The following is a 108,326-nucleotide window of genomic DNA, read 5'->3' as shown; positions in this document are numbered from 1 at the left end:
AACCGCTCTTGCGCTGGCCTGCATCGCGACCGTCGGCCACGCCCAGCAGGGCAAGCTCAAGGTCGGCCTGATGCTGCCCTTCAGCGGCACCTATGCGGCGCTCGGCGCGGCCATCGAGAACGGCTTCAAGCTGCGCGTCGAGGAACAGGGCGGCAAGCTCGGCGGCCGCGAGATCGAATACATCAAGGTCGACGACGAATCGGACCCGGCCAAGGCCACCGACAACGTCAACAAGCTGATCAAGCGCGACAACGTCGACGTGATCGTCGGCACCGTGCACTCCGGCGTCGCGATGGCGATGGCCAAGGCCGCCAAGGAAAGCGGCACCGTGCTGATCGTGCCCAATGCCGGTGCCGACGCGGTGACCGGCCCGATGTGCGCGCAGAACATCTTCCGCAGCTCGTTCTCGAACTGGCAGCCGGCCTACGCGATGGGCGAGGTCGCGGCCAAGCAGGGCAAGAAGACCGCGATGACGCTCACCTGGAAGTACGCGGCCGGCGACGAGTCGGTCAACGGCTTCAAGGAAGGCTTCGAGAAGGGCGGCGGCAAGGTTGTGAAGCAGCTCACCGTGCCCTTCCCGAACGTGGAGTTCCAGGCGCTCCTGACCGAGATCGCGGCGGCCAAGCCCGATGCGGTGTATTCCTTCTTCGCGGGCGGAGGCGCGGTCAAGTTCGTCAAGGACTACGCGGCGGCCGGCCTCAACAAGAACATCCCGCTCTACGGCCCCGGCTTCCTGACCGACGGCACGCTGGACGCGCAGGGCGAATCGGCCCAGGGCATGCTGACCACGCTGCACTATGCCGACGGCCTCAACACGCCGCGCGACAACAGCTTCCGCACCGCCTACGCCAAGATGTTCAAGCTGCAGCCCGACGTGTACGCGGTGCAGGGCTACGACGCGGCGCAGATGCTCGCGATCGGCCTGGCGGCGACCAAGGGCGACATCAGCAAGAAGGCCGAGTTCGCAGGCGCCATCGAAAAGGCCAAGATCGACAGCCCGCGCGGCGCTTTCACGATCGGCAAGTCGCACAACCCGGTGCAGGACATCTACCTGCGCAAGGTGGAGGGCAAGGAAAACAAGATGGTCAACGTGGCCATCAAGGGCCTCGCCGACCCCGCCCGCGGCTGCAAACTCTGAGCGGAAAGTGACGACCTGTCGTGGACCTCGGTACCTTTCTAGTCCAATGCCTGAATTCGGTGCAGTACGGGCTTCTGTTGTTTTTGGTGGCCTCCGGACTGACGCTGATCTTCGGCATCATGGGCGTGATCAACCTGGCCCACGGCAGCTTCTACATGATCGGCGCCTACATGGCGTTCGCGCTCTCGCCGCTCTTCGGTGACCAGTTCATCGTGATGCTGCTGGCGGGCGTGGTGCTCAGCGCGCTCTTCGGCTATGCGCTGGAGTGGGCCTTCTTCAGCTACCTCTACCAGCGCGACCATCTGCAGCAGGTGCTGATGACCTACGGGCTGATCCTCGTGTTCGAGGAGCTGCGTTCGCTGCTCGTCGGCAACGACGTGCACGGCGTCAGGGTGCCGCCCTGGCTGGACGGCAGCTTCGCGCTCGGCGATCTCATGAGCTACCCGTGGTACCGGCTCTTCGCTTCGGCGGCCTGCGTGGTGCTCGCAGTCGGGCTCTACTACGTGGTCAACCGCACGCGCCTGGGCATGATGATCCGCGCCGGCGCCAGCAACCGCGACATGGTGCGCGGCCTGGGCATCGACATCCGCCGGCTCTACCGCATCGTGTTCGCGGCCGGCGTGGCGCTGGCCGCGCTGGCCGGCATGATCGCGGCGCCGATGTCCTCGGTCTATCCGAACATGGGCGCGAGCGTGCTGATCATCTGCTTCGTGGTGGTGGTGATCGGCGGCATCGGCTCGATCACGGGTGCGCTGGTCGCTTCGCTCCTGGTCGGCTTCGTCGACACCTTCGGCAAGGTCTTCTTCGCCGAGCTGAGCGGCATGGGGGTGTACGTGCTGATGGCCATCGTGCTGATCTGGCGTCCTGAAGGCTTGATGGGGCGCAAGACCTGACATGAAGCGCTTTTCGTACTTTCTTCCGCTGCTGTGCGCCGTCGCGCTCGCAGTCCTCGGCCCGATGCTGAGCCCCTATCTCAGCGACCTCGTGGTCAAGGTGATGATCCTCTCGATCTTCGCGTTGAGCCTCGAGCTGCTGGTCGGCATGACCGGCCTCGTGAGCCTGGGCCATGCGGCTTTCTACGGCATCGGCGCCTATGCCACGGTGCTGGGCTCCGGCAAGGATGGCGGCTCCATCGCCGTGCTGCTGCCGCTGGCCATGGGCTGCGCCGCCGGCTATGCGCTGGTGACGGGCGCGCTCAGCCTGCGCACGCGCGGCGTCTACTTCATCATGGTCACGCTGGCCTTCGCGCAGATGGCCTTCTTCGTGTTCCACGACACCGCGCTCGGCGGCGGCAGCGACGGCATCTACATGTACGTGCGGCCGGCCATCGGCGCGCTCGACATGGAGAACCGCAGCGTGCAGTTCTACTTCGTGCTGGCCGCGCTGGCGCTCACCTACGGCTTCCTGGCGCTGATCCGCCGCTCGCGCTTCGGCGCCGCGCTGGCCGGCATCCGCGTCAACGAGCAGCGCATGCGCGCGGCGGGCTTTCCGGTCTACGGCTACAAGCTCGCGGCCTTCGTGATCGCGGGCGCGCTGGCCGGGCTGGCGGGCTTTCTCGTCGCCTCGCGCGACGGCGTGGTGAACCCCGAGCTCCTGGCCTGGCACAACTCGGGCGAGGTGCTGCTGATGATCATCCTCGGCGGCCTCGGCCACCTGCGCGGCGCGGTGATCGGCGCCGTGGCCTTCACGCTGCTGAAGGAACTGCTCTCCACCCATGCGCTGGTGGGGCCGCTCGCGGACCATTGGCAGCTCACGCTGGGTCTGGCCATCATCGCCTTCGTCGCACTGCTGCCCAAGGGCATCATCGGCATCGCATCGCGGCTCTCGCCGAAGGGGGCGGCCGCATGAGTACCCTGCTCTCGGTCGAAACGCTGACGCGCCGCTTCGGCGGCCTGGTCGCCGTCAATGCGGTGAGCCTGGACCTGCGGCGCGGCGAAGTCCATGCGGTGATCGGCACCAACGGCGCCGGCAAGTCCACCTTGATCAACATGCTCTCGGGCGAGATCGACGCCTCCGACGGCCGCATCAAGCTCGACGGCACCGACGTCACCAAGCGCGCGCAGTTCCGCCGCGCGCTCGCCGGCGTCGGCCGCAGCTACCAGCGCACCACGATCTTTCCGGAGTTCACGGTGCTCGAAAACTGCCGCCTCGCCGCGCAGGCCGCGACGCCGCGGCCGTGGGCGATCTGGCAGGCCTCGACGCAGTGCGCAACGAGCAATGCCGCGGCGCGCGAAGCGCTGGAGGCCGCGGGGCTCACTGCGGTGGCCGAGCGCGTCGCCGGCACGCTGAGCCATGGCGCCAAGCGCCAGCTCGAAGTCGCGATGTGCCTGGCCACCAACCCGCGCGTGCTGCTGCTCGACGAGCCGCTGGCCGGCATGGGCGCCGAGGAGACCGAGCGCATGCTGGGCCTGCTCGCCAGCCTCAAGGCCTCGCACGCGATCCTGCTGGTGGAGCACGATATGGACGCGGTGTTCCGCATCGCCGACCGCATCACGGTGATGGTCAACGGCACCGTCATCGCGACCGGCGACCCGGCTTCTATCCGTCAGAACCCCGAAGTGCGCACTGCTTACCTGGGCGAGGACCACTGAGATGCTGCAGATCGAAGGCCTCAACACCTACTACGGCGACAGCCACATCCTGCGCGGCATCGACGTCGCGATGCCGGCGGCCACCTCGGTCGGCCTGCTGGGTCGCAACGGCATGGGCAAGACCACGCTGATCCGCTCGCTGATGGGCTACGTGCGTCCGGCCTCGGGCCGCGTGAAGCTCGACGGCGACGACGTCACCGGCTGGGCGCCCGAGAAGATGGCGCGCCGCGGCATCGGCTACGTGCCCGAAGGCCGCGGCATCTTCCCCAACCTCTCGGTGCGCGAGAACCTCGTGATGAGCGCACGCTCCGGCATCGACGGCAAGCGCGCTTGGACTTTCGATCGCGTGATGGCCACCTTCCCGCGCCTCACGGAGCGGCTCTCGCACGGCGGGCAGCAGTTGTCGGGCGGCGAGCAGCAAATGCTCTCGATCGGCCGCGCGCTGATGACCAACCCGCGCTTGCTGATCCTCGACGAGGCGACCGAAGGCCTGGCGCCGCTGATCGTGGCCGAGATCTGGCGCGTGATCGCGGACATCCGCACGACCGGCATCGCGACACTGATCGTCGACCGCGACTGGCGCAAGGTGCTGGCGCACACGGATCAGGCGGTGGTGATGGAGAAGGGCAAGATCGTGCGGCACGGGCCTTCGGCGGAGTTGCTGGCGGCGCCGGAGGTGTTGGAGGAGTTGTTGGGGGTGTGAAACGGGCGAGGCGCACCGAGATCCTCTGCGCAGATCCCAACGATCATGCGCCCGTCGTGAGCCCGAGATGGGAGAAGTTGCTCTGTGGTCGAATGCCGACCATAGGTACCCCTACTTCAACTCGTACCACACGCCCCGACCAGCGCCGCGCTGGGCCAAGCGGGCTTGTTCGACCAGGGCTCTGAAATGCTGCTTGAGCGTATTGCGATTGCCGCCGGCCAGCCGAATCGCATCCCCCATCGTGATGCGCCCATGCTCCCGCGCAAATTCGACGATCTGCAGTGATAGCTCGGGCAGCGCGGCCAGCACCAGCTTCTCGCGCTCCACCTTGCGAGCAAGACGACGAACCTGCTCAGCCAGCGCGCGCAGGAAGAAGATGAGCCAGGGCTGCCAGTTCGCGGCGCGAATCGTTCCCTGCGTCTGGCGCAGCGCAAGGTAGTAGGCTTCCTTGCTCAGTTCGATCACGCTCTCGAGTGAGCTGTACGGGACATAGGCGTAGCCGGCTTGAAGCAGCAGCAAGGTGGTCAGCACCCGACTCAAGCGGCCGTTGCCGTCCTGAAATGGGTGGATTTCCAGGAAGACCACAACCCAGATGCTGACGAGCAACAGTGGATGGAGACGCGCGGCGTCGTGTTCGCCGTTGAACCAGACCACCAGTTCGGTCATCAGGCGTGGCGTGTCGAACGGCGTCGCGGTTTCGAAGACCACGCCCAGCTGCTTGCCGTTTTCGTCAAACGCGACGACGCTGTTCGTGGAGGTCTTGTACTTGCCCCGGTGCCACGCGTCCTTTTCGCTGTATGTGAGCAAGTCGCGATGCAGCTGCTTGATGTGGTTCTCGGTCAGGGTGATGTCCTGCCAGGACGAGAACACCAGCTCCATGACCTCGGCGTAACCGGCCACCACATCCAATTACACCCATTCCGGTGGCGCTGCGGTCGGCTGGGAAGACCCACTCATCAACCGGATTGCGTCCATTGACGCGCCGCGGCGATTCAGCTGCCAGGGGATCTTGCCTCAAGCCCGCCCACCTCCAAACTGCCGAACCTGCTTCCGCAACCCTTTCACGATGCGCTCCCAAATCCTCCCAGGAAACGAATCCGGCACCCTCCCCTCCACCCGCCCAATCGCCCCCTCCACCTCCCCCACCATTGCCTGCATCGCCTCCCACACCCCCACCCCACCGTTCTTCATCGCCAGCCCCTCCCAATGCCTAGCCTGGATCGTGTGAAGCGCATAGTGGGCATTCTTCGAGCGCACCGCCATCGCCAGCCCCGCACTCCGCCACCGAAACTGATTCGCCCCATCCCCGACATAGGGCCACACTGAGATCACGTCATACAGCGGCGTCATCGCATACACGTCCCCCTGCCCCAGAAAGATCGAGTAGTTCTTGGCATGCCCATCGGTCGCGGCCAGGAGCCAGAAGGCCAGCTGCGTCAGCAGAAAGGCCGTGCGATCGGTCTGCGCATCTGCGCTGCCAGCCAACACCTTCAGGCAGGCCTCCATGCCGGGGCCTCCATCCTTTTCGTACTTCTTGTCGGGCGGGTAACCCAGGGCCTGGCAGAAGTCCTCCTGCGGTAGTCGCGCGATCCACTTCTTGCCGTCCATCCACGCGCGGTCGAAGCGCTCGACGATCAGTACCTTCTGGCCGTCGAACTCCGCCATCTCGGTGTTAGCGACGGGCAGGCCCAGCTCGCGCAGGAGCTGCGCGCACAGCCATTCGTTCTCGACGGAGTCGGACAGGTCGACGCGCCGCGATCCGCCGACCAGTCCCAGCGGCAGCTTGAAGATGTGGGTCGTGGGTGTCGCACCGTGCGGCCGGCACCAGCGGCGGCGATAGCGGGTGAAGGCGGTCTTCTCCTGCGCGCCGGCGAGGGAGATGCGAAACAGGTCCTCGTCGTCCGCGGGCTGGCCCAAGGGGGTGTCGGAAGTCACGGCATGCAGCAGGCTGCGCAGCTTCGCGTCGCGCAGCGGTTCGCAGTCGACGCGGTCCCATCCTTGCGGCGCCATGCCTTCGGGCAGCAGCTGCACGGCGCCGACGCAGTCGCGGCCGATGGCCTCCAGCAGGGCGAAGGCCTGGGCGTCGCGGGTCCTGAAGCGCCGGCGCAGGCGCTCGCGGATGCGGTCGTTGTCCGGGAGCAGGTTTTCGAAGTAGTTGGCGACAACCCGGCCGCGGATCTCGCGCGCGCCGGTGATGGGCAAGGACAGCGACAGCGAACGGCGCTTGTCGGATTGCAGCCATTCGCTCGCGTAGCTCAGGACGTGGGTGCCGCGCGCGACCCGCCAGTGGCCGACGAGCTCGCCGTTCATCCAGATGCCGAGGGCGGCGCTCACCAGGAGCCCTTCTTCGGCGGGATGGTGAGGAGGGGTGTCGATGCGCGCTTCGAGGCTGTTTTTGCCGGCGGCTTCACGGTGGGCGGCTCCACTGCGGACTTCGAGCGGCGTGCGACGAGCGGCTTGGCCGCCTCCTGGCCTGGGTCAGGCTCGCGGGCCAGCACAGGTGCAGATGCCGCCGCGCTTTCTGCGCCCTCTCTCAGCACCAAGGTCGCGCCCAGGGCAGACAGAAGCTGCATGAGCTGGTCGACGCTGACCAGCCCCGGCCTGGCCTCGATCTCTGCCATGCGGGCCTGGCCGATGCCCAGCCGCTGGCCGAGCTGGGCTTGGGTCAGGCCGCGCTGCTTGCGCAAGGCACGCAGATGTGCGCGGAGTTGGTCGGCGAGTCGGACCGCGTAGTCCATCGGAGGCTTTCAGGGGGAATACAGAGGTATTGGCCTTGGCCGATGAAGACAATATATCGGTCTTGAGCGATATATGCAACATATCGGCCATGGCCGATATGCAGCGCGGCCGCCGCGCGAGCGCGAAAGCCCGCACTGCTGCGTGGCGCATGCCATACCGGACCATGAGGTCACGCAGATCCTCAATCTTGGGGGCGCGCTCTTTTTGCCTCGGCGTTCCAAATTGAAGCATCCGGGCTCGGCCCACTCCGCTGAAATCAGCTTGTCATCCTGCGGGGCTAGTTTGCTGCTGCTCAGCCGGCCGGCGTTATTCACCACCTACCAGGAAGACAGCCATGGGAAAGATTCTCAGCGCCTTCGCGTACGCCAACAATGAAGTGGCCTACATCGCCTGGGATGTGGACAACAAGATCGAGGGCTGCCTCGGCTTTGAAGTCACGCGCGTTTACCTGAACGCCGATGAAAGCGTCGTCGTGCGCAATGACGGCAGCGAAGACCGCGTGCGCTGCGCGAGCTGGGTCGGCTTCTCCGGCCAGCGCAATCCCCACTGCTTGCCGCAGCACACGGGGATCTGGCCCGTGCAGAAGCTCTCGTGGAGAGACCTCACGCTGCGCAAGAGACGCGATGAACTGAATCGCAGGCCCTCGGAGGTGTTCGTTCGGTACGAGATCCGGCCGGTCGGCGACCTGGAAGACGGCATGGAGCCCGCGCCCGACCCCACGCCGAAGACGGTGCGAGTGACCCAGCGTGACGACCACGGGCGCCCCGTCAAGGATGCCGAGGGCAAGCTGGTCAAGATCTCCGTCAAGGCCTACGAGGGCAAGCCCCGCCCGCTGGGCTATCTGGGCCCCGCGGTGCCTACTCTTCCGGTGCGGGTGACGAGCCGTCGCGGCGTTTTCCGCTCGACCTTCACCAACGGCATCCTTGCCGCACAGTGGCTGCGCAACGTGCTGATGGAGGACGGAGAGATCGAGCCGAACGAGTTGTTCGAGAAGATCTCGAACCCGGACGATCCCCACCGAAAGTACCTCGCCGGCGATGTGCTGCCGCTGCTCCACGAGCTGTTCGCCAGGCCCGGCGAGTTTCATCTCGCACTCTACGAGCTGGACGACAAGGAACTTGTCGACCTCTTGCTGGCGAACGCGCAGCGCATCCATCTCATCCTGGCCAACACCGGCAAGGACAACGGCGGATGGGATGGCCGGAACGCCGAGGCACGGGAACGCCTGATTGCCGCAGGGGCCGACATCCAGCACCGCATGTTCAACAACTCGACGCACATCGGCCACAACAAGTTCGTCGTGCACACGCCCCCCAATGGCGGGCCTCGCTCGGTGTTCACAGGGAGCACCAACTGGACATCCACCGGCGTGGCGGGCCAGACCAACAATGCGCTGCTGATCGAGGACGACGCGGGCGCGCAGGTCTTCATGGACTACTGGCAGCGCATGAGCGCGGACGCGCTGGAGATTCCGGACCCCTTCGGCGCCCCGATGTCGAAGAACCAGCAGAGTCTCGAGTTCCGGCGCTCGAATGAAGCCCCCGCGCGTCTGGCGCTCGCCAATGGCGCGCAGATCGAGCTCTGGTTCTCGCCCAACATGCAAGGACGCACGAAGGGAACGAAGACGCCACCGGACCTGAAGGAGGTGTACCGGCGCATGCGGCTGGCGCGCGAGGCCATCCTCTTCCTGGCCTTCTATCCCGGCCAGCGCGGCAACGACTGCATCATCGGCGAGGCCATCGACATCGGGCGCAAGGACGGACGTCTGATCGTCACCGGCGCCGTCTCCAGCGCCCAGGCCATGCCCAACTACGTGCCGGGCAAGAAGAACGATCCCGATGACGAAAGCGACGACGAGCCCGGCGAATCCCCGCGCACCTTCTTCGAGGACAAGGTCTCGATCGTGCGGGCGTCGCGCGTCGACGATAGAGCGATGCTCGGGGACTTCGGCGCGGAACAGCTGACCGCCAAGGGCGGAATCGGGGCCATCATCCACGACAAGCTGGTCGTGATCGATCCGCTGTCGCCGGACTGCACCGTCATCCTGGGCAGCCACAACCTGGGCTTCAAGGCCTCGTACTGCAACGACGAGAACATGGTGATCGTCAGCGGCGACCAGGCCCTGGCCGAAGCCTATGCCGTGCACATCCTCGACGTCTACGACCACTACCGTTTCCGGGCCGTGCAGGCGGAACGGCAGGAACAGCACAAGAAGAGCTGGTCCGGTTTCCTGGACACGGACGACTCGTGGCTGGAGGGCTACGTGGAGGATCGTCAGGGCGCGTTGATGCGCTACTTCGCGCGCGGCCGCCGGGCGTAGTCCCGGGCAGGCCGATTTCCATCTGCGCGCCGGCGTCTGAGAGTAGGCCGGCGGAGGCCCGGGCTCGTGTAGCGGCTCATGCGGCCTTCGGCTCAGGGAGGACTGCCGTCAATGCGAAGTCGACGAGATGGAGCCAGGTCGCTTCGAGGCCCATGATGCTGCGGTGGTCGGAGCCGGTGATGGTCTGCACGCTGATGGATGTTGGCCAGGCGGCGATGAGCTTCTGTGAACGCTCCGGCAGCACGACATCGTCCCACTCGGCCAGCAGGACCTGGGTTTTCGCCGCGACCTCCTTGCAGTGCGTCAGGGAGTTGAACTGGTGCCGCAGCAACAGGGAAAGTGGAACGAGCGGGAAGCGCTTCTTCGCCACCTGCAGCATCGAGTCGTATGGCGTGACCAGCTGCAGGCTCGAGAAGTCTTGTCGCGCCACAAGCTGAATGGCCACGCCCGTCCCCAGACTTCGACCGACGACGTGCAGGCGCGCGTGCGGGAAGGCCCGGCGCAAGTGATTGGCGAACTCTCTCGCGTCCTCGACGGAGGCGACCTCGGAGGGGTGCCCCTGCGAGTCGGCCACCCCCCGATAGTTGACCGCGGCGAAGCCGAAGCCTTCCGGAAGCCAGTGCAGCGCCTTTGCAGTGGCGCGGACATCCTCGCCTCGGCCCGCGAAATAGATGAACAGGTCCTGCAGCGCCTCCTCGCCCTGGGGGTGATAGACATAGCCGCGGACCATCCCGCCCGGCACGGTATGAGAGTACGTGGAAAAGTCGTCGGACAAGTGAACGACGGGATGCTTGCGAGCGTCGAAAAGGATGTGTCCCTGGCGCGTCGCAAGGAGAGCCCAGTAGGCTGCGATGCCTCCAAGAGCAGCTGCCGAAGCCGATAGTGCAACGCGGAAGGCTTTGGATGACAAGGTTTGCTCCGGGGGAAGGGCCAGGGTGTGTACCCCCGTAGTTTCACCTCGTTCCTTTGGACGCACCTGCCTGGGCTCAAAACCCGGGCGGCACCAAACGCTCCGGGTCGGCCAGGATCAAGGCCGCGCGGTACGCCGATCGCCCCGCTTCCTTGGTGAGCTCGCTCAGGTCGTTCCAATCCTGCAGGCGTTCGCTCGGAGACGGCGTCGCCGAACGGTTCAGAAGCAATTGCGTCACGCCCAGCAAGGCACTCGCGGACAGCAGGCAGAACTGCGCGGCCGATCGTTCGGGCTCTGCGGCGTATGCGTTTTTCTCAAGTCGGGCCTTGTGCGCCTGCTCGTCGATCGAAAGTGGAACGAGGTCCGTGTGTCGGAAGTGGGGAACGGCGCCTGTCGAAGCCTCGACTTCGGTAAGCAGCTGTTCGATCGCTGCCAGCGCGCGCTGAATGGACGGATTCTCGACAGGTTTCGGGCTCATGTTTTCGGGTGTGGCACACCGTTGCCAACGACTATCGCCTGCAACTTGGGAGAAATCGTGCGCGTGGCCCGTGACCTGTCCGCGCAGCGCGAAGATCCGGACCGGGTCATCGCCGTCGACGACGAAGACTCTCCCCGCTGCTAGCATGGCAGTCGATGTGCAGCCTGTTCAGGCGTACACGGGATCTGCGGTCCGCGCGGATCGGGCCGTCGCCGCCTTGCGCGCCGCCCGCTCGTCGGCCATGGCGCGCACGAGTGCGCGGTCGCCGGCGCGGGACGCGGCCTCGATGACCGTGAGATGCAGCAGATCGCGCTGGGCATGGCTGCCGCCGAGCGGACTGCTGGCCGCGAGCACGGGCAGCAGCAGTTCGACACAGCGCGCATACCGGCCGGCCGCGAAGGCTTGCAGGCCGCGGGCGGCAGGCAGTGCCACCGCGGCGGCAGCCTGTGCGCCGGGGCGCCACGCCGCATCGGCGATCGCGGCGATGCCCGCGTTCGACGCGCCTTCGTCGCCGGCCTCGGCCAGCGCCATCACGGCATGCACGTCGTTGAAGGCGTAGGAGCCCCAGGCGGCCTGCAGGCGCCAGCGTGCAGCGAGCGCCTGCCAGTGCTCCGACACGTCGACGCCGCGCAGGCCGAAGCGCCACAGCAGCGCGCTGGCATCGTCGAGGTTCAGGGCGATGGCTTCGGGCGCGGGGGCGACCGTGGCGTCGTAGAGCGCGAGCGCCGCGTCCATGTCGCCGTGCGCCATGTGCATCAGCGCGAGATGCCAATGGTTGTGGACGGCCATGCCGGAGTCGGTCGCCCAATGGCGCTGCGTGGCCTTCAGCCAGGTGAACCTGACGCCGCCGCAGTACCGCCGGCGCTTCGGCGGTCTGCGCGCGGTCCTGTCGGTGCACGGCAACGCTTGAGCGCGGCGGGCACAGAGCTTGCGGCGGGCCGGCGCATGAAGAATCCTTCCCCCGCCGTCGATCGCACCCGCCTGCTCGCAACGATCGAGCGGCTCTCGCCGCGCATGACGGAGATCCTGAGCGAATTCGTCGCGGCGCCCAGCCTGTCGGGCGCGGAGCAGCCGGCCGCCGACTTCTTCGAAGGCGCGCTGACCGAGCTGGGATTGGAGCCCGAGCGCATCGTGCTCGACAGCAGCCTGATCGAAGGCATGCCGCTCTTCTCCTGCCCGTGCGACCCCGACAACGGCCGCTACAACCTGCTGGCGCGCCACCTGCCGCGCATGGGCGGCGGGCGCTCCGTGCTGTTCAACGGGCATATCGACGTGGTGCCCACCGGACCCGAGGCGCTGTGGACCCGGCCGCCCTACATTCCATGGGTGAAGGACGGCTGGCTGCACGGCCGCGGCGCGGGCGATATGAAGGGCGGCCTGGTCTGCGCACTGATCGCCTACCAGGCCTTGCGCGAGATGGGCCTGCAGCCGGCCGGCACCGTCGGCTTCAACGCCGTGCTCGACGAGGAGAACACCGGCAACGGCACGCTCGCCACCGTGCACGCGCTGCAGAACGCGCTGGGCAAGGCGAAGCTCAGCGACTTCGATGCGGTGCTGATCCCCGAGCCCTTCGGCGAAACGCTGATGCGCGCGCAGGTCGGCGTGTGCTGGCTCTTCATCGACATCACCGGCCGGCCAGCGCATGTCGCCTACATGAGCAAGGGCGTCAACCCGATCGAGGCCGGCATCGCCATCATGGCCGACCTGAAGGCGCTGGAGGCCGAGTGGAATGCGCCCGAGCGCCGGCATCCGCTGTTTCGCGACGTGGAGCATCCGCTCAACTTCAACCTGGGGCGCATCGAGGGCGGCGAGTGGAACTCGTCGGTGCCTTGCACCTGCAGGCTCGGCATCCGCTTCGGCTTCTTCCCCGGCACGACGGCCGAGGAGGCCACGCTGCAAGTGACGCAACGCATCCGCGCCACCGCGGCCCGGCTCGATGCGGATCTCACGGTGGAGATCAACGCACGCGGACATTTCTCGCCGGGCTGCGAATACGAGCTCGACGCGCCGCCGCTGCGCATGCTGGCCGAGGCGCACGAGAAGATCACCGGCGCCGCGCCCAAGCCGCTCGCCTGCACCGCCACCACCGACGGCCGGCACTTCGCGCTGATGACCGACATCCCGGTGACCGTCTACGGCCCGCTGGCGCGCAACATCCACGGCATCGACGAAGCGGTCTCGCTGGACAGCATGAAGCGCGTGGCCGCCACCATGGCGCAGTTCATGGCGGACTGGTGCGGCGTCGAGCCGCTCGACACCTGACTCACAGCGTCGTCAGGACGCTATCCAGCGTGTCGACCAGCAGGTCCGCATGGGCTTCGCTAAACACCAGCGGCGGACGGATCTTCAGCGTGCTGGCATGCTCGCCGGTCGAGCTCAGCAGCACCTGCCGGTCGCGCAGCGCGTTGACGATGCGCGCCGTCTCGGCCGTGGCCGGTGCGCGCGTGGCGCGGTCGCTCACGAGGTCCACGCCGACGAACAGGCCGGCGCCGCGCACCTCGCCGACGAGCGCATGGCGCGCGGCGAGCGCCGTCAAACGCGCGCGCAGGTGCTTGCCGACGCGCTGCGCGTTCGCCATCAGGCCTTCGCGCTCGATCACGTCGAGCACCGCCATGCCGGCGGCCATCGAAACCGGGTTGCCGCCGAAGGTGTTGAAGTAGCGGCATTCGCGCGCGAAGGCGGCGAGCACCTCCGGCCGCACCGCGAGCCCGGCCAGCGGATGGCCGGCGCCGAGCGGCTTGCCCATGGTCACGATGTCGGGCACCACGCCGTGGCGCTGGAAGCCCCAGAAGGCATCGCCGGTGCGGCCCAGCCCGGGCTGCACTTCGTCGGCGATGAAGATGCCGCCGGCGGCGCGCACGGCCTCCACCGCCTCGGCCAGGAAGCCTGGCGGGTCGGTGAAGATGCCGTCGCTGGAGAACACGGTGTCGACCATCAGCGCGGCGGGCCGCATGCCATGCGCCTGCAGATCGGCGATGGCGGCGCGCACGCCGTCGGCGAAGGCCGCACCGCCGCCGTCGGGCGCCGGCACGGTGCGCACGGCGTCGCCGAGCTGCACGAACTTGCCGAGCGAGGGCGAGGCTTCGGCGATCGATGCGGTCACGCCGTGGTAGGCGAAGCGCGTGACGATCAGGCCACAAGCCTTGGTGTGCGAGTGCGCAATGCGCATCGCCAGGTCGTTGGCCTCGCTGCCGGTGCAGGTGAACATCGCGTGCGCGAGCTCGGCGGGCATCGTGGCGAGCAGGCGCTCCGCATAGTCGAGCACGCCTTCGTGCAGGTAGCGCGTGTGCGTGTTGAGCACGCCGGCCTGGCGCGCGATGGCTTCCACCACATGCGGATGGCAATGGCCGACCGAGGCGACGTTGTTGTACGCGTCCAGGTAGCGCCTGCCGTCGGCATCGTGCAGCCAGACGCCCTCGCCGCGGACCGGGTGCAGCGGCGTCTCGTAGAAGAGGCGGTAGGCCGGGCCCAGGACCCGCGCGCGGCGGTCCATGAGCGAGCGGGTCGCAGGAGGGATCGCAGAAGTTGAGGTCGGCATGTTAGGCCTCCATGTGCAGGCCGCAGGCGCGGCGGAAGACGGCGGTCGCGGCTTCGGCGCCGACGCGCTCGCAGGCCGCGAGGCGCGCCCATGAGAGCGGGTTGTTGCGCAGCAGGTAGGCCGCGTTCTCGGGATGGCGCGCCGCGCGCCAGCCGCTGATGGCCACCACCATCACCAGCCGCGCCGTGATCAGCGTGAACAGCAGCTCGACTTCGGCCGCGAGCAGCGGCCGCACGCCGTGGTAGGCGGCAACGAAGGGCGCGATGTCGGCCAGCGGATCGCCGCCGGTGCCGACCTGGTAGGCGGCCGCGACGGCCAGATCGTCGATCGCCGGCGCGCGCACCATGTCGCCGAAGTCGAGGATGCCGGCGATGCGGTCGGTGTCGGCCGGATCGACCAGCACGTTGTAGATGTTGAAGTCGTTGTGGATCGGCTGCGCGGGCAGCGCGGCGAGCCGTGGCTTGGCGTCGCGCTCGAAGCGGTCGAGTGCGCCCTCCGCCAGCGCGCGGCGCTCCGGGTCGGCGATGTGCGCGAGCAGGCCGCGCACGCTGTCGGCGCGCTGGATGTCCCAGGGCAGCGCGAGCTCGCCGGCGGGATGGTCGAAATCGCGCAGCGCAAGGTCGAGCCGCGCCAGCATGCGCGCGAGGTTCTGCTGCTGCCGCGGCGTGCGCGGCGCCTCGGGCAGCGGCAGGCCGGGCAGGTAGCTGAAGAGGCGCGCCACGCGCGGCAGGCCGTCTCCGGGATCGCAGAGGAAGGAAGGCTCGCCGCTCGATGCCGGCACGATGCGCTGCACCGGCAGCTGCGGGTCGGCAGCCGCGAGGTGCAGCAGCGCCTGGGTCTGGAAGTCGGCGACCAGCGCCGACTCGGCCGGATGCGAGATCTTCAGCATGAAGCGCGCGCCGTCGCCGGGCGGCGCCAGCAGGTAGTTGCGGTCGCGCTCGCCCGTCAGCGCGCGCAGCTCGCCCTCGATGCCCCAGCGCTCGCGCGCCAGCGCGCGCACCCAGGCATCGTCGAGTTCGGGCGAGCCCTCGCTCAGGACCTGCGCGTCGGTCATGCCGCGCCGGCGAAGCCGCGCAGCGCGCTCGCGATGTTGGGGCCGAGGTCGTCGGAGAGGTAGCCGCCCTCCTGCACCAGCACGGTCGGCAAGCCGAGGCGCGCGATCTCGGCCAGCAGAACCGCAAAGCCCGGCGTCGTGATCTTCATGCCCTTGTACGGGTCGCGCTCGTGCGTGTCGAGGCCCAGCGCCACCGCCAGCGCGCCGGGCGCAAAGGCGCGGATGCTGTCGCAGGCCTCGCGCAGCGCCGGCAGGTAGCCGTCGAGATCGGTGCCGAGCGCCAGCGGCTTGTTGATGTTGTAGCCCAGGCCCTCGCCCTCGCCGCGCTCGTGCGCATGGCCGGTGAAGAAGGGCGTGAAGTTGCGCGGGTCGCCGTGCAGCGAAATGGACAGCACGTCGGCACGGCGGTAGAAGATGCCCTGCGTGCCGTTGCCGTGGTGCACGTCGATGTCGAGGATGGCCACGCGCGCGTGCCTGCTGCGCAGATGCTGCGCGGCGATGGCCACGTTGTTCAGGTAGCAGAAGCCGTTGGCGCGATCGACGTAGGCGTGATGGCCCGGCGGGCGGCACAGCGCATAGGCGGCGCGCTCGCCGTCGAGCACCAGCTGCGCGGCGTGCGTCGCCATGTGGGCCGACGCAACGGCCGCCTCCCAGGTGTGGGGGCCGATGGAGCAGGCGTTGTCGCCCATGTGAAAGCCCGCTTGTCCGACCACGCTCTCGGGATAGCTGCAGGGCTGGCCTGGAAAGGGGTGGATGTTCGGCATCACCTCTTCCGAAGGGTCGTCCAGCAGCTGCCAGCGCGCATGGGCCGTCTCGAGGAAGCGCAGGTAGTCGGGCGTGTGGATGGCCGCGCGCGGGCCGGCGCCGAAGTCCTCGCAGGGGACGATCTCGTGGCCATCCTTGCGCACAGCGTCGAGCAGCCGGAAGGCGCGCTCGGGCTGCTCGTTGCTGCGCTTGAGCTTGCCGCGCACCATGAACAGCTGCGGGTCGTGCCCTTGGTGCGTGTCGGTGTAGACGACCTTCATCGAGGGGGTCCTTGAATTCAGGGGGTGGGGACGCCGTGCTGGCGGACGAACAGGGCGCGCACGTCGCGCCATGCGGATTCGATGTGCGTGCGCATCGCGGCCTTGGCGGCTTCAATGTCGCGGCGCACCAGCGCGTCGGCGATCAGCAGGTGGTTGCTGGCCACGGTCTCGGAATCGTCGACCACGGTGATGAGGGCGATGATCATGCGCAGCTCGGTCTGCGTGTTCAGGAAGATGCGGTGCAGGTGCGCATTGCCCGAGAGTTCGCTGATCAGCGTGTGCAGCGCGAGGTCGGTATCGATGCGCTCGTCCTGCGCCCGCGTGCGTGCCAGGCGCACCATGTCGTCGACCATCGCGCGCACGCGCGCCAGGTCGGCATCGCTGGCCTTGCGGCAGGCCAGCTCGATCGAAGTCAGCTCCAGGCTCAGGCGCACTTCGTACAGGTCGTCGATCTCCTGCACGCTGATGGTTCGCACCGCGAAGCCGTGGCGCGGCCGCGCGACCAGCACGCCCTGGCGCTCGAGCCGGCGCGCCGCTTCGCGCACCGGCGCACGGCTCACGCCCATGCGGCGCGCGATGTCGGCTTCGACGATGCGGCTGCCGGGCGCGAGGCGGCCTTCGACGATGGCGCGGGTGAGCTGGGCTTCGACCAGGCCGACCAGGTCGGTCGCCTCGACGGATTCGAAAAGAACGGTGTCGGAAGAGGAATTGAAAGCCATGTGGTTGTCTCGTCTTGTTGGAGCACCCGGGCTCATTCTTTCATCGGCTGCCGCGCCAGGTAGACGCCGGCCGCGATGATCAGCGCAATGCCCGACATCGCCAGGCCGTCGGGCGGCTTGTGGAACCAGAAGGTGCTGAAGGCCACCGCGAGCAGCAGCTGGAAATAGTTGAGCGGCGCCAGCGTCGAGGCCTCGACCCGCTCGAAGGCCGCCAGCAGCAGCCACTGCGCCGCGCCGCTGCAGGCGCCGCCGGCCAAAAGCAGCAGCACGGCGCCGGCCTCGGGGCGCTCGGCCGGCAGGAAAAGCGGCGCCGGCAGCGCGGTCGCGATCAGGCAGACCAGCGCGGTGTAGGCGTACTGCACGGGGCTCGCGACCCTGCCCGCGAGCCGGCGCGTGAGCAGCTGGAAGACGGCGTAGCAGACGGCGGCGATCGCCATCAGCACGGTGCCGAGCCACGGCAGGTCGCTGCCGGGCCGCACGATCAGCAGCATGCCGGCAAAGCCGACGACCACGGCCACCCAGCGGCTGCGCTGCACCTGCTCGCCCACCAGCCAGGGCGACAGCGCGACCATCAGCAGCGGCGCGGTGAAGTAGATGGCCGTGGCCTCGGCCAGCGGCATCCAGATCAGCGCCGTCATGAAGCAGGTGGCCACGGTCGCCAGCATCGCGCCGCGCAGCAGCAGCAACTTCTTCTGCGGCGCGCGCCAGATGCGTAGGTCGCCGTGGTGCAGCAGCATGGCGAGAGCGATGCAGATCACCGACAGGTAGCGCATCAGGTTGACGAAGGGCGCCGGGTAGAACTGCAGCATTTTCTTGCAGAAGGCGTCGTAGGAGGCGAAGGCCACCAGCGCGCAGAAGAAGAGCGCGATGCCGGCGCTCCTCGAACCCGGCGCTCGCAGTGCGGCGGTGGTCATCACCGAAGCGCCTCGAAGCCGCGCAGAAAGTGGTCCAGCGCCGGGCCGATGGCCTCCACCATGTAGCCGCCTTCCTGGACGATCACCGTGGGCAGGCCCAGCGCGCCGATCTTCTCGCCGATGCGGCGGTAGGCGTCCAGGTCGAGCCGCAGCACGCTGATGGGGTCGTCCTTGTAGCTGTCGAAGCCCAGCGCGAGCACGAGGGCCTCGGGCGCGAAGCCGCGCAGCGCCGCCAGTCCCTGGTCCACCGCTTGCAGGAAGAGCTCGTTGCCGGCGCCGTGGGGCAACGGCAGGTTCAGGTTGCAGCCCTCGCCCGCACCGCTGCCGCGCTCGTGCGCATAGCCGGTGTAGAACGGGTAGTAGCCGCTCGGATCGGCATGCGTCGACACGGTCAGCACGTCATCGCGCGCATAGAAGATGTTCTGCGTGCCGTCGCCGTGATGGGCATCGAGGTCGAGCACGGCCACGCGGCCATGGCGCTCCCGGAGGCGCTGCGCGGCCGCCGCGCTGTTGTTCACGTAGCAGAAGCCGCCCGCGCGGTCGCGGTGCGCGTGGTGGCCCGAAGGCCGGCACAGGGCATAGGCGGCATCGCCGCTGTCGAGCACCGCGTCGGCCGCCGCCACCGCGGTGTGCGCCGAACGCAGGACCGAGCGCCAGGTGTGGGGGCCGATCGGGCACGAGAGGTCGCTGATGTAGTAGCCCGTGCGCGCCACGATCGACGGCGAGGGGCAAGGCGCGCGCAGCACGCCCGGCGTGCCGCCGTGGTACGGCGAAACATTGGGCAGCACTTCGATGCCCGGCTCGACGCCCGGCAGCTTCAGCGCGCGCCACAGCGCGTAGGCCGTTTCGAGGTAGTCCAGATAGTCGGCGCTGTGCACGCCTTCGAGCGGCGCGCGGCCGTAGTCCCGCGGCTGCGCGAGTTCGATGTCGCGTGCGGCCAGCGCGTCGCGCAAGGCGTGCGCGCGGGTCGGCAGATCGGCCGGCTTGCTGATGCGGCCCAGGCGCATGAACTGCTGCGGGTCGTGCAGCAGCTGCTCGTCGGTGAAGAAGGCCTTCATGCCATCGACGCTTCGAAGCCGACCAGGGCGCGGTCGAAGCGCTCGAACATCTCGTCGATCTGCGCGGCGCTGATGACGAGCGGCGGGCAGAAGGCGACGGCGTCGCCCATGGCGCGCACGATCAGGCCCTGTTCCAGCGCGAGTTCGGCCACGCGCGCGCCGGCCTTCTGCGCCGGATCGAAGGGCGTGCGCCGGGCCGGGTCGGCGGCGAGCTCGATCGCGCCGATCAGGCCCACGCCGCGCACCTCGCCGACATGCGGGCGCGCTGCGTAGCGCTGCAGGCCCTGCTGGAAGCGCGGCGCCAGCGTCTTCACGTGCGCGAGGATGTTCTCGTCTTCGTAGACCTGCAGCGTTTCGAGCGCGATCGCGCAGGCCACCGGATGGCCCGAGTAGGTGAAGCCGTGGCCGAAGGTGCCGATCTTTCCGCTGTTGGCGGCCACCGCCGCATGCACCTTCTCCGACACCATCACGGCCGAGATCGGCACGTAGCCCGAGGACAGCGCCTTGGCCGCGGTCAGGATATCGGGCCGCAAGCCGAAGGTGGTGGAGCCGAACATCTCGCCGGTGCGACAGAAGCCGCAGATCACCTCGTCGGCGATCAGCAGCACCTCGTACTTCGCGAGCACCGCCTGCACCTTCTCGAAGTAGGTGGCCGGCGGCACCAGCACGCCGCCCGCGCCCATCACGGGCTCGGCGATGAAGGCGCCGACGGTCTCGGGGCCCTCTTCGAGGATGCGCTTTTCCAGCGCATCGGCCAGGCGCGTGGCAAAGGCTTCCTCGCTTTCGCCGGCCTCGGCGTAGCGGTAGTGGTGCGGGCAGTCGACGTGCAGGATGCGAGCGATCGGCAGGTCGAAGTCGCGGTGATTGGGCACCAGGCCGCTCAAGCTGGCCGCTGCCACGGTGACGCCGTGGTACGCATTGCGGCGCGCGATGATCTTTTTCTTGTCCGGCTTGCCGATGGCGTTGTGGTAGTACCAGACCAGCTTGACCGCGCTGTCGTTGGCCTCCGACCCGGAGTTGGCGAAGAACACCTTCGACATCGGCACCGGCGCGAGCGTGAGCAGCTTCTCGGCGAGCGCGATGGCCGCCTCGTTCGAGCGGTGGTTGAAGGTGTGATAGTAGGGAAGCGAGCGCAGCGCCTCGCTGCCGGCCTTGGCCAGGCGCTCGTTGCTGAAGCCCAGCGAAGCGCACCACAGGCCCGACATCGCCTCCATGTAGCGGCGTCCCTGGTCGTCCTCCACGAAGATGCCGTCGCCGCGCCGGATCACCAGCGGCCCGACCTGGGGATGGGTGGCGAGGTTGGTGAAGGGATGAAGGTGCGCCGCGATGTCGTGGGCGGCGTTGTCGGCGTGGGTGGATGGGTTCATGTCAGTAGCCGCGTTCGAGGTCGACCAAGTGGGAAGGACGCTCGCCTTTTTTCAGCAGCGCGAGGTTGGCGAGGGTCTGCTGCGCGATCACCAGGCGGTCGGTGCGCGTCGCGATGTGCGGCGTGATCAGGATGCGCGGATCGCCCCAGAAGGGATGGTCCGGCAGCAGCGGCTCCTGCGAGAAGGCATCGAGTGTCGCGGCCGCGAGCTGGCCGCTTTCGAGCGCAGCCAGCAGGTCGGCTTCGACCAGGTGATCGCCGCGGCCGACGTTGATCAGGTGCGCGCCGCGCGGCAGTTTCGCGAACAGCGCGGCATCGAGAAAGCCCTGCGTCTGCGGCGTCAAGGGCAGCAGGCACACCAGCGTGTCGCAGCCCGACAGGAACGCGTCGAGCTGTCCGGCGCCGTGGAAGGCGACGACGCCCGGCGGCAGCGCTTCCTTGGCGCTGCGGCTCCAGCCGCGGACCTGGTAGCCGATGCCCGCGAGCGCCTCGGCGCAGGCCATGCCCAGCGTGCCGAGGCCGGCGATGCCGACGCGATGGCGGCGCGGCGAGACCACGTCCTGCTCCTCCCATCGGCCGGCCGCAGAGCTCGCGACGTAGGCGTTCATGCCGCGATGGTGCTGCACCACCGCCCAGCTCACATAGGCTTTCATGCCGGCGGCCATGCCGGTGTCGACGATGCGGCACAAGGGGCGCTCGCGTGGCAGCTGCGGGTCGGCCACGATGTGGTCGATGCCCGCGGCCAGCGACTGCACGAGCTTCAGCTTCGGCAGCCGCGCCAGCTGACCGTGCGGCGGATACCAGCAGACCGCCGCCTCGATGTCTTCCAGCGGCCCGAGCTCGGCGCCGAGCCGCAGGTCGATGCCGGGGCAGGCCTCGCGGAAAGCGGGTGCGAGGTACTGCATGTCCAGCACCTCGCTGAGCAGCGCCACGCAGGGTGTCGTGCTGTCGCCGTTGCGCTGCATCACGCGACCCGCGCCGCAGCTTCGGCGGGCGAAGCCAGCCGCGGCACCGCATCGATCAGCTTGCGCGTATATGCATGCTGCGGGTCGTTCAGCACCGCATGCGTCTCGCCGTACTCCACCACCTCGCCGCGCTGCATCACGGCGATGTGGTCGCACATCTGGCCGGCGACGCGCAGGTCGTGGGTGATGAACACCATCGCCAGCTGGAACTGCTCACGCACCTGGGCGAAGAGTTCCAGCACCTGGGCCTGCACGGAGACGTCGAGCGCCGACACCGGCTCGTCGGCGACCAGCAGTTCGGGCTGCATCGCCAGCGCGCGCGCGATGCCGATGCGCTGGCGCTGGCCGCCGGAGAACTCGTGGGGGTAGCGTTGCGCCGCGTCGGCCCCGAGCCCGACCAGTTTCAGCAGCTCCATCGCGCGCGCCATGGCCTCCGCCTTGGCTACGCCCTGGGCGATGGGACCGCCGGCGATCGCCGCACCGATGCGATGCCGCGGATTCAGCGACGCATACGGATCCTGGAACACCATCTGGATCTTGCCGCCGGCAGAGCGGCGGAAGTTCCCGTCCTGCGCCAGGTTGTGCCCCTTGAAGAGGATGCGGCCGCTGTCGAAGGGCGCCAGGCCGACCAGGCAGCGTCCCACGCTCGACTTGCCCGAGCCCGACTCGCCGACCAGGCCCAGCGTCTCGCCGCGGCGCAGCTCGAAGTTGATGTTCTTCGCGGCCTGCACCGAGCGGCCACGTTTGAACAGGCCCGCGCCGGACTTGTAGGTCTTGCACAGGTCCTGCACCTGCAGCAAGCGCAGCGCATCGTCGGTCGGCGTGGCGCGCTGCGCGTGGCCATGGGGAATGGCGGCGATCAGCTTGCGCGTGTAGGGATGCCGCGGCGCGCCGAGCACGCCGGCGGCGGCCCCGGACTCGACGATCTTGCCGGTCTGCATCACCACCACGTGATCGGCGATCTCCGAGACCACGCCGAAGTCGTGCGTGATGAAGAGCACGGCGGTGCCGCGGCGCTGCTGCAGTTCGCGCACCAGCTTGAGGATCTGCGCCTGCGTCGTCACGTCGAGCGCGGTGGTCGGCTCGTCCGCGATCAGCAGCACGGGCTCGAGCACGAGCGCGCAGGCGATCATCACGCGCTGGCGCTGGCCGCCGGAGAGGCGGAACGGATAGCTGTCGATCAGCAGCTCGGGATCGGGCAGGCCGACGTCGGCCAGCGCCGCGAGGATGCGGCGCCGCTTCTCGGCCGCGGGCACCGTGCCGTGCGCATCGAACACCTCGCCAATCTGCTCGCCGATGCGCATGACCGGGTTCAGCGCCGTCATCGGCTCCTGGAACACCATGCCGATGCGCCGGCCGCGCAGCTCGCGCATCTGCGGCTCGGTCAGCGCCAGCAGGTCGGTGCCTTCGAACAGGATCTTGCCGGCCACCGGCGCCACCTGCGGGCGCGGCAACAGGCCCATCACCGCGTTGGCGATCATCGATTTGCCCGAGCCGGATTCGCCGACGACGCACAGCGTCTGGCCCGGCAGCACCGAGAGCGTCGCGCCCTCGACCGCGAGCGCGCGGTCGGCACCCTTGGGCAGCGAGATGCTCAGGTCGACGACCTCGAGCACGGCTTGCGCCGGCTTCAGGCGTGTCACGCCGGCGTTCATCGGCCCCTCCCGTCCAGCCGCGTGTTGAGGCCGTCGTTGAGGCCTTCACCCACCAGGTTGAGCGCGAGCACGGTCAGCACGATGGCCAGCCCCGGGAACAGCGCCATCCACCAGGCCTGGCGCAGCACGGTGCGGGCCGAGCCAACCATGTAGCCCCAGCTCATCTGGTTGGGGTCGCCCAGGCCGAGGAAGCTCAGGCTCGATTCGAGCAGGATCGCCGTCGCCACCATGAGCGAGGCCATCACGATGATGGGCGACATGGCGTTCGGCAGGATCTGCGTGAGGATGATGCGCGGCGTCGACTGGCCGGCCAGCAAGGCGGCCTGCACGAAGTCGCGCTGGCGCAGCGTGAGGAACTCGCTGCGCACCAGGCGCGCCACCGGCGGCCAGGAGACGATGGCGATGGCCGCCACGATGGAACCGACCGAGGGCTGGAAGATCGCGACCAGCACGATGGCCAGCGCAAAGCTCGGCACCGCCTGGAAGATCTCGGTGAAGCGCATCAGCCCGGCATCGATCCAGCCGCCGAAGTAGCCGGCGACGGCACCGAGCGTGACGCCGATCAGGAGCGCGACGACGGTCGAGACCACGCCGATCAGGAGCGAGATGCGCGCACCGTGGATCACGCCCGAGAGGATGTCGCGCCCGAGGGTGTCGGTGCCCATCGCGAAGCCGGGCTCGGTCCAGGGCCGCAGGAAGGGCTGCTGCACCATGCCCCAGGGGTCGTTGGCGGCCATCCAGGGGCCGAACAAAGCGACGACGGCGACGACCGCCAGCACCACCATGCCGGCCACCGCGCCCTTGTTGCGGACGAAGCGCCGCCAGAAAGGACTTTGGGTCATGTCAGTTCGATGCGTGGGTCGACCAGCGTGTAGACGAGGTCGGTGATCAGGTTGAACAGCACGGCCATCGCCGCCGTCACGAGGAAGGTGCCTAGCAGCAGGCTGTAGTCGCGCTGCAGCAGCGCGTCGAACATCAGGCGGCCGAGGCCGGGCCATGCGAACACGGTTTCGGTGAGCACCGCGCCGCCGATCAGGCTGCCGGCCTGGATGCCCGCGAGCGTGACCACCGGCAACAGCGCGTTGCGCAGCACGTGCGCGCGCAGGATGCGGCCGGGCTTCACGCCCTTGGCGCGTGCCGTCTTCACGAAGTCCATCTGCGCGACGTCGAGCATGGCGGCGCGCGTCATGCGGGCGTAGACGGCCATGTAGAACAGCGCCAGCGTCAGCACCGGAAGCACCAGGTGCTGCGCAACGTCCCACGCCAGTGCCAGCCCGGTCGCGCCCGAGCCGACGGTGCTGAAGCCGAAGCCCGGAAGCCAGTCGAGCTGCACCGTGAACACCAGCACGGCCATGAGGGCGAGCCAGTACAGGGGCGTGGCATAGAACACCAGCGCCACCGTGGTGATCGCGCTGTCCACCCACGTCCCCGCCCGCCGCGCCGAGAGCGCGCCGAGCGTGACGCCGAACAAGAGCGACAGCGCGAAGGCGCTGCCGGTGAGCAGCAGCGTCGCGGGCAGCCGGTCCAGGATCAGCTTCAGCACCGGCTGCTGCTGGCGGTAGGAGAAGCCGAGGTCGAGCTGCACCACCTTGCCGAGGTAGGTGCCGAGCTGGGTCGTGATCGGCTGGTCGAGCCCGAACTGCGCGCGCAGCTGGGCGACGAACTGCGGGTCCGAAGCACCGGCCTCGCCGGCCAGCACCGAGACCGGATCGCCCGGCGCGGCGCGCACCAGCATGAAGTTGACGGTCGCGATCAGCAGGATCGCGACCAGACCCTGCAGCACGCGGGCCAGCATGAATTGCGTGCGCTTCATGCGCGGCTCAGGCCACCGAGGCGCCGCTCAGGCTGTCGTTCAGGCCGATGCCCGAACTGATGATGTTGCTGAGCTTGGTGCGGTAGAGCGTCGGGAAGTTGATCTCGTACAGCCAGGCCACCGGCACGTCGTTCAGCAGCAGCTTCTGCGCCTCCAGGTAGATCGCCTTGCGCTTCTCGGGATCGGCCTCCTTGGCGCCGGCATCGAACAGCTCGTCGATCTTCGGGTTGGAGTAGCCCTCGACGTTGTTGAAGGGCGAGCCCTTGGCGATATTGGCCGTGGTGTAGTTGCGCGCCACGCCCAGGGCCGGGTCGCCGTACTGGTAGACGTAGGTGAAGGCGAGGTCGTAGTCCCACTCGTTGAGCTTCTGGTTCCAGCCGGCCACGTCGGTGGCGACCATCTCGAGCTTGACGCCGGCCTGCGCCAGGTTCTGGCGCAGGATCTCGGCCGAGCGCGTCCAGGTCTCGCCGTAGGGCAGCGGCAGCAGGCGCAGCGTCTCGCCCTTGTAGCCGGCCTCGGCCAGCAGCTTCTTGGCGGTGTCGACGCTGCGCGGGTACTTGGGGACGTCGGTGCTGTGGAACTTGATGTTGCTGTTGAAGGGGCCGGTCGCCGGCTTGGCGAAGCCCTGCCAGGCCACCTTGCAGATGGCCTCGCGGTCGATCGCGTGCATCAGGGCCTGGCGGAACTTGACCTGGTCCATCGGCGCCTTGCGGTTGTTGATCCACAGCCAGGCGTGCGGCGCGAAGAACTCCCAGCCCTTGGTCGTGACCGCGGCGCCCGGCAGCTTCGACAGCCGCAGCACGTCGAAGTACTCGACCGCGCCGCCCGGCACCAGGTCGACCTTGCCCGATTCGAAGGCCGCGGCGCGCGAGGCCGCGTCGGGAATGACGTGGAAGTACACGCTCTCGACCAGCGGCACGTCCTTGACGTGGTACTTGTCGTTGGCCACCAGCTGGATGTAGGAGCCCTTGACCCATTCCTTGAACTTGAACGGGCCGGTGCCGATCGGCGTGGCGTTGGCCGGGTTGGCGGCGAAGTCCGTGCCTTCGTAGATGTGCTTGGGGATCATCGGCATGCTGCCGACCTCGAAGATGCCGAGGAAGGGCCCGAAGGGGTACTTGAGCTTGAACTCGACCGTCAGCGGATCGACGGCGCGGATGCTTTCGACCGCGGCGAGATTGGCGCGCAGCCGTGCATGCGTCTTGCGCAAGAACACGTCGGCGGAGAACACCACGTCGGCCGAGGTGAAGGGCTTGCCGTCGTGCCACAGCACGCCGGGCTTGAGCTTGAAGGTGAAGAGCGTGCCTTCCTTGTTCGAGGTCCAGGAGGTGGCCAGCGAAGGCAGCGGGGTGATCTTCTCGTCGTAGCGCAGCAGGCCTTCGTAGATGTTGCCGGCAATCATCTGCGTGGGACCGTTCTGCGTGATGCCCAGCATCAGCCCGGGCGGCTCGGGCTGGACCACCGCGTTGATCACGCCGCCCTTCTTGCCTGCCGCCAGCACATGCAGGGGAACGCCCGCGAGCGTCAGGCCGGCCGCCGTGGCGGCACCCATTTGAATGAGATTGCGACGTTTCATGAGAACTCCTTGTGGCTCGATCGGGGATGGTGGGAAGGAAGGAAGGGAACGAAGCTCAGTCGCGGAAGGACGTGGCGGGCACGGGCTCGATGCGCTGCAGCAGCGCGCGCCATTCGCGTGCATTCGGGTCGGGCTGGCCGGGCATGCGCACGGTGTCGCCGCTCTCGTACTGGCGCGCGGTCTTTTCGCAGACCTCGAGCGGCACCGGATACACGGGCTGGCCGCTGGACTGGATCGCGACCTGCACGCGGCAGGCGCGCTCCAGATTGAGCATGAGGATGAAGGCCTCCGACACCGTGCGGCCCAGCGTGACCAGGCCGTGGTTGCGCAGGATGAGCGCACGCGCCGTCGGCCCGAGGTCTGCGACCAGCCGTTCGCGCTCCTCGAAGTCGAGCGCGATGCCCTCGAAGTCGTGATAGACCACGCGCTCGTGGAACTGCAGCGCCCACTGGTTGCAGGGCTGCAGCCCGCCGGCGAGCGAGGACACCGCCACGCCCGCCACCGTGTGCGTGTGCAGCACGCAGGCGGCGTCGTGGCGCGCCGCATGCACGGCGCTGTGGATGGTGAAGCCGGCCGGGTTCACGTCGTAGGGCGAGTCGTCGAGGATGCGGCCCTCGAGGTCGATCTTCACCAGCGAGGAAGCCGTGACGTCCTTGAACAGCATCCCGAAGGGGTTGATCAGGAACTGGTCTTCGGTGCCGGGCACGCGCGCGGAGATGTGCGTGTAGATGCTGTCGTCCATCCCGTAGTGCGCCACCAGCCGGTAGGCGGCAGCCAGGTCCTGGCGCACGGCGCGCTCGGCATCGGAGATCGGGAGGGCCGCGCGGCCCACTGCGTGCAATGGCATGGATCTTTTCCTTGGGTCGGTTCCGACGGGCAACTGTCGACAGTCGGCATTTCACAGCATACAGCAATATACGGGCCCATCCTTCGATGTGTGCATCCACTCTCCTGGCATTCCTCTAAAAACAAGGTGGTTCATCCCAATGAAGAGGGCGTCAGTGTTGATCTGATTCAGGGCCTTCGGGCGCGCCGCACACTATCGGGGCAGCCAGGCACCATGGCGCGCCACACCAGGCAAACTGCGCCAGACTGCAGACTGTTCGAAAAGGAGCCGAGCATGAAACTGCTGGAAATGCCCGAGGCGCAACGCGCCGAGCTGTCCGCCCGCAGCGCCCTGGCCATCGACGCCAAGGGCCGGGAAGTGCTGCATGGCTTGAGCGCCGACGAGTCGCAGTTCTTCGTCGATTGCATGCGCGAGTCGCCGTCCCGGCCGGCCGAACGCGAGCGCTGCGTGGAACTGAGCGTCAAACACGAGGCCGCCCGCCTGAAGATCGCCTCGGTGGACGACGAAAGCACCGGCGAAGAAAACAGGCCTCCGCGCCTCGCGCACAAATTCTGAAGGCCGCCACGGGCAGCGCTGGATCGGCGGCGCTGAGCCGGCTCTGAGGGATCGGGAGCTTGGCGGCGCCCGGCTCCGGCAGTGCTGTGGCATGCTTGCCATTCGCACTGGTTTACGGAGGCGTCATGTCCATGACCGTTCAAGATCTTGAGGCTCAGGTCCTCGGTTTGCCGCCCAAGGAGCGACTGATCGCCAGCTTCGAGCCCAGATCAAAGGCACAGGAAGCGTGGATGCAGCTGGCGCTGCGCCGCCAGGAGGATGTCCGTTCGGGCAAGGCCGCAATGGTCCCAGGCGATGAGGCCCTTGCGCGCGTGCGGGCAAGGATCAGGTGAGTCACCGGATTCATCCCGAAGCCGAAGCTGAGCTCGGTGATGCGGCGTCTACTATGCGACCCATGCAAGTCGACTGATCGCACAGAGGCTTTCCTCGCCGAGTACGAGCGAGTTCTTGGGCTCCTCCTCGAGAATCAGCAGCGTGGTCCTCATGGCGGGCACGGCATGCGCATCTATCACTTCGATCGATTTCCCTGCACCGTGATCTACGCGGAAGACGCAAGCCTCGGGCCTCAGATCTTTGCCATCGCGCATCAGAGCCGCGAGCCCGCGTACTGGTCTTCCAGGCTCTGACTGCCCAGACGCGCTGCAGGCGAGTTCTCCGACGCACTATTCGGCAAAGCGCCGCAGCCCTTCCAGATCGACCACGGTGATGCCGCCGTACTCGATGCGCAGCAGGCCCGCTTCGCGCAGCCGGTTGAGCGCCGCGTTGCAGCGCTGGCGCGAGAGGCCGGAGAGGTTGGCGATCTCTTCCTGCGAAGTCTGCAGATACACGTCGCTGCCCGGATGCAGCCACGGATGGAACAGGCCGGCCAGCGCGCGCGCCACCTGGCTGTCGGCATCGAGCAACCGGTGCGCCGCATAGTTGCCCATGAACCAGTGCAGGCGCTCGTTGATCTGGTTCAGCAGGAAGTGGTTGAAGCTCATCTGCGTGCGGTGCAGCCACTCGAAGGTGTCGAGCGGCAGCACCGCGACACGGCTGTCGCGCAGCGCGATGATGTCGGCCGAGCGCGGCATCGCGCGCAACAGCGTGCCTTCGCCGAACCAGCTGCCGACCGACAGGCCGCCGAAGGTGACGGAGCGGCCGTCGCTCGATGTCATCGACCACTTGAGCAGGCCTTCGAGCGTGCCGTACCAGTGCAGCGGCGCGTCGCCGCGGCGGCACAGCGCGGCGCCGGCGGCCACCGACTCCTCGCGCATGTCATCGAGCACGCGCGCCTGCGCCGCCGCGTCCAGCCCGGGGAACCAGACCGATCGCTGCAGCAGCTCGGGAATCGACAAGGACGCCGGCGGTCTCTGGCTCGGCCTGGTGTGCGGCATCGACGCTCCTGCTGGCTGCGGCTCGTAAACCCTGATCTCAAATGTCATCGCAATGACTGCCGGGACGACGGCAGCCAAAAATAATAGCGCGCCGTCCACAGGAGAAAGCCCATGTCCAAGCGCAAAGTGATCGTGACCATCGCCCCCACGGGCGGCATGGCGCACAAGTCGCAGAACCCGCATCTTCCCACCCAGCCCGAGGAGATCGCAGCGGATGTGGTGGCCTGCTGGAAGGCCGGCGCGAGCGTGGCCGCGATCCACGCGCGCCGGCCGGACGACGGCGCCACCTGCGACGCCGAGGTCTACCGCGACATCAACCGCCGCATCCGCGCCGCCGGCTGCGACATCGTGCTCAACAACTCCACCGGCGGCGGCGTGCACGGCGACATGATCAAGCCGCTGCCTGGGGGGCGCTGGGAGATCGCCTTCGACGAGCGCGTGAAGGGGATGGACGCCGGCGCCGAGATGTGCACGCTGGACGCGACCACGCTCAACCTCAGCTTCGAGGGCCGCGAGATCCTGATGGACACGCCGCTCACCAAGGGCCGCGAACTCGCGGCCGGCATGAAGGCGCGCGGCATCAAGCCCGAGTGGGAGGTGTTCAGCCCCACCCACATCCTGCAGGACACGACCACGCTGATCGAGGAGGGGCTGGACGAGGCGCCCTACTTCATCAACCTGGTGATGAACGTGCACCGCAACTTCCAGAACGCGATGCCCTTCTCGCCGCGGCATCTGCAGATGATGGTGGACACGCTGCCCAAGGGCGCGATCTTCTGCGTGAGCGGCATCGGCCCCTCGCAGCTCGAGGCCAACATCAGCGCGCTGCTGCTCGGCGGCCATGCGCGCGTCGGCCTGGAGGACAACCTCTATTACCGTCACGGCGAGCTGGCCACCAACCTGCAGCTCACCGAGCGCATCGTGCGCCTCATCCGCGAGATGGACATGGAGCCCGCGACGCCGGCCGAGGCGCGCGACATGATGGGGCTGCCGCGCGTGGGCCTGCCGCGCCCCGAGTTCGCAGCCTGACCAACGATTCCGAGAGAACAGCAAGGAGACACACCATGACCGATCGCCGCCACTTCCTCCACACCCTCGGCGGCGCAGCCGCGCTCGCTGCCCTGCACCCACTGGCCGCGCTGGCCCAGACCATCGAGCAGGTCAAGATCCTCTACGGCTTCCCGGCCGGCAGCGCCGGCGACAGCGTGGCGCGCCGCGTCGGCGAGAAGCTGGCCGGCTCTTCCTACACCCGCAACGCGGCCGTGGTCGAGAACAAGCCCGGCGCAGGCGGACGCATCGCGCTGGAGCTGCTCAAGGCGGCGCCGGCCGACGGCAGCGTGCTGGCGCTCACGCCCTTCTCCTGCACCTCGATCTACCCGCACATCTACAAGAAGCTGAGCTACGACCCGGTCAGGGACCTCGCGCCGGTGTCGATCGCCGCGGTGATGCACCACGGCCTGGCGGTCGGCCCGCTGGTGCCGGCCAGCGTCAAGACGGTGAAGGATTTCCTGGCCTGGGCCAAGGCCAACCCCAACGACGCGAGCTACGGCTCGCCGGCGGCCGGCTCGACGCCGCACTTCATCGGCGCGCTCTTGGGCATCAACAACGGCGTCGAGCTCAAGCACGTGCCCTACCGCGGCTCCATCCCCGGCGTGACCGACGTGGTGGGCGGCCAGATCGCCTCGATGATCACGCCCAGCGGCGACTTCATCGCCAACCACAAGGCCGGCAAGCTGCGCCTGATCGCCACCTCCGGCAAGGCGCGCTCGCCGTTCTCGCCCGAGGTCCCGACCCTGGCCGAACAGGGCTTTCCGGAACTGACGACCGAAGAGTGGTTCGGCTTCTACGCGCCGGCCAAGACGCCGGCCTCGGTGATCGCCGCCGCCAACGCGTCCATCAACGCCGCGATCAAGGACAAGTCCGTCATCGACAGCCTGGCGGTGGTCGGCCTGATCGCCCAGGGCTCCACCGTCGAGGAGATGGCCCGCTCGCAGAACATCGAGTTCGAGCGCTGGGGTCCGCTGGTCAAGAAGGTCGGCTTCACGGCCGAATCCTGACGATGGCGCACATGGACACGGCCATCACACGCGTCGCGGTCGTCGGCACCGGCGTGATCGGCGCCAGCTGGGCGGCCTACTTCCTCGCCCACGGGCTCGACGTCGATGCCACCGATCCTTCGCCGGGCGCCGAGGCGCGGCTATTCGAAGCCGTGGCGCAGCACTGGCCGACCTTGCAGCGCTTCGGGTTGGCCGAAGGTGCGTCGATGGAGCGGCTGCGCTTCCATGCAACGCTGGAAGACGCGGTGCGCGACGCCGACTTCGTGCAGGAGAACGGCCCCGAGCGCCTGGACTTCAAGATCGATCTGTTCCGCCGCATGGACGTGGCCGCGCAGCCGCACGCGATCCTCGCTTCGAGCTCTTCGGGGCTCGCGATCAGCGGCGTGCAATCCGGCTGCGCGCATCCCGCGCGCGTGGTGCTGGGCCACCCCTTCAATCCGCCGCACCTGATTCCGCTGGTCGAGGTGATCGGCGGCACGGCCACGTCGCCCGCGACCATCGAACGCACGATGGCCTTCTATTCCGCGATCGGCAAGCGCCCGATCCACGTGAAGCGCGAGGTCAAGGGCCATATCGCGAACCGGCTGCAGGCCGCGCTGTGGCGCGAGGCCTTTCACCTGGTCGACCAGGGCGTGGCCTCGGTGGCCGACATCGATGCGGCCATCGCGCACGGGCCCGGTTTGCGCTGGGCCGTGATGGGCCCGTTCATGAACCTGCATCTCTCCGGTGGCGCCGGCGGCATCGCGCATGTGCTCGCGCACCTGGGTGGGCCGATCGAGGACTGGTGGAAGGATCTGGGTGCACCCACGATGACACCCGAGCTCAAGCAGCAGGTGGCCGAAGGCGTGGCCGCGGAGCTGGGCCAACGCCACACCAGTGAGCTCGAAGCCGCGCGCGACATCCTGCTGTTGAACCTGATTCGCGCAAAAGCGGCGTCCGGCACACTCGAATAACCAAGCGCCTCCAGGAGACAAGCGATGACCGCCCCCGGCTTCTTCGACGACGAGCGCCAGCTCGCCCCGCCGCGCACCCTGCGCATCGACTTCGACGACGGCTCCTTCGCGCTGCGCTCGCCGGTGGCGCTCAGGCCCTATGCGCGCTGCATCGGCGAGTGGCTGGAGCGCTGGGCGCGCGAGACGCCCGATGCGCTGGCGCTGGCCGAGCGCGACGAAAGCGGCGAAGGCTGGCGCCGGCTCGACTACCGTGCGCTGCGCCGCGCCGTCGGCGCCGTGGCGCAAGGCCTGCTGGACCTGGGCGTGCCCGCAGACAAGCCGGTGGTGATCCTCTCCGACAACGCGATCGACCATGCGGTGCTGATGCTCGCCGCCATGCACATCGGCCGCACCGCCTGCTCGCTCTCCAGCGCCTATTCGCGCATGGCGAAGGACCCGACGCGGCTGCACAGCATGCTGCGCGCGCTCGAGCCGGCGCTGATCTATGCCTCGGATGCCAAGGTCTACGGCAGCGCACTGGCGGGCTCGCGCATCGATGCGCCGGCGGTGTTCAGCCGCAACGCCGACGCCCACCCGGGCGCGCTCAGCTTCGCGCAGCTGCTCGAAACCGAGGAAACGCCGGCCGTCATGCAGGCCTTCGAGGCCATCCTGCCCGACACCCACGCCAAGTACCTGCTGACCTCGGGCTCGACCGGCAGGCCCAAGGTGGTAATCAACACGCACCGCATGCTGTGCGCCAACCAGCAGATGATTGCGCAGACCTGGCGCTTCCTCGACCAGGAGCCGCCGGTGCTGGTCGACTGGCTGCCCTGGAGCCACACCTTCGGCGCCAACCACAACTTCAACATCGTCCTCAGCCACGGCGGCGCGCTCTACATCGACGAGGGCCGGCCGGCGCCGGGGCTGATCGAGAAGACGGTGCGCAACCTGCGCGAGGTGCGGCCCACGCTGCTCTTCAACGTGCCGCGCGGCTACGACATGCTGCTGCCCTTCCTCGAGGCGGACGACACGCTCGCGGCCGAGGCCTTCTCGCGCCTGCGCCTGTGCTTCTATGCCGCCGCGGCGCTCGCGCCCTCGACCTGGCAGCGGCTCGAAGCGGTGGCGCGGCGCGCACGGCCCGCGCAGCCGCTGTGGCTCACCACTTCCTGGGGCGCGACCGAGACCTCGCCCGCGATCACCTCGGCGCACTGGAAGCTCGACGGCGCAGGCTGCATCGGCGCGCCGCTGCCGGGGCTGGAGCTGAAGTTCGTCCCCAACGGCGACAAGCTGGAGATGCGGGTCAAGGGCGTTTCGGTGTTTCCCGGCTATCGCGGTGCGCCGCGCGAGACCGCGCAGGCCTTCGACGAGGAGGGCTACTACCGCATCGGCGACGCGGGCTACCTGGTCGATGAAGCACGGCCCGAGTGCGGCGTGATGTTCAACGGCCGCGTGGCCGAGGACTTCAAGCTCACCAGCGCCACCTGGGTGTCGGTGGGCACGCTGCGCGTGGAGCTGGTCTCGCGGCTTGCGCCGCTGGTGCAGGACGTCGTGATCACCGGCCACGACCGCGAGGCAGTTGGCATGCTGGTGTTCGCCAGCCCGCAGGGCGCCGCGCTGCCGCGCGAGGAGCTGGCGGCCGCACTGCGCCGCACGATGGCAGCCATGCGCGACGCCGGTGCAGGTTCCTCGCAACGCCCGGTGCGCGCACTGGTGCTCGCTACCCCGCCCGACATCGATGCCGGCGAGATCACCGACAAGGGCTACATCAACCAGCGCGCGGTGCTGACGCGGCGCGCGGCCGAGGTCGAGCGGCTGCATGGCAGCGCAGCCGACCCGGAAGTGGTGCGCCTGGACGATTGAGCTCGAGAAGCGGCTACGGAGCGTTCATGTAGCGCTCGACCTCGCAGGCCTGCCCTGCGGGATCGGCGCCGCAGGCCGTCGGAGGCGGTGCATGGGCCGCGCCCGCGCAGCCTGCCAGGATGAGAACACCAGCGATCGCGAAGATGGCTCGCACTGCGTCTCCTTGGTAGACAGCCTCGCGGCCATGACCAGCCTGCGAGGCCCACCCACGATACCGCAGGCACTCCGACTCCGCAGCGATCGCCGAAGCTTGTCGAACGACGGCTTGGCGCCCCGGTCCCGTTTAAGCTTCGCCGATCAAGCCTGTCCGGAATGCAAAAGACGACGCCTGCTTCTAGTCCCGACGCCTATGTGGCCGCCCTCGATGGCTGGCGTCGGGCGTGCGTCGGGGAATTGCGTGCGGCGGTTCGCGCCGCGTCGGCGATGGAGGAGGTCGTGAAATGGCGCCACCTCGTCTATCTCGCGAACGGGCCCGTGCTCCTCATTCGCGCGGAGGAAGCCCGGGTACTGTTCGGCTTCTGGCGAGGGCAGCAGCTGCGCGCCATCGAACCCGGGCTCAAGCCTGGAGGGAAGTACGAAATGGCCACGCTGGAACTGCGAGAGGGAATGACCGTCGACCCCGCCACAGTGCGCCTCCTGACGCGAAAGGCGGTCGCCCTCAATCGAACGCTTGGTGATCCGACTCTCGCAGCGAAGCGCGGCTGAACGACTGATGCAGGCTCAGCCCAGCAGCAGCGGATTGCGGCGCGCTTCGTCGAGCCGGCGCTGGCGCAGGGGTTCGACGCACTGCAGGCTGCGGCGGGCGGATGGCTGCGCGCACGCGTAGTTCATGCAGACCGCGCGGAACACGAAACTCAAGCCCGTGCACTTGGCCGACGGACCCCGGGCGCCGGCGCGGGCCAGCAGCGGTGCTGCACTGGCGTGGGCCGAAGAAAACCTGCGCGGGGTTTTGCCTGGCGCCGCACGGGAGCGCTCCGCAACGACGGCAAGGGGTTCGGTGTCCGCCTTCGGCGCTTGCGCCAGCGCGACGGCCGGCGCATCCGGCGATGCATGCATCGGCATTTTTTCGCTTGCCGAAGAGAAGGACCCGTCGCGAGGGCCGAAGGCCGCGACGACGATGAGCGGGATCGCCACGGTCCACATGGCCAGCAAGGCAACGGCGCGCAATGGCCGCGCCACCACGACGGGCGACGGCGTCTTCGGTTCGTTGTCGGCCGGCCGCGCCGCCAGGCGGTCGGCGAGCCGGCGGCGCCGTCGCGCTTCGTCGGCCGCCAGTCTCGCGAACTGCCTGAGCTGCTCTTCCGTAGGACCCGGGCCGCCCCGGATGAAGCTTCCGAACGAGCGAACGATGGCGGCCTGCGCCTCTTCTCTTGCGCTCGCCGCGTTGCGGGTGGCGTCCAACTGGGCACCGATCGACACCTCCGTCGTCCGCGCAGACCTTGAATTGAAACCCTCTGACATCAGTTCCTTCCAGCACCAAAAGCCATGAGACGGCATCACATCCGAGCTTGCGCATTTTTCTGTCGGACATCGCCTGATGTGCTTGTCCCGGTGGTAACCGGGCGTTAAGACGCCCAGGGCCTGCTAACAGGCCCTAGCGCTGCAGACGCGCCGCAAGCCGTGTCAGGTTGGAAGCCCACCGGTTCGGCTTTTCTTCTTCCCATTGTTGGGCGAGCTCGGAGACATTGCGGTCCGCGACGCGGGCCAGGGCCAGCCTGGCGCGCGTCGCGAGCGCATGCAGTTCTTCTGTTCGTCTGCCGGCCAGGCACTCCACCGCTCGCGTTTTCGATGCCGCGGCGCCCTTGCCGATGGCGCCGGCGATCAGTTCGGCGGCAGCGACCGCGGCGGCCCCGTCGTCCGCATCGATGTGGCTTGCCATCTGCGCCATGTCGAGAGCCTGGGACACAAAGGCCGGATCCGCCCTGCGCTCGCATTCGGCCAGCCAGTCCTGCGCGGCGTCGTTGTCGAAAGCGCCGTCGCCCCACGCCCCGGCGTGCGCCGCCAGGTTCATCGAAAGTGCGAGTGCAGCAACAATCAAAAGATGCTTCGGCCGGCTCACCGTGGTCCACCTCATCGCAGCCGCCATGGCTGCCGGCGACAAGGCTACATCAACCAGCGCGCGCTGCCGGCGCGGCGCGCGGCGGGAATCGAAAAGCTGTCCGGCAACGCCAGCGATGCGGTGGTCATCCGGCTGGACTGAAGCACGGCCAGGTCGGTCTCGACTTCGAGGAAGCAGGCCAGCATCGCATTGACGCCCGGCGCGCGGCCGGTGCCGTCGCGCCAGTGCGGCAGCTCGTGGTCCATCTGGACGCAGAGATCGTTCCAGGCCTCGGCCAGCGCGGCCCAGGGCACGACCGCAGGGTCGCTGACGCGGCCCGCCAGCAGCAGGAGCGCGCGCCGCAGCGAGGGGGTCTGCTCCACCAGCAGGCGGCAGCGGCGGAACTCGCTCGCGCTGCGCGGCAGGTCGAGCGCGGCGCCGCCATAGTGCGGCGGGCGAACGCCGGTCAAGAGCGTGAAGAGCGCCAGGCTCGAAAGCCCCTGTTCACCGGCCGCGAGCCAGCGCACGGCATCCGGCTCGAGCCGGCGCGCAGCACGGCCCAGCTGCGCGCGCACGCGTCCCATGGCGGCGGGCGCTTCCTGCTCGCGGATGCGCTCCAGCCCTTGCGGCGGACCGAGGACGGCAGTGGCGCCCAGCATGCGCGCGACGTCGGCATGCAGCACGTCGATGTCGCTCGCCTCCTTCAAGAGAAGCAGCCAGTCGCGCAGCGGCATGTGGCCGTACACGATCCTGCAGCCTTCGCGCTGCTGGATCTTGTAGTTCGGCTCGCCCGCGGCCGGCGTCTTCGATGGGGTCATGCCGGTATATCGGCAGACCGGGGGCCGGCGAACAGGGCGACGCCAAGAAAAAATGCGAGCGTGGTGTGCGGGTAGCGCTCACTCCAGCTTCATGCCCGAATCCGCCAAGCGAATCGCGCCAAGCTCATGACCTGAAGAGCCGGTCGTATTCGAACAGGCGAACGATTCGCGGCGCGATCCGCTTCGACTGCGGATGGAGAGGATTGATCAGGGCCGCTCGTTCCTCTGGAACCACCACCGAAGGCACCAGCAGAATCGGCGTCCGCAGCGAGGCAAGCCACGCGGAGCCGATCCTCACGCTGGCATGACCCGCGGGGATCGCTGACCAGGTCGCAGGCAGGGACGCCACGTCGAGTTCTTCGCGCGACTCCCACATGTCATCCGGTACATCCAGCTCGAGCAGATATCGGTTCAGCGGAAGGCCGGTGTTGTCGATGTGCGCAGCGGTCTCGAGCACCGCGATGGAGACGGACGGCGCCGCGTAGACGACCGGCTCGCCAGTGTCGTTCCATCGGCCGGGATGCTTGGCCGCGCCGCCGCCGCTGAGATCATCGGCGCGGTACTTTCGAGTATCGGCCGCGATTCGCCACAGCTTCACTGGTAGGCGCCGCTCTCGATGGAGCCCAGCAGACGGGCGACGACCTCCACGCCCGTCGGCGTGTCGATCAGGTCCGCGGGCTTGCGGCCGCCGAGAGAGGGCTGGGGCCGCTCGATCCATTGGCCGAGCCATTTCGCGGCATCGAAGCCCTTCGCCTCGGGCGCCTTGCTGTTCTCGACGATGTCCTGTGCGATTCCGAGGAGCTTGATCATGCCGATCGCGGCTTGGCCGCCGCTGCCGGAGACCAGCTCGCCCGCAGCAGCCTTCTTCTCGGCCGTGGCCTTCGGCACGCCGAGGATGGCGAAGAAACGCGAAGTCGCAAGGTCCATCCTCTTGGACAGATCCTTGATGAAGATTCCCTGCACGCCCTGGCGTTCGATCGCCACGATTTCCATCGGCGTGGCACCGGACACCGCGCGCACGTAGGCGTCGACACCTTTGTTCCGCTGATAGAGGATGACGGCCTGGGTGCCGCGACGCGGCTTGGGGGCGGAACCGGTTCTGGTCTGTGACGACAACATGGCTGGCCTCAGTATGTCTATATGAAGACGAATTTTAGTCTCATTCTAGACGACACAGGCAACCCCCTCACGTTCCGCGACCTCGTCGCCCACCTCGGATACACCACGTCAACGGGCTTGAGCACGCCGGTGCGGCGTGACACGATCGCGCAGATGACCAGCAGACCCGCCGCAGCGCAGCACCTGCGCGACCTCGCGAGGCTACGCCGCGTTCGCGACCGGATCGACCGGGAGTACGCGCAGCCGCTGGACGTCGAGGCGCTCGCCCGTGGCGTGAACATGTCGGCCGGGCACCTCAGCCGCCAGTTCCGGCTCGCCTACGGCGAGTCGCCGTACGCCTATCTGATGACGCGGCGCATCGAGCGCGCGATGGCGCTGCTGCGTCGTGGCGATCTCAGCGTCACAGAGGTCTGTTTCGAGGTCGGCTGCTCGTCGCTGGGCACCTTCAGCACTCGCTTCACCGAACTGGTCGGCATGCCGCCCAGCACCTATCGGCGCCAGGGAGCGCGCGCGACCGCGGGGATCCCGTCGTGCGTGGCGAAACAAGTCACCAGACCGATCAGGAATCGAGAAGCGCCGATCACCGAGCCGCAACTAGACTGGCCGCCACCGCAACCAGACTGACCGCCATGGACATCACCATTCACTCGAGCTTCCTCCCGCACAACGACCCGGACGCCTCCCTGGCCTTCTACCGCGACATCCTCGGCTTCGAGGTCCGCAACGACGTCGGATACAACGGGATGCGCTGGATCACGGTCGGCCCCGCCGACCAGCCTGGCACGTCCATCGTCCTGCACCCGCCGGCCGCCACCCCCGGCGTCACCGACGACGAGCGCCGCACCGTCGCCGAGATGATGGCCAAGGGAACCTACGCCATCATCATCCTGGCCACCGCCGACCTCGACGGCACCTTCGCTCGCCTGCAGGCGAGCGGCGCCGAGCTCATCCAGGAGCCCACCGAGCAGCCGTACGGCGTGCGCGACTGTGCCTTCCGCGATCCCGCAGGCAACCACATCCGGATCAACGAAGTGCGCTGAGCGGTCCGGCAATGCGGCCCCGCCCAACAGATGGAGACACGATGAGCAAGGCCACGAGGAAGGACACGCAGTCGCCTGCGCTGCACGTTGCCGACCGCCACGATCTGATCCGCGTGCAGGGCGCGCGCGTGAACAACCTCAAGGACATCAGCGTCGAGCTCCCGAAGCGCCGGCTGACGGTGTTCACCGGCGTCTCCGGCTCGGGCAAGAGTTCGCTGGTGTTCGGCACCATCGCCGCGGAATCGCAGCGGCTGATCAACGAGACCTACAGCGCCTTCGTGCAGGGTTTCATGCCGACGATGGCGCGGCCTGAGGTCGACGTACTCGACGGCCTGACGACCGCGATCATCGTCGACCAGGAGCGGATGGGCGCCAACGCCCGCTCTACCGTCGGCACCGCCACCGACGCCAACGCGATGCTGCGCATCCTCTTCAGCCGGCTCGGCAAGCCGCACATCGGCTCGCCCAACGCGTTCTCCTTCAACGTCGCCTCGGTCCGTGCGACCGGTGTGATCACCGTCGAGCGCGGTGCCAGCAAGACGGTGAAACAGAGCTTCAGCCGCACGGGCGGCATGTGCCCGCGCTGCGAGGGCATGGGCACGATCTCCGATATCGACCTCACCCAGCTGTACGACGAGGCCAAGTCGATCAACGCGGGCGCGATCACGATTCCCGGCTACAGCATGGACGGCTGGTATGGCCGCATCTTCCGCGGCTGCGGCTTCTTCGACGCGGACAAGCCGATCCGCAAGTTCACCAAGAAGGAGCTGCACGATCTCCTCCACAAGGAGCCGACCAAGATCAAGGTCGATGGCATCAACCTGACGTACGCGGGGCTGATCCCGCAGATCCAGAAATCGTTCCTGTCCAAGGACCTCGACGCGCTGCAGCCGCATATCCGCGCCTTCGTGGATCGGGCGATGACGTTCGACACCTGCCCCGACTGCGGCGGCACCCGGCTCAGCGAGGCCGCCCGGTCCTCCAGGATCAGGAAGATCAACATCGCCGACGCCTGCGCGATGCAGATCAGCGACCTGGCCGATTTTGTCCGTGGCCTCGAAGAGCCGTCGGTCGCGCCGTTGCTCGCCAAGCTGCTGCATACCCTCGACTCGTTCGTGGAGATCGGGCTGGGCTACCTCTCGCTCGACCGGCCGTCGGGCACGCTGTCGGGCGGCGAGGCACAGCGCACCAAGATGATCCGCCACCTCGGCTCCTCGCTCACCGACGTCACCTACGTCTTCGACGAGCCCACCATCGGTCTGCACCCCCACGACATCCAGCGGATGAACGAGCTGTTGCTGCAGCTGCGGGACAAGGGCAACACGGTGCTCGTCGTCGAGCACAAGCCGGAGGCGATCGCGATCGCCGACCACGTCGTCGACCTGGGCCCGGGCGCCGGTACGGCGGGCGGCGCCGTTTGCTACGAGGGCACCGTCGAGGGGCTGCGGGCCAGCGGCACCCTCACCGGGCGCCACTTCGACGACCGGGCCGCCCTCAAGGAGACGGTACGAACGCCGACGGGCCAGCTTCCGATCCGCGGCGCGAACACACACAACCTGAAGGACGTCGACGTCGACATCCCGCTCGGCGTGCTTTGCGTGATCACCGGCGTGGCGGGCTCCGGCAAGAGCTCGCTCGTGCACGGATCGATCCCCGCCGGCGACGGTGTGGTGTCGGTCGACCAGGGCGCGATCCGCGGCTCGCGACGGAGCAACCCGGCGACCTACACCGATCTGCTCGAGCCGATCCGCAAGGCGTTCGCAAAGGCCAACGGCGTGAAGCCGGCGCTGTTCAGCGCCAACTCCGAGGGCGCCTGCCCCACCTGCAACGGCGCCGGCGTCATCTACACCGATCTGGCGACGATGGCCGGCGTCGCCACGACCTGCGAGGACTGCGAGGGCAAGCGATTCCAGGCGTCGGTCCTGGAGTACCACCTCGGCGGCCGCGACATCAGCGAGGTGCTCGCGATGTCGGTGTCCGAGGCCGAGGAGTTCTTCGGCGCCGGCAAGGCGCACACGCCGGCCGCACACGCCATCCTCGAGCGGCTCGCCGATGTGGGCTTGAGCTACCTGAGGCTCGGCCAGCCGCTCACCACGCTGTCCGGCGGAGAGCGGCAGCGGCTCAAGCTGGCCACCCACATGGCCGAGAAGGGCGGCGTCTACGTCCTCGACGAGCCGACCAGCGGCCTCCATCTCGCCGACGTCGAGCAGCTGCTCGGCCTGCTCGACCGGCTCGTCGACGCCGGCAAGTCGGTCATCGTCATCGAGCACCACCAGGCGGTCATGGCGCACGCCGACTGGATCGTCGACCTCGGCCCCGGCGCCGGCCACGACGGCGGCCGGATCGTCTTCGAGGGCACACCCGCCGACCTCGTCGCCGCCCGCTCCACCCTCACCGGCGAGCACCTCGCGGCCTACGTCGGCACCTGACCCCTGCTGCGCAAGCGTTGGGATCACCCCAGATGCACCGCGTCAACGGGCTTGACCCCACCGCGCCGCCCATGTCTCCAGCGGCACCCGCGCCGCGTTGCAGACATAGCTGATCGCGTGGTACCAGCCGGCGAGCATCAGCAGCTCGATCAGCTGCGGCGGCGTCCAGTGCGCCGACAACGATTGCCAGAGCGCGTCGTCGACATCGGCCTTGTCGTGCAGCGCGTCCACCATCTGCAACAGCAGCCGATCACGCGGTGCAAGCACTTCGAGGTCGGCGACGGCCGAGACGATGGCCTCGCGCTCACGTTCGCCCAGTCCCGCAGCCTGGGCGAACGCCGCCCAATGCACGCCCCACTCGTACTCCGCGCCGCAGCGCGCACACACGCGCAGGATGACGATCTCCCGATCGCGCAGCCGAAGGCTTGCCTTGCGGCCCAGCAGGTAGCCGCCCCATGGCATCGATCGCTCGGCCAGCGCCGGATTGATCGCCAATACCCGGAAGAGCGCCAGGATCTCTGGCGCATCGGGCGGCGTCATCTTTTTCAGCAGCGCACCGAGCTCTTCCGGATAGGGCGGCGCAAGCGGTGCGATGCGTGGTTCGGACGGGGTCGTCATCGGCAATTCCTCTGGCTAGAATGGCTGCATTTCGCTACGGAATTCGTAGCAGCAGAATGCAGTCTACCGCTACGAATTCCGTAGCGCAATCACCTTTGCAGCATGAACGCCAAGACTTCCGATGCCCTCCCCGTCACGGCCCGGCGACCGATCATGGCCCTGCTCGAGCAGCTCGGCCGCAAGGGCACATTGCGCATCCTGTGGGAGCTGCGCGACGGCGCGCCGCAGAGCTTCAGGCTGCTGCAGACGAATGCGGGCGAGATGTCGCCCTCGGTCCTCAACGACCGCCTCAAGGAACTGCGCGCGCTGAACATCGTCGAGCTGGCCGAGCTCGGCTATGCGCTCACCGAATCGGGCGTCGAGCTCGTGAAGCGCCTGAAGCCGCTCAACCAGTGGGCGGACCGCTGGTTCGAGGAGCTTTGATAATTTGTCCAGATATAGATAATCTGTCCATACCAAGGAACGCCATGCCTGAGACCCTGAAACTGCCCACCTTCGAAGACGTCGCCGCCGCTGCCGCGCGCATCGAAGGCCATGCCCATCGCACGCCGGTCCTGCGTTCGCGCACGGCCGACGAAGAGCTGGGCGCTGAAGTGTTCTTCAAGTGCGAGAACCTGCAGCGCATGGGCGCCTTCAAGTTCCGCGGCGCCTTCAATGCCTTGTCGAAGTTCGACGAGCGCCAGCGCCGCGCCGGCGTGGTGGCCTTCTCTTCGGGCAACCATGCGCAGGCCATCGCGCTCGCGGCACGCATCCTCGGCATGCCCGCCACCATCGTGATGCCGCACGATGCGCCGGCGGCCAAGGTGGCGGCCACCAAGGGCTACGGCGGCCAGGTCGTGATCTACGACCGCTACAAGGACGACCGCGAACAGATCGGCCGCGAGCTCGCCGAGAAGCACGGCCTGACGCTGATCCCGCCCTATGACCATCCGGACGTGATCGCGGGCCAGGGCACGGCGGCGAAAGAACTGTTCGAGGAGGTGGGGCCGCTCGATGCCTTCTTCGCTCCCATGGGCGGCGGCGGCCTGATCTCGGGCTCGGCGCTCTCAACGCGCGCGCTTTCGCCGCAGTGCAAGGTCTACGGCGTGGAGCCGGAAGCGGGCAACGACGGGCAGCAGTCGTTTCGCAGCGGCGAGATCGTCCACATCGACACGCCCAAGACCATCGCGGACGGCGCGCAGACGCAGCACCTTGGCCAACACACCTTCCCCATCATCCGCCGCGATGTCGACGACGTGCTCACCGCGAGCGACGCGCAGCTGGTCGAGGCCATGCGTTTTTTCGCCTCGCGCATGAAGCTGGTGGTGGAGCCCACCGGCTGCCTGGGCTTTGCGGCCGCACGCGAGATGAAGGCGCAGCTGCGCGGCAAACGCATCGGCGTGCTGGTGAGCGGCGGCAATGTCGACGTGGAACGCTTCGGCGCCCTGCTCGCAGGCTGAGCCTCAGGCCCGCGGCTGCACGCCGTAGCGGTACAGCACGTTCTTGAGCAGCTTGCCGAAGTTCGGGTCGCTGCCGATCACCCAGGCCGCGCCGACCGCGCCGGCGTGAAACACGCGCCCGCCTTGCGGCCGTTCCCAGTAGATCATCTCGGCCGAGAGTCCGCCGATCGACTCGGTGAGATTCGAGTGGTAGTCGAGGTAGGCGTCGAGCTTGCCGGGCGCGCGCCGGATGCCGTTGGCGATGACCTCGATGCCTTCCTGCGGCGCGGGCAGCGCAGCACCCGGCGGCGAGCGCTTCGTCATGCGCGCGAGCGTGGCGATCGTCAGGTCCCACTCGTGGCCGATCGCGCGCGGCAGGCCACCGCCCGGCGCATGGCCGAAGGTCTGCCCCTTGGCCAAGCCCAGCGGATGCGGCTCGTTGAACAACGCATGCGCCGGCTGTTCCACGTGGTAGACGCCGAAGTCCTCGCCGTCGGCAAAGGCCCAGCCCGCGGTCTCCAGGCCGATGATGTCGGCCGCCGGCCGGCCCGAGGCCTTGAGGCGGCCGCCACGCGCCCAGTCCTGGCTGTGGTACTGCTCGCCGAAGGGCCCGGCGGGCGGGCCCACCGGCGGCACGGTTTCGTCGTGATGGGGGCCGTTGACCTTGCGTTGCTCCATGACGGTGAAGTCCTCGTCGTAACTCACGCGCAAGTACATGGTGTTGCCCGACAGCACGATCGCGCTGCCGCCGCGGCGGAGGTAGTCGTCGAGACCCTCGACGCCGGGCAGCGACCAGTATTCGCTGTGGCCGTTGACGAACACGGTCTGGTAGCGCGAGAGGATCGCGGGATCGCGATGCAGGTCGATGTCGCCGATCACGTCGAATTCGTAGCCCTCGCGTGCGAGCCAGACGTGCAGGCGGCGCTCCAGCCGCGTCCACTGGCTGAAGCCGCTGCCGGCCGGATCGTAGAGCGCACTGGGGCTGGCGTTGGGCCAGGGCATGCGCAGGCCGACCTGGTAGCAGGGCTGGCCGGCGCGGTGGTAGGTGTAGCTGCTGTAGGCCGGCGCTTCGGGATGGCAGTTCTCCAGGCCGGCCGCACGGCGCGGCCACACAGGATCGTCGACCACGTTCTTCGCGAAGGGCGTGCTCGCATAGGCCAGCCAGCTGTTGACGGCGCACAGCACGAGGATCGGCGCCGGCGCTGCATGCGCCGGCTTCCGGACGATGAAAGTGATGTCGTAGTCGGCTTCGCGGCCGCCCTGCTCGAAGCGGATGCGGCCGACGTAGACGCCGGACTTCGCATCTTCGGGGATGCGGAACTCGTGCGTCGCCTCCCATCGGCAGTCGTAGAGATCGTCGCTCGCGAAGCGCAGGCCGTGGCCGCGCGTCGGATCGGCGAAGGGGTCGTAGCCTGATTCGGCGTCTTCGCTGGGTGCGACCTTCGCAGGCTCGAAGGCGGGGCCGACGATCATCCAGGTGCCGTGGTTGACGATGCGGCCGGTGCGCTGATGGCCGCTGGCGTCGGCCACCTGCGCGCCGCGCTCCTCGCGCAGCGGCCAGCAGGCGTGCACCGAGCGGCCGGAAGCGATCGCGAGGCCGCGCTGCGCGTGGCGCTCGGCAATCTCTTCAGGTACCAGCGCGCGGCCGTAGAGGACCGGCATGGCGAGATCGGCTTCGAGGAAGACGTCGGCCAGACCGTCGACGCCGCTCGCGCCCATTCGCAGCGGCGCGGGACCGGGCCGGACTTCCTGCCCCGCATCCCATTGCCCGACCTGTTGACCATCGATCCACAGCGCCGCGACGCGGCCGTTCCACGTGGCGGCCACATGCTGCCAGCGGCGCTCGACGAGCCGGCCGTGCGCCCGCTGCGCCTCGGCGCGGAAGCCCCGGCCATCGCCGAGGTAGAAGGCGAGCGCCCCACCCTCCTCGATGAACAGGCCCCAGCCGCAGTGGGCGGGAAAGTCGTATTGGCCGATAAGGGTCTGGCGCGTGGCGATGCTCCAGGGCTTGACCCAGCATTCCAGCGTCAGGCCGTGGAGCGGCAGCGCCGCATCCAGCCCCTTCTCGACGAAGACATAGGAGCCCGGGTGGATGGCCTGCACGCGCGCGGGCGACGGCGCGAAGGCGTGCAGCACGACATCGTCGCTGCGCCCTTCCACATCGCTGCCGAGCTGGCAGACCGAGAGCTGGTAGCCGCGGTCGCTGCTGACGTGAAAGCGCACGCATTCGCCGGCGGCCACGCTCTTGCGGTCGGCGTAGCCGTGAACACCGGGAAGATTCAGGGACTTGTGCGGAGGGATCGGTGGCGTCGTCATTCGGACGTGAAACCGGAAGCCTTGACCACTGGCCCCCAACGCTTGAGATCGTCGGCAATGAGCTTGGTCAATTCCTCGGGCGTGCTCGGACTCGGATCGCTGCTGAGCTTCTGCAAGCGCTCCTGCACTTCCTTGTTGGCGAGCGCCTTGCCGAGCGCCGCATGCAGCTGGTCGACGATGGGCCGCGGCGTGCCGGCGGGCACGAAGAGACCGGTCCATTCGAGGTTGTCGAAGTGCGGCTGGCCCAGTTCCTTGAGCGTCGGCACATCGGGCAGGAGCGCCGCGCGCTTCGCGCCGTTGACGGCCAGCACCTTGAGCTTGCCGCTTTGCTGGTGCGCGACCAGGTCGGCGATCGGGATGATGCCGGCCGCGATCTGGTTGCCCAGCAGGTCCTGCACCAGCGGCGCCGCACCGCGGTAGGGCGCGGCCACCAGGTTGGCCTTGGCCTCGCTGCCGAGGCGGAAGCCCATGAACTGCGCGACGCTGCCGGGCGCGGGAACGCCGTAGCTCGCCTTCGACGGATCGGCGCGCGCGAGGTCCAGCCACTGCTGCACGTTCTGCGCCGGCAGCGCGGCGGGCACGGCAATGCCTTCGTAGAAGCTCACGATGCGGCCCACGGCCTGAAAGTCCTTCACCGGGTCGTAGCGCACCGACTTCGAGGTCAGCGGCAGCATCACCATCATGTGCATGTTGGCCAGCAGCACCGTGAGGCCGTCGGGCGGCGCGGCGCGCACATAGTCGGCCGCGATCTGCCCGCCGGCGCCGGTGCGGTTGTCGACGACCACCGTGGTGCCGAGCTCGGCCGCGAGCTTGTCGGCCAGCGTGCGTGCCTGCACGTCGGCCGAGCCGCCGGCCGGGTAACCGACGATGAGTTTCACGGGGCCCTTGCCGGCGGCGATCTGCGCCGAAGCGGCAGCGGCGAATGCCAGGGTCGCGCAGGCGAGCGCGGTCTTCAGGAGAACGGGGAGCTTCATCGGGGACCTTTCAGAAATAAAAAGGGTTCACGCGGCCAGGCCCTTGCGCGCGATCTCGTCGGCGAGATCGCGCAGGGACTTCTCGAGCAGGTCGGCGAGCTCGTCGATCTCCGGCTCGGTGATCGTGAGCGGCGGCGTGATCATCTGGAAGTCGCCGAAGGCGCCGAGGTTGGCGCGGCGGTTGTAGAGCGCGATGCCGTGCTTCAAGCCGTGCTCGGTGAGCCGGGCGGGCGCGTTGAAGGCCACCGGCAGCTGGCAGCGTGTGGCCTTGTCGGCCACGATCTCGATCGCGGTCAGCAAACCCTTGCCGCGCACGTCGCCGACGATGGGCGAACGCGCGGCGACTTCGTTGAGGCGCGCCATCAGGTACGCGCCCCTGTCGCGGGCGCGCGCGACAAGGCCCTGCCGGACCACCTCGTCGACCACCGCATGCGCGACCGCGCAGGAAAGCGGATTGGTGAAGTAGGTATGGCCGTGCACGAAGCCGCCGCTGGCAGCCACGGCATCGACGATGCGGTCGGGCGCGAGCAGGCAGCCCAGCGGCGTGTAGCCGGCGGCCAAGCCCTTGGCCAAGGTCACGAGATCGGGGCGCGCGGCCGGCCAGTGGTGCGCGGCGAGGAAGGCGCCGGTGCGGCCGGCGCCGCTCATGATCTCGTCGTAGATGACCAGCACGCCATGGCGGTCGCAGATGCTGCGCACGCGCTCGAAGTAGGCCGCCGAGGACACCACCGCGCCGGTCGAGAGCCCGCCGATCGGTTCGACGATGAAGGCCAGCACGGTCTCCGGGCCTTCGCGCAGGATGGCCTGTTCGAGTTCGTCGGCGCACGCCAGCGCATGGGACTCGACGGTGTGCCCTTCCGGCACGCGGTAGGACAGCGGCGCCGGCACCTTCGGCATCGCGCGGATCATCGGCCCGTAGAGATTGAGCGTGTTGGCATCGCCCGTGACCGCCAGCGCGCCCAGCGTGGAACCGTGGTAGCTCGGGTTGCGCGAGATCACCTTGGCGCGGCTCGCCTGGCCCCTGACCACCGCGTACTGCCGAGCGAGCTTGATCGCCGATTCGTTGGCTTCCGAGCCGCCCGAGACGAAGAAGGCGCGATCGAAGCCTTCGCCCGCGAGCGCGCAAACGCGGTCGGCCAGCGCGATGTTGTGCTCGCTCTCGAAGAAGCGCGGGTAGGCGAAGCTGACCTTGGCCGCCTGCTCGGTCATCGCGGCCAGCACGCGCGGATTGCCGTGGCCGATGTTGGCGACCACCGCGCCGGCGGTGGCGTCGAGATAGCGCTTGCCGTCGGCGTCCCACAGGAAGATGCCCTCGCCGCGCGCAATGCGGGGCGGGCGCGGCGCGCCCTTGGGCGCATAGAAGCCGAGGACGGTGCCGCCCTGCGGCGTGTCGCCCACGAAGCGTGCAGTGGGGGTCTGGGTGCTCATTAAGTAACCTCTGCGCTGCGCGCTCCGGTATTCGCCCTTGGGAACGGCCCTGCGGCTCATGCCGTCGAAGATACGAAGAGACCGGCGCCAGCGGTAGACGTATGGGACGATGAAGTGCTATACGTGCTGCGCATGAAGACCACGCACGACCGCCTGGACCTGCTCGACACTTTTCTGCGCATCGGCGACACCGGCTCGCTCAGCAAGGCGGCCCGCCTGCTCGGCACCACGCAGCCGACGGTGAGCCGCAGGCTGCTGGAGCTCGAACGCCTGCTCGGCTGCAAGCTCGCGATACGCACCACCGCGAGCTTCTCGCTGACCGACGAAGGCCGCTCGCTGCTGGCCGAGGCGCACGACCTGACCGATCGCTGGTCGGGCCTGTCGAGCCGGCTCTCGGGCGGGCAGAGCCGGCCCGAGGGCACGCTGCGCGTGATCGGCCCCTCCGGCTACGGCACCGGCTTCCTGACCGATGCAGTGACCGATCTGCGCGCCGCCCATCCCGGCCTGCGCATCGAGCTGACGCTGACCGATCGCGTGGTCGACCTCGCCGCCTCGGGCGCGGAGTGCTGGGTCTGCGTCGGCGAGGTGCGCGACCCGGGGCTGGTCTGCCGCCAGCTCGGCTCGATGGAGCGCGTGCTGCTCGCGACACCGGCGCTGCTCAAGCGCCTGGGGCCGGTGACCCTGGCGCGGCTGCCCTCGCTGCCCTGCGTCGGGCTGGTGCCCTACGTGATGGGCAGCGTGCGCCTGCTCGACAAGGCCGGCCGCTCGCGCATCGTGGCGCTGGACACGCCGATCCGCACCGACAGCCTGCTGTCGAGCTACCGCGCCATCCTCAACGGCGCGGGCATCGGGGCGGCGGCGCCGTGGATGTGCCAGGACGACCTGCAGGCCGGCCGGCTCAAGCGGGTGCTGCCTCAATGGTGGCTGGAGCCGGTCGGGATCCACGTCGCGTTGCCGCCAGGGATCTATAGACCCGCGCGTGTGACCGCCTTCATCGAAGCGCTCAAGCGGCGCATGCATGCGCTGCCCGGTTTCCGCCCGGCGCCCTGAGCCTCAGCGCGGCTTCTGCGGCGGCTTCTTTTCCTTCTCTTCGTCCTCGCCGCCGAACAGCTTTTCCACCTGCTGCCCGATGCGCGCGCCGATGGCGGTGCCGACACCCGGCAGCACGGCCGTGCCCACTGCGGCGCCGGCGAGCGCGCCGCCGGTCAGCGAAAGCTGCGGCTCGTCGAGCGTGCCGGCGAGCTTGAAGGGCACGCCGACCACGCCGTCGACCAGGTCGATTGCTGCCTCGCCGCTCAGGCGCCGGTTGAGCACCGTGGCGCTGCCGCTCGCGGTGAGCAAGCCGGAGCGCGCCTGCAGGCCGGTGTAGCGAAGCACGATGCCGTCGTCGCCGGACTGGGTGTCGAGGGTGCCCGTGAGTTCGTCGAACACGGTCTGGCCGCTGCGGTCCGCGCCGGCGGTGCTGACTGCCTTCGCGAGATCGAAGCCCTTCAAGGTCGCGGGCTTGACCGTGAATCGGGTGCGCGTGTGCAGCCGGCGCACCATCTCGCCCAGGTTGTCGCCCTCGGTTTCGAGCTCGGTCTGGCCGTCGATCCTGCCTTCGACCGCGTTGCGCCGCGCAAAGGCGCCGACCAGCCCGGCGATGTCCACGCCCTTCGGCGACAGCTGGGCCGTGAGGCGCATCCGGCCCTGGTCGAGCACCCGCAGCGCCGCATCGCCGTTCCACGAGCCGCCGCCCACATCGATCTTCACGCGCCAGCGGTCCTGCTCGCCTTCACGTTCGACGCGCATCCTCGCGGCGGGCGATGCGCCGCGCCGCGACACTTCGGCCTCGCGCGGGCGCCAGCCGCGGTCGAAGCGCAGGTCGGCGTCGTAGGCCAATCCGATGTCGCGGCGGTCGATCCAGGTCACATCGCGCAGCCGCAGGTGTTCGAGCGGAACCTCCGCCGGGCTCCACGCGCCGGCCAACGCCGTGGCCGCATCGCTCCACTGCCAACGCCCGCGGAAGGCGCGCACCGAGGTGCGCGGCAGCACGGCACCCTCGATTTCGACGGCATCGATCGCGATCCTGCGATTCCACAGCGCGGCGAGCTGCGGCCGCACGACCACGCGCCGCACGGTGATTGGGCGCTCCTGCACGGTCGCGAGATCGCTCAGCACCACCACCGGGATCGGCCTCAGCGACCAGTGCGCCCCGCCGATGCGAAGGGCGATGCCGGAGGCCTTCTCGAAGCGCTGGCCGATCTCGGCCGCGAGCGCTTCGTCGCTCGGCAACAGCCGCCAGGCCAACAGGGCCAGGCCGCCCAGCAAGAGCAGCACCGCGACGGCGGTTCCGGTGATCCATCGTCCTGCGCGGGTCATGATGAAAGCTTATGCCGTACAAGGCCGGCGGCAGTGTCGGCGGGAGGCCCGTCGTATCAGGGCCAGTCGCTATAGTTTTGGCCACATCGAACAGGAGAATGCCGCATGCCCATCTGGAAAAAAGAAATCTCGATCGAAGAACTGACTCGCAGCCACATCGACACCGCGGTCCAGACGCTGGGCGTCGAGTTCCTCGAGATCGGTGACGATTTCATTCGCGCCCGCGTGCCGGTGAACGAGCGCACGCGCCAGCCCTTCGGCATCCTGCACGGCGGCGTGTCGGTGGTGCTGGCCGAGACGCTGGGCTCCTGCGGCGCCCACTACTCGGCGCCCGAAGGCGAGCGCTGCGTGGGACTGGACATCAATGCCAATCACATCAAGGCCACGACCTCCGGCTGGGTCACCGGCACCGCGCGGCCGGTGCACCGCGGCCGCAGCACGCAGGTGTGGCAGATCGACATGACCAACGACGCGGGCGAACTCACTTGCGTCTCCCGCATCACCATGGCGGTGCTGAAGGCGCGCTGACCGGCTGAGCCCGGGATCCCGACAAAGACAACAACCGAGGAGAAGAACAATGAGCGATTCCTACCTTCCCCGCTGGCGCGAAGTCGCAGCCGGCAGCACCGCCGTGGTGGCGCCCGACGAGCGGCTGCCCTGGCCGCAAACGGCCGCGATGGGCGTGCAGCACGTGATCGCGATGTTCGGCGCCACGGTGCTGGCGCCGATCCTCATGGGCTTCAATCCCAACATCGCGATCCTGATGAGCGGCGTCGGCACGCTGATCTTCTTCGTCGTCACCGGCGGCCGGGTGCCCAGCTACCTGGGCTCGAGCTTCGCCTTCATCGGCGTGGTGATCGCGGCCACGGGCTATGCCGGCCAGGGGCCGAACGCCAACCTGGGCGTGGCGCTGGGCGGCATCATCGCCTGCGGCCTGGTCTACACATTGATCGGCATCCTGGTGGCCGTCACCAACGAGCGCCATCACAAGACGGCGCCCCTGCGCGGCGTGGAGGTCGAGGAGATCGAGCAGGACGTTGCGGTGCACTGGATCGAACGGCTGATGCCGCCGGTGGTCACCGGCGCGGTGGTCGCGGTGATCGGGCTCAACCTGGCGAGCGTGCCGATCAAGAACATGGCGCCGACCGGCTTCGACACCTGGATCCAGGCGCTGACCTTTCTTTGCGTCGGCCTGATCGCGGTCTACACGCGCGGCATGGTGCAGCGCTTGCTGATCCTGATGGGGCTGATCGCCGCGAGCGTGATCTACGCAGTGCTGACCAACGGCCTCGGGCTGGGCAAGCCGATCGACTTCACGGCCCTCGGCACCGCGCCATGGTTCGGCCTGCCGCGGTTCGCGGTGCCGGTGTTCGATGTCAACGCGATGCTGCTGATCGCGCCGGTGGCGGTGATCCTCGTGGCCGAGAACCTGGGCCACATCAAGGCCGTGAGCGCGATGACGGGGCGCGACCTCAACCCCTATCTCGGCCGCGCCTTCATCGGCGACGGCATCGCGACCATGGTGAGCGGCGCGGCCGGCGGCACCGGCGTCACGACCTATGCGGAAAACATCGGCGTGATGGCGGCCACCAAGATCTATTCCACGGCGATGTTCGTGGTCGCCGCGCTGATCGCGCTGCTGCTGGGCTTCAGCCCCAAGTTCGGCGCGCTGATCCAGGCCATCCCGCTGCCGGTGATGGGCGGCGTCAGCATCGTGGTCTTCGGCCTGATCGCGGTCGCGGGCGCCAAGATCTGGGTCGACAACAAGGTCGACTTCTCGCAGAACAAGAACCTGATCGTGGCTGCGATCACGCTGATCATCGGCACCGGCGATTTCACGCTGAAGTTCGGCCAGTTCGCGCTCGGCGGCATCGGCACGGCGACCTTCGGCGCGATCCTGCTCTACGCGCTGCTGAGCCGCTCGCGCCAGGCCTGAATGCGCCGGCGCGGGAGGGTGCGCGATCGGTAGACGATTTCGATGCGCGCCATGAGTTCGCGAAACAGTCCCATCGGATCCTCGACCATGCGCGTCACCGGATAGCTGCCGAGCGCAAAGCCGGCAAAGCAGATCTGGACGCGGTCGAAGTACAGGAAGAGGCCCTGGCCCGCGTCCTGCAGGCAGCGCTCGGCTGTTTCGAAGAAATCGTCGCGCGGAAGCACGGGCTGCGCCACCGCACCGAGGCTGTAGGTGTAGAGGCCGGGCTGGACGGTCCGGATATCGAGGATGGGTTGCATGGCAGGAAATGCGCCTTTTTGAAGCGGGCCAGTCTGCGAAGAGATTTCCGGGCCCCGTGTAGGAATCGGGCGCTCCTTCATGACCGCAAAAAATGCAACCTGGTGCAAGAGATGTTGTGCCGCGTGTTCTTTCACCAGCCTGTCAGCGGCGTGCGGCCTGCGCCCCGTTAGACTCCAACGCTTTTCGCACCAACGTTTTCCATGGCCGATGCTTCCGCCGCGCGCACCAAGGCGGTATTCGAATTCAAGAGCGCGACGCTGCCGCTGATCGCCGTGATCCTCAAGACGGCCGAGCTCGGCGTTCTCGCCGAGGCGCTGGACGTCCAGTTGGCCGATTCGCCTGACTTCTTCGATCAGGAGCCGGTGGTCATCGACCTCTCGCAGCTGCAGGAGGACCAAGCGGGCGCCAATATCGACTTTGCCGCGCTGCGCGCGTTGCTGGCGCGCCACCAGACGCAGCCGATCGCCGTGCGCGGCGGCAACGATGCGCAGAATGCCGCGGCCCGTGCCGCCGGCCTGTCGCTGGCCGCGATGCCGGTGACGCCGAGCCCCCGCCCGCCTGCGCCGCCGGCCGAGGCGCCCAGCGAGGCGCCGCAAATCGTGCGCGAAGTGCCGGTGCCGGCGAACGGCACGCTGGTGATCGACAAGCCCTTGCGCTCGGGCCAGCAGGTGTATGCGCGGGGCGGCGACGTGGTCGTGACCGCCGTGGTCAGCTTCGGCGCGGAGGTGATCGCCGACGGCAACGTCCACGTCTATGCACCGCTGCGCGGCAAGGCGATCGCCGGTGCGCGCGGCAATGCCGAGGCGCGCATCTTCACGACCTGCATGGAAGCGCAGCTGGTGGCCATCGCGGGCATCTACCGCACCTCGGAAGTCGCTCTGCCGGCAGACATCGCAGGCAAGCCGGCACAGATCTCGCTCGACGGCAAGAAAATCGTGATGAGCGCGATTCAATGAAGCGGCGCGCCTCGCACACCTGACAACCGAAATAAACGAAGGAATGGAATGGCCAAAATTGTGGTGGTGACCTCGGGCAAGGGCGGCGTCGGCAAGACGACCACGAGCGCGAGCTTTGCGTCGGGGCTCGCGCTTGCCGGCAAGAAGACGGCCGTGATCGATTTCGACGTCGGCCTGCGCAACCTCGACCTGATCATGGGCTGCGAACGGCGCGTGGTGTACGACCTGATCAACGTGATCCAGGGCGAGGCCAACCTGAATCAGGCCCTCATCAAGGACAAGCAGTGCGACAACCTGTTCGTGCTGGCCGCTTCGCAGACGCGCGACAAAGACGCGCTCACGCAGGACGGCGTCGAGAAGGTTCTGACGGACCTCGGCGGAATGGACTTCGACTACATCGTCTGCGACTCCCCGGCCGGCATCGAGACCGGTGCGCTGATGGCGATGCACTTCGCCGACGAGGCCCTGGTCGTGACCAATCCGGAAGTTTCGTCGGTGCGCGATTCCGACCGCATCCTCGGCATGCTCGGCAGCAAGACGAAGCGCGCGAAGAACGGCGGCGACCCGATCAAGGAGCACCTGCTGATCACGCGCTACAACCCGAACCGCGTGGCCGGCGGCCAGATGCTCTCGCTGGAGGACATCAAGGACATCCTGCGCATCAAGCTGATCGGCGTGATCCCCGAATCCGAAAGCGTGCTCCAGGCTTCCAACCAGGGCGTGCCCGCGATCCACGACAAGGAGAGCGACGTGGCCGAGGCCTATAGCGACGTGGTGGCGCGCTTCCTCGGCGAAGACAAGCCGATGCGCTTCATCGATGCCGAGAAGCCGGGCTTCTTCAGGCGCATGTTCGGAGGGAGATAAGCCATGTCCCTCCTCTCGTTCCTCTTGGGCGAAAAGAAGAAGACTGCGAGCGTCGCCAAGGAGCGGCTGCAGATCATCCTCGCGCACGAGCGCAGCAGCTTGAGCGGCAAGAAGCGGCCCGACTACCTGCCGGAACTGCAGCGCGAGCTGATCGCGGTGATCTCCAAGTACGTGTCGATCAAGGCCGAGGACATCAAGGTCAACCTGGAGAAGCAGGACGACCTCGAGGTGCTCGAGGTCAAGATCGAGCTGCCCGACGCGGCAGCGGCCGCGCTCGCGTCGCGCTGAAGCTTCTTCCGGCGCTCAGGGCCGGACGATGAACGCGACCACTTCCTGCAGCACCGAAGGCTCCTTGAGGATGCGCCGGTGGCCCAGGCCTTCGGTCGCGATCAGCCGCGCGCCCGCGATCGCATCGCGGTAGGCCACGCCGTCCGCGAAGCGATTGACGCGGTCGTCACGGTCGTGCACGACCAGCGTGGGCTGGCCGATGCGCGGGCCGACGGCGGCCGGCTCCAGGAGCGGCATCAGGATGCCCTCGCGCGCCTCGATCCGCCGCTGCATCGCGGCGCGCGTGCGCTCGCTGAGGCCGAACACGTGCGCGAAATAGCGCGTGAACGCGTGCGGCGACGCGGGCGGCGCCAGCAGCACCAGGCTTTGCGCGGGCAGGCCGCGGCCCGCGGCGTAGGCCAGCGCGTTGGCACCCAGCGAGTGCGCGACCACGGCCTGCAGGACGGCGCCCTGCTGCACCAGCCGCGCTGCCACGTAGTCGATGGCACGTGCGAACTGCGGCAAGTTGCTGACGGTGCCCGCGCTGCGGCCATGGGCCGGCATCTCGAGCAGCACCGGCGTGAAACCCTCGGCCGCCACGGCCTGCGCGAGCGCCAGCATCTGGCCCGCATGACCGCCCCAGCCGTGCACCAGCAGGACCTTCGGCGTGTCGGCGGCCATCACGGCGGGCGTGTAGAGGCCCATGCTCGCGTCCTCGAAGGGCCAGGCTTCGCGCCGCCAGCCCGCGCCCGGGCCGTGGCGCCGGTTGATCCATTTGAGCGGCAGCGGCGTGCCGAAGAGCCGATAGGCGGCGCGGACCCCAAGAGCCGGCCAGGCGCGTTGCGCCGTGCCCAGCGCGAAGCGCAGTGCGCGCATCGCGAGGCTGGCGCCGTAGTAGTTGGAAGCGGCGGCGCTGGCGCCGGTGCTGATGGTGGATTCCATGCTCAGTACCAGACCCAGTCTTCGTTGCTGCGCGGGAGGCTGCGCACGGTATCAACGACGGAACGGATGCCCAGCCCCAACAGGCAGGCTCCAAGAAAGAGAAAAGCGATCAACATGAGGTTTCTCCTTTTATCGCACAGTTGTGCGAAATTCAGACAAGGGAACGGGCAAGGCAGAGAGACATGGGGGTTCAGGCCCGGTAGCTGGCGACCAGCCGTTGCCAGGTCAGCACGGCGCGCTCAGCGGCACGCGGGTCGCGCAGGAAGCGCGCGTCGTGCAGCAGGGCCATCACCAGGCCGTTGATTTCGCTCACGAGCTGCGCGGGGTCGGTCTCGGCCTTGAGCTCGCCGGTCTCGATGGCCTGCAGCACGGTACGCCGGAGCGCGGCGCGCCAGCGCGTGACTTCTTCCAGCAGCAGGTCCCGCAGCTCGCCTTCGCGGTCGTCGAGCTCGAAGGCTCCGGCGGTGTAGATGCAGCCGGTTTCGATCTCCACGTCGCGCGTGCGCACGATCCAGCGAGACACGATCTCGTCGAGGCGCGCGAGGCCCTTGGGCTTTTGCATCGCAGGCACGAAGACATCGGCCAGGAAGCGGCGGCCGAATTCCTCGATCACCGCCTTCTGCAAGGCTTCGCGCGAGCCTACGCGCGAGAACACCCCGCTCTTGGACAAGCCCAGCCGCGTGGCCACCGCTTGCAGCGTGATGGCCTCCAGGCCTTCGGCCGAGGCGAGATCCATCGCCGCACCGACGATGGCGGTGCGGGTCATCTCGCTCTTCTGGGTCTTGGCGTCCATGCGAGCCAATTTAGCACATGCGTGCGAAATTGCAAGCCACTTCCATGAAGCCCTGGTGTGGGCGTATCGTGGCAGCCCCAACCACAGAACGGAGAAAAGCATGGCAACAAGCAGCAAATCAAGCGGCGCCACCGCCGCCAAGAAAGCGCGCCCCACGGCCGCGGAGGATGTCCAGGACGCCTTCATCAAGCCCCTCAAGGGCATGGCCGAACGCCTGCAGAACCTTCCGCTGGCGGGCGCCGCAGGCGCCATCGTCGAGAGCGGGCGCAAGGACCTGCAGGCGCTGGTGCAGGCCAACGAGAAGTCCTACCAGGGGTTGCAGGCGGTGGTGCAGCGCCAGACCGAGATGCTCAAGGCATCGATCGTCGAATGGCAGGGCACGGTGAAGGGGATGTCGCCCGCCGACCCGCGGGACAATCTCGCCAAGCTCGATGCCATGGGCAAGGCCGCCTTCAAGCAGGCACTCGACGACATCCGCGAGCTGTCGGAACTGGCGGCCAAGTCGCAGGCCGAGGCTTTTGACATCGTGAGCGAACGCATCCGGTCCAACGTGGACGAGGTCAGCAAGCTGCTGCAGCCGAAGCGCAAATGATGCCTCGCCGATGTCTTATGGCCTGATCCGAGAAAAAGGTCCGTGACGCTTCACACAGGAAGCGTACATTGGTCCCCATTCCTCAGCGATCGGAAAAGAACCAGCCATGGCATCGACTTCCACTTCCACGCGCACTTCCCCGACGGCGGCCGATGAAGCCGCGGCCCGGGAGCGGCTGCGGCAGGCGCTGCCTGCCACGGTCGATCTGCTGACCCAGCGCCAGGCCGACCGGATCGACGACAAGGACATCGACGCCTACGTGAAACTGAACTGGCTCGAATGGCATGGCGGCGGGCTGCGCCTGACCATCACCGGGCGCAACGTGTGCGCCCAGATGGCGCCGACCGCCGTCTGAAGCCTTACTGGCCCGCGATGATCTGCGCGATCAGGCCGGTGGCGATGGCGGCCAGCACATAGTCGCCTCCGACGCCGACCCACTGGTAGCCACGCGGGGGCGCATGCAGCCGGTGGCCACGCCAGTCGCTGACCACGTAGTTGCGGCCGCGGTATTCGCGCGGCACGTAGCCGCCGCGGCGCCATTCGGCACGCGGATGCGAATAGCCGTGGCGGTCGAAATGGCGGCCCTCCCGAAAGTCCTGGTGAGCACCGTGGCGTTCGAAATGACGCTGCTGCTGCTGCTGCTGCTGCTGCTGCTGCTGCTGCTGCTGCTGCTGCTGCTGCTGCTGCTGCTGATAGTGCTGCGGGCCCCGGCGATCGTCGTGGTCGAACCGGCGGTCCTGCGCAAAGGCACTGCCCGCCATGCACATCGCGAGCGCCGCTGCGGCCACGGCCATGCTCTTGGACTCGATCATCTTGGAACTCCTTCGCGTTGATGAGGAGTTCAGTGTCGAAGGCCCGTGTGTCGCTCGCGCGCCATGCATGTACGCGCGAGATGAAGCAAGGTAAAGCTAGGGCGCGCTGCCCTGCGGCCCGACCGGCGGCGGCGCGGCATGGCCGCCGCCGAGCTTGCGCCCGAAGGCCTCGCCCACCCTGCGCACCGGCCGGCTCGCGCGCTCCGACACGTTGTTGACGCCACGCTCGGTGGCGCTGCCCGCGCGGTCGATGCCGCGGCCGGCGGCATCGGAACCGCGCTCGATGCCGCCGAGGACCTTGTTGTCGCGCGGCGGGGTTTTCAGGGTGTTGGCACGCTGCGCCTTCGGTGGGTTGTCGGCGCTCTGGGCCGACGCGGCAACCGGCAGCGCGAGCATGGCCGCGAATGCGAGCGCGGCGATCAATGCGGGAGAACGGGGTTCGATGGGCATGGTTCGGGTTCCTGGGTTCAAGTCGTCATTCTTCACTGGCAGCGGCACGCGCCATGCGCTCGCTCTTCCAGTACATGTCGTCGCCGCCGTCGACGCGGTTGAGCACGCGCGCCAGCACGAACAGCAGATCGCTCAGGCGGTTGAGGTACTGGCGCAGCGCATCGTTGAGTTCGGCCTCGGCGCCGAGCGCGACGACCGCACGCTCGGCGCGCCGCGCGACCGTGCGGCACACGTGCGCCTGCGAGGCGGCGCGGGTGCCGGCCGGCAGGATGAACTCGGCCAGGCGCGGCAGCGCCGCATTGTGCTCGGCCAGCGCGTTGTCGAGCTGCAGCAGCGCATCGGCCTTGAGCAGCGTGTAGCCCGGCATCGAGAGCTCGCCGCCGAGGTTGAAGAGCTGGTGCTGCACGTCGACCAGCAGCTCGCGCACGGGCGCCGGCATCGGCTCGCACAGCAGCACGCCGATGTGCGAGTTGAGTTCGTCCACGTCGCCCATCGCGTGCACGCGCAGGTGGTCCTTGGGCACGCGCGTGTTGTCGCCGAGGCCGGTGGTGCCGTCGTCGCCGGTGCGCGTGGCGATCTGAGTGAGTCGATTGCCCATGTCGGGGCCCTTTTCGAATGCGGTTCGTAGAATGGTAGACCCTTCAGGAGACCCGCCGATGAACGCCCCCGCCGCCCTTTCCCATCTCACGCCCGAGATCGCGCTGCGCGAGGTGCCCGATGCGCTGATCGCAGCCTTGAAGGCGCGCTTTGCCGAGCGCTGCTCGACCGCGATGGCGGTGCGCACGCAGCACGGACGCGACGAGTCTTCCTTCGATGCGCCGCCGCCTTCGGCCGTGGTCTTCGCCGAGAGCACGCAGGACGTGGCCGACGCGGTCAAGCTTGCGAGCGACTGCAGCGTGCCGGTGATCCCCTTCGGCGTCGGCTCCTCGCTCGAAGGGCATCTGCTCGCGGTGCAGGGCGGCATCAGCATCGACGTGAGCCGCATGAACCGCGTGCTCTCGACCAACGCCGACGACCTCACGGTCACGGTGCAGCCCGGCGTCACGCGCAAGCAGCTCAACGACGAGATCAAGAGCACCGGCCTCTTCTTCCCGATCGACCCCGGCGCCGACGCTTCGATCGGCGGCATGACCGCCACCCGCGCGAGCGGCACGAACGCGGTGCGCTATGGCACCATGCGCGAGAACGTGCTGGCGCTCGAGGTGGTCACCGCGAGCGGCGAAGTGATCCGCACCGGCACGCGCGCGAAGAAGTCATCGGCCGGCTACGACCTCACGCGCCTGATGGTCGGCAGCGAAGGCACGCTGGGCGTGGTGACCGAGATCACGCTGCGCCTCTATCCGCTGCCCGAGGCGGTGTCGGCCGCGATCTGCTCCTTCCCGAGCATCGAGGCGGCCGTGCGCACCACCATCGAGATCATCCAGCTGGGCGTGCCGATCGCGCGTGTGGAGCTGATCGACGTCAACACCGTGCGCATGGTGAACGCTTACGCCAAGCTCGGCCTGCGCGAGGAACCGATGCTCCTGATGGAGTTCCACGGCTCGCCGGCCGGCGTCAAGGAACAGGCCGAGACCGTGCAGGAACTGGCCAGCGGCCACGGCGGCAAGGCCTTCGAATGGGCCAGCACGCCGGAAGAGCGCACGCGCCTGTGGACCGCGCGGCACAACAGTTATTTCGCGGCCGTGCAGTCGCGCCCCGGCTGCCGCGTGATCTCGACCGACACCTGCGTGCCGATCTCGCGGCTGGCCGACTGCCTGCTCGAATCGGTGGCCGAGGCCGATGCCAGCGGCATCCCCTACTTCCTGGTCGGCCATGTGGGCGACGGCAACTTCCACTTCGGCTATCTGCTGGATCCGAATGCCCCCGAGGAGCGCGTGACGGCCGAGAAGCTCAACCACGCGCTGGTGTCGCGCGCGCTGGCGCTCGAAGGCACCTGCACCGGCGAGCACGGCGTGGGCCTGCACAAGATGGATTTCCTGGTCGCCGAAGCCGGCGCCGGCGCGATCGACATGATGCGCACGATCAAGCGCGCGCTCGATCCGAAGAACATCATGAACCCCGGCAAGATCTTCAGCCTCTGAAGAAGAATGCAAAAAGCCCGGGGCTCGAAGAGCCGCGCCGGGCTTTGCATCCTGAGCGTCAGGTCTTATTTGCTGTTGCGCCGAGTTGGCGCACGCTCGGCCGGCGCCGAGGTCTGCGACGGCGCCACGCCGCCATCGACACCCAGCCGGCCGCCGCCGCCCAGGCCCTGCCCCTGCACCGTCTGCGCCTTGTAGTTGCGCAGCGAAACGACCATCTGGTTGAAGGCGTCCATGAAGGCGGCGCTGATGACCTTGCCCTGCGCCGTGTTGGTGTAGCCGCCGAGAGCGCCGGCACCGCTGCCGCCGAAGACCGAGCCGAAGGCGCCGAAGTCGGTCTTGGAGGCGCTGCCTTCCGAGGCCGCGACCTGCACGCCGGATCGGTTGTCGATCAGTGTGAGCAGCGCACTCGCTTCCTTGGTCTGCAGGTTGCCGCCGACCGCTGCCAGCACGCCGCTGTAACGGCCGCCCACCAGGCCGCCCAAGGAGCCGCCGACTCCACCGGCATTGCTGTTGCTGAACACGATCTCGGGCGACATGCCGTAGTCGGAAGCCACCATCTGGCCGCGGCCGAAGTTGCTGCCCTGGCGCATTTCGCCCGACTGCATGAGATCGCGCTCGCGCGACATGGCGTTCATGCCGGCCGCACCGCGCTCGACCACCACGAAGCAGTTGGATTGCTGGATCAAGAGGCGCAGCAGGTTGGCCGTCGGGGGCAGCTTGTATTCGTTGCGCAGGATGGTGTACCAGCCCGCCGACTGGTTCTCGATCAGCGACACGGTGCCCAGTGGCGAGGCGCAGCGCTCGAGCGAGCTGCTGGTATTGGCCGATGCACTGCCGGCTGCGCTGCCGGTCGCCACGGTCTTCGCGCTCTGGCTGCCCATCTGCATGTCCGTGGTCTGGCAACCGGTCAAAAGAAGCGCCCCCACGGCGACGGCGGCAAGCGGAAGTCGAGCGATGTGCATGGTGGAATCCCCTCCGAGAACTTTCGGGCTAAAGTTAAAAAAAGTAACTCCTGAGCATATGCGCAAAGAAGCCGGCGAATCAATCGCCCGGAAGGAAGGGATCCGAGATGTCGTGAGTTATGCCGTTTGGCGGATGCGGTCGATCAGACCGTTGAGCGCTTCGAGCGAGCCGAAGTGGATCGCGAGTTCGCCGCTCTCCTCCACCTTCCCGTTGCGCTTGCTGCGCTTCTTGATGCGCACTTCGACTTCGGCCGCCAGCAGATCGGCCAGCTCTTCCTCCACGCGCTGGAGGTCGCGCGACTTCTCGGCGGCGCCGCGCCGCGGCGACGGCGTGAGGCTGAACTCGGCGGCCAGCTTCTTGACCAGCGCCTCGGCCTCGCGCACCGAGAGCTTCTTGGCGGCGATCTGGTTGGCCGCGGTGATCTGGGTGCCCTTGTCGAGCGAAAGCAGCGCGCGCGCATGGCCCATGTCGATGTCACCCGCCATCAGCATCGCCTGAGCCGGTTCGGCCAGGTTCAGAAGACGCAGCAGATTGCTGGCGGCGCTGCGCGAACGGCCCACCGCCTGGGCCGCAGATTCGTGAGTGAGCCCAAACTCGGCGACCAGGCGTTGCAGGCCTTGGGCCTCTTCCAGCGGGTTGAGGTCTTCGCGCTGGATATTCTCGATCAGCGACATGGCCGCGGCGGCTTCGTTCGGCACGTCGCGCACGAGCACGGGCACGCTGTCGAGCCCGGCCAGCTTGGCCGCGCGGAAGCGGCGCTCGCCCGCGATGATCTCGAACTCGGCGTTCTTGGTGCGCGCCGCATCTCCGTCGAGGCGGCGAACCAGGATCGGCTGCATGATCCCCTGCGCCTTGATGCTCTCGGCCAGCTCGTAGAGCGCGCCCTCGTCCATGCGCGTGCGCGGCTGGTAGACGCCGGGCACCATCTGGTCGAGGTTCAGCGCGGTCGGGTTGGGCGGCGCGGCATCGTCGTTGGCGGAGCTGTCCGGACCGTTGAAGGTCGGGCCCAGCAGGGCTTCGAGTCCGCGGCCGAGGCCCTTGGGTTTCTTGGTGGCCATCGAGGTCATTCTTCTTTCAATAGATCGTTCAGCAATTGACGGCCATGGGGCCAGTCGCCCAGGCCGGATTCGCCGTTGAGGTGGCCGCCTCGACCTGCGTCGATGTAGCGGGCTCCCCAGTCGCCGGCCATTGCGCGCGAGCGCTCGGCAGCACAGTAGGGGTCGTCGTTGGCCGCGATCATGAGAGCGCGGAATGGCAAGGGTTGGCGCACGATCGGCGCCCAGCCCGGGATCAGCTCGCGCAGGTCCTCGCGCTCCAGATCGCCCGGCGCGACCAGCAGCGCGGCCGCCACCTTGTGCGTGTTGCGCGAATGCGCGGCCCAGGCGGCGACGAGGATGCAGCCCAGGCTGTGCGCCACGAGCGCGACCTGGCCCGGCGCAGCCAGGATCTCTTCTTCGAGGCGGGCCGACCAGTCACCGCGCAAGGGGCGCATCCAGTCATGCTGCTCGACTCGATGATCGCCATGAACCGCCTCCCAGCGACTCTGCCAATGCGGCGGGTCGCTGTCTTGCCAGCCGGGCAGCAACAGGATTTTCGGGGCAGTCATCTGCTGCGAAATTGATAGCAAAAGAGATCGATCCGGCGGGCCTCAGAGGCCGTTCGGATCCTGGATCGCAACCGGCGGCGCATCCATCGGTTCCGGTGCGGGCACGGGCGAAGCGCCGGCCAGCGCGCTGGCCGGCGGCATCTTCTCGACCAGCTCCTGCGCAAAAGCGATGAAGGCTTGGCTGCCCCTGGCCGCCGGATCGAAGACTACGCCCGGCAGGCCATAGCTCGGCGCCTCGGCCAGCCGCACATTGCGCGGGATCACGGTGTCGAACACCTTCTCGCCGAAATGGGACTTGAGTTGCTCGCTGACTTGCTGCTGCAGCGTGATGCGCGGATCGAACATCACGCGCAGCAGGCCGATGATCTGCAAATTCTTGTTGAGGTTGGCGTGCACCTGCTTGATGGTGTTGACCAGGTCGGTCAGCCCTTCGAGCGCGAAATACTCGCACTGCATCGGCACGATCACGCCGTGCGCGGAGCACAGACCGTTGAGCGTGAGCAGGCTCAGGCTGGGCGGGCAGTCGATCAGGATGAAGTCGTACTCGGCGCCGACGGCGGCCAGCGCGGTACGCAGGCGCTTTTCGCGTCGGTCGAGCGCGACCATTTCCACCTCGGCACCGGCCAGCTCGCGGTTCGCGCCCAGCACGTCATAGCCGCATTTTTCGGACTTCACCCGTGCTTCGGCCACGGAAGCGGACTCGAGCAGCACGTCGTACACCGTCGTTTCCAGCTGCCGCTTGTCGATGCCCGAGCCCATGGTGGCGTTGCCCTGGGGATCCAGATCGATCATCAGGACCCGTTGACCCACCTTGGCCAGTCCGGCGGCCAGGTTGACGGTGGTCGTGGTCTTGCCGACGCCGCCCTTCTGGTTCGCGATGCAGAAGATTTTCGCCATGCTATCTGGACACCGCCAGCTTGAGGCCGAAGGCGATCAGGAAGACGCCGGCGAGCTTTTCCAGCGTGGCCGAGATGCGGGGATTGGCGCGCAGGCGCTCGGCCAGGAAATGCGTGAGCAGCGTCGCGATCAGGCAATAGATGAAGGTCAGCACGGCGATGGTCAGTGCCATCACCGCGAAGGTCGTGAGCCCCTGGTGGCGAGCCGGGTCGACGAAGAGCGGGAAGAAGGCCATATAGAAGACGATCGCCTTCGGATTCAGCAGCGTGATCATCAAGGCCTGCCGGAAGTACTGCTGCGGACGGATGTTCAGGACTGGCGCGGCGCCCGGCTTGGCCGTCAGCATCTTGAATCCCAACCAGGCGAGGTAGGCCGCACCCAGCCATTGGACGGCCTTGAACGCGGGCGGATAGGCGCCCAGCAAGGCGGCGACGCCGGCCACGGCAGCCCACATCAGCATCTGGTCTCCGGCGATCAAGCCCAGGGCGGCGGCCAGTCCGCCACGGATTCCGCCCTTGCCGGTGGAGGTGATGATCGCCAGGTTCCCGGGTCCGGGAATCGCGAGAAATATGATGATGGCGACGACGAACGCGCCGTAGTCAGCGATGCCGAACATGAAATTGCCTTGGATGGGAGAGCGTCGAGTCTAAGCGAGGTCGACGCGTCGGGCGCCTGTCAGGAGGCAGCTTTTCGTGCCCAGACGATGCAGCGCTCGGCATCGAGGCCCGGAACGCTCAATTGTTCCACGTGAAACACATCGATTCCCGGCGGCAGCTCGGCCAATTCGTCGCCGGGCACCTTGCCCTTCATGGCCAACCAAAGCCCGCCGGGCGCCAGCAGGCGTATCGAGCCGGTGAAGAAATCAGGGAGCGAAGCAAAGGCGCGTGAACTGATGAGTTCGTAATTTCCGGCCAGCGATTCGACACGCGCGTGCACGCCTCGCAGATTGGGCAGCCCCAGCTCGGCCGCGACCTGTTGAACAAAGGCCGCCTTCTTGGCCACGGCATCGAGGCAGCTGACATCAATGTCTTCGCGCAGGATCGCAATCACCACGCCCGGAAGACCAGCGCCGGCGCCGACGTCGAGCAGTTTCGCCCTCCCCGGCCACTCGCGGTTCAGCGGCCCGATCACCGACAGGCTGTCGAGCAGATGATGCGTCAGCACCGTCGTCGGATCGCGCAGCGCAGTCAGGTTGTAGACCTTGTTCCACTTGAGGATCAGCGCACCGTAGGCCAGTAGCCGTTCGCACTGGCGATCGCTCAGCGCGAGGCCGAGTTTGGCTGCGCCCTCGCGCAGCACCAGATCCTGGCTCATTCGTCGATCTGCTGCGGCTCGGCCGCTGCGTCTCGAGCGAAGGCGCGATGACCGCCTTTGCGCAGGTGAATCATCAAGAGCGAGATGGCCGCCGGCGTCACACCGGAGATGCGCGAAGCCAGCCCCAGGGTTTCCGGACGATGCTTGCTCAGCTTCTGCCGCACCTCGAAACTCAGCGCCGCGACCTGGCTGTAGTCGAGGTCGGCCGGCAGCTTGAGATTCTCGAAGTGCGCCGCGCGCTCGACCTCGTCATGCTGCCGGTCGATGTAGCCGGCGTACTTGGCCGCGATCTCGATCTGCTCGATCTCCGATTCGCCCAGGGGCTGGTCCGAGCCGTACTTCCCGCCGTCCAGCGACATCAGCGAGGCGTAACTTACATTGGGCCGGCGCAGCAGGTCGCCCAGGTTGTACTCACGCTCGATCGCCTTGCCGAGCACGCGTTCGGACTCGGCAGCCGGCAGATTCCTCGGATTCACCCAAATAGAACGCAGCCTCTCTGTTTCACGTGAAACAAGATCGCGCTTGCGCGAGAAGGCGTCCCAGCGCGCATCGTCCACCAAGCCCAGCTTGCGCCCGATCTCGGTGAGCCGCATGTCGGCGTTGTCTTCGCGCAGCTGCAACCGGAACTCGGCCCGGCTGGTGAACATGCGATAGGGCTCGGTCACGCCCTTGGTGATCAGGTCGTCGACCAGCACACCCAGGTAGGCTTCGTCGCGGCGGGGCATCCAGGCGCCCCCCCCTCTGCATTGCAGCGCCGCATTGATGCCGGCAAACAAGCCCTGCGCCGCCGCCTCTTCGTAGCCGGTGGTGCCGTTGATCTGCCCCGCAAAGAAGAGCCCCTGGATCGCGCGCGTCTCGAAGTTGCTCTTGAGTTCGCGCGGATCGAAGTAGTCGTACTCGATCGCGTAGCCCGGGCGCAGGATGTGGGCGTTCTCCAGACCCGCCATCGAACGCACCAACTGGTACTGGATGTCGAAAGGCAGGCTGGTCGAGATCCCGTTCGGGTAGTACTCGTTGGTCGTCAGGCCTTCGGGCTCCAGGAAGATCTGGTGGCTTTCCTTGTCCGCGAAGCGGTTGATCTTGTCTTCCACGCTCGGGCAGTAGCGCGGCCCGATGCCGTCGATCTTGCCGGTGAACATCGGGCTGCGGTCGAAGCCGGAACGGATGATTTCGTGCGTGCGCGCGTTGGTGTTCGTGATCCAGCACGGCATCTGCTGCGGGTGCATGTCGGCCCGGCCCATGAAGCTGAAGACCGGCATCGGCCCGGCACCGCCCGGCATGCCGTCGCCCGGTTGTTCGACGCACTTCGAGAAGTCGATGCTCCGCCCGTCCAGCCGCGGCGGGGTGCCGGTCTTGAGCCGGCCTTGCGGCAACTTCAGTTCCTTGAGGCGCGCCGACAGGCTGACCGCCGGTGGATCGCCGGCGCGGCCGGCCTGGTAGTTGTCGAGCCCGACATGGATCCGGCCGTCGAGAAAGGTGCCTGCCGTCAGCACCACCGCGCGCGCGCGGAACGCGATGCCGACCTGCGTGATCGCGCCGACCACGCGGTCGCCCTCGATCATCAAATCATCGACTGCCTGCTGGAACAGCGACAGGTTCGGCTGATTCTCGAGCCGGCGCCGGATCGCGGCCTTGTAGAGCACGCGGTCGGCCTGCGCGCGCGTCGCCCGCACCGCCGGCCCCTTGCTCGAATTGAGGATGCGGAACTGAATGCCGCCCTCGTCCGTCGCGATCGCCATCGCACCGCCCAGCGCATCGACCTCCTTCACCAGGTGCCCCTTGCCGATGCCGCCGATCGAGGGATTGCAGCTCATCTGCCCCAGCGTCTCGATGTTGTGGGTGAGCAGCAGCGTGCGCGCGCCCATGCGCGCGGAGGCCAGCGCGGCTTCGGTGCCGGCATGGCCGCCACCGACGACGATCACATCGAATTCTTCGGGGTACAGCATGGAGAGTGGGGGCGCACATGCGCGTGCGCTCGCGGAAAGGGGCGCTAATTTTAATCGCGCACCGTGCTCCGTGCGGTGTGCAGGGGCAAGCCGGGCCCGGCTATTTGCCTGGGCCGATTGCTATCATTTTGATAGCAATTCAAGGGTTCGCCGACCGTGGCCACCGGCGCCGGCTTCTCGATCCCAACCAGCTGCCCGCTGGGCTCGGGCTCGGCCGGCGGCGTGAGGCTTTCGTCCTGCAGTTCGCGCACGACCAGCGACTTGCCCGTCATGCGCACCGGCCCGAAGATGGTGCAGAAGGCGACGTCCTTCGCATCACGCCCCGTGCCCACGCGCACCAGCCGATCGACCGGCGCCATGCGCGTGGCATCGAACAAGACCCACCGCCCGCCCAGCCAGGCCTCGAACAGCGCATGAAAATCCTGCGGCGGCTCGTCGAACCACACATAGCCCACCACCAGCCGCGCCGGGATGTTGAGCGCGCGGCAGAAAGTGATGCCCAGGTGCGCGAAATCGCGGCACACGCCGGCGCGCTCGACGAAGACCTCGCGCGCGGTGGTGGTCGAGTCGCTGCTGCCCGGTTCGTAGGTGATGCTGTCGTGAATCCAGTCGGCGATGGCCTGCACGCGTCCGATGCCCGGCGGCAGGTCGCCGAAGAGCTGCTGCGCGCAGCGCGACATCAGGTCCGACTCGCAGTAGCGCGTCGGCATCATGTAGTGGAGGATCTCGTTGGGCACCTGGTTCACCGGCACTTCGGCCAGATCGGACGGCACTTCCACGTGCGCGCGCTGGACGCTGGCGCGGTAGCGGATCTTCAGCGGCCCCGGCGGCGCATCGAAACGAATGAAGCGGTTGCCGCTGCCCTCGTCGCAGAAAACCTGCATTTCCACCGCCGGTTCGATCGCCAGATCCTCGCTGATCACAGTCTGTGCGCCGCTGCGCGCGGCCTCGATGTTGAGCAGCAAATGCGACGGCGCCTCGACCTCGTAGTCGAGCACCGTCTCCACGTTCGAGTAGTGCGTCAATCCAGCGCTTTCTTCACCGCGCCCACCCCGAGCGCCGCAAGAACGAGGAACACGACCGCCAGGATCAGGAACAGCCCGAACAGCACCTTCGCGATGCCGGCCGCGCCGGCCGCCACGCCGCCGAAGCCGAGGGCGCCGGCGATCAGCGAGATCACCGCAAAAATGATGGCGTACTTCAACATGAGCGAGCTCCTTGCGTGCGGTCATCCGCCCGCGGTGCCGGGAGCATAGAAAGGCGCGCCGGCCGGCCCGATAGTCGCCGCGCCCAAGGCCCCGTAGGACAAACGCGCTCGCGGCGAACCCGCTAGCATCGGCCTCGCGTCTGCAAGAAAGAACGTTTCCCGAACATCCATTGGAGAGTTTTTCGCATGAAGCTGTATTACTCGCCGGGCGCCTGCTCGCTCTCGCCCCATATCGCGCTGCGCGAAGCCGGCCTCGCCTTCGAACCCGTGCTCGCCAGCACCAAGAGCCACAAGCTGCAGGATGGCACCGACTACTACGGCATCAACCCGCTCGGCTACGTGCCGATGCTCGAGCTCGACGACGGCACGCGCCTGCGCGAAGGTCCGGCCATCGTGCAGTACATCGCCGACCTCGCGCCGAACAAGAACCTCGCCCCCGCCAGCGGCACGCTCTCGCGCTACCGGCTGCAGGAGTGGCTCACCTTCATCGGCACCGAAATTCACAAGACCTACTCGCCGATGTTCAACCCCAACATGCCCGAAGAAGCCAAGGCCATCTTCAGGACCAAGCTCCAGTCGCGCTACGAGTGGCTCAACGGCGAGCTCGAAGGCAAGGACTACCTGATGGGCGAGCACTTCACGGTGGCCGACGGCTACCTGTTCACCGTCACCAACTGGACCAAGCCGACCGGCGTCGACATCTCGCCCTACGCGAATGTGCAGGCCTGGCATGCACGCGTCGGCGCCCGCCCGGCCGTACAGGAAGCCATGAAGACCGAAGGCCTGCTCAAGTAAGCAGCAGCGGCCGCTGCCGCGAGGCGAGCGCAGCCCCGGCCCACAGCGTGATCGCCGAGGCCACCAGGCCGCGCGCCAGGCCGCCCGGCCCGTCGGAGATCCAGCCAGTCACGGTGGGCCCCACGATCTGCCCCAGCGCGAAGATGATCGTGAAGGCGCTGATGCCGGTGGCCCATTGTTCGGCCGGCAGGTTGTGGCGCACCAGCGCGGTGGTGGAGGCCACCACCGACAGGAACACTGCGCCGAACAGCAGTCCCGAGACCAGCGTCACCGGCCACGCGGCGCTCAGCACCGGCAGCAGGGTTGCCATGCCCAGCAAGGCATTGAGCACCGCCTGCGGCTGGCCGCCATGAAAGCGATCCAGCAAGCCGGCCCAGAGCCGCGCCGAAGCCACGCAGGCGACGCCGAGCAGCGCATAGAACATCGTGATGTTCGCCGGGCTCGCGCCCTGCTCGCGCAGCAGCGCGATCACGAAGGTCATGTAGCCGATGTAGCCGGCGCCGAAGAGCGCATAGCCCGCGAGCGCCCAGCCGAAACGACGTACTGCGCGCGCGGGCTGCGCGGCCGCCTCGTGCGCGGACGCCGGCGCAGCGGGTGCACGCGCCTCGCTCGGCATCGCATGCGCCGCGTACCCCAGCACGGCCGTCCCCGCGAAGCTCGCCAGCGCCAGCGCCCACCAGGCCCAGGCCCAGCCATGCGCTTCGCCCGCGGCAGCGTGCAGCACCGGCGGTACCAGGAGCGCCGACAAGGTGATGCCGAAGCCCGTGCCGCCGTAGTACAGGCCCAGCAGAAGGCCTGCGCGCGACGGCTGCAGCGTCCCGAGCCGCGCCGCCAGCAGGCCGCCCGCGACGAACACCCAGGCGCTCGCCAGCCCGGCCAGCAAGCGCTGCAACAGCAGCGCCGAGGCCGAGGTGAAGAAGCCGCTGGCCGCCATGAACAGGCTGGCCCACACCGCACCCCAGACCAGCAGACGCAGCGGCCCGAGGCGCCGCATCAAGGCCGGCGTCATCAATGCGCCCAGCAAATAGCCGGCCGCATTCGCGGTGTTCATCGCGCCGGCCAGCGTGTAGCTCCAGCCCAAATCCGCGCGCATCGGCGGCAGCAGCAAGCCATAAGAAAAGCGCGTGATGCCGAGTGAGACCGCGGCACCCATCGACAACGCAAGCGCGAGGCGCAGGGCCTGCGCGGGCGTGAGCGTGGCGGAATGCATCGTCATGGAGTGCGGGCATTCTGCTGCATCCCCTAGCAGCAAACCGACAACCCCGTGGCAGCGCGGTTAGGCGCGCCGGTTTACCGTTCGCGCTATTCATCCACCCCAACAAGCAGAACCGATGTCCTCCCTCTTCGACCCCATCCAGGCCGGCGACCTGAAGCTGGCCAACCGCATCGTCATGGCGCCGCTCACGCGCAACCGCTCGCCCAACGCCGTGCCGCGCGATATCGCGGCCACCTACTACGCGCAGCGCGCCAGCGCCGGACTGCTGATCACCGAAGCCACCGCGATCAGCCAGCAGGGCCAGGGCTATGCCGACGTGCCCGGCCTCTACGGCAGCGAGCAGCTCGAAGCCTGGAAGCGCGTGACCGATGCGGTGCACGCCAAGGGCGGCAAGATCGTGGTCCAGCTCTGGCACGTGGGCCGCGTCTCGCACAACGAGCTGCAGCCCGATGGCGGCCAGCCGGTCGCGCCCTCGGCCATCACGGCCAAGACCAAGACCGTGCTGATCAAGGACGGCGTTCCCACTTACGTCGAAACCTCCGAGCCGCGCGCCCTCGACGCGGGCGAGCTGCCGGGCATCGTCCACGGCTACGCCGCCGCCGCGCGCAACGCCGTCGAGACCGCCGGCTTCGACGGCGTCGAGGTGCATGCCGCCAACGGCTACCTGCTCGACCAGTTCCTCAAGACCGGCAGCAACAAGCGCAGCGACGACTACGGCGGCAGCATCGGGAACCGCGCCCGCCTGCTGCTCGAAGCGACGCGTGCCGTGGTCGACGCGGTCGGCGGCGGCCGCACCGGCATCCGCATCTCGCCCGTGACGCCGGCCAACGACGTGCACGACGAGAATCCGCAGCCGCTCTTCGAGTACGTCGTGAAACAGCTCGCCACGCTCAAGCTGGCCTACATCCACGTCGTCGAGGGCGCCACCGGCGGCCCGCGCGAGCTGGAAGACCGCCCCTTCGACTACGAAGCCCTCAAGGCCGCCTACCGCCAGGCCGGCGGCAAGGGCGCCTGGATGGTGAACAACGGCTACGACAAGCCGCTGGCCGAAGAGGCATTGAAGGAAGGCGACGACCTCGTGGCCTTCGGCAAGCCCTTCATCTCCAATCCCGACCTGGTGCGCCGCCTGCGCGAGGGCGCGCCGCTCAATCCCTGGGACAAGAACACCTTCTACGGCGGCGGCGCGAAGGGCTACATCGACTATCCGGCGCTGGGCTGATCGTCCCCGGGCGGGCTCGGCGCGAAGGCCACGCTGACCCGCAGCCCGCCCGCTTCGGACGCCTTGTCGAAGCGCAGCTCGGCGCCCAGCAGCGCGGCATGGCGCGCCACGATCGCGAGCCCGAGGCCGGCGCCCTGCCCCAGCTTCTGCCCGGCCGGTCCTTGCGACCAGCGCTGCATCAGGTCGCGCTGCACCTCGGGCGCAATGCCGGGGCCGTCGTCGACCACGCCGAGCGTGCGGCCCGCCAGCTCGACGGTGATGGTGCGGCCGCCGTAGCGCAGCGCGTTGTCGATCAGGTTGTCGAGGATGCCTTCGACGAGCGCCGCATTGGCCTGCACCGTCACCGGCTGGTCGAGACCCAGCGCGCCCAGATCCACGCCCTCTGCATCGGCGCGCGCGAGATGGCGCAGCACCGCCTGCTCCACCAGCTCGTCGAGCCGAAGCGGCGCGCGCTGCAGGCCGGTGCGGGCCTCGTCGGCCAGCGCCAGCGCGAGCAGCTGGTCGACCAGGTGGCTGGCGCGCGCCTGGCTGGCGGCGATGTGCTGCAGCTGTTCGCGCCACACGGCCGGGGCCTGCTGCGCGAGGCCGTAGTCGGCCAGCGCGCGGATGCCGGCCAGCGGCGTGCGCAACTCGTGCGCCACGTTGCCCGCGAACTCGCGCTGCGCACGCACGCTGTGGCCCAAGCGCTCGAACAGGGCGTTGAGCGTCTCGCCCAGGCGTTCGAGCTCGCGCGAGCTGCGTGCCACCGGCACCGGCGCCAGGTCGTGGGCATCGCGTTGGTCCAGCGTCCGGCGCAGTTCGCCGAGTGGACGCAGCTCGCCTTCGATGCCGCGCCACAGCCACACGGCCAGAAGCGCCAATAGCACACCTTGCGGCGCCAGCGAATAGAGCAGCAGCCGTTCGACCAGCGCGGCGCGGGCGCGCGTGGTTTGCGCGATCACGACGCGGAAGGCTTTGGGCGCGTCATGGTTCAACACCACGGCGCGCAGCGCTTGCCCCTCGTAGTTCACATCGGAAAAGCGATAGCGCGCGCCCTCCTTTGGCGCCGGTGCCTGCAGGCCCGCGTGCCCGGCGAGCCGCGAGCCGTCGGGCCGCAGCACCGCGAAGTAGACCTTCTCCGACTGGTCGAACAGCACGCTCGTGACCTCGCGCGGCGACAGCTGCAGCTGGATGTCGCGCTCGCCGGCCTCCACGTTGGCCGACACCGAATAGGCATCGTCGAGCAAGGCGCGGTCGAAGGCCTGCTCGGTGAAGTGGCCGGCCACCGCCACCGCGACCGCGGTGCCCACCAGCCAGGTCAGGGCCAGCGGCAGCAGCACGCGCCGCAGCACGCGCGAAGTGAGCGAAGGCGCGCCCGCCGACACCCGGCGCGGCGCCGGCTTCACTCGGCCGCTTCCAGCAGATAGCCGATGCCGCGCAGCGTGCGGATCGCCGCGCCGCTGCCCGCGAGCTTCTTGCGCAGGCGCGAGATGAAGGCCTCCAGCGCGTTGTCGCCCAGCGCTTCATCGAAGCTCGACAGCTTGTCGGACATGGCCCGCTTGCTGACTGTGCGGCCCGGCGGACTCATCAGCTCCCACAAGACCTCGAACTCGCGCGCCGGCAGGTCCAGCGGCGCGCCGGCCACCGAGAAACGGCGCGCCTTGCGGTCGAGCCGCAGCCGGCCCAGCGTGGCGATGTCCTCGGTGCCCTGTGCGCGCCGCACCAGCGCCCGCAGGCGGGCCTCGACCTCGGCCAGGTCGAAGGGCTTGCCGAGGTAGTCGTCGGCGCCCGCATCGAGGCCGGCGATGCGCTCTTCGGTGCGATCGCGCGCGGTCAGTACCAGCACCGGCGTGCGGTCGCCGCGCGCGCGTGCGTGGCGCAGCACGGTGAGGCCGCTCGCGAGGCCGCTGGTCGGGCTGGCCGTTGCCGGCAGGCTGAGATCGAGCAGCACCGCATCGAACAGCTGCACGCGCCACAGGTGGTCGGCGTCCTCGGTATTCGCCGCCACGTCGACGCGGTGTCCGGCATCGCCCAGGCTGCGCAGCATCACGCCGCGCAGCACCGCATCGTCTTCGACCAGCAGGATTCGCATGGAAAGGGAAAAGAGAGTTCGTTACCGGGGCTTACCGCGGGCCGCAGGCGAGGATACGGCAAAGGACGAGCGCCCCTGTACTGGACATTGACAACGTGAGAAGGTTGACACTTGCGCATCATCCCCATGAAAGGAGCAACGATGAGCCAGAAATTCCAGGTCTTGGGCATGAGCTGCGCCCATTGCGCGAGCGCCGTGCAGAACGCGGTGCAGACGGTGGACCCCGAGGCGCAGGTCACGGTCGATCTCGAAACCGGCCATGTCGACGTGTTGAGCCATCAGCCGCGGCAGGACATCATCGTGGCGATCGAGAACGCCGGCTACCAGGCGCAGTGAGCCCCGGCCCGGCCCGGATGCCGACCGGCGACACCGAGAATGCACGAAACAGTTGAATACTTTTGTTTCAAAGTGCAAAATATGCGCTGCATCCACCGTGAGCAAAGAGGCTTCCATGCTGTCGAATCTGCTGCCGTCATCGGTCCGCGAAGCTGCCTACCGGCGCAAGTTCCTGGACAACCGCGAAGAGAACCTGTTCATGGGTTCCTTCGAGAGCTTCGCCGCTGCCGAAGCCGGCGCGCCGCCCTCCAAGGCCATCGGATACGACAACGCCCCGGCGGACGCCTTCTACAGTCACCAGGTCGCTTTCTACGACTACCCGGGCCTCTTCTGGCTCGGCCGCGCGCTCGACGACGGCATGCGCAGCATCTTCGACCTGGGCGGCCATGTCGGCATCAAGTACTACGCCTTCCGCCGCATGCTCAACTACCCTGCCGACCTGCGTTGGACCGTCTGCGACGTGCCTAACGTGGTGGCGAGCGGCCGGGAGCTCGCGGTGCAGCGCGAGGCCAGCGCGCAGCTCAGCTTCACCACCGATTGGCGCGACGCGAGCGGCTGCGACGTGCTCTACGCCTCGGGCAGCCTGCAGTACCTGCCGACGCGCATGTCCGAGATCATTGCCGCGCTGCCCGTGAAGCCACGGCGCATCGTGCTCAACACGACGGCGGTGCATCCCGAGCGCACGCTCTACACGCTCAACAGCATCGGCTTTGCCGTCTGTCCCTACCGGATCCAGCACCACGACGAGCTCCTCGCCGAGCTCGCCGAATCCGGCTACAAGCGGCGCGACGCCTGGCGCAACGAGGGCAAGCCGATCGAGGTGCCCTTCGTCGACGGCGGCGACAAGCCCTACTACGCGGGCTGCTGCTTCGATTTGCACTAGGCCGGCGCCGGGCCGCCCCAAGGCGGCCTGCACCCCCTCGGGGGGCAGCGAGTACACGAAGTGACGGAGCGTGGGGGCCAGCTAGGCGCTGCGCACCATCGACAAGATCTTGCCGGCATCGAGCGTGCGCGCCTTCTCCTGCATCGCAGGCAGGTAGCGCGTCTGCAGGCCTTGCGCTTCCTGCGTGACGCTCGCATACGCTTCCTTCAGCATCTGCGTCGACAGCGTGCGGCCGCCTGCGTAGTAGCGCTTGGCGACATGGCCCAGCGCATAGGTGATCGCGAAGCTCATGCCCGAGCTCACCGCCTGCTTGGCGAGGCCGCGCAGCATTCCGCCGCCGACCTTGCCGAGCAGGCCGCCCAGCAGCTTGCGGCCGGCCTGTTCGAGGTACTGCGAAGTCAGGCCGACGCCCACCGTGGCGAGGAAGTCCTTCACATGGCCGCTGTCGAGCTCGTAGCCGTGCGCGCGGCCGATGCGATAGACCAGCTTCATCTGCAGCGGGATGATGGCCATGGTCGAGAGCGTCTCGGGCAGCAGCTCGAGCGCGCCGTTCAGGATCGCGGCGTTGAGGATCGCCTGGTCGAGCTCGGCGTTGTCGACCGTGGCGGACGGTGCAGCAGCGGCAACGGCCGTCGACAGCGGCACCGCCGCGATCTCCTCGGCCTCCTTCGCGAACTGCTTCGCCGCCGGCGCATCAAGCCCGAGCGAAGTGCGCACGTCGGCGAGGAACATGCGCTCGGCCTCCGACTGCGTGCCGTCGGCATCGCAGACGCAGACCGCCATCTCGTAGGCGAGCTGCTTCGATTCGGAACTCTTCAATTCAGCAGCCACCGCAGGCAGCGAAACGCGCTTCATCAGCACGTCCCGGTAGAGCATCGGCAGCTGCACGCCGTCGGCCTCAGAGAGTCCTTCGGCAATGCGCTTGATCTCGGCGCGTTCGCGCTCGTGCTTCTCGCCGTCGACAAAGGCTGCCAGCAGGCTGAGGGTGACGATGGCCCGGGTTTCGGATGGGGTCACGGTGCGGTTCTCCAGAATGCAAGACCCTGTTCGTTCGAGCTGCGGCGCAAAGGTTCCGGCCGGCTACCATCCGGCCCATGCCCTTCAACCCCCGGATCCTGATCGCCGAAGACGAGTCGGGCATCGCCGACACCCTGCAGTACGTGCTCAAGACCGACGGCTTCGTGCCCGTCTGGTGCGCCACGGCCGAGGAGGCCATCGCGCAGTTCGCGGCCGATCCGCCCGCGCTCGCGATCCTGGACGTGGGCCTGCCCGACATGAACGGCTTCGAGCTCTTCAAGCGCCTGCAGGCCTTGAACCGCGAAGCCGGCGGCGCCGAGGTGCCGATGCTCTTCCTCACGGCGCGCAGCGACGAGATCGACCGCGTGGTCGGCCTCGAGCTCGGCGCCGACGACTACATCGCCAAGCCCTTCTCGCCGCGCGAACTGGTGGCGCGCGTGCGCACGATCCTGCGGCGCAGCGGGCGCGGCAATGGCGCCTCGATGCCGGCAACGCCCGTTGCACCGGCGGCCACTCCACCCACCACGCCCTTCGCGCTCGACGCCGAGCGCATGCAGATCCGCTACTACGGCCGCCTGCTCGAACTCTCGCGCTACGAGTACGGGCTGCTGCGCCTGCTGATCCAGCGCCCGGGCCGCGTGTTCACACGCGACGAGTTGCTGCGACTGGTCTGGGACGATGCCAGCGACAGCTTCGACCGCACGGTCGACGCGCACGTCAAGACCCTGCGCGCCAAGCTGCGCGCCATCGCGCCGGAGGTCGAGGCCATCCGAACCTTGCGCGGCACAGGCTATGCGCTCAACGAAGAGCTGCCGGCGAATCGGAGATGAGCATCAGGCCGGCAACGGGCCGCCAGCGCGGCGAAGTCCGCGCTTCGCGCAGACGGGCGGCCTGCAGCTTCCTCCTCGGGGGGCAGCGAGGACACGCAGTGCCGAGCGTGGGGGCCATCCCTTGAGTCGCAGAACCCGCATCTTCATCGGCATCCTGCTGATCTACACGGCGGGCATCGCCTTCCTGCTCTACCGCGTGGTGTCCGACATCGACCCGCGCTACCGCGAGTCGGCCGAGGAGTCGCTGGTCGAGACCTCGCAGCTAATGGCCAGCCTGATCGAGCAGGACGTGATCGCCGGCGCGATCAACACCGCGCGGCTGGAGCCGGTGTTCCGCTCGGCCTACGCGCGCCAGTTCTCGGCCCAGATCTACAACCTGCACAAGAGCCGCGTCGAGCTGCGCATCTACGTCACCGACCGCAGCGGCCGCGTGCTCTTCGATTCGCTCGGCCGCAGCGGCGGCGCCGACTTCTCGAAGTGGAGCGACGTGAGCCGCACCCTGGCCGGCGTCTACGGCGCGCGCACTTCGCGCGACATCGAAGGCGACCCGATGACCTCCGTGATGTACGCGGCTGCCCCGATACGCTGGAACAACGAGATCGTCGGCGTGGTCAGCGTCGGCAAGCCGGTGCAAAGCTTCGGCCAGTTCGTCGAGGACGCACGCGCCCGCACGCTGTGGGTCGGCGTCGGCTCGGCCTTCGCACTGCTGGTGCTGGCGCTCATCATGTCGGTCTGGCTGGTGCGGCCCTTCGGCCTGATCTCCGACTACCTGCGCTGGCTGCGCAGCCAGCGCAGCTGGAGCCTCGCGCGCATGGTGCGCCGCGCGGTCGATACGCTGCGCAGCGGCTTCGGCGAGATGCGCGACGCGCTAACCGGCCGCAGCTATGTCGCCGACTACGTGCAGACCTTCACGCACGAGATCAAGAGCCCGCTGTCGGCGATCCGCGGCGCGGCCGAGCTGTTGCAGGAACCCTCGATGCCCCAGGCCGAGCGCGAACGCTTCCTCGCCAACATCGCAAGCGAGACCGAGCGCATCCAGGAGATCGTCGACCGCATGATGGAGCTGACGGCGCTCGAAACCCAGCGCGCGCTGGAGCGCAGCGAGCCGGTCGCGCTGGCGCCGCTGCTGCGGGAAGTGGCGGCGAGCGCCCAGGGCGCAGCGGCGGCGCGTGAGATCCGCCTGCATGTCGCGATCGACACCGAGGTCCGCGTCGAGGGCGATCCCTTCCTCTTGCGCCGCGCGGTCAGCAACCTGCTCGACAACGCGATCGACTTCTCGCCGCCGGGCGCCGAGGTCGCGCTCGCGCTGCACGCCGGCGCGCGCGAGGCCCGCATCACCGTGCGCGACCACGGCCGCGGCATTCCCGACTATGCGAAAGACAAGGTGTTCGAGAAGTTCTATTCGCTTGCGCGCCCGCACAGCCAGAAGAAGAGCACCGGCCTCGGCCTGGCCTTCGTGAAAGAGATCGCGGCGCTGCACCGCGGCCGCATCGAGCTTGCGAACGCGCCGCGCGGCGGCGCGCTCGCGACGCTCACGCTGCCGCTGGCGTCGCACTAAGGCTCTATCTGAAAAAGTCGAGGATCCGGTTGCGTTCCTCCGGCGGCGGCATCGCGCTGACCGGCACCGCGGCGAGCGCCTCGGCCGGCGGTGTAGGGCCGGTCTCGATGCCCAGGCTGGTGATGCCGCGGCCCGGCGCGTAGTCGTCGTAGTACCACTCGCCGTCCACCTTCACCACGCCGTCGGGCGCCGGCAGCTCGGCCACCGGCACGCCCTGCAGCGCCGCCTGCATGTAGCCGGTCCAGATCGGCAGGCTCAGGCTGCCACCGGTCTCGCCGCGAACGCCCAGCTGGCGCGGCGTGTCGTAGCCGATCCAGGCAATGCCGACGCGGCTCGGCTGGAAGCCGGCGAACCAGGTGTCGATCGAATCATTGGTGGTGCCGGTCTTGCCGTAGAGGTCGCGGCGCTGGAGCGCCTGATAGGCCTTGAAACCGGTGCCGTTCGTGACCACGCTTTGCAGCAGCGAACTCATGACGAAGGCGTTGCGCTGCGGGATGGCGCGCGCGCTTTCGTCGCGCGCCGGCGGCTCGGCCTCGACCAGCACCTGGCCCTTGGGGTCGGTGATGCGCGTCACGAGCCAGGGGCTGACGCGATAGCCCCCGTTCGCAAAGACACCGTACGCGGCCGCCATCTGCATTGGCGTGACCGAGCCTGCGCCGAGCGCCATCGGCAGGTAGGCCGGATGCTTCGCACGCTCGAATCCGAAGTTGCCGATCCAGTCCTGCGCGTAGCGCGGGCCGATCGATTCGAGCACCCGGATCGTGACCATGTTCTTCGATTGTTCGAGCGCATGGCGCAGCGACATCGGCCCTCCGAAAGTGCCGTCGTAGTTCTTCGGCTCCCACGGTTGGCTTCCGGTCGCGGCCCGGTCGAAGAACAGCGGCGCATCGTTGACGATGGTGCCCGGCGTGAAGCCTTTCTCGAGCGCGGCCGAATAGATGAAGGGCTTGAAGCTCGAGCCCGGCTGGCGCCAGGCCTGCGTCACGTGGTTGAACTTGCTCTTGCCGAAATCGAAGCCGCCCACCAGCGCCTTGATCGCACCGTCGCGCGGGTCGAGCGCAACGAAGGCGCCTTCGACTTCCGGCATCTGGACGATCTCCCACGCGCCCTTGGGCGTCTTCGCGACGCGGATCACCGCGCCGCGCCGCACGCGCACGTTCGGGGCCGCGCGCTGCGACAGGCCGGCCTGCGCGAGGCGCAGGCCCTCGCCCGTGATGCTCAATTGGTCGCCGTTGGCACGCACGGCGCTGACTTCCTTCGCGTCGGCCTGCAGCACCACGGCGGAGAGAACGTCGTCGTTGTCGGGATGCTCGGCCAGGGCCTCATCGACGGCATCGTCGAGCTCGGCGGGATCGGCGGGCAGATCGACGAAGCGCTCGGGACCACGATAGGGCTGGCGCCGCTCGTAGTCCATGATGCCGCGGCGCAGCGCCTTGTACGCCGCCGCCTGGTCGGCCGCGACGAGCGAGGTCGTGACCTTGAGGCCGCGCGTGTAGATGCTGCTGCCGTACTGCGCGTACATCAACTGGCGCACCGTCTCGGCCACGTATTCCGCATGCAGGCGCTTCGGCTCGGAAGGGTCGCGCAGATGCAGCACCTCCTTCTTCGCCTCCACCGCCTGCGCGGCGGTGATCGCACCGACTTCCTGCATGCGGTCGAGCACGTACAACTGGCGGGCCCGCGCGCGACGCGGGTTCTTCAGCGGGTTGTTGGCATCGGGCGCCTTCGGCACACCCGCCAGCATGGCGGCCTCCGCGAGCGTGATGTCCTTCAAGGGCTTGCCGAAATAAACCTCCGAAGCCGCGGCGAAGCCATAGGCGCGGTGGCCGAGGAAGATCTGGTTCAGGTAGATCTCGAGGATCTGGTCCTTGCTGAGCCACTCTTCGAGCCGGAACGCGAGCAGCGCCTCGTAGATCTTGCGCGTCAGCGTGCGCTCCGAGCTCAGGTAGACGTTGCGCGCCACCTGCTGGGTGATGGTGGACGCACCCTGGCGCGTGCCATGCCGCAGGTTCGCGAGCACCGCGCGCAGCAGGCCCTTGGCATCGACGCCGCCATGCTCGTAGAAGCGCGCATCCTCGACCGCGACCACCGCGTCCTTCAGCGACCGGGGCATGTCGGCGATCGGGATGAGCTGGCGCCGCTCTTCGCCGAACTCGCCGATCAGCACGCCGTCGGAAGTGAAGACCCGAAGCGGCAGCTTGGGCCGGTAGTCGGAAAGCTCCGAGACATCCGGCAGCTTCGGATAGATCACCGCCACGGCGATGCCGGCAGCGCACAGCAGCGCGACCGCGCCGCCCGCCGCCACGGTCGCGCTCCAGAACAGAAGGCGTCGCAAGCCGGGCTTCATGACTGCGCTCCGGCAGCGGCGACAGTCTTGCCGCCTCCGGTCGACAAGGCATACCAGTCGACCTTGCGCGTCGCCAGCATCAGCACGGCGAGCATGCCGAAGATCAGCAAGGCGCCGAGCAGCAGCGCGTTGCTCTCCGACGCAAGCAGCCCGTAGAGCGCGCCGTAGAGCAGCGCCACATAGGCGCCGAAGGAGGCGCCACGCCGCCAGCCGCCCAGCACCGCGCTGAAGTACGCCGCCAGCAGCAGCACGCTGGCACCCGCCGCGCCGGCATAGGCCAGCCAGAACGCCACCTTTTCGGACAGCGCCAGGAGGAGCAGGAAGAACAGCGCGATCGAGAGACCGACGAGCCCGTACTGCACCGGATGCAGACGCAGCTTGCGGAACAGCTCGAACATGAAGGCCGCCATCAGCACCAGGCCGATGAACAGGAGGCCGTACTTCACCGCCCGCGTGGACATCGAATAGACGTTGAGCGGCTGCGCGAGCGAGACGTCGAAGCTCTGCAGCGCTGCAGGCGCCTTGGCGCTCTTCATGCCGCCGCGCACTTCCTCACGCGCCGAAGTCACGAGCGAGGAGACGCGCCAGCGCGCATCGAAGCCCTGATCGGTCACGGTGCGCTCCGAAGCCAGGAAGCGGCCCCCGAAGCTCGGATGCGCCCAGGGCGATGTCAGATGCGCCGTGGTCTCCTCGCCGATCGGCACCATCGACAGCTTCTCCTGACCGACCAGCCCGAGCTTGAGCTGGAAGGGCAGCGGCTGCTTCGCCTGCCATGCCGCCAGCGCGCTGCCTGCGAGCGGCGCATGAATGCCGCTCGCAAGCCAGGCCTCGTCGGCCAGGCCAGGCAGGCGCTGCTGGAAGCGCAGCGTCTCGGCGCCGACCTGCAGCGCGGGCGAACCGTCGAGCCCGCGCAGGTCGCTGACGTTGAAGGCCACGTACGGCGGCTTGAACTCGATCGTCGAACCCTTCTCGCTCGACGGCACCACGGCCGCATCGAAGGCCGCGAAGGCGCCGGCCAGCGACGCGTTCAGCGTGTAGAAGGGAATCCTGAAGATCCCGCGATAGCGCTCCTGGGGCGCCAGGCTGCCCTCGATGTGCAGCTTGTCCGGAAAGAGCAGGTGCGCCAGCTCCTTGCTGCGCCCTTCCTGGCCGACGATTCGGCCCTGCGCGTCGCGCAGCGGTTCCATCCAGCGCTCCACGTAGGGCACGACCAGCAAGGGCCCGATCACGGTTTGTGCGCCCGCATAGGTGGCGGCGAGCTCCTGCGCTGCCACCTGCTGGCTGTGGCCGCGCTCGCGGTTGAGCGATTCGATCTGGCCGAGCGGGATGCACAACAGCAGGGTCAGGGCCAGGAGGCCGAAGACCTTGAGCAGCACGGAATTTCGAAGTGTCTGAAGCATGAGGGTTCTCTCCTCGTCGATGACGATGCGGCGATGCTCGCGCCACGATCCGAAGCGCATATGAAGTGCGGCCTCCCGCGCACTTCACACGGACTTCACACAGCGCTTTTCGCTTCAAACAGGCTTCCAACTGTCTTCGAGTCCGCGCTCGACAGTGGCTGCCGTGCACCGTTGCACGACCACCGGATCACCACCATGGAAGCCACCACAACCCGTCCCGGCCGCTGGCTCTGGCTCGCGACACTGGGTCTCGCAAGCACTTGCTTCTTGCTGCTCGTCGCCCGGCCGCTGCATGCGCAGGAAGCGACCGGCCCGCGCCTCGCGACCGAGAGCCCCTACTTCTTCGTCAAGAGCGACGACCCTTCGATCGACCGCCTGCCGCTCAAGAACACCGAGGTCGACGTGAAGATCTCGGGCGTGATCGCCGACGTTCGCGTCACGCAGACCTACCGCAACGAGGGTTCGCGCGCGATCGAGGCGAAGTACGTGTTCCCGGGTTCGACCAAGGCCGCGGTCGGCGGCCTCAACGTGCGGCTCGCCGACCGCCTGATCACCGCGCAGATCCGCGAGAAGCAGCAGGCGCGCATCGACTACGACAACGCGAAGAAGGAAGGCAAGACCGCCGCGCTGCTGGAGCAGCACCTGCCCAACGTGTTCCAGATGAACGTCGCGAACATCCTGCCGGGCGACGACGTCAAGGTGGAGCTGCGCTACACCGAACTGCTGGTGCCGCAGGCGGGCAACTACCAGTTCGTGTTTCCGACGGTGGTGGGGCCGCGCTACAACAGCCCGCAGTCGCAGAACAGGGATGCGAAGTGGGTGGCGCAGCCGACGCTGCGCGAAGGCGTGGCGCCGAACACCGCGTTCAAACTGAAGGTCGCGCTCGACACGCCACTCGGCATCAAGGAAATCCGCTCGGCCACGCACGCGATCGACATCCGCAAGAACAACGACAACCAGCACGCCGACGTCGCACTTGCGCAGAGCGGCGAGCCCGCCAACAACCGCGACTTCGTGCTCGACTACCGGCTCGCCGGCGAGAAGATCGAGTCGGGCCTCATGCTCTACAGGGGCCAAGGCGGCAATGACGGGAATGGCGCGGAGAACTTCTTCCTCGCGATGGTCGAGCCGCCCAAGTCGGTCGCGGCCAATGCGATCTCGCCGCGCGACTACATCTTCGTGGTCGACATCTCGGGCTCGATGCACGGCTTCCCGCTCGACACGGCCAAGGTCGTCCTCGAAAGACTGATCGGCGGGCTGCGTCCCAGCGACACCTTCAACGTGCTGCTGTTCTCGGGCAGCAACAGGATGCTCTCGCCGCAATCGGTGCCCGCGACGCGTGCCAACATCGAGCAGGCGTTGTCCACCATCAAGAACTACAACGGCAGCGGCAGCACCGAGCTGATCCCGGCGCTGAAGCGCGTCTATGCCGAGCCCAAGGCCGAGAACGTGTCGCGCACCGTGGTGGTCGTGACGGACGGCTACGTGACGGTCGAGCGCGAAGCCTTCGAGCTGGTGCGCAAGAACCTCGGCCGTGCCAACGTCTTCGCCTTCGGCATCGGCAGCTCGGTCAACCGGCACCTGATGGAAGGCCTGGCCCGCGCCGGCATGGGCGAGCCCTTCATCATCACCGACCCGATCCAGGCACCGGAGCAGGCGGCGCGCTTCCGCCGCATGGTCGAGTCGCCGGTGCTCACCAATGTGAAAGCCACCTTCGGCGGCCTCGACGTGTACGACGTGGAGCCGCAGGCGCTGCCCGACGTGCTCGGTGAACGCCCAGTGATCGTGTTCGGCAAGTGGCGCGGCGAAGCCAAGGGCCGCGTCATCATCGAGGGCCAAAGCGCCGACGGCCCGTACCGCCAGGAAGTGCGCATCGACGACGCGACGCGCCAGGATGCCGCCGCGCTGCGCAGCCTCTGGGCTCGCCACCGCATCGCGAGCCTGAGCGACCAGGAAGCGCTGGAAGGCGGCGACGCCTTCAAGCAGCGCATCACCGATCTCGGCCTGCGCTACGGCCTGCTCACGCAGTACACCAGCTTCATCGCGGTCGACAAGGTGGTGCGCAACATGGCGCCACAAGACGCCACGAGCGTCGACCAGCCGCAGCCGTTGCCCAAGGGCGTGAGCGAACTGGCGCTGGGCCAGGGCCAGAGCCTGGGCGCCGCAGTGCCGAGCACGCCCGAACCCGAAACCCTGGGCGCGATCGCGGTCGTGCTCTCCATGCTGGCCATGCTGCGCCGCCGCGCACGCCGCCACGACGCACGCCGGTACACAGCTTGAGGACCGCGACATGACCCTCGCTCAGCTCGCCCAAACCCATCCCCGCGTCTTCGACTGGGGCATCCAACTCGACCGCGCACCGGCCGCCGCCTGGCTGGCGCTGCAGGCCGCTGCGCTGACGCCGACCTGGCTCTGGATGGCCCGACGCCTGCGCGACGGCTCCGACGATCCGCTCGGTCTGCTCGCGCTCGCGGCGCTGGCCGTGCTGGCCTGGAGGCTTCGGCATTCGCTGCGCGCCGCGCCCCGGCTCGGCTGGCTCGCGCTGGCCAGCGCCGGCACGCTGGCCGCGACCTTGCTGCGCACCGGGCCCGGCGTGATGCCGGCGCTGCCGCCGCTCGCCGCCGGCCTGATCGCCGTGCTGGCGCAGGCCGCAGGCCTGCTGGCCTTCTTGCCCAGGCGCGTCGCAGCCCTGCCGGTCGTCGGCCTGGCGGTGCTCGCACTGCCGCTGCTCTCATCGCTGCAGTTCTATGCCGGCTACCCGCTGCGCGTGATCACGGCCGAAGCCAGCCGCTGGCTGCTGGCGCCGGGTTTCAGCATGGCGCGCGAGGGCACCAGCCTTCTCGTCGAAGGCCGGCTGGTGATCGTCGACGCACCCTGCTCCGGCGTGCAGATGGTCTGGCTCGGCTACTTCACGGCCTGCGCGGTGGCCCTCTGGGCCCGGCGCGGCGACCGCGGCTTCCTGGGCCGGCTGCCGGCCGTGGGCCTGCTGGTGCTGACCGGCAACATCCTGCGCAACAGCGTGCTGGTCGGCTTCGAAGGTGCGGGCCTCGCGCTCGCGCCCTGGCTGCACGAGGCGCTCGGCCTGGCCGTGCTCGCGCTGGTGTGCGGCGGCATCGCGTGGGCGATGGCACCGGCGCGCCGGCCGCAGGAGCGCTTCGTCCCCGCCGCCATCCCCGGTCTGATCACTTCCGCAGGAGGTCGCCGTGTCGACACCGCCCTTTCTTGAACGCTGCTTCGCCAACCGTTTCGTCAACCGCATCGCGCACAAGGCGGTCTTCGCCTTCGTCATGGGCCTGTGCCTCCTCTGGTCGGCCGCCTTCGCGCTGCGTCCGCAGGCCGCGCCGGCCATGGCCGCGGCCTTTCACGAGTGGCCCAGCCAATGGGACGGCGCCGCGCTGCGCCCGCTGGCCCTGAGCGAGGTCGAGCAGCGCTTTGCCGAGCGCTTTCCCGGCGCCATCGCACGCCTGACCGACGGCCGACAGACGCTGGTGCTGCGCGAGGTCAACGCGCCCACCCGCATGCTGCACCCGGCCGCCGACTGCTACCGCGCGCTCGGCTATCGCATCGAGCAGACGCTCCTTTCGCGCGATGCCCAGGCCCGACTGTGGCGTTGTTTCGTCACCGAAGGCCCCGGCGCGCAAAAGTTGCGCGTTTGCGAGCGCATCGTGGACGCCGAAGGCACGGCTTTCACCGACACTTCAGCCTGGTACTGGGCCGCAGTGAGCGGCCGATCCCACGGACCCTGGCAGGCTGTGACCCTGGCAAGACCGATCGAGTGAGAGACATTTCTTGAAGAAAGCGCTGCTCTACCTGTTTTTTGCGTTTCTGGCGCTGGTGCTGACGGCCGCGGTGGCCATCTACCTGGTCGTGAAACTGGCGCTGGCGCCCGGCCCCGACGAGTGGCCGACCCGCGTCAAGACGGGCCCCTTCAGCCTCAACGTCGGCGTTCCCACGGCGATCCGCCTCGCCACCTCCTCGTGGTTCGCACCCTGGCTCGACGGCCGTTCGCTCGACACGCGCCATGGCGTCATCCGCTTCGGCTGGAACGAGCCCACCACCACGCTCGAACTGCGCTGCGAGCCCTGCAGCGCCTCGGTGCCGGCGCTCGGCAGCGCGCCGATCCGGCTCGACAGCCTGCGCATCACGGCGCGGCGCGATGCCGGTTCGCTCAACGGCATGCTCGAAGCGGCGCCCGCCGCGACCACGGTGTCCACCGTCGCAGGCGACAACGTGCTGCGCGCTCGCTGGGACGGCCGGCTCACGCAGAAGACCCTGCAGCTCCACATCGATGCGCCCGAGGCGCCGATCGCGCGCTGGTACACGGTGCTGGCGCCCGGCCTGCCCGAGCTGCAGCGCGCCCGCATCGGCGGCACGCTGGGCCTGCGCGCGCAGGTCGACCTGCCGGCCGGCAGCTTCTCGCTGCATCCGCGCATCGAGCAGTTCACGGTCGAGGGCCTGGGCACCGAGGCCATGCTCAACGCCCGCAGCAGCTGCGGCGCGCCCGCGCGGCTGGCCAACGACAGCTGGCTCGCGCGCGCCGTGATCGCGGCGGAGGACCAGCGCTTCTTCACCCACCCCGGCTACGACCTGGCCGAGCTCACCGCCTCGATCGAAGCCAACCAGAAGGCCGGCCAGGTGGAGCGCGGCGGCAGCACGCTCACGCAGCAACTCGCGCGACTGGTCGCGACCGGCGGCGAGCGCAGCGCCGACCGCAAGCTGCGCGAGCTGCTCTATGCGGTCGAGATGGAGCAGACCCTGGGCAAGGCGCGCATCCTGCAGCTCTACCTCGACAACGCGCCCTGGGGCCCCAATCTCTGCGGCGCCGAGGCCGCCGCGCGCCGCTACTTCAAGCGCAGCGCGCGCAACCTCGAGCCGGCCCAGGCGGTCTGGCTGGCCGCGATGCTGAACAACCCGGGCCTGGCGGTCGATAAGTGGCAGCGCGACGGCAGGATCGACGGCGAACGCGCCAAGTCGGTGGCCGAGGGCTTGCGCGGCATCACGCGGCTCCAGCGTGAGGCGCTGATCCGGAACGTGGCCAACGCGCGCTTTGCACCACCCTGAAGCGACCCGCTGTAACGCTCAGCTTCGCGCGAACCGGAGCAAGGGCGCCACCTCGCCCGCATCGGCGGCCCGCAGCGCGTCGAGGTAACGGGTGCGCGGGTCGCCGCTTCCAACCAGCGAGTTGCTGCCCCAGGTGAAGCGCGGACGGGCAAGCCGCAGCACCAGCTCATCGGCCATCAGGCGCGCATGGCGTCCGTTGCCGTTGGGGAAGGCATGGATCGATACCAGCCGGTGGTGGAAGCTCACGGCCATTTCATCCGGCGCCGTGCTTGGCCGCAATGGCCGCGATGACCGGCGCACCAAGTCGGCGCACGGGCGTTCTGCGAAGACCTGGGGCCGCTGGCACATGTCTTGCGAAGTCGGCATCAATGGATGCTGTCACCGCCCTCCCGCCCGCAGCCGTTGAAATCGTCGCGCTCTCCAAGCGCTATGCCTCCGGCGCACCGCCGGCGGTGGACCAGATCGATCTGCGCATCGCCAGCGGCAGCTACTGCTGCCTGCTCGGCCCCTCGGGCTGCGGCAAGAGCACCACGCTGCGCATGGTCGCGGGGCACGAGTCGGTGTCCGGCGGCGACATCTTGCTGGACAACCGCAACATCACCAACCTGCCCGCCGCGGCGCGCGGCACTGCGATGATGTTCCAGAGCTTCGCGCTGTTTCCGCACCTCTCGGCGCTCGACAACGTGGCCTTCAGCCTCAAGATGAAGGGCGTCTCCAAGACCGAGCGCCACAAGCGGGCGGCGAACCTGCTCGAGCGCGTCGCCATGGGGCACCTGGCCGAGCGCAAGCCGGGCGAGCTCTCGGGCGGCCAGCAGCAGCGCGTGGCGCTGGCGCGGGCGCTCATCACCGAGCCGCGCGTGCTGCTGCTCGACGAGCCGCTGTCGGCACTCGACCCTTTTCTTCGCATCCAGATGCGCGCCGAACTGCGGCGCTGGCAGAAGGAGCTGGGCCTCACCTTCATCCATGTCACGCACTCGCAGGAGGAGGCGATGGCGCTGGCCGACACCATGGTGGTGATGAACCACGGGCTGATCGAGCAGGTCGGCTCGCCGCACCAGGTCTACAACCATCCGGCCAGCGAATTCGTCGCGCGCTTCATGGGGGGCCACAACGTGCTGGACACCCCCGAGGGACTGATCGCGGTGCGCAACGACCACATGCAGATCGCGCCCGCCGGCGCCAACGGCGAAGCCGGCCTCGCAGCCCACGTGACGGACGTCGAATACCAGGGCACCTACGTGCTGATGGGCCTCAGGCTCACGAGCGTGGCGCCGGAGCGCAGCGGCGTCTCGGTGCTGTTGTCGGAGAAGGCCTTCGGCATGCATCCCTATGCGGTCGGCGACGGCGTGTGCCTTTCTTGGTCGCCGGCCGATGCGCGTCCCCTGGGCCCCGGCGCCGTCCGCCCCAAGGGCGAACCGCCCGCCGGGCCGGTGTCGCGGCCTGCGCCCCTGTCCGCACTCGCGGCGATGGCGGCCTGATCGCCGCCGCTCATTTGTCCAGATTCATCACCGCACCATCAGGAGCCAAACCATGTCCGAACCGATCGATTCATCCACCAACAAGGGCGTACAGCGCCGCACCCTGCTCCAGGGCACCGCGGGCATCCTGGCGGCCGGCGTGTTCCCCGCCATCCACGCGCAGGAGAAGATCGTGCTGCGCTACCTCGGCACAGCCGTCAACCAGGACAAGGCGATCGCCGAGAAGTTCAAGGCCGACACCGGCATCGAGATCCAGTACGTGGCCGTCACCACCGACGACGTCACCAAGCGCGCCGTCACTGCGCCCAACAGCTTCGACCTGATCGACACCGAGTACTTCTCGCTCAAGAAGATCGTGCCCACCGGCAACCTGAAGGGCATCGACACCAGGAAGATCAAGAACGCCGACAAGATCACCTCGCTCTTCACCAAGGGCGAAGTGGCCGGCAAGAAAGTGGGCGACCAGGGCACCGCGCCCAAGAAGGTGATCTTTCTCGAGGGCGAGAAGAGCAAGGTGTTCGCGAAGTCGCCGACCCAGTTCATGTCGCTGATCCCGACCGTCTACAACGCCGACACGCTGGGCATCCGCCCCGACCTGATCAAGCGCCCGATCGAATCCTGGGCCGAGCTGCTGAACCCCGAGTTCAAGGGCAAGGCCGCGATCCTGAACATCCCCTCCATCGGCATCATGGACGCGGCGATGGTGGTGGAGTCCAAGGGCATCCACAAATACGCCGACAAGGGCAACATGACCAAGGCGGAGATCGACCTGACGATCAAGACCTTGATCGAAGCCAAGAAGGCCGGGCAGTTCCGGGCACTGTGGAAGGACTTCAACGAGTCGGTCAACCTGATGGCCTCGGGCGAGGTCGTGATCCAGTCGATGTGGTCGCCCGCCGTGACGGCCGTGCGCACCAAGGGCATCGCCTGCAACTTCCAGCCGCTCAAGGAGGGCTACCGCGCCTGGGCCGCCGGCTTCGGCCTGCCGGCCACGCTCTCGGGCAAGAAGCTCGACGGCGCCTACGAGTTCATCAACTGGTTCCTCGACGGCTGGGCCGGCGCGTATCTCAACCGCCAGGGCTACTACAGCGCCGTGCTCGAGACCGCCAAGGCCAAGATGGAGTCCTACGAGTGGGCCTACTGGATGGAAGGCAAGCCCGCCACGCAGGACATCAAGAGCCCCAACGGCGACCTGCTGGCCAAGACCGGCTCGGTGCGCGACGGCGGCAGCTACGAGCAGCGCATGGGCGGCATCGCGTGCTGGAACGCAGTGATGGACGAGAACGAGTACATGGTGAGGAAATGGAACGAGTTCGTTGCAGCGTGAGGGGTTTGACGCCCTCTCCCCCTGGGAGAGGGCGGGGGTGAGGGCAAGCAGCGCCCATCACCTGCCCTCACCCTAGCCCTCTCCCAGAGGGAGAGGGAACAAAACCATGAACCCATCGGCAACTGCAACGAGCATTCAGGCCATCAAGCCTTGGTGGCAGGCTGCGCCCTTCGCGCTGGTCTTCCTGCTCTTCTTCCTGATCCCGCTGGCGCTGATCGCGATGGTCAGCCTCTGGAACTTCAACGAGTACGAGCTGATTCCTGCAATCACGCTGCGCAACTACGCGAGCATCTTCGAAGGCTGCTCGCACCTCACGGACAACGGCGACTTCTGCGTCACGCTCTCCACCTACCTGAGCACGCTCAAGTTCTGTCTCCTGGTCTGGGGCATCACGCTTGTCATCGGCTTCGCGGTCGCCTACTTCCTGGCCTTCCACGTGCGCTCGCCGGGCATGCAGACCCTGCTCTTCGTGCTGTGCACCGTGCCCTTCTGGACCTCGAACGTGATCCGCATGATCTCGTGGGTGCCGCTGCTCGGGCGCAACGGGCTCGTCAACCAGGGCCTGGTGGGGCTGGGCCTGGTCGACGCGCCCGTCGAGTGGCTGCTGTTCTCGAACTTCTCGGTGGTGCTGGCCTTCGTGCATCTCTACACGATGTTCATGATCGTGCCGATCTTCAACTCGATGATGCGCATCGACCGCTCGCTGCTCGAGGCCGCGAGCGACGCCGGCGCCTCCGGCTGGCAGACGCTTTGGAACGTGATCGTGCCGCTCTCGCGAACCGGCATCCTGATCGGCTCGATCTTCGTCATCACCATCGTGATGGGCGACTTCGTGACCATCGGCGTGATGGGCGGCCAGCAGATCGCCTCGATCGGCAAGATCATCCAGGTGCAGACCTCCTACCTGCAGTTCCCGCTCGCGGCGGCCAACGCAATGATCCTGCTGGCGGTGGTGCTGATGATCATCTGGGGCCTGACGCGCCTGGTCGATATCCGCAAGGAGCTCTGACGTGAGCGCAAGGATCGGCGAGCAGCGCAGCGCAGGCTTCTGGCCGCTGGCGATCGTCTTCGCGCTCTTCGTGCTCTTTCTCTACGGCCCGATGATCACGATCTTCGTGCTGAGCTTCCAGGGCCCCGAAGGCGGCCTGACCTTTCCGCTGCGCGGCGTCTCGCTGCACTGGTTCTACAAGCTCGCCGAGGGCCTGGGCACGGTCGACATCGGCGCGGCTTTCCGGCGCTCGCTGATGCTGGGCGCGGTGGTGATGCTGTTCACCGTCGTGCTCTCGGTGCTCGCGGGCCTCGCCTTCCGCAAGAAGCTCGCGGGCGGCAACGCGCTGTTCTTCGTCACGGTCGCGAGCCTGATCATGCCCTCGATCATCGTGTCGCTGGGCATCGGGCTGCAGTTCCGGCTGCTCGACAGCGGCATCAAGGGTGCGCTCGCGGCCGCGGGGGCCGATGGCATGCTCGAGAACTACGGCACCGCACTGGGCCTGCTCAGCTCGGCGCTCGGCGCGCACCTGACGTGGACGCTGCCCTTCGGCCTGCTGATCATGTTCGCGGTCTTCAACCGCTTCAACCCGGCTTTCGAGGAAGCTGCGCGCGACCTCGGCGCCACCCCCTGGCAAAGCTTCTGCCATGTGGTGCTGCCATTGATCGGACCGTCCGTGGTCGGCATCGGCATGTTCGGCTTCACGCTTTCGTGGGACGAGATCGCGCGCACCTCGCAGGCCATCGGCGACGTCAACACGCTGCCGCTCGAACTCCAGGGCCTGACCTCGACCGTCACCACGCCATCGATCTACGCGCTCGGCACGGTCACCACCGTGGTCTCCTTCATGGTGATGGCGCTTGCGCTCGGTTCCGCCGCCTGGCTGCGCCGGCGCGCTACACGGCGGCGCTGATGCCCCGCCTCCTCGTCATCAATCCCAACACCTCGGCGACGGTGAGCGCGCTGCTGCAGCGCCACGTGCAGAACGAAGTGAGCCCGGCCTTGAAGGTGCACACCGTCACCGCCCGCTTCGGCGCGCCCTACATCGCCAGCGAGGCCAGCTACGCGGTGGCGCAGCACGCGGTGCTCGATGCCTGGGCCGCAGCGCTGGCGCGCGGCGAGCGGCCCGACGCGGTGCTGATCGGCTGCTTCGGCGATCCGGGCCTGTTCGCCCTGCGCGAGGCCTGCAGCGTCCCGGTTGGCAGCCTCGCGGAAGCGGCCTTCGCGGCCGCGGCCCGGCACGGGCGCTTCGCCGTCGTGACGGGCGGCGAACGCTGGCGGCCGATGCTCGAGCGCCTGGCCCTGGCGCTCGGTCACGCGCCCTCGCTCGCCGGCATCCACACGGTGGCTGCGAGCGGCGCCGAGCTCGCCGCCGACCCGGCAGGCGCCCACGCGCTGCTGGCCGAAGCCTGCCGCGACGCGGCAGCGCGTTTCGACGCGCAGGCCGTGATCCTGGGCGGTGCCGGGCTGGCCGGCATGGCCGCCGCCATCGCGCCCGAGCTTGCAGTGCCTTTGATCGACAGCGTGAGCGCAGGCGCGCGCTGGGCGATCGAGGCCGGGCGCGCAGCAGCCGGGCCGCGGGCGGCCGGCCCCGAGGTGGCTTGGCAGGGCGTGTCCTGGGAGCTCGAGGCGCTGAACGGGCGGCAGCCCCACCCCTGACGCGGTCTCCGCTCCGTGCCACCATGGGTTGCATGAGCACCTCCAAGACCACCACCCATGCCGTCGAACCTGCCGCGCTGGCCAGCCCGCGCGGCATCGACCAGATCGTCGCCGGCGTCTCCACCAGCGATGGCGACGGCGTCAAGCTCACGCGCGTGCTGAACCAGACGCTGCAGCAGCGGCTCGATCCCTACCTGATGCTCGACGCCTTCGGCAGCGACAACCCGGGCGACTACATCGGCGGCTTTCCGAGCCACCCGCACCGCGGCTTCGAAACAGTGACTTACATGATCGCGGGCCGCATGCGACACCGCGACAGCGAGGGCCATGAAGGCCTGCTGGAAAACGGCGGCGTGCAGTGGATGACGGCCGGCCGCGGCCTGGTGCACAGCGAGCTGCCCGAGCAGGAAGAAGGGCTGATGGAAGGCTTCCAGCTCTGGCTCAACTTGCCGTCCAAGGACAAGATGCGCAAGCCCTGGTACCGCGACATTCAGAGCGACGAGATTCCCGCGTTCACCACACCCGCGGGCGTGCACGTGCGCGTGATCGCGGGCGAAAGCCATGGCATCCAGGGCGCGGTGCAGCGCGAGCACACCGAGCCGCTCTACCTCGATCTCACGCTGCCGCCCGGCACCGAGTTCGCCCAGCCGCTGGCGCCTGACCGCAATGCGTTGCTCCACGTGTTTCGCGAATCGCTCTTTATTGGGAGCAGCGAGATCCCTACCAAGCGCATGGCGATCCTCGCCAACGACCCCGAAAGCGACGGCGTGCTGCTGCGTGCGCCCGCCTCCAACCACAGCCCGGCGCGCGCGCTGCTGATCGCGGGCAAGCCCTTGCACGAGCCGATCGCGCAGTACGGCCCCTTCGTCATGAACACGCGCGAACAGGTGATGCAGGCCGTGCACGATTTCCAAAACGGCAAGCTGAGCTGAACTGTAGTCGCGCGCCTACGGTATTTCGGCCGTGGCGGCGCGGGACCGATGCGGGGCGGCTGCCTACATCTGCCGCATGACCGAAGTCCGCAAGGGCCAGGCGAGGTGCCCGATGCCGGCCTGGCGCCTCCGCGGCCCAAATAGAGCCCCCGCCTCGGTACGCGCCGAAATTTTTCTTTACGCAGGCACAACGCTGAGCTCACGGCCGGGATACAGAGCGCGTCGACACTCCCTCTCACCTGCTGCCCATCGGCGGCGGGCTTCTTCGAAAGGAAGCACTCTCATGATTTCGTCTCGCCAAAGCCTTCTCCTGGCCGGCCTGCTTGCCTCGGCCACTTTCGCCTCCTCCGCCGCTTTCGCCCAGGCGCCCCTCGCGGCGCCGGCGCCGCCGGCTGCTGAGGCAAAGGTGGACGCCTCCAAGGCCCCGGCGCAAGCCAAGCGCATGGACCGGGCCCAGCGCTTCGAGCGCATGCAAGCCCATCGCGCCGAGCGCCTGGCCGCGCTGAAGCAGAAGCTCCAGCTCACCCCGGCGCAGGAAGGCGCCTGGAGCAGCTTCGCGACGGCGCAACAGCCGCCGGCCCGCAAGGCAGGACAAGCCCGTCCCGATCGCGCCGAGCTGGCCAAGATGACGACGCCGCAGCGCCTGGATCTGATGCAGACGCGCCACGCCGAACGCAGCGCGATGTTCGCCAAGCGCATCGATGCCACGCGCAGCTTCTATGCGGCGCTTACGCCCGAGCAGCAAAAGACCTTCGATGCGGAAGGCATGCGCTTCGGCCATCGCGGACACGGCCATCACCACCATGGCCATGGCGAAGCCGCCAAGAGCTGAGCCCGACACCGGCCCATAAAAAAGCCCGCAGCGATGCGGGCTTTTTCGTGGTCGACTCGCACCTTACTGCGGCGTGCCGGTCTTGTCGGTCGGGTTGGTCGGAACTTCAGGCCGCTCACCCCTCTCCCCAAAGCGCGGCTTGACCTTGCGCGCCTGTTGACTCACGTCCATGCGCGTTTGCTCGCCGGTCGGCTGCGGCATCGCATTGGGCTGGCTGTTCACGGTGGTGGTCGCCTCGCCCTTGGGCACCGGGTTGTTGGCGTTGTTGCGGTTGTGGGCGCGCGCCTCGGCCCTCACGGCGTCGCGCGAAGCCGGTTCGCTTCCGTCGGGCCGCTGGGTCGCGGTGCTCTGCGCGACGGCGACGCCGGCCAAGCCCATCAGGCCGGCGAGAAGCGTGGTGGCGATGAAACTTTGCTTCATGATGACTCCTTGTCTCTCGAGTTCAACGAATGTGAGCCCCTTCTTCATCAAGACTCCGGATCCAGCGTAGGAGCACCCAAGGCAGCCCCGTGTGGGGATGCGGCAGGCCTGCCTGTAGGAGTTGACCCGCGCCGGGCGCAGGCCGGCGCAAGTTCCTACAGCCGCCATGGGTACCTCGGCTTACAACTGCACATGTGAAGCCCTCTTCCCCTTCGGCCGGCGTGACGGCATCGCCCACCTCCCTCAAGGTCATGACCGTGAACACCCACAAAGGCTTCACGGCGCTCAACCGCAAGTTCATCCTGCCGGAGCTGCGCGAGGCGGTGCGCACGGTGGGTGCCGACGTGGTATTCCTGCAGGAGGTGCTGGGGACCCATTCGCGCCATTCCCGCAAGGTCGACAACTGGCCGGAGGCACCGCACTACGAATTCCTGGCCGACACCATGTGGCCGCAGTTCGCCTACGGCCGCAACGCGGTCTATCCCAAGGGGCATCACGGCAATGCCGTGCTGTCGAAGTTTCCGATCATCCATTTCAAGAACCACGATGTGTCGATCGTGGGCCCCGAGAAGCGCGGGCTCCTGCATTGCGTGCTGCGCCTGCCCGGCCGGCCGGTCGACGTGCACGTGATCTGCGCCCACCTGGGCCTGGCCGAAGGCCACCGACTGCAGCAACTGGAGCTGCTGTGCCATATGGTGCGCGACGAGGTGCCGGCCGATGCGCCGCTGATCGTGGCCGGCGACTTCAACGACTGGCGCGGCCGCGCGCACGAGATCCTCGAACAGGGCGCGTCGCTGCGGGAGGTGTTCGTGCAGGCCAACGGCAGCGCGGCGAAGACCTTCCCCGCGCGCTTTCCGCTGCTCCCGCTGGACCGCATCTACGTGCGCAACGCCGGCGTGCACGCACCGGTGGTGCTGCCGCGCAAGCCCTGGTCGCACCTGTCGGACCACGCGCCGCTGGTGGCAGAGATCGAGCTGTGACCATGGGCAATCGCTGGGTCGGGGGCAATCGCGTCGAGCTGCTCGAGAACGGCGAGCAGTTCTTCCCACGCGTGTTCGACGCCATCCGCGACGCGCAGCGCGAAGTGATCATCGAGACCTTCATCCTGTTCGAGGACAAGGTCGGCAAGGAGCTCCATGGCGCCTTGCGTGCGGCGGCGCAACGCGGCGTGAAGGTCGACCTGATGGTCGACGGTTTCGGCTCGCCCGATCTTTCCGACGAATTCATCGAGGGGCTGACCTCGGCGGGCGTCAAGGTGCGCGTCTTCGATCCGGGCCAGCGCTTCCTCGGCCAGCGGCTCAATGTCTTCCGGCGCATGCATCGCAAGATCATGGTGGTCGACGGCACGCGCGCCTTCGTCGGCGGCATCAACTTCTCCGCCGACCACGTGATGGACTTCGGCCCGAAGGCGAAGCAGGACTATGCGGTCGAACTCGCGGGCCCGATCGTCACCGAGATCCACCGCTTCGTGCTGCGCGCGATCGCGATCGGAGGCAAGGGGCGTGGCTGGTTCAGGCGCCGCCTGCGCGCCGCCGCGCCGCACGATAACGCGCCGGCCGGCGATGCCGAGGTGCAGTTCGTCACCCGCGACAACCGCCGCCACACCAACGACATCGAGCGCCACTACCGCGCCGCCATCCGCAGCGCCCGGCAGCGCATCGTGATCGCCAATGCCTATTTCTTCCCGGGCTACCGGCTGATCAAGGAGATGCGGCGCGCGGCGCGGCGCGGCGTCGACGTGCGGCTGATTCTTCAAGGCGAGCCCGACATGCCGATCGTCAAGACGGCAGCCAGCATGCTGTATCACCACCTGCTGCACGCCGGCGTGCGCATCTACGAATACTGCGAGCGCCCGCTGCACGGCAAGGTCGCGCTGGCGGACGAACAGTGGAGCACGGTCGGATCCAGCAATCTGGACCCGCTGAGCCTGTCGCTGAACCTGGAAGCGAACGTGGTCGTGCGCGACCGGGCTTTCAACCAGCTCATGTCGGAGCGGCTCGATCGCCTGATGCGCGACCACTGCCAGCAGATCCAGACCTCGGATCTCACCGAATGGAGCGGCTGGCGCCTGGTGCGCAGCTTCTTCCTCTTCCACCTGCTGCGCTGGTATCCATCCTGGGTCGGCTGGCTGCCGCGCCACGCGCCGCGACTCCATCCCCTCGAAGCGCCCGCGCCACGCGGCGGCGGCGCGACGCAGACGGACACGGCGTGAACCCCTCGCGACGCCATGCCTGGTGGGTCTGGGCGAAGCGGATCGGCAGCTGGGTCTTCCTCGGCCTGGTCGCCTGGCTGCTGCTGCGGCAGGCGCGCGCCATCGACTGGGACGAGGTCTTCGAATCGGTCGGCCAGATCCCGCTGCCGATGCTGCTCGCCGCGGCCGCCCTCGCCGCCTGCAGCTTCACGCTCTACAGCAGCTACGACCTGCTGGGGCGCCACATGACGGGCCACACGCTGGGCACCGCCTCGGTGATGGGCGTCACCTTCATCAGCTATGCCTTCAACCTCAACCTCGGCGCGCTGATCGGCGGCGTGGCCTTCCGCTACCGCCTCTATTCGCGCCTGGGCCTGGGCGGCATCACCATCACGCGGGTACTCGGCTTCAGCATGCTGACCAACTGGCTCGGCTACCTGGTGGTCGCGGGCGCTGCCTTCTGTTTCTGGCCGATGACGCTGCCGCCCGACTGGAAGATCGGAGAGGGCGGCCTGCGCATCCTCGGCGCCACCCTGCTGCTGCTGGCCGCGGCCTACCTGGCGCTGTGCGCGATCGCGCGCGAGCATGTCTGGAACATCCGCGGCCACGAGCTGGAGACGCCGGCGCTGGGCATGGCGCTGCTGCAGCTCGTGATGTCCTGCATCAACTGGTCGCTGATCGGCGGCGTGATCTGGTTCCTGCTGCAGCGGCAACTGCCCTACCCGCACGTGCTCGGCGTGCTGCTGGTCGGCGCCGTGGCGGGCGTCATCACCCACGTGCCGGCCGGCCTGGGCGTGCTCGAAGCCGTCTTCGTCGCGCTGCTCGCGCACCAGTTTCCGCAGAGCCGGCTGCTCGGCGCGCTGCTCGCCTATCGCGCCATCTACTATCTGCTGCCGCTCGCCATCGCCACCGTGGCCTATGCAGTCACCGAGCTGCACGCCAAGCGCCTGCGGGCGTCGCGCCCAAGAGGGCCTGCATGAGCGAACGCGGCCGCTGGCACACCGGCCTGCGCGAGCTTCCGGTGCTGGTCACGCTGCATCCGTCGGCACTGCTGCGCGGCGATCCAGCCGAACGCGAATCGGCCTACGCGCAATGGTTGGCCGATCTTGAGCGAGCCGGCGAATACCTCGCCTGAGACAGGGCTCAGAAACGGTACAGATAGCGCACCCGCACGAAGTTCTCGCCCGGGTTCGGCTTCCTGATGCCGGCATTGCGATCTTCGAAGGCGGAAGCGGCAAGGGAGAGCGACCTCCGCGCTCTGCAGCGGACAAGAGAAGCTCGCCGTGACAAAAGGTAGGAAATATTCGCTCAACGGTTGCTGCAGTGCAGCATGCAGCAGTCGATAGGCCTATAGTCGGTGGACCTTTCCACGCAGAACGTCCATGTCGCCCAGCTTCTCTTCTTCCCGCTTCTTCAATCCGCTCATGCTGTGGGTCGACGTCGCCTTCAAGACCCACGAGATGCTGCTGTCTTCCGGCTCGGTGATCCAGCTGCGCACCGAACGCATCGCCCGCGCCGGGCTCTCGCCCAGTGCCGAGGACCTGGCGGAAATGCAGCTCATGGGCCACGAGAAACTCGCGGCAGCGAGCGAATCGGGCGCGGCCATGGCGAACCAGCTGCACAGCACCCAGTTCGCGCTCGTCAACCGTGCCGTCAAGCACTGGCTGGGCGGCGCCGTTGCGCTTTTTTCGCTCAGCACCAGCACCACGCCGACGCAGATCGAGACGCACGGCCGGGCGCTCGCCGGCGCCGCTGCCCGCTCCGCCGCCACGCTGACCCAGCTGTCGAGCGCCGGCGCGCGCATCGCGCAACGCGGGCTCAAGCCCATCCACGCCAAGGCCACCTCGAACGCGCGACGGCTCGCCGGCTGAAAAAAATCGGCCCGCTCCAAGCTTCGTGCAACGCGAGGCTTGCTAGCCTTGGGCCGATGCGGATCTCCGAACTCGCCCAACGCGCCGGCGTCACGGTGCACGCGCTGCGCCACTACGAGCGGCTCGGCCTGCTGCTGCCGGCACGCACCGATTCGGACTACCGCGATTACCCTGAATCGATGCGACGCGAAGTGGTGTTCATCGCGATGGCGCGCCGCATCGGCTTCTCGCTTCCGGCGATCGCCGAGCTGCTGCCGGCCTATCGTGCGGGCCGCCTCAGCATCACGCGGATGACCGATGCGCTGGAGGAACGCGTGGCCGCGCTGGACGCGCAGATCGCCGAGCTGCAGGCCCTGCGCGCGCAGGTGATCGAACACGCCGCCTGGCTGCGCGCGCAACGGCGCAAGCCGCCGGCAGCGGCGAAGAAGAAAGCACCCTGGCCCAGGACCTCCACCACATCCTCCTCGAAGGACAAGAGATGACCCGCACACCTCAGCTTCAACGGATCGAACGGGCCGTGCTCGCGATGCCGATGGCGCGCACACTGGGCCTGCGCTTCACGCAACTCGCACCGGGACAGGTCGAAGTCGAACTGCCCATCACCGAGCCGCTCACCTTCAGGCCGGGCCAGCTTCAGGCGACGCCGGTCTTCGCGGTCGCCGATTTCGCCGCGGTGTCCGCCGCCGCCTCCGTGCTGCCTGACGGCTGGAGCAACGCGACCGTCGACGCCACGCTGAAGCTCGTCGCACCCGCTGTGGGCCGCGCGGTGCGCGCACGCGGCCGCGTGGTGAGCGCTGGCCAGCTGCTCACCGTGTGCGCGGCCGAGGTCTACGCCATTGGCGAGAACGGGGAGGAACGCCTCTGTGCCACGCTCCTGGGCACGGCGCGCAACATCAAGCCGCCGGTACCAGCCGCAGCAGGGTGATTTCGGAAGGCGCGCCGAAGCGCTTGGGCGGTCCCCAGTAGCCGGTGCCGCGGCTGGTGTAGACCCACATCTCGCGCAGCCGGTGCAGCCCGGCCGTGAAAGGCTGCTGCAGCGGCACGAACAGGTTCCACGGAAAGAACTGGCCGCCGTGCGTGTGGCCCGAAAGCTGCAGCTGGTAGCCGGCTTCGGCCGCGGCCGGCGCGCTGCGCGGCTGGTGCGCGAGCAGCAGGCGCGTGCGCACCAGCGGCGGCGCATCGTGCAGCGCGCGCTGCGGATCGCTCGCATGCGCAGCATCGAAATGCGCGGCGGTGTAGTCGGTCACGCCGGCCACCACCAGCGCGCTGTCGAGCACCTCCTCGTCGGTCTGCGCGCCCCGCACATTGCGCGTCTGCAGCACCACGTGCTCGTTGAGCAGCACGCGCAGGCCCAGGCGGCGCAGTTCGTCGATCCATGCCTGTGCGCCCGCGTAGTACTCGTGGTTGCCGGTCACCACGAAGGTGCCGTGCCGCGCGCGCAGGCCGGCGAGCGGCGCGACATGCTCGCGCAGCTCGGCCACCGTGCCGTCGACCAGGTCGCCCGTGATCGCGATCATGTCCGCGCCCAGCGCATTGACCGCATCGACGATGCGCTGGATGTAGCCGCGCCGGATGGTCGGCCCGACGTGGATGTCGCTGAGCTGGGCGATCGTGAAGCCGTTCAGCCCCGAGGGCAGGTCGCGGATCGGCACATCGACCCGCACCACGCCGGCGGTGCGCCGCGCGTTGAAGAAGCCGATCAGCGAGATCAGCGTCGCCAGCAGCGGCACCGCCGCCGCGCTCCAGGCCTGCCCGCGCGGCCAATCGATGGCCCAGCCGCCGAGGGCGGTGGCGAGCCAGGTCAGCAGCAGGCCGGCGTCACGCGCCATCGTGAGCACGAACATCGACGAAAACCATCCCATGCAGAGGAGGCCCAGCCATTTCCACCCATCGGCCAGCGGCGCCCGGCCTGCGGAGCGTGCACCGACAAAGGGCAGTGGCATGGTCGCGGCCGAGAGCACCAGCGCCGCCAGCAGCACCGGCCAGGCGCCGGTGAGCAAGGCGAGCGCCGGCAGCAGCCGCAGGCCGATATAGGCGTGCAGCAGCGTGGTGAGAAGAATCAGGGGCGGGAGCGGCATCGAGGCCTTGAACAGTGCGCACAGTGCGGACACCGCATGTGGGCGCCGCCGCCTTCACATTCAAGGCGCGTGCCAGCAAAGAAAATGGCGCCTCAGTCGATGGCAAAGGCGATCGCGACCGCGCCCAATGCCAGGATCGCGAGGCCGGCCAGAAACAGCAGTTCCGCACGGCGCTCATGGCGCGGTCCTTCGCGCCGGGAACGCATCGACACGAAGGACAGCACCGCGCTCGCCAGGAAGATCAGCGCGTCGAAGGCCAGCAACTTGTCGATCAGCACGCGCGAGTGGCCGTCGGGACGCAGGTGGCCGATCGACAGCACCGTCATGCACACGCCAATCATCGTGGCCGAGGTCGGCAGGATGTGCGCCGAAAGGCCCCGGCTCTCGAGGATCCGCGGAATCACGAATGCGCGCTCACGTCCGTGCCTGCGGGCCACAGGAAGAGGGTGCGGGTCGGGCTGCCGGCGCGGATCTCGACCGCCTGCTTCAGCGTCCGGCCGGCCAGCGTGGCTTCCACCTCATAGCGCCCGGGCTCGAGGCGCGCCACCATGAACGGGCCTTCGGCCGTCACATGCGCCAGCACGTCGCGGCCGGCGGCATCGCGCACCGACACGGAGACGTCGGCCGCGAAATCCGCGCGCGTGCCGTCCTTGATTGCGAATTCGAAGGTCGCCGGCCATCGCGGCGCGACGCTTTGCATCAGCGCCGCCTCGTCGCTGCTGATGCCGCCGCTCATGTACTCGATGCCGTTCGTCATGCGGATCGGCGGGTTGTAGGCCGCCTGCGCCGCCAGTGCACCGAAAAGCGACGCGCCACCGATTGCCAGGGCGGCCACGGGCCGCCAGATCCGGGTTGTGTTCTTCATTGCCGTGTCCTTGCTCGGGTTGATGAGATCGGTGGAGGCCAGGCATCTGCACTCCACGCCCGGACTATGGGCGGCAAGACTTAGGCGAAGCTGAATCTGCGAGGACTCTCAGTCGCTGGTGCGGGCTGCGGCTTGTTGTTCCGGCATGAGCTGCCCGGTCGCCGCGGCGAAATCGACGTTGGATGGCCAGACGAAGGCAGCGCGGGACGCCATTCCGCTGAACACGATCAGCGGCTGCTGCAGCGTGATCCCGGCCAGCGTGGCCTCGACCTCGTAGGCGCCGGGGTCGAGTCGCGCCAGCATGAAGGGAGCGCTCGAAACGGCCTCCATCACCGGCCGGCCCGAATAGCGTTCGCGCACCACCACCTTCACGTCGGCCGGTACTTCGCCCGTTTTGGCACGGTTGACCGAGAACTCCAGCGTCGCCGCCCAGCGCGGCGAGACCATGCGCATGAACGCCGCCTCCGCGCTGCTTTTTCCGCCGCACATGTATTCGATGCCCTGCGCCATGCGGATGGGCGGGTTCGTCGTCAGTGCGTGCGCCGAAGTCCATGCACCAAAGAAAGCCAGAGCCACCGTGGGCCACCAAAACCGGGTTGCTTTCATCGCTTGCTGTCCTCGCTCCAAAAAACGGCGTCAATCCGCCGGAATTTTGCTTAGCAAGAGTCGGGCTAGGTATAGCGTTTACGAGGATTGGCGCGGCGCAGCGGCCTCGGCGGGCGGCTCGGCATGCGGTATTTCACGAACCGGCTTGAGCCGGGTTCGCAATTACACGTCGATGTTCGACGCCCGCAGCGCGTTCTGCTCGATGAACTCGCGGCGCGGCTCGACCTCGTCGCCCATCAGCATCGTGAACACGCGGTCGGCTTCGATCGCGTCGTCGATCTGCACGCGCAGCAGCCGGCGCACGGCCGGGTCCATGGTGGTTTCCCACAGCTGCTGGGGATTCATCTCGCCCAGGCCCTTGTAGCGCTGGCGCGCGGTGGCGTTTTCGGCCTGGCCGATCAGCCAGCGCACGGCCTCGCGGAAGTCGTTGACCTTTTCTTCCTTGGCCCGGTCGCCCTCGCCGCGCTTGACCACGGCCCCTTCGCCCAGCAGGCCCCGGAATGTCTGGGCGGCAGCGGCCAGCGCCGCGTAATCGGCGCCGTGCACGAAATCCTGCGTGATCACGCTGCTCTTGATGTTGCCGTGATGGCGGCGGCTGATGCGCAGGAGCGGCTTGTCGGTGCGCACGTCGAACTCGCTGGCCACCTCGGCGGGGACGCCCGTGGCGTCGAGTTCGCGCAGCTTGTTCTGCAGCGCCACGGCTGAAGCCTCGGCGCTGGCCGTGGTATCGAGATCCAGCGACACGCCATCGGCGATGGCACGCAGGGCCGCCGCATCGAGGAACACGCCCAGGCGTGCAATGACCGCTTCGGCCAACTGGTGCTTGCGTGCCAGCTCGGCCAGCGTGTCGCCGCTCAGAGTGGTCGGCTTCTCGCCACCGGTTTCGACGCTGGCATCCTTGAGCGCGACCTTGAGCAGGAAGGCATCGAGCGCCGGCCCGTCCTTCAGGTACTGCTCTTCCTTGCCGACCTTCACTTTGTAGAGCGGCGGCTGCGCGATGTAGATGTGGCCGCGCTCGACCAGCTCGGGCATCTGCCGGTAGAAGAAGGTCAACAGCAGCGTGCGGATGTGGGCGCCATCGACGTCGGCGTCGGTCATGATGATGATGCGGTGGTAGCGCAGCTTCGCGACGTTGAAGTCGTCGGCGCCGCCGCCCGCACTCGTCGCGCCGGCCCGGCCGATGCCGGTGCCGAGCGCGGTGATCATGGTGAGGATTTCGTTGCTGGTCAGCAGCTTCTCGTAGCGCGCCTTCTCGACGTTCAGGATCTTGCCGCGCAAGGGCAGGATGGCCTGGAACTTCCGGTCGCGGCCCTGCTTGGCGGAGCCGCCGGCGGAGTCGCCCTCCACCAGGTACACCTCGCACAGCGCCGGGTCCTTTTCCTGGCAGTCGGCCAGCTTGCCGGGCAGGCCCATGCCGTCAAGCACGCCCTTGCGCCGCGTCATCTCGCGCGCCTTGCGGGCCGCTTCGCGCGCCCGCGCGGCGTCGACGATCTTGCCGCAGATGATCTTGGCGTCGTTCGGGCGCTCCTGCAGGTAGTCGGTGAGGAGCCGCCCGACGATGTCTTCCACCGGCGCGCGCACCTCGCTCGACACCAGCTTGTCCTTCGTCTGGCTCGAGAACTTGGGTTCGGGCACCTTCACGCTGAGCACGCAGCACAGGCCTTCGCGCATGTCGTCGCCGGTGACTTCGACCTTGGCCTTCTTGGCGAACTCGTTCTCTTCGATGTACTTGTTGATGACGCGCGTCATCGCGGCGCGCAGGCCGGTCAGGTGGGTGCCGCCGTCACGCTGCGGAATGTTGTTGGTGAAGCACAGCACCTGCTCGTTGTAGCCGCTGTTCCACTGCATCGCGACCTCGACGCCGATGTGCGTGCCCGGAATGCCGCCATAGGTGTCGGCCGGCTTCTCGCCCATCGCGTAGAACACGTTGGGATGCAGGACCGTCTTGCCCTTGTTGATGAATTCGACGAAGCCCTTGACGCCACCGGCACCGGAGAAATCGTCTTCCTTGCCGGTGCGCTCGTCGAGCAGGCGGATGCGCACGCCGTTGTTCAGGAAGCTCAGTTCGCGCAGGCGCTTGCTGAGGATCTCGTAGTGGAAGTCGGCGTTTTCCTTGAAGATTTCGTCGTCGGGCAGGAAGTGCACCTCGGTGCCGCGCTTCTCGGTATCGCCCGTGATCTTCATCGGTGACACCTCGACGCCGTTCACCGTCTCGACGATGCGGTTTTGCACGAAGCCTTTGCTGAACTCCAGCGTGTGCACCTTGCCCTCGCGCCGCACCGTGAGGCGCAGCATCTTGCTGAGCGCGTTCACGCAGCTCACGCCGACGCCGTGCAGGCCGCCCGAGACCTTGTAGCTGTTCTGGTTGAACTTGCCGCCGGCGTGCAGCTCGGTGAGCGCGATCTCCGCCGCCGAGCGCTTGGGCTCGTGCTTGTCGTCCATCTTCACGCCGGTCGGGATGCCGCGGCCGTTGTCGACCACCGAGATCGAGTTGTCGGTATGGATGGTCACGACGATGTCGTCGCAGTACCCCGCCAGCGCTTCGTCGATCGAGTTGTCGACCACTTCGAACACGAGGTGGTGCAGGCCGGTGCCGTCGGAGGTATCGCCGATGTACATGCCGGGGCGCTTGCGCACGGCTTCCAGGCCTTCGAGGATCGTGATGGAGCCTTCGCCGTAGGAGTTGTCCGCGATCGGTGTCACTTCGATCGGGATCGCGCTGTCGATCTCGGGGGTGTAAACCGGCTCGGTGTGCGGCACTTCCGGCTTGTTTTCTTCGCTCATCAGGATCCTTCTCTCTATCTCTCGGCGCTTGTTGCGCCATTCCAGGAATACCGCGGAACCGGCTTTGCCGGCCCGCTGGTATTGCCCCCTGCAAGGGGGTTGGAGGCCACACGAAGTGGGCAAGCCTGGGGTGTGCTAAATCCTCATCGGCATCACGACGTACTTGAACGACGCGTTGTCGGGAATCGTCATCAGCACCGAGCTGTTGGAATCGGCGAGGTCCAGCTTCACCATGTCCTGGCCCATGTTGGCCAGCGCATCGATCAGGTAGGTCACGTTGAAGCCGATTTCGATGGCGTCGCCGCCGTAGTCGATGTCGAGCTCGTCCTGCGCTTCTTCCTGCTCGGCGTTGTTCGACGCGATGCGCAGGGTGCCGGGCTCGATGTTGAGCCGCACGCCCTTGAACTTCTCGCTGGTCAGGATCGCAGTGCGCTGCAGGCTGGCCAGGAGCGGCGCGCGGCCCAGAGTCACGCTGTTCTTGTGGGTCTTGGGGATCACGCGGTTGTAGTCGGGGAACTTGCCTTCGACCAGCTTGGTGACGAACTCCATGCCGCCGAAGCTGAACTTGGCCTGGTTGTTCGCGAACTGCATCTCGATCGCGCCTTCGGCGTCCGACAGCAGGCGCTGCATCTCGAGCACGGTCTTGCGCGGCAGGATGACTTCCTGGCGCGGCACCTCGACGTCGAGCATGGCCGATGCGAAGGCCAGGCGGTGGCCGTCGGTGGCCACCAGGCTCAGCTGCTTGCCCTCGGCCACGAAAAGGATGCCGTTGAGGTAGTAGCGGATGTCATGCACCGCCATCGCAAACGAGACCTGGCTCAGCAGGTCTTTCAGCGTCTTCTGCGGCACGCTGAACACCGGGCCGAAGTTGGCCGATTCCTGCACCAGCGGGAAGTCTTCGGCCGGCAACGATTGCAGCGTGAAGCGGCTCTTGCCGCCCTTGAGCACCAGCTTGCTCGCGCTCGACTCGAGACTCACTGTCTGGTCGGCCGGCATGCTGCGCAGGATGTCGATCAGCTTGCGTGCGCCGATGGTGGTGGTGAAGTTGCCTTCGTCCCCGCCGAGTTCGGCATGGGTGCGGATCTGGATCTCGAGGTCGCTGGTGGTCAGCTGCAGGTTGCCGCCGGTCTTGCGGATCAGCACATTGGCCAGGATCGGCAGCGTGTGGCGCCGCTCCACGATGCCCGCCACCGATTGCAGCGCGGCGAGGACTTTGTCTTGTGTTGCCTTCAATACGATCATGTGTCTTACCTCTTCCTTATTTCTTTAATTCAACTTAGTAGTAGTAGATAAGGGATGCCCTCAGCTGTGGACAGGGCGATTTTCCGCTTTTGCGACAGGCACTTGCGTGAGCCGGCTGGCTGTGTGCAGCCGCGCTTCGCTGCTGTCGCGCAAAGGCGGACAACTTCGCGGTGCGCACCGCGGCTGTGGACAAGCACCCGCTTGTGCCGAAACTGTCCCCAGAGTTGTCCTTTGACAGGCTTTCGTGAATCTGCGATGACGCTCATTCCTCAGCCCTTGAGGGTTTGCTCCAGCACGTGCAGCTGCTGATTGAGCTCGGTGAGCTGCTGGCGCTCGCCCGAGATCTTCCGCACCGCGTGCAGCACCGTCGTGTGATCGCGGCCGCCGAACAGTTCGCCGATCTCCGGCAGGCTCTTCTGGGTCAGTTCCTTGGCCAGGTACATGGCGATCTGGCGCGGCCGGGCGATCGATGCCGGGCGCTTCTTCGAATACATGTCGGCGACCTTGATCTTGTAGTAGTCGGCCACCGTCTTCTGGATGTTCTCGACCGAGATCTGCCGATTCTGGATCGAGAGCAAGTCACGCAATGCTTCGCGCGCGAGCGCGATCGAAATTTCTTTCTGGTTGAAGCGCGAGTAGGCGAGGATCTTGCGCAGCGCGCCTTCAAGCTCGCGCACGTTGGAGCGGACGTTCTTGGCGACGAAGAAGGCCACTTCCTCGGGCATCTCGGCGCTTTCGGCGCGCGCCTTGTTGATCAGGATCGCCACGCGCATCTCGAGCTCGGGCGGCTCGATCGCGACCGTGAGGCCGGAATCGAAACGCGAGACCAGCCGCTCATGGATGTCCGCCAGGCCCTTGGGATAGGTGTCGCTCGTCATGACGATGTGCGACTTCTTGGCGAGCAGGGCTTCGAAGGCGTTGAAGAATTCCTCCTGCGTCCGGTCCTTGTTGGCGAAGAACTGGACGTCGTCGATCAAGAGCAGGTCGAGCGAGTGATAGCGCTCCTTGAACTCGTCGAAAGTCTTGCGCTGATAGGCTTTGACCACATCCGAAACGAATTGCTCCGCATGGATGTAGAGAACTTTGGCGTCCGGCCGGTCGGACAGGAGCCGGTTGCCCACCGCATGCATCAGGTGGGTCTTGCCCAGGCCGACCCCGCCGTAGATGAAAAGCGGGTTGTAAAGATGGCCGGGCATGCCGGCCACGTGCATCGCCGCTGCGCGCGCCATCCGGTTGGCTGTGCCTTCGACCAGCGTGTCGAAGGTGAGGCCGGAGTTCAGCCTGTTCTTGAATGCGGTGCCGCTCAGGTCCTCACCCGGGCCGGCCACGTCGCGCGGCACATCCGTTTCGGAGACGATGGCCATCGATACAGGCCTGGCAACGATTTCTCGAGGAGCGAGCGCTAACTCGATGATCACCGGCTGGCCATAGAGCTTCTCGGCCATGGAGGCGATCTTGCCGGCGTACTGGGCCCGGATCCAGTCGAGCTTGAAGCGGTTGGCGACGAAGACCGTGACCCGTGAAAGATCGTCCGCGACCCTCGCGGTCAGCGGCTTGATCCAGGTGTTGAACTGCTGTTCGGACAGCTCCTGCGCGAGCTGGTCGACGCAGGCCTGCCAGAGGCTGTCACCGACGCCGTCACTCGGCAT

The 108,326-nt window shown here is 68.0% G+C and carries 115 protein-coding genes (1 of these 115 running past the window's edge); 54 read left to right on the top strand and 61 right to left on the bottom strand.

The window, feature by feature from the left end; all coding sequences use genetic code 11:
• The 5 genes in view from ACSQ9A_RS00575 to ACSQ9A_RS00555 are tightly spaced (at most 20 nt apart) and all read left to right on the top strand, a layout consistent with a single transcriptional unit that may run on beyond the window.
• Positions 1-1,138 carry the 3' portion of an ABC transporter substrate-binding protein gene (locus ACSQ9A_RS00575; RefSeq protein ID WP_436302304.1) on the top strand. Its footprint begins 29 nt before the window's first position, so the window shows 1,138 of its 1,167 coding nt (coding positions 30-1,167); its start codon lies beyond the left edge, outside the window; it ends in the stop codon at positions 1,136-1,138.
• Positions 1,139-1,158: 20 nt separating this feature from the next.
• Complete coding sequence (locus ACSQ9A_RS00570; protein WP_436302303.1) at positions 1,159-2,031, top strand: branched-chain amino acid ABC transporter permease; 873 nt, start codon at positions 1,159-1,161, stop codon at positions 2,029-2,031.
• Position 2,032: 1 nt separating this feature from the next.
• The gene (locus ACSQ9A_RS00565) at positions 2,033-2,986 is read left to right on the top strand and encodes a branched-chain amino acid ABC transporter permease (RefSeq protein WP_436302302.1); all 954 of its coding nucleotides are present in this window, start codon (positions 2,033-2,035) and stop codon (positions 2,984-2,986) included.
• Positions 2,983-3,729: an ABC transporter ATP-binding protein gene (locus ACSQ9A_RS00560; RefSeq protein WP_436302301.1), complete on the top strand. Its 747-nt coding sequence runs from the start codon at positions 2,983-2,985 to the stop codon at positions 3,727-3,729. Before ACSQ9A_RS00565 ends, ACSQ9A_RS00560 begins: the two co-directional genes overlap by 4 nt.
• A 1-nt stretch (position 3,730) precedes the next feature.
• Positions 3,731-4,432, top strand: a complete 702-nt coding sequence (locus ACSQ9A_RS00555; RefSeq protein WP_093104604.1) for an ABC transporter ATP-binding protein — start codon at positions 3,731-3,733, stop codon at positions 4,430-4,432.
• Between the two features lie 111 nt (positions 4,433-4,543).
• Here ACSQ9A_RS00555 and ACSQ9A_RS00550 read toward each other — a convergent pair whose 3' ends face one another.
• From ACSQ9A_RS00550 to ACSQ9A_RS00540, 3 genes are all read right to left on the bottom strand, one after another.
• Positions 4,544-5,335, bottom strand: coding sequence for a Fic family protein (locus tag ACSQ9A_RS00550; protein WP_436306230.1), 792 nt, complete (start codon positions 5,333-5,335; stop codon positions 4,544-4,546).
• A gap of 111 nt (positions 5,336-5,446) precedes the next feature.
• Positions 5,447-6,769: a type II toxin-antitoxin system HipA family toxin gene (locus ACSQ9A_RS00545; protein WP_436306229.1), complete on the bottom strand. Its 1,323-nt coding sequence runs from the start codon at positions 6,767-6,769 to the stop codon at positions 5,447-5,449.
• Positions 6,763-7,170 carry a helix-turn-helix domain-containing protein gene (locus ACSQ9A_RS00540; protein WP_436302300.1) on the bottom strand — a complete coding sequence of 136 codons (408 nt, stop codon included), beginning with the start codon at positions 7,168-7,170 and terminating at the stop codon, positions 6,763-6,765. The genes ACSQ9A_RS00545 and ACSQ9A_RS00540 overlap by 7 nt, the downstream gene beginning before the upstream one ends.
• A 73-nt stretch (positions 7,171-7,243) precedes the next feature.
• On the opposite strand from ACSQ9A_RS00540, the gene ACSQ9A_RS00535 reads away from it, so the two are divergent.
• Positions 7,244-7,546, top strand: a complete 303-nt coding sequence (locus ACSQ9A_RS00535) for a hypothetical protein (protein ID WP_436302299.1) — start codon at positions 7,244-7,246, stop codon at positions 7,544-7,546.
• Positions 7,506-9,491 (top strand): phospholipase D-like domain-containing protein, encoded by a 1,986-nt coding sequence (locus ACSQ9A_RS00530; protein WP_436302298.1) that lies wholly within the window; start codon positions 7,506-7,508, stop codon positions 9,489-9,491. The genes ACSQ9A_RS00535 and ACSQ9A_RS00530 overlap by 41 nt, the downstream gene beginning before the upstream one ends.
• 76 nt (positions 9,492-9,567) lie before the next feature.
• Here the strand turns inward: ACSQ9A_RS00530 and ACSQ9A_RS00525 are convergent, their stop codons facing one another.
• The 3 genes from ACSQ9A_RS00525 to ACSQ9A_RS00515 all read right to left on the bottom strand — a co-directional run bounded on the left by ACSQ9A_RS00525 (position 9,568) and on the right by ACSQ9A_RS00515 (position 11,668).
• Positions 9,568-10,401, bottom strand: a complete 834-nt coding sequence (locus ACSQ9A_RS00525) for an alpha/beta hydrolase (RefSeq protein WP_436302297.1) — start codon at positions 10,399-10,401, stop codon at positions 9,568-9,570.
• 76 nt (positions 10,402-10,477) lie between these two features.
• Positions 10,478-11,026 carry a hypothetical protein gene (locus ACSQ9A_RS00520; RefSeq protein WP_436302296.1) on the bottom strand — a complete coding sequence of 183 codons (549 nt, stop codon included), beginning with the start codon at positions 11,024-11,026 and terminating at the stop codon, positions 10,478-10,480.
• 21 nt (positions 11,027-11,047) lie between these two features.
• Positions 11,048-11,668 carry a hypothetical protein gene (locus ACSQ9A_RS00515; RefSeq protein WP_436302295.1) on the bottom strand — a complete coding sequence of 207 codons (621 nt, stop codon included), beginning with the start codon at positions 11,666-11,668 and terminating at the stop codon, positions 11,048-11,050.
• Between ACSQ9A_RS00515 and ACSQ9A_RS00510 the strand changes: the two genes are divergently transcribed.
• A complete protein-coding gene (locus ACSQ9A_RS00510) occupies positions 11,667-11,789 on the top strand; it encodes a hypothetical protein (RefSeq protein WP_436302294.1) in 123 nt (40 codons plus the stop codon). The two genes, ACSQ9A_RS00515 and ACSQ9A_RS00510, sit on opposite strands and share 2 nt — an antisense overlap.
• 35 nt (positions 11,790-11,824) lie before the next feature.
• Positions 11,825-13,141: an ArgE/DapE family deacylase gene (locus tag ACSQ9A_RS00505; protein WP_436302293.1), complete on the top strand. Its 1,317-nt coding sequence runs from the start codon at positions 11,825-11,827 to the stop codon at positions 13,139-13,141.
• Position 13,142: 1 nt separating this feature from the next.
• Here ACSQ9A_RS00505 and ACSQ9A_RS00500 read toward each other — a convergent pair whose 3' ends face one another.
• The 13 genes from ACSQ9A_RS00500 to ACSQ9A_RS00440 are packed head-to-tail and all read right to left on the bottom strand — an operon-like array spanning position 13,143 to position 27,409.
• On the bottom strand, positions 13,143-14,417 hold the full coding sequence (locus ACSQ9A_RS00500) for an aspartate aminotransferase family protein (protein ID WP_436302292.1): 1,275 nt from the start codon (positions 14,415-14,417) through the stop codon (positions 13,143-13,145).
• A 1-nt stretch (position 14,418) separates the two neighbouring features.
• The gene (locus ACSQ9A_RS00495) at positions 14,419-15,471 is read right to left on the bottom strand and encodes a phosphotransferase (RefSeq protein WP_436302291.1); all 1,053 of its coding nucleotides are present in this window, start codon (positions 15,469-15,471) and stop codon (positions 14,419-14,421) included.
• Positions 15,468-16,496: a histone deacetylase family protein gene (locus ACSQ9A_RS00490; protein ID WP_093104627.1), complete on the bottom strand. Its 1,029-nt coding sequence runs from the start codon at positions 16,494-16,496 to the stop codon at positions 15,468-15,470. The genes ACSQ9A_RS00495 and ACSQ9A_RS00490 overlap by 4 nt, the downstream gene beginning before the upstream one ends.
• A 17-nt stretch (positions 16,497-16,513) precedes the next feature.
• Complete coding sequence (locus ACSQ9A_RS00485) at positions 16,514-17,215, bottom strand: GntR family transcriptional regulator (RefSeq protein WP_093104628.1); 702 nt, start codon at positions 17,213-17,215, stop codon at positions 16,514-16,516.
• Positions 17,216-17,247: 32 nt separating this feature from the next.
• A complete protein-coding gene (locus ACSQ9A_RS00480) occupies positions 17,248-18,132 on the bottom strand; it encodes a DMT family transporter (RefSeq protein ID WP_436292216.1) in 885 nt (294 codons plus the stop codon).
• A complete protein-coding gene (locus ACSQ9A_RS00475) occupies positions 18,129-19,187 on the bottom strand; it encodes a histone deacetylase family protein (protein ID WP_436302290.1) in 1,059 nt (352 codons plus the stop codon). The genes ACSQ9A_RS00480 and ACSQ9A_RS00475 overlap by 4 nt, the downstream gene beginning before the upstream one ends.
• Entirely contained in the window at positions 19,184-20,554 is a 1,371-nt protein-coding gene (locus ACSQ9A_RS00470; protein ID WP_436302289.1) for an aspartate aminotransferase family protein, read from the bottom strand. Before ACSQ9A_RS00470 ends, ACSQ9A_RS00475 begins: the two co-directional genes overlap by 4 nt.
• A gap of 1 nt (position 20,555) precedes the next feature.
• Positions 20,556-21,518: a 2-hydroxyacid dehydrogenase gene (locus ACSQ9A_RS00465; RefSeq protein ID WP_093104642.1), complete on the bottom strand. Its 963-nt coding sequence runs from the start codon at positions 21,516-21,518 to the stop codon at positions 20,556-20,558.
• Positions 21,518-23,173 (bottom strand): ABC transporter ATP-binding protein, encoded by a 1,656-nt coding sequence (locus ACSQ9A_RS00460; protein ID WP_436302288.1) that lies wholly within the window; start codon positions 23,171-23,173, stop codon positions 21,518-21,520. Before ACSQ9A_RS00460 ends, ACSQ9A_RS00465 begins: the two co-directional genes overlap by 1 nt.
• The gene (locus ACSQ9A_RS00455) at positions 23,170-24,015 is read right to left on the bottom strand and encodes an ABC transporter permease (RefSeq protein WP_093104645.1); all 846 of its coding nucleotides are present in this window, start codon (positions 24,013-24,015) and stop codon (positions 23,170-23,172) included. The genes ACSQ9A_RS00460 and ACSQ9A_RS00455 overlap by 4 nt, the downstream gene beginning before the upstream one ends.
• A complete protein-coding gene (locus ACSQ9A_RS00450) occupies positions 24,012-24,986 on the bottom strand; it encodes an ABC transporter permease (protein ID WP_093104646.1) in 975 nt (324 codons plus the stop codon). The genes ACSQ9A_RS00455 and ACSQ9A_RS00450 overlap by 4 nt, the downstream gene beginning before the upstream one ends.
• 7 nt (positions 24,987-24,993) lie before the next feature.
• A complete protein-coding gene (locus ACSQ9A_RS00445) occupies positions 24,994-26,562 on the bottom strand; it encodes an ABC transporter substrate-binding protein (protein ID WP_436292213.1) in 1,569 nt (522 codons plus the stop codon).
• Between the two features lie 55 nt (positions 26,563-26,617).
• Positions 26,618-27,409, bottom strand: a complete 792-nt coding sequence (locus ACSQ9A_RS00440) for a class II aldolase/adducin family protein (RefSeq protein ID WP_436302287.1) — start codon at positions 27,407-27,409, stop codon at positions 26,618-26,620.
• Between the two features lie 126 nt (positions 27,410-27,535).
• Here ACSQ9A_RS00440 and ACSQ9A_RS00435 point away from each other — a divergent pair, with 126 nt between their 5' ends.
• Both ACSQ9A_RS00435 and ACSQ9A_RS00430 read left to right on the top strand, forming a co-directional pair.
• Positions 27,536-27,964, top strand: a complete 429-nt coding sequence (locus ACSQ9A_RS00435; protein ID WP_436302286.1) for a hypothetical protein — start codon at positions 27,536-27,538, stop codon at positions 27,962-27,964.
• Between the two features lie 125 nt (positions 27,965-28,089).
• Positions 28,090-28,296 (top strand): addiction module protein, encoded by a 207-nt coding sequence (locus ACSQ9A_RS00430; RefSeq protein ID WP_436302285.1) that lies wholly within the window; start codon positions 28,090-28,092, stop codon positions 28,294-28,296.
• A gap of 330 nt (positions 28,297-28,626) precedes the next feature.
• Here the strand turns inward: ACSQ9A_RS00430 and ACSQ9A_RS00425 are convergent, their stop codons facing one another.
• Positions 28,627-29,337: a Crp/Fnr family transcriptional regulator gene (locus ACSQ9A_RS00425; RefSeq protein WP_436302284.1), complete on the bottom strand. Its 711-nt coding sequence runs from the start codon at positions 29,335-29,337 to the stop codon at positions 28,627-28,629.
• Between the two features lie 111 nt (positions 29,338-29,448).
• Between ACSQ9A_RS00425 and ACSQ9A_RS00420 the strand changes: the two genes are divergently transcribed.
• The 4 genes from ACSQ9A_RS00420 to ACSQ9A_RS00405 are packed head-to-tail and all read left to right on the top strand — an operon-like array spanning position 29,449 to position 34,186.
• Positions 29,449-30,366 carry a 3-keto-5-aminohexanoate cleavage protein gene (locus tag ACSQ9A_RS00420; RefSeq protein ID WP_093104653.1) on the top strand — a complete coding sequence of 306 codons (918 nt, stop codon included), beginning with the start codon at positions 29,449-29,451 and terminating at the stop codon, positions 30,364-30,366.
• 35 nt (positions 30,367-30,401) lie between these two features.
• Positions 30,402-31,394, top strand: a complete 993-nt coding sequence (locus ACSQ9A_RS00415; protein ID WP_436302283.1) for a Bug family tripartite tricarboxylate transporter substrate binding protein — start codon at positions 30,402-30,404, stop codon at positions 31,392-31,394.
• A gap of 11 nt (positions 31,395-31,405) precedes the next feature.
• The gene (locus tag ACSQ9A_RS00410; RefSeq protein ID WP_436306228.1) at positions 31,406-32,347 is read left to right on the top strand and encodes a 3-hydroxyacyl-CoA dehydrogenase NAD-binding domain-containing protein; all 942 of its coding nucleotides are present in this window, start codon (positions 31,406-31,408) and stop codon (positions 32,345-32,347) included.
• A gap of 24 nt (positions 32,348-32,371) precedes the next feature.
• Positions 32,372-34,186, top strand: coding sequence for a feruloyl-CoA synthase (locus tag ACSQ9A_RS00405; protein WP_436302282.1), 1,815 nt, complete (start codon positions 32,372-32,374; stop codon positions 34,184-34,186).
• A 13-nt stretch (positions 34,187-34,199) separates the two neighbouring features.
• On the opposite strand, the gene ACSQ9A_RS00400 is transcribed toward ACSQ9A_RS00405, so the two are convergent.
• Positions 34,200-34,340 (bottom strand): hypothetical protein, encoded by a 141-nt coding sequence (locus ACSQ9A_RS00400; RefSeq protein WP_436302281.1) that lies wholly within the window; start codon positions 34,338-34,340, stop codon positions 34,200-34,202.
• Positions 34,341-34,498: 158 nt separating this feature from the next.
• Here ACSQ9A_RS00400 and ACSQ9A_RS00395 point away from each other — a divergent pair, with 158 nt between their 5' ends.
• Positions 34,499-34,891: a DUF1801 domain-containing protein gene (locus tag ACSQ9A_RS00395; protein ID WP_436302280.1), complete on the top strand. Its 393-nt coding sequence runs from the start codon at positions 34,499-34,501 to the stop codon at positions 34,889-34,891.
• A gap of 15 nt (positions 34,892-34,906) precedes the next feature.
• On the opposite strand, the gene ACSQ9A_RS00390 is transcribed toward ACSQ9A_RS00395, so the two are convergent.
• From ACSQ9A_RS00390 to ACSQ9A_RS00370, 5 genes are all read right to left on the bottom strand, one after another.
• Positions 34,907-35,647: a hypothetical protein gene (locus ACSQ9A_RS00390; RefSeq protein WP_436302279.1), complete on the bottom strand. Its 741-nt coding sequence runs from the start codon at positions 35,645-35,647 to the stop codon at positions 34,907-34,909.
• Positions 35,648-35,780: 133 nt separating this feature from the next.
• Positions 35,781-36,245: a DUF4259 domain-containing protein gene (locus ACSQ9A_RS00385; protein ID WP_170855591.1), complete on the bottom strand. Its 465-nt coding sequence runs from the start codon at positions 36,243-36,245 to the stop codon at positions 35,781-35,783.
• Between the two features lie 44 nt (positions 36,246-36,289).
• Positions 36,290-37,042: a hypothetical protein gene (locus tag ACSQ9A_RS00380; RefSeq protein ID WP_436302278.1), complete on the bottom strand. Its 753-nt coding sequence runs from the start codon at positions 37,040-37,042 to the stop codon at positions 36,290-36,292.
• A 124-nt stretch (positions 37,043-37,166) separates the two neighbouring features.
• Positions 37,167-37,640 carry an RES family NAD+ phosphorylase gene (locus ACSQ9A_RS00375; protein WP_093106884.1) on the bottom strand — a complete coding sequence of 158 codons (474 nt, stop codon included), beginning with the start codon at positions 37,638-37,640 and terminating at the stop codon, positions 37,167-37,169.
• Positions 37,637-38,161, bottom strand: coding sequence for an antitoxin Xre/MbcA/ParS toxin-binding domain-containing protein (locus ACSQ9A_RS00370; RefSeq protein ID WP_436302277.1), 525 nt, complete (start codon positions 38,159-38,161; stop codon positions 37,637-37,639). The genes ACSQ9A_RS00375 and ACSQ9A_RS00370 overlap by 4 nt, the downstream gene beginning before the upstream one ends.
• A gap of 21 nt (positions 38,162-38,182) precedes the next feature.
• Here ACSQ9A_RS00370 and ACSQ9A_RS00365 point away from each other — a divergent pair, with 21 nt between their 5' ends.
• From ACSQ9A_RS00365 to ACSQ9A_RS00355, 3 genes are read left to right on the top strand one after another with little or no spacing between them, the layout of a single operon-like run.
• Positions 38,183-38,785 (top strand): helix-turn-helix transcriptional regulator, encoded by a 603-nt coding sequence (locus ACSQ9A_RS00365; protein ID WP_244503864.1) that lies wholly within the window; start codon positions 38,183-38,185, stop codon positions 38,783-38,785.
• Between the two features lie 5 nt (positions 38,786-38,790).
• Entirely contained in the window at positions 38,791-39,201 is a 411-nt protein-coding gene (locus ACSQ9A_RS00360; protein WP_436302276.1) for a VOC family protein, read from the top strand.
• 41 nt (positions 39,202-39,242) lie between these two features.
• On the top strand, positions 39,243-41,630 hold the full coding sequence (locus ACSQ9A_RS00355) for an ATP-binding cassette domain-containing protein (RefSeq protein ID WP_436302275.1): 2,388 nt from the start codon (positions 39,243-39,245) through the stop codon (positions 41,628-41,630).
• 42 nt (positions 41,631-41,672) lie between these two features.
• Here the strand turns inward: ACSQ9A_RS00355 and ACSQ9A_RS00350 are convergent, their stop codons facing one another.
• Positions 41,673-42,248, bottom strand: a complete 576-nt coding sequence (locus ACSQ9A_RS00350; RefSeq protein ID WP_436302274.1) for a carboxymuconolactone decarboxylase family protein — start codon at positions 42,246-42,248, stop codon at positions 41,673-41,675.
• A 102-nt stretch (positions 42,249-42,350) separates the two neighbouring features.
• Here ACSQ9A_RS00350 and ACSQ9A_RS00345 point away from each other — a divergent pair, with 102 nt between their 5' ends.
• Positions 42,351-42,671: a winged helix-turn-helix transcriptional regulator gene (locus tag ACSQ9A_RS00345; RefSeq protein WP_436302273.1), complete on the top strand. Its 321-nt coding sequence runs from the start codon at positions 42,351-42,353 to the stop codon at positions 42,669-42,671.
• 44 nt (positions 42,672-42,715) lie between these two features.
• Positions 42,716-43,687 carry a threo-3-hydroxy-L-aspartate ammonia-lyase gene (locus ACSQ9A_RS00340; protein ID WP_436302272.1) on the top strand — a complete coding sequence of 324 codons (972 nt, stop codon included), beginning with the start codon at positions 42,716-42,718 and terminating at the stop codon, positions 43,685-43,687.
• 3 nt (positions 43,688-43,690) lie between these two features.
• On the opposite strand, the gene ACSQ9A_RS00335 is transcribed toward ACSQ9A_RS00340, so the two are convergent.
• Genes ACSQ9A_RS00335 through ACSQ9A_RS00325 form a run of 3 tightly spaced genes read right to left on the bottom strand, consistent with a single transcriptional unit; the run spans position 43,691 to position 48,384 of the window.
• Complete coding sequence (locus ACSQ9A_RS00335; protein ID WP_436302271.1) at positions 43,691-45,982, bottom strand: N,N-dimethylformamidase beta subunit family domain-containing protein; 2,292 nt, start codon at positions 45,980-45,982, stop codon at positions 43,691-43,693.
• Entirely contained in the window at positions 45,979-46,956 is a 978-nt protein-coding gene (locus ACSQ9A_RS00330) for a Bug family tripartite tricarboxylate transporter substrate binding protein (protein ID WP_436302270.1), read from the bottom strand. Before ACSQ9A_RS00330 ends, ACSQ9A_RS00335 begins: the two co-directional genes overlap by 4 nt.
• Positions 46,957-46,983: 27 nt before the next feature.
• Positions 46,984-48,384, bottom strand: a complete 1,401-nt coding sequence (locus ACSQ9A_RS00325) for an aminotransferase family protein (protein WP_436302269.1) — start codon at positions 48,382-48,384, stop codon at positions 46,984-46,986.
• Between the two features lie 132 nt (positions 48,385-48,516).
• Between ACSQ9A_RS00325 and ACSQ9A_RS00320 the strand changes: the two genes are divergently transcribed.
• The gene (locus ACSQ9A_RS00320) at positions 48,517-49,434 is read left to right on the top strand and encodes a LysR substrate-binding domain-containing protein (protein WP_436294790.1); all 918 of its coding nucleotides are present in this window, start codon (positions 48,517-48,519) and stop codon (positions 49,432-49,434) included.
• Between the two features lie 3 nt (positions 49,435-49,437).
• Here the strand turns inward: ACSQ9A_RS00320 and ACSQ9A_RS00315 are convergent, their stop codons facing one another.
• Positions 49,438-50,745: a hypothetical protein gene (locus ACSQ9A_RS00315; RefSeq protein ID WP_436302268.1), complete on the bottom strand. Its 1,308-nt coding sequence runs from the start codon at positions 50,743-50,745 to the stop codon at positions 49,438-49,440.
• 105 nt (positions 50,746-50,850) lie between these two features.
• On the opposite strand from ACSQ9A_RS00315, the gene ACSQ9A_RS00310 reads away from it, so the two are divergent.
• Both ACSQ9A_RS00310 and ACSQ9A_RS00305 read left to right on the top strand, forming a co-directional pair.
• Positions 50,851-51,273 (top strand): hotdog fold thioesterase, encoded by a 423-nt coding sequence (locus ACSQ9A_RS00310; protein ID WP_093106916.1) that lies wholly within the window; start codon positions 50,851-50,853, stop codon positions 51,271-51,273.
• Between the two features lie 49 nt (positions 51,274-51,322).
• Positions 51,323-52,681, top strand: coding sequence for a solute carrier family 23 protein (locus tag ACSQ9A_RS00305; RefSeq protein WP_436294792.1), 1,359 nt, complete (start codon positions 51,323-51,325; stop codon positions 52,679-52,681).
• Here ACSQ9A_RS00305 and ACSQ9A_RS00300 read toward each other — a convergent pair.
• Complete coding sequence (locus ACSQ9A_RS00300) at positions 52,648-52,980, bottom strand: hypothetical protein (protein WP_436302267.1); 333 nt, start codon at positions 52,978-52,980, stop codon at positions 52,648-52,650. The two genes, ACSQ9A_RS00305 and ACSQ9A_RS00300, sit on opposite strands and share 34 nt — an antisense overlap.
• Positions 52,981-53,181: 201 nt before the next feature.
• Here ACSQ9A_RS00300 and minC point away from each other — a divergent pair, with 201 nt between their 5' ends.
• The 3 genes from minC to minE are packed head-to-tail and all read left to right on the top strand — an operon-like array spanning position 53,182 to position 55,089.
• A complete protein-coding gene (gene minC, locus ACSQ9A_RS00295) occupies positions 53,182-53,937 on the top strand; it encodes a septum site-determining protein MinC (RefSeq protein WP_436302266.1) in 756 nt (251 codons plus the stop codon).
• 48 nt (positions 53,938-53,985) lie between these two features.
• Complete coding sequence (gene minD, locus ACSQ9A_RS00290; protein ID WP_093106925.1) at positions 53,986-54,801, top strand: septum site-determining protein MinD; 816 nt, start codon at positions 53,986-53,988, stop codon at positions 54,799-54,801.
• 3 nt (positions 54,802-54,804) lie between these two features.
• Complete coding sequence (gene minE, locus ACSQ9A_RS00285) at positions 54,805-55,089, top strand: cell division topological specificity factor MinE (protein WP_436302265.1); 285 nt, start codon at positions 54,805-54,807, stop codon at positions 55,087-55,089.
• A gap of 15 nt (positions 55,090-55,104) precedes the next feature.
• On the opposite strand, the gene ACSQ9A_RS00280 is transcribed toward minE, so the two are convergent.
• On the bottom strand, positions 55,105-56,010 hold the full coding sequence (locus tag ACSQ9A_RS00280) for an alpha/beta hydrolase (RefSeq protein ID WP_436302264.1): 906 nt from the start codon (positions 56,008-56,010) through the stop codon (positions 55,105-55,107).
• Between the two features lie 190 nt (positions 56,011-56,200).
• Positions 56,201-56,803 (bottom strand): TetR/AcrR family transcriptional regulator, encoded by a 603-nt coding sequence (locus tag ACSQ9A_RS00275; RefSeq protein ID WP_093106933.1) that lies wholly within the window; start codon positions 56,801-56,803, stop codon positions 56,201-56,203.
• A gap of 100 nt (positions 56,804-56,903) precedes the next feature.
• Between ACSQ9A_RS00275 and phaP the strand changes: the two genes are divergently transcribed.
• Both phaP and ACSQ9A_RS00265 read left to right on the top strand, forming a co-directional pair.
• Positions 56,904-57,395: a TIGR01841 family phasin gene (gene phaP, locus ACSQ9A_RS00270; RefSeq protein WP_436302263.1), complete on the top strand. Its 492-nt coding sequence runs from the start codon at positions 56,904-56,906 to the stop codon at positions 57,393-57,395.
• A 106-nt stretch (positions 57,396-57,501) separates the two neighbouring features.
• Entirely contained in the window at positions 57,502-57,750 is a 249-nt protein-coding gene (locus ACSQ9A_RS00265; RefSeq protein WP_093106939.1) for a hypothetical protein, read from the top strand.
• A gap of 4 nt (positions 57,751-57,754) precedes the next feature.
• Here the strand turns inward: ACSQ9A_RS00265 and ACSQ9A_RS00260 are convergent, their stop codons facing one another.
• From ACSQ9A_RS00260 to ACSQ9A_RS00250, 3 genes are all read right to left on the bottom strand, one after another.
• Positions 57,755-58,207, bottom strand: coding sequence for an RcnB family protein (locus ACSQ9A_RS00260; RefSeq protein ID WP_436302262.1), 453 nt, complete (start codon positions 58,205-58,207; stop codon positions 57,755-57,757).
• A gap of 96 nt (positions 58,208-58,303) precedes the next feature.
• Complete coding sequence (locus ACSQ9A_RS00255; protein ID WP_436302261.1) at positions 58,304-58,657, bottom strand: hypothetical protein; 354 nt, start codon at positions 58,655-58,657, stop codon at positions 58,304-58,306.
• A 25-nt stretch (positions 58,658-58,682) separates the two neighbouring features.
• A complete protein-coding gene (locus ACSQ9A_RS00250; protein ID WP_436302260.1) occupies positions 58,683-59,255 on the bottom strand; it encodes a cob(I)yrinic acid a,c-diamide adenosyltransferase in 573 nt (190 codons plus the stop codon).
• Positions 59,256-59,313: 58 nt separating this feature from the next.
• Between ACSQ9A_RS00250 and ACSQ9A_RS00245 the strand changes: the two genes are divergently transcribed.
• Positions 59,314-60,738 carry an FAD-binding oxidoreductase gene (locus tag ACSQ9A_RS00245; RefSeq protein ID WP_436302259.1) on the top strand — a complete coding sequence of 475 codons (1,425 nt, stop codon included), beginning with the start codon at positions 59,314-59,316 and terminating at the stop codon, positions 60,736-60,738.
• A 65-nt stretch (positions 60,739-60,803) separates the two neighbouring features.
• Here the strand turns inward: ACSQ9A_RS00245 and ACSQ9A_RS00240 are convergent, their stop codons facing one another.
• The 9 genes from ACSQ9A_RS00240 to ACSQ9A_RS00200 all read right to left on the bottom strand — a co-directional run bounded on the left by ACSQ9A_RS00240 (position 60,804) and on the right by ACSQ9A_RS00200 (position 68,671).
• Positions 60,804-61,700, bottom strand: a complete 897-nt coding sequence (locus tag ACSQ9A_RS00240; RefSeq protein WP_436302258.1) for a CsgG/HfaB family protein — start codon at positions 61,698-61,700, stop codon at positions 60,804-60,806.
• A gap of 117 nt (positions 61,701-61,817) precedes the next feature.
• Positions 61,818-62,759 carry a ParB/RepB/Spo0J family partition protein gene (locus ACSQ9A_RS00235; protein WP_093107344.1) on the bottom strand — a complete coding sequence of 314 codons (942 nt, stop codon included), beginning with the start codon at positions 62,757-62,759 and terminating at the stop codon, positions 61,818-61,820.
• A gap of 5 nt (positions 62,760-62,764) precedes the next feature.
• On the bottom strand, positions 62,765-63,307 hold the full coding sequence (locus ACSQ9A_RS00230) for an RBBP9/YdeN family alpha/beta hydrolase (protein ID WP_436294799.1): 543 nt from the start codon (positions 63,305-63,307) through the stop codon (positions 62,765-62,767).
• Positions 63,308-63,349: 42 nt separating this feature from the next.
• Complete coding sequence (locus ACSQ9A_RS00225; protein ID WP_436302257.1) at positions 63,350-64,204, bottom strand: ParA family protein; 855 nt, start codon at positions 64,202-64,204, stop codon at positions 63,350-63,352.
• 1 nt (position 64,205) lies between these two features.
• Positions 64,206-64,820 (bottom strand): LysE family transporter, encoded by a 615-nt coding sequence (locus tag ACSQ9A_RS00220; protein WP_436294801.1) that lies wholly within the window; start codon positions 64,818-64,820, stop codon positions 64,206-64,208.
• 59 nt (positions 64,821-64,879) lie between these two features.
• Positions 64,880-65,518: a 16S rRNA (guanine(527)-N(7))-methyltransferase RsmG gene (gene rsmG, locus ACSQ9A_RS00215; protein WP_436302256.1), complete on the bottom strand. Its 639-nt coding sequence runs from the start codon at positions 65,516-65,518 to the stop codon at positions 64,880-64,882.
• Positions 65,515-67,464 (bottom strand): tRNA uridine-5-carboxymethylaminomethyl(34) synthesis enzyme MnmG, encoded by a 1,950-nt coding sequence (gene mnmG / locus ACSQ9A_RS00210; protein WP_436302255.1) that lies wholly within the window; start codon positions 67,462-67,464, stop codon positions 65,515-65,517. Before mnmG ends, rsmG begins: the two co-directional genes overlap by 4 nt.
• A gap of 50 nt (positions 67,465-67,514) precedes the next feature.
• A complete protein-coding gene (locus ACSQ9A_RS00205; protein WP_436302254.1) occupies positions 67,515-68,489 on the bottom strand; it encodes a transglutaminase-like domain-containing protein in 975 nt (324 codons plus the stop codon).
• A complete protein-coding gene (locus ACSQ9A_RS00200; RefSeq protein WP_093106971.1) occupies positions 68,486-68,671 on the bottom strand; it encodes a DUF1328 family protein in 186 nt (61 codons plus the stop codon). Before ACSQ9A_RS00200 ends, ACSQ9A_RS00205 begins: the two co-directional genes overlap by 4 nt.
• A gap of 186 nt (positions 68,672-68,857) precedes the next feature.
• Between ACSQ9A_RS00200 and gstA the strand changes: the two genes are divergently transcribed.
• Positions 68,858-69,466 carry a glutathione transferase GstA gene (gene gstA, locus ACSQ9A_RS00195; protein WP_436302253.1) on the top strand — a complete coding sequence of 203 codons (609 nt, stop codon included), beginning with the start codon at positions 68,858-68,860 and terminating at the stop codon, positions 69,464-69,466.
• Here the strand turns inward: gstA and ACSQ9A_RS00190 are convergent.
• Entirely contained in the window at positions 69,459-70,682 is a 1,224-nt protein-coding gene (locus tag ACSQ9A_RS00190; protein WP_436302252.1) for a YbfB/YjiJ family MFS transporter, read from the bottom strand. The two genes, gstA and ACSQ9A_RS00190, sit on opposite strands and share 8 nt — an antisense overlap.
• A 115-nt stretch (positions 70,683-70,797) precedes the next feature.
• Here ACSQ9A_RS00190 and ACSQ9A_RS00185 point away from each other — a divergent pair, with 115 nt between their 5' ends.
• Complete coding sequence (locus ACSQ9A_RS00185) at positions 70,798-71,901, top strand: alkene reductase (RefSeq protein ID WP_436294804.1); 1,104 nt, start codon at positions 70,798-70,800, stop codon at positions 71,899-71,901.
• Here the strand turns inward: ACSQ9A_RS00185 and ACSQ9A_RS00180 are convergent.
• Together ACSQ9A_RS00180 and ACSQ9A_RS00175 are read right to left on the bottom strand one after the other, a co-directional pair.
• The gene (locus tag ACSQ9A_RS00180; RefSeq protein WP_436302251.1) at positions 71,883-73,286 is read right to left on the bottom strand and encodes a sensor histidine kinase; all 1,404 of its coding nucleotides are present in this window, start codon (positions 73,284-73,286) and stop codon (positions 71,883-71,885) included. The two genes, ACSQ9A_RS00185 and ACSQ9A_RS00180, sit on opposite strands and share 19 nt — an antisense overlap.
• Positions 73,283-73,972, bottom strand: a complete 690-nt coding sequence (locus ACSQ9A_RS00175; RefSeq protein ID WP_093106985.1) for a response regulator transcription factor — start codon at positions 73,970-73,972, stop codon at positions 73,283-73,285. Before ACSQ9A_RS00175 ends, ACSQ9A_RS00180 begins: the two co-directional genes overlap by 4 nt.
• A 141-nt stretch (positions 73,973-74,113) precedes the next feature.
• On the opposite strand from ACSQ9A_RS00175, the gene ACSQ9A_RS00170 reads away from it, so the two are divergent.
• Positions 74,114-74,308 carry a heavy-metal-associated domain-containing protein gene (locus tag ACSQ9A_RS00170; protein ID WP_093106988.1) on the top strand — a complete coding sequence of 65 codons (195 nt, stop codon included), beginning with the start codon at positions 74,114-74,116 and terminating at the stop codon, positions 74,306-74,308.
• 115 nt (positions 74,309-74,423) lie between these two features.
• Positions 74,424-75,191, top strand: a complete 768-nt coding sequence (locus tag ACSQ9A_RS00165; RefSeq protein WP_436302250.1) for a TIGR04325 family methyltransferase — start codon at positions 74,424-74,426, stop codon at positions 75,189-75,191.
• 81 nt (positions 75,192-75,272) lie between these two features.
• On the opposite strand, the gene ACSQ9A_RS00160 is transcribed toward ACSQ9A_RS00165, so the two are convergent.
• Entirely contained in the window at positions 75,273-76,208 is a 936-nt protein-coding gene (locus tag ACSQ9A_RS00160) for a YcjF family protein (RefSeq protein WP_436302249.1), read from the bottom strand.
• 77 nt (positions 76,209-76,285) lie between these two features.
• On the opposite strand from ACSQ9A_RS00160, the gene creB reads away from it, so the two are divergent.
• Entirely contained in the window at positions 76,286-77,038 is a 753-nt protein-coding gene (creB, locus tag ACSQ9A_RS00155) for a two-component system response regulator CreB (protein WP_436302248.1), read from the top strand.
• Between the two features lie 121 nt (positions 77,039-77,159).
• A complete protein-coding gene (creC, locus tag ACSQ9A_RS00150) occupies positions 77,160-78,596 on the top strand; it encodes a two-component system sensor histidine kinase CreC (RefSeq protein WP_436302247.1) in 1,437 nt (478 codons plus the stop codon).
• A 4-nt stretch (positions 78,597-78,600) separates the two neighbouring features.
• On the opposite strand, the gene ACSQ9A_RS00145 is transcribed toward creC, so the two are convergent.
• On the bottom strand, positions 78,601-80,943 hold the full coding sequence (locus ACSQ9A_RS00145; RefSeq protein ID WP_436302246.1) for a penicillin-binding protein 1A: 2,343 nt from the start codon (positions 80,941-80,943) through the stop codon (positions 78,601-78,603).
• Positions 80,940-82,343 carry a cell envelope integrity protein CreD gene (gene creD, locus ACSQ9A_RS00140; RefSeq protein WP_436302245.1) on the bottom strand — a complete coding sequence of 468 codons (1,404 nt, stop codon included), beginning with the start codon at positions 82,341-82,343 and terminating at the stop codon, positions 80,940-80,942. The genes ACSQ9A_RS00145 and creD overlap by 4 nt, the downstream gene beginning before the upstream one ends.
• Positions 82,344-82,538: 195 nt before the next feature.
• On the opposite strand from creD, the gene ACSQ9A_RS00135 reads away from it, so the two are divergent.
• The 4 genes from ACSQ9A_RS00135 to ACSQ9A_RS00120 are packed head-to-tail and all read left to right on the top strand — an operon-like array spanning position 82,539 to position 87,404.
• Positions 82,539-84,623: a VIT and vWA domain-containing protein gene (locus ACSQ9A_RS00135; RefSeq protein ID WP_436302244.1), complete on the top strand. Its 2,085-nt coding sequence runs from the start codon at positions 82,539-82,541 to the stop codon at positions 84,621-84,623.
• Between the two features lie 10 nt (positions 84,624-84,633).
• Positions 84,634-85,569 (top strand): exosortase Q, encoded by a 936-nt coding sequence (gene xrtQ / locus ACSQ9A_RS00130; protein WP_436302243.1) that lies wholly within the window; start codon positions 84,634-84,636, stop codon positions 85,567-85,569.
• Positions 85,547-86,122 carry a hypothetical protein gene (locus ACSQ9A_RS00125; protein ID WP_436302242.1) on the top strand — a complete coding sequence of 192 codons (576 nt, stop codon included), beginning with the start codon at positions 85,547-85,549 and terminating at the stop codon, positions 86,120-86,122. Before xrtQ ends, ACSQ9A_RS00125 begins: the two co-directional genes overlap by 23 nt.
• A gap of 10 nt (positions 86,123-86,132) precedes the next feature.
• Positions 86,133-87,404, top strand: a complete 1,272-nt coding sequence (locus ACSQ9A_RS00120) for a biosynthetic peptidoglycan transglycosylase (protein ID WP_436302241.1) — start codon at positions 86,133-86,135, stop codon at positions 87,402-87,404.
• Positions 87,405-87,422: 18 nt separating this feature from the next.
• Here ACSQ9A_RS00120 and ACSQ9A_RS00115 read toward each other — a convergent pair whose 3' ends face one another.
• Positions 87,423-87,752: a Fic family protein gene (locus ACSQ9A_RS00115; protein WP_436306227.1), complete on the bottom strand. Its 330-nt coding sequence runs from the start codon at positions 87,750-87,752 to the stop codon at positions 87,423-87,425.
• Positions 87,753-87,772: 20 nt separating this feature from the next.
• Here ACSQ9A_RS00115 and ACSQ9A_RS00110 point away from each other — a divergent pair, with 20 nt between their 5' ends.
• The 7 genes from ACSQ9A_RS00110 (at position 87,773) to ACSQ9A_RS00080 (ending at position 94,620) form a co-directional block, all read left to right on the top strand.
• Positions 87,773-88,882: an ABC transporter ATP-binding protein gene (locus ACSQ9A_RS00110; protein WP_436302240.1), complete on the top strand. Its 1,110-nt coding sequence runs from the start codon at positions 87,773-87,775 to the stop codon at positions 88,880-88,882.
• A gap of 52 nt (positions 88,883-88,934) precedes the next feature.
• Positions 88,935-90,209: an ABC transporter substrate-binding protein gene (locus tag ACSQ9A_RS00105; RefSeq protein ID WP_093107017.1), complete on the top strand. Its 1,275-nt coding sequence runs from the start codon at positions 88,935-88,937 to the stop codon at positions 90,207-90,209.
• 106 nt (positions 90,210-90,315) lie between these two features.
• Complete coding sequence (locus tag ACSQ9A_RS00100) at positions 90,316-91,218, top strand: ABC transporter permease (RefSeq protein ID WP_436302239.1); 903 nt, start codon at positions 90,316-90,318, stop codon at positions 91,216-91,218.
• Position 91,219: 1 nt separating this feature from the next.
• Positions 91,220-92,110, top strand: a complete 891-nt coding sequence (locus ACSQ9A_RS00095) for an ABC transporter permease (protein ID WP_436294819.1) — start codon at positions 91,220-91,222, stop codon at positions 92,108-92,110.
• Positions 92,110-92,856 carry an aspartate/glutamate racemase family protein gene (locus ACSQ9A_RS00090; RefSeq protein WP_436302238.1) on the top strand — a complete coding sequence of 249 codons (747 nt, stop codon included), beginning with the start codon at positions 92,110-92,112 and terminating at the stop codon, positions 92,854-92,856. Before ACSQ9A_RS00095 ends, ACSQ9A_RS00090 begins: the two co-directional genes overlap by 1 nt.
• A gap of 32 nt (positions 92,857-92,888) precedes the next feature.
• Complete coding sequence (locus tag ACSQ9A_RS00085; RefSeq protein ID WP_093107027.1) at positions 92,889-93,788, top strand: pirin family protein; 900 nt, start codon at positions 92,889-92,891, stop codon at positions 93,786-93,788.
• Between the two features lie 283 nt (positions 93,789-94,071).
• Positions 94,072-94,620, top strand: a complete 549-nt coding sequence (locus ACSQ9A_RS00080; RefSeq protein WP_436302237.1) for a Spy/CpxP family protein refolding chaperone — start codon at positions 94,072-94,074, stop codon at positions 94,618-94,620.
• Between the two features lie 63 nt (positions 94,621-94,683).
• Here the strand turns inward: ACSQ9A_RS00080 and ACSQ9A_RS00075 are convergent, their stop codons facing one another.
• Positions 94,684-95,040 (bottom strand): serine/threonine protein kinase, encoded by a 357-nt coding sequence (locus tag ACSQ9A_RS00075; RefSeq protein ID WP_436294823.1) that lies wholly within the window; start codon positions 95,038-95,040, stop codon positions 94,684-94,686.
• A 251-nt stretch (positions 95,041-95,291) separates the two neighbouring features.
• Between ACSQ9A_RS00075 and ACSQ9A_RS00070 the strand changes: the two genes are divergently transcribed.
• From ACSQ9A_RS00070 to ACSQ9A_RS00040, 7 genes are all read left to right on the top strand, one after another.
• The gene (locus ACSQ9A_RS00070) at positions 95,292-96,020 is read left to right on the top strand and encodes an endonuclease/exonuclease/phosphatase family protein (RefSeq protein WP_093107034.1); all 729 of its coding nucleotides are present in this window, start codon (positions 95,292-95,294) and stop codon (positions 96,018-96,020) included.
• A gap of 2 nt (positions 96,021-96,022) precedes the next feature.
• On the top strand, positions 96,023-97,252 hold the full coding sequence (clsB, locus tag ACSQ9A_RS00065) for a cardiolipin synthase ClsB (protein WP_436302236.1): 1,230 nt from the start codon (positions 96,023-96,025) through the stop codon (positions 97,250-97,252).
• Positions 97,249-98,211 (top strand): lysylphosphatidylglycerol synthase domain-containing protein, encoded by a 963-nt coding sequence (locus ACSQ9A_RS00060; protein WP_436302235.1) that lies wholly within the window; start codon positions 97,249-97,251, stop codon positions 98,209-98,211. Before clsB ends, ACSQ9A_RS00060 begins: the two co-directional genes overlap by 4 nt.
• Positions 98,208-98,366 carry a hypothetical protein gene (locus ACSQ9A_RS00055; RefSeq protein WP_244503866.1) on the top strand — a complete coding sequence of 53 codons (159 nt, stop codon included), beginning with the start codon at positions 98,208-98,210 and terminating at the stop codon, positions 98,364-98,366. The genes ACSQ9A_RS00060 and ACSQ9A_RS00055 overlap by 4 nt, the downstream gene beginning before the upstream one ends.
• A 247-nt stretch (positions 98,367-98,613) precedes the next feature.
• Entirely contained in the window at positions 98,614-99,102 is a 489-nt protein-coding gene (locus ACSQ9A_RS00050; RefSeq protein WP_436302234.1) for a polyhydroxyalkanoate granule-associated phasin, read from the top strand.
• A gap of 56 nt (positions 99,103-99,158) precedes the next feature.
• Positions 99,159-99,584, top strand: coding sequence for a MerR family transcriptional regulator (locus ACSQ9A_RS00045; RefSeq protein ID WP_436302233.1), 426 nt, complete (start codon positions 99,159-99,161; stop codon positions 99,582-99,584).
• Entirely contained in the window at positions 99,581-100,027 is a 447-nt protein-coding gene (locus tag ACSQ9A_RS00040) for a PaaI family thioesterase (protein WP_436302232.1), read from the top strand. Before ACSQ9A_RS00045 ends, ACSQ9A_RS00040 begins: the two co-directional genes overlap by 4 nt.
• Here ACSQ9A_RS00040 and ACSQ9A_RS00035 read toward each other — a convergent pair.
• The 7 genes from ACSQ9A_RS00035 to dnaA all read right to left on the bottom strand — a co-directional run.
• Positions 99,996-101,180: a metallophosphoesterase gene (locus tag ACSQ9A_RS00035; RefSeq protein ID WP_436302231.1), complete on the bottom strand. Its 1,185-nt coding sequence runs from the start codon at positions 101,178-101,180 to the stop codon at positions 99,996-99,998. The genes ACSQ9A_RS00040 and ACSQ9A_RS00035 overlap by 32 nt on opposite strands.
• Positions 101,181-101,272: 92 nt before the next feature.
• A complete protein-coding gene (locus ACSQ9A_RS00030; protein ID WP_244503867.1) occupies positions 101,273-101,584 on the bottom strand; it encodes a hypothetical protein in 312 nt (103 codons plus the stop codon).
• Complete coding sequence (locus ACSQ9A_RS00025; RefSeq protein ID WP_436302230.1) at positions 101,581-102,045, bottom strand: hypothetical protein; 465 nt, start codon at positions 102,043-102,045, stop codon at positions 101,581-101,583. Before ACSQ9A_RS00025 ends, ACSQ9A_RS00030 begins: the two co-directional genes overlap by 4 nt.
• Positions 102,046-102,153: 108 nt before the next feature.
• Entirely contained in the window at positions 102,154-102,651 is a 498-nt protein-coding gene (locus ACSQ9A_RS00020) for a hypothetical protein (RefSeq protein WP_436302229.1), read from the bottom strand.
• A gap of 162 nt (positions 102,652-102,813) precedes the next feature.
• Positions 102,814-105,438, bottom strand: coding sequence for a DNA topoisomerase (ATP-hydrolyzing) subunit B (gyrB, locus tag ACSQ9A_RS00015; protein WP_436306226.1), 2,625 nt, complete (start codon positions 105,436-105,438; stop codon positions 102,814-102,816).
• A gap of 132 nt (positions 105,439-105,570) precedes the next feature.
• Positions 105,571-106,677 (bottom strand): DNA polymerase III subunit beta, encoded by a 1,107-nt coding sequence (gene dnaN / locus ACSQ9A_RS00010; RefSeq protein ID WP_436302228.1) that lies wholly within the window; start codon positions 106,675-106,677, stop codon positions 105,571-105,573.
• A 269-nt stretch (positions 106,678-106,946) separates the two neighbouring features.
• A partial coding sequence (dnaA, locus tag ACSQ9A_RS00005) for a chromosomal replication initiator protein DnaA (RefSeq protein ID WP_093107053.1) occupies positions 106,947-108,326 on the bottom strand: 1,380 nt, incomplete at its 5' end.

The sequence above is a fragment of the Variovorax sp. LjRoot290 genome (assembly GCF_964253985.1).
Taxonomy (GTDB): Bacteria; Pseudomonadota; Gammaproteobacteria; order Burkholderiales; family Burkholderiaceae_C; genus Variovorax.
The sequence above is the reverse complement of the archived record's forward strand: the minus strand, read 5'-3'. Positions and strand labels throughout refer to the sequence as shown.

What these genes read in the sequence shown, in the direction of transcription:
- ACSQ9A_RS00565 (WP_436302302.1), top strand. Translation starts at nt 2,033, where the DNA reads ATGAAGCGCTTTTCGTACTTTCTTCCGCTGCTGTGCGCCGTCGCGCTC.
- ACSQ9A_RS00560 (WP_436302301.1), top strand. Translation starts at nt 2,983, where the DNA reads ATGAGTACCCTGCTCTCGGTCGAAACGCTGACGCGCCGCTTCGGCGGC.
- ACSQ9A_RS00555 (WP_093104604.1), top strand. Translation starts at nt 3,731, where the DNA reads ATGCTGCAGATCGAAGGCCTCAACACCTACTACGGCGACAGCCACATC.
- ACSQ9A_RS00540 (WP_436302300.1), bottom strand. Translation starts at nt 7,170, where the DNA reads ATGGACTACGCGGTCCGACTCGCCGACCAACTCCGCGCACATCTGCGT.
- ACSQ9A_RS00535 (WP_436302299.1), top strand. Translation starts at nt 7,244, where the DNA reads ATGCAACATATCGGCCATGGCCGATATGCAGCGCGGCCGCCGCGCGAG.
- ACSQ9A_RS00530 (WP_436302298.1), top strand. Translation starts at nt 7,506, where the DNA reads ATGGGAAAGATTCTCAGCGCCTTCGCGTACGCCAACAATGAAGTGGCC.
- ACSQ9A_RS00520 (WP_436302296.1), bottom strand. Translation starts at nt 11,026, where the DNA reads ATGCTAGCAGCGGGGAGAGTCTTCGTCGTCGACGGCGATGACCCGGTC.
- ACSQ9A_RS00510 (WP_436302294.1), top strand. Translation starts at nt 11,667, where the DNA reads ATGCCGGAGTCGGTCGCCCAATGGCGCTGCGTGGCCTTCAGCCAGGTG.
- ACSQ9A_RS00515 (WP_436302295.1), bottom strand. Translation starts at nt 11,668, where the DNA reads ATGGCCGTCCACAACCATTGGCATCTCGCGCTGATGCACATGGCGCAC.
- ACSQ9A_RS00505 (WP_436302293.1), top strand. Translation starts at nt 11,825, where the DNA reads ATGAAGAATCCTTCCCCCGCCGTCGATCGCACCCGCCTGCTCGCAACG.
- ACSQ9A_RS00500 (WP_436302292.1), bottom strand. Translation starts at nt 14,417, where the DNA reads ATGCCGACCTCAACTTCTGCGATCCCTCCTGCGACCCGCTCGCTCATG.
- ACSQ9A_RS00495 (WP_436302291.1), bottom strand. Translation starts at nt 15,471, where the DNA reads ATGACCGACGCGCAGGTCCTGAGCGAGGGCTCGCCCGAACTCGACGAT.
- ACSQ9A_RS00490 (WP_093104627.1), bottom strand. Translation starts at nt 16,496, where the DNA reads ATGAAGGTCGTCTACACCGACACGCACCAAGGGCACGACCCGCAGCTG.
- ACSQ9A_RS00485 (WP_093104628.1), bottom strand. Translation starts at nt 17,215, where the DNA reads ATGGCTTTCAATTCCTCTTCCGACACCGTTCTTTTCGAATCCGTCGAG.
- ACSQ9A_RS00475 (WP_436302290.1), bottom strand. Translation starts at nt 19,187, where the DNA reads ATGAAGGCCTTCTTCACCGACGAGCAGCTGCTGCACGACCCGCAGCAG.
- ACSQ9A_RS00470 (WP_436302289.1), bottom strand. Translation starts at nt 20,554, where the DNA reads ATGAACCCATCCACCCACGCCGACAACGCCGCCCACGACATCGCGGCG.
- ACSQ9A_RS00465 (WP_093104642.1), bottom strand. Translation starts at nt 21,518, where the DNA reads ATGCAGCGCAACGGCGACAGCACGACACCCTGCGTGGCGCTGCTCAGC.
- ACSQ9A_RS00460 (WP_436302288.1), bottom strand. Translation starts at nt 23,173, where the DNA reads ATGAACGCCGGCGTGACACGCCTGAAGCCGGCGCAAGCCGTGCTCGAG.
- ACSQ9A_RS00455 (WP_093104645.1), bottom strand. Translation starts at nt 24,015, where the DNA reads ATGACCCAAAGTCCTTTCTGGCGGCGCTTCGTCCGCAACAAGGGCGCG.
- ACSQ9A_RS00450 (WP_093104646.1), bottom strand. Translation starts at nt 24,986, where the DNA reads ATGAAGCGCACGCAATTCATGCTGGCCCGCGTGCTGCAGGGTCTGGTC.
- ACSQ9A_RS00445 (WP_436292213.1), bottom strand. Translation starts at nt 26,562, where the DNA reads ATGAAACGTCGCAATCTCATTCAAATGGGTGCCGCCACGGCGGCCGGC.
- ACSQ9A_RS00440 (WP_436302287.1), bottom strand. Translation starts at nt 27,409, where the DNA reads ATGCCATTGCACGCAGTGGGCCGCGCGGCCCTCCCGATCTCCGATGCC.
- ACSQ9A_RS00430 (WP_436302285.1), top strand. Translation starts at nt 28,090, where the DNA reads ATGTCCATGACCGTTCAAGATCTTGAGGCTCAGGTCCTCGGTTTGCCG.
- ACSQ9A_RS00425 (WP_436302284.1), bottom strand. Translation starts at nt 29,337, where the DNA reads ATGCCGCACACCAGGCCGAGCCAGAGACCGCCGGCGTCCTTGTCGATT.
- ACSQ9A_RS00420 (WP_093104653.1), top strand. Translation starts at nt 29,449, where the DNA reads ATGTCCAAGCGCAAAGTGATCGTGACCATCGCCCCCACGGGCGGCATG.
- ACSQ9A_RS00415 (WP_436302283.1), top strand. Translation starts at nt 30,402, where the DNA reads ATGACCGATCGCCGCCACTTCCTCCACACCCTCGGCGGCGCAGCCGCG.
- ACSQ9A_RS00410 (WP_436306228.1), top strand. Translation starts at nt 31,406, where the DNA reads ATGGACACGGCCATCACACGCGTCGCGGTCGTCGGCACCGGCGTGATC.
- ACSQ9A_RS00405 (WP_436302282.1), top strand. Translation starts at nt 32,372, where the DNA reads ATGACCGCCCCCGGCTTCTTCGACGACGAGCGCCAGCTCGCCCCGCCG.
- ACSQ9A_RS00395 (WP_436302280.1), top strand. Translation starts at nt 34,499, where the DNA reads ATGCAAAAGACGACGCCTGCTTCTAGTCCCGACGCCTATGTGGCCGCC.
- ACSQ9A_RS00390 (WP_436302279.1), bottom strand. Translation starts at nt 35,647, where the DNA reads ATGTCAGAGGGTTTCAATTCAAGGTCTGCGCGGACGACGGAGGTGTCG.
- ACSQ9A_RS00380 (WP_436302278.1), bottom strand. Translation starts at nt 37,042, where the DNA reads ATGACCCCATCGAAGACGCCGGCCGCGGGCGAGCCGAACTACAAGATC.
- ACSQ9A_RS00370 (WP_436302277.1), bottom strand. Translation starts at nt 38,161, where the DNA reads ATGTTGTCGTCACAGACCAGAACCGGTTCCGCCCCCAAGCCGCGTCGC.
- ACSQ9A_RS00365 (WP_244503864.1), top strand. Translation starts at nt 38,183, where the DNA reads ATGAAGACGAATTTTAGTCTCATTCTAGACGACACAGGCAACCCCCTC.
- ACSQ9A_RS00360 (WP_436302276.1), top strand. Translation starts at nt 38,791, where the DNA reads ATGGACATCACCATTCACTCGAGCTTCCTCCCGCACAACGACCCGGAC.
- ACSQ9A_RS00355 (WP_436302275.1), top strand. Translation starts at nt 39,243, where the DNA reads ATGAGCAAGGCCACGAGGAAGGACACGCAGTCGCCTGCGCTGCACGTT.
- ACSQ9A_RS00350 (WP_436302274.1), bottom strand. Translation starts at nt 42,248, where the DNA reads ATGACGACCCCGTCCGAACCACGCATCGCACCGCTTGCGCCGCCCTAT.
- ACSQ9A_RS00345 (WP_436302273.1), top strand. Translation starts at nt 42,351, where the DNA reads ATGAACGCCAAGACTTCCGATGCCCTCCCCGTCACGGCCCGGCGACCG.
- ACSQ9A_RS00340 (WP_436302272.1), top strand. Translation starts at nt 42,716, where the DNA reads ATGCCTGAGACCCTGAAACTGCCCACCTTCGAAGACGTCGCCGCCGCT.
- ACSQ9A_RS00335 (WP_436302271.1), bottom strand. Translation starts at nt 45,982, where the DNA reads ATGACGACGCCACCGATCCCTCCGCACAAGTCCCTGAATCTTCCCGGT.
- ACSQ9A_RS00330 (WP_436302270.1), bottom strand. Translation starts at nt 46,956, where the DNA reads ATGAAGCTCCCCGTTCTCCTGAAGACCGCGCTCGCCTGCGCGACCCTG.
- ACSQ9A_RS00325 (WP_436302269.1), bottom strand. Translation starts at nt 48,384, where the DNA reads ATGAGCACCCAGACCCCCACTGCACGCTTCGTGGGCGACACGCCGCAG.
- ACSQ9A_RS00320 (WP_436294790.1), top strand. Translation starts at nt 48,517, where the DNA reads ATGAAGACCACGCACGACCGCCTGGACCTGCTCGACACTTTTCTGCGC.
- ACSQ9A_RS00315 (WP_436302268.1), bottom strand. Translation starts at nt 50,745, where the DNA reads ATGACCCGCGCAGGACGATGGATCACCGGAACCGCCGTCGCGGTGCTG.
- ACSQ9A_RS00310 (WP_093106916.1), top strand. Translation starts at nt 50,851, where the DNA reads ATGCCCATCTGGAAAAAAGAAATCTCGATCGAAGAACTGACTCGCAGC.
- ACSQ9A_RS00305 (WP_436294792.1), top strand. Translation starts at nt 51,323, where the DNA reads ATGAGCGATTCCTACCTTCCCCGCTGGCGCGAAGTCGCAGCCGGCAGC.
- ACSQ9A_RS00300 (WP_436302267.1), bottom strand. Translation starts at nt 52,980, where the DNA reads ATGCAACCCATCCTCGATATCCGGACCGTCCAGCCCGGCCTCTACACC.
- minC (WP_436302266.1), top strand. Translation starts at nt 53,182, where the DNA reads ATGGCCGATGCTTCCGCCGCGCGCACCAAGGCGGTATTCGAATTCAAG.
- minD (WP_093106925.1), top strand. Translation starts at nt 53,986, where the DNA reads ATGGCCAAAATTGTGGTGGTGACCTCGGGCAAGGGCGGCGTCGGCAAG.
- minE (WP_436302265.1), top strand. Translation starts at nt 54,805, where the DNA reads ATGTCCCTCCTCTCGTTCCTCTTGGGCGAAAAGAAGAAGACTGCGAGC.
- ACSQ9A_RS00280 (WP_436302264.1), bottom strand. Translation starts at nt 56,010, where the DNA reads ATGGAATCCACCATCAGCACCGGCGCCAGCGCCGCCGCTTCCAACTAC.
- ACSQ9A_RS00275 (WP_093106933.1), bottom strand. Translation starts at nt 56,803, where the DNA reads ATGGACGCCAAGACCCAGAAGAGCGAGATGACCCGCACCGCCATCGTC.
- phaP (WP_436302263.1), top strand. Translation starts at nt 56,904, where the DNA reads ATGGCAACAAGCAGCAAATCAAGCGGCGCCACCGCCGCCAAGAAAGCG.
- ACSQ9A_RS00265 (WP_093106939.1), top strand. Translation starts at nt 57,502, where the DNA reads ATGGCATCGACTTCCACTTCCACGCGCACTTCCCCGACGGCGGCCGAT.
- ACSQ9A_RS00260 (WP_436302262.1), bottom strand. Translation starts at nt 58,207, where the DNA reads ATGATCGAGTCCAAGAGCATGGCCGTGGCCGCAGCGGCGCTCGCGATG.
- ACSQ9A_RS00255 (WP_436302261.1), bottom strand. Translation starts at nt 58,657, where the DNA reads ATGCCCATCGAACCCCGTTCTCCCGCATTGATCGCCGCGCTCGCATTC.
- ACSQ9A_RS00250 (WP_436302260.1), bottom strand. Translation starts at nt 59,255, where the DNA reads ATGGGCAATCGACTCACTCAGATCGCCACGCGCACCGGCGACGACGGC.
- ACSQ9A_RS00245 (WP_436302259.1), top strand. Translation starts at nt 59,314, where the DNA reads ATGAACGCCCCCGCCGCCCTTTCCCATCTCACGCCCGAGATCGCGCTG.
- ACSQ9A_RS00240 (WP_436302258.1), bottom strand. Translation starts at nt 61,700, where the DNA reads ATGCACATCGCTCGACTTCCGCTTGCCGCCGTCGCCGTGGGGGCGCTT.
- ACSQ9A_RS00235 (WP_093107344.1), bottom strand. Translation starts at nt 62,759, where the DNA reads ATGGCCACCAAGAAACCCAAGGGCCTCGGCCGCGGACTCGAAGCCCTG.
- ACSQ9A_RS00230 (WP_436294799.1), bottom strand. Translation starts at nt 63,307, where the DNA reads ATGACTGCCCCGAAAATCCTGTTGCTGCCCGGCTGGCAAGACAGCGAC.
- ACSQ9A_RS00225 (WP_436302257.1), bottom strand. Translation starts at nt 64,204, where the DNA reads ATGGCGAAAATCTTCTGCATCGCGAACCAGAAGGGCGGCGTCGGCAAG.
- ACSQ9A_RS00220 (WP_436294801.1), bottom strand. Translation starts at nt 64,820, where the DNA reads ATGTTCGGCATCGCTGACTACGGCGCGTTCGTCGTCGCCATCATCATA.
- rsmG (WP_436302256.1), bottom strand. Translation starts at nt 65,518, where the DNA reads ATGAGCCAGGATCTGGTGCTGCGCGAGGGCGCAGCCAAACTCGGCCTC.
- mnmG (WP_436302255.1), bottom strand. Translation starts at nt 67,464, where the DNA reads ATGCTGTACCCCGAAGAATTCGATGTGATCGTCGTCGGTGGCGGCCAT.
- ACSQ9A_RS00200 (WP_093106971.1), bottom strand. Translation starts at nt 68,671, where the DNA reads ATGTTGAAGTACGCCATCATTTTTGCGGTGATCTCGCTGATCGCCGGC.
- gstA (WP_436302253.1), top strand. Translation starts at nt 68,858, where the DNA reads ATGAAGCTGTATTACTCGCCGGGCGCCTGCTCGCTCTCGCCCCATATC.
- ACSQ9A_RS00190 (WP_436302252.1), bottom strand. Translation starts at nt 70,682, where the DNA reads ATGACGATGCATTCCGCCACGCTCACGCCCGCGCAGGCCCTGCGCCTC.
- ACSQ9A_RS00185 (WP_436294804.1), top strand. Translation starts at nt 70,798, where the DNA reads ATGTCCTCCCTCTTCGACCCCATCCAGGCCGGCGACCTGAAGCTGGCC.
- ACSQ9A_RS00175 (WP_093106985.1), bottom strand. Translation starts at nt 73,972, where the DNA reads ATGCGAATCCTGCTGGTCGAAGACGATGCGGTGCTGCGCGGCGTGATG.
- ACSQ9A_RS00170 (WP_093106988.1), top strand. Translation starts at nt 74,114, where the DNA reads ATGAGCCAGAAATTCCAGGTCTTGGGCATGAGCTGCGCCCATTGCGCG.
- ACSQ9A_RS00165 (WP_436302250.1), top strand. Translation starts at nt 74,424, where the DNA reads ATGCTGTCGAATCTGCTGCCGTCATCGGTCCGCGAAGCTGCCTACCGG.
- creB (WP_436302248.1), top strand. Translation starts at nt 76,286, where the DNA reads ATGCCCTTCAACCCCCGGATCCTGATCGCCGAAGACGAGTCGGGCATC.
- ACSQ9A_RS00145 (WP_436302246.1), bottom strand. Translation starts at nt 80,943, where the DNA reads ATGAAGCCCGGCTTGCGACGCCTTCTGTTCTGGAGCGCGACCGTGGCG.
- creD (WP_436302245.1), bottom strand. Translation starts at nt 82,343, where the DNA reads ATGCTTCAGACACTTCGAAATTCCGTGCTGCTCAAGGTCTTCGGCCTC.
- ACSQ9A_RS00135 (WP_436302244.1), top strand. Translation starts at nt 82,539, where the DNA reads ATGGAAGCCACCACAACCCGTCCCGGCCGCTGGCTCTGGCTCGCGACA.
- xrtQ (WP_436302243.1), top strand. Translation starts at nt 84,634, where the DNA reads ATGACCCTCGCTCAGCTCGCCCAAACCCATCCCCGCGTCTTCGACTGG.
- ACSQ9A_RS00115 (WP_436306227.1), bottom strand. Translation starts at nt 87,752, where the DNA reads ATGTGCCAGCGGCCCCAGGTCTTCGCAGAACGCCCGTGCGCCGACTTG.
- ACSQ9A_RS00110 (WP_436302240.1), top strand. Translation starts at nt 87,773, where the DNA reads ATGGATGCTGTCACCGCCCTCCCGCCCGCAGCCGTTGAAATCGTCGCG.
- ACSQ9A_RS00105 (WP_093107017.1), top strand. Translation starts at nt 88,935, where the DNA reads ATGTCCGAACCGATCGATTCATCCACCAACAAGGGCGTACAGCGCCGC.
- ACSQ9A_RS00100 (WP_436302239.1), top strand. Translation starts at nt 90,316, where the DNA reads ATGAACCCATCGGCAACTGCAACGAGCATTCAGGCCATCAAGCCTTGG.
- ACSQ9A_RS00090 (WP_436302238.1), top strand. Translation starts at nt 92,110, where the DNA reads ATGCCCCGCCTCCTCGTCATCAATCCCAACACCTCGGCGACGGTGAGC.
- ACSQ9A_RS00085 (WP_093107027.1), top strand. Translation starts at nt 92,889, where the DNA reads ATGAGCACCTCCAAGACCACCACCCATGCCGTCGAACCTGCCGCGCTG.
- ACSQ9A_RS00080 (WP_436302237.1), top strand. Translation starts at nt 94,072, where the DNA reads ATGATTTCGTCTCGCCAAAGCCTTCTCCTGGCCGGCCTGCTTGCCTCG.
- ACSQ9A_RS00075 (WP_436294823.1), bottom strand. Translation starts at nt 95,040, where the DNA reads ATGAAGCAAAGTTTCATCGCCACCACGCTTCTCGCCGGCCTGATGGGC.
- ACSQ9A_RS00070 (WP_093107034.1), top strand. Translation starts at nt 95,292, where the DNA reads ATGACCGTGAACACCCACAAAGGCTTCACGGCGCTCAACCGCAAGTTC.
- clsB (WP_436302236.1), top strand. Translation starts at nt 96,023, where the DNA reads ATGGGCAATCGCTGGGTCGGGGGCAATCGCGTCGAGCTGCTCGAGAAC.
- ACSQ9A_RS00055 (WP_244503866.1), top strand. Translation starts at nt 98,208, where the DNA reads ATGAGCGAACGCGGCCGCTGGCACACCGGCCTGCGCGAGCTTCCGGTG.
- ACSQ9A_RS00050 (WP_436302234.1), top strand. Translation starts at nt 98,614, where the DNA reads ATGTCGCCCAGCTTCTCTTCTTCCCGCTTCTTCAATCCGCTCATGCTG.
- ACSQ9A_RS00045 (WP_436302233.1), top strand. Translation starts at nt 99,159, where the DNA reads ATGCGGATCTCCGAACTCGCCCAACGCGCCGGCGTCACGGTGCACGCG.
- ACSQ9A_RS00040 (WP_436302232.1), top strand. Translation starts at nt 99,581, where the DNA reads ATGACCCGCACACCTCAGCTTCAACGGATCGAACGGGCCGTGCTCGCG.
- ACSQ9A_RS00035 (WP_436302231.1), bottom strand. Translation starts at nt 101,180, where the DNA reads ATGCCGCTCCCGCCCCTGATTCTTCTCACCACGCTGCTGCACGCCTAT.
- ACSQ9A_RS00025 (WP_436302230.1), bottom strand. Translation starts at nt 102,045, where the DNA reads ATGAAGAACACAACCCGGATCTGGCGGCCCGTGGCCGCCCTGGCAATC.
- ACSQ9A_RS00020 (WP_436302229.1), bottom strand. Translation starts at nt 102,651, where the DNA reads ATGAAAGCAACCCGGTTTTGGTGGCCCACGGTGGCTCTGGCTTTCTTT.
- dnaN (WP_436302228.1), bottom strand. Translation starts at nt 106,677, where the DNA reads ATGATCGTATTGAAGGCAACACAAGACAAAGTCCTCGCCGCGCTGCAA.